The sequence below is a fragment of the Pseudarthrobacter sp. NPDC058329 genome, assembly GCF_042879835.1.
Classification (GTDB): Bacteria; Actinomycetota; Actinomycetes; order Actinomycetales; family Micrococcaceae; genus Arthrobacter.
This window is the reverse complement of record NZ_JBHVZR010000015.1, coordinates 1-111,234: the sequence shown is the minus strand read 5'-3', so window position 1 is coordinate 111,234 and position 111,234 is coordinate 1. Positions and strand designations below refer to the sequence as shown.

The following is a 111,234-nucleotide window of genomic DNA, read 5'->3' as shown; positions in this document are numbered from 1 at the left end:
CGCGGACCGAGGTCGCCGAAGATGGCAACTGCCGGCAGCGGCGCAAGCGCAACTGCACCCAGGAGGGTGTTCCGGATCAGCGGACGGCGCTTGATGCCCGTCTCTTCCACGATGTCGTCAACGATCCGAACTGCCGCCTGGCGGTCCTCTTCGTAGCGGATGGCGTGGCGCTCTTCGGAGACTTCATGGTCCGGCATCAGGGCCTTGGCCCAGTGAACGATGCCGGTGCCGATGCCGAGCATCGCAAACGCCGTGCCAAGGCCCAGCAGCATGTTCTGGAGCCGGATGTTGGCGATGGTTGAATCTGCGCCGCCCAGATCAATGGCAAAGTACGCCACCAGGAAGATCAGGGTGCCAACAACAGAGGTGCCAAATAGTAAGGCGACCTGCCGTTCTGCCCGCTTGGCGGCCTTCGGGTCCGTGTCAGCCAGGCGCAAACGGTGCGGAGGAATTCCAGGGTCCTGGAACTTCTCCACCTCATTCTGACCAGCCGTAGCTACGGTGCCCGAGTGGTTCGGACTGCCGTCACTATGGTTGCCCATAATTCGCCTCATCCTTCTCTCGTCCCGGCGGATGCCGGGTTAGTTTCTAATATCAAACTGCTGACAGACCAGCAGAAGTTTGTGCAGTGGTTCGGAGGTCCTAGGACGTCCGGGAGGTGAGCCAGATCGTGAAGGCGATGATGACGCCGAGGCCTGCAACCCAGACGAACAGGCCTTCGGCCACGGGGCCGAGGGAGCCCAGATCAGCGCCGCCGGGGGAGCCGCTGGTTTCGATCTGCTTCAGGAAGGTGATGATGTCGCGCTTGCCTTCAGGCGTGATGTTGGAGTCACTGAAGACCGGCATGTTCTGCGGGCCGGTAGCCATGGCTTCGTAGATGTGCTTGCCGGATGTGTCGGCCAGGGCAGGTGCGAACTTGCCCCGCGTCAGCGCGCCGCCGGCGGCAGCAGCGTTGTGGCACATGGCGCAGTTGGTACGGAAGAGTTCGCCACCGACGGCTGCGTTACCGCTCGCGTCGAGCAGGCTTTCCTCAGGGATTGCCGGGCCGGCACCCAGGGAAGCAACATAGGCTGCAAGCTGGTGGGTCTGTTCGTCGTTGAACTGCGCGGGCTTCTCCAGCGCCTGGGGGCCGTTCATCTGCATGGGCATGCGGCCGGTTCCCACCTGAAAATCAACAGAGGCGGCGCCCACGCCGACGAGGGAGGGGCCATCCTGGGAACCGCTGGCACCCATGCCGTGGCAGGTTGCGCAGTTGGCGGCGAAGAGCTTGCCGCCTTCCTCTACGTCATTTGCGCTGAAGGTGGTGGTGGATGCCTTGGCTTCGTTGACGGTGGTGGCCACGGCGTACAGCCCACCAGTGATGAGGAGCCCCATCAGAAGCAGCGCGATTGCTGCCAGTGGGTGACGCCGCTTTTGCGAGAGTGCCTTCACGTGGTGGTTCCTTTATTCGATCCTGCGCCGGCTCCTGGAGCCGCTACCTGAAATTCTGCCTCTTGTAGAAAAAGAAACAAAGCTGGCTACTTGAGTACGTAGATGACCAGGAAGAGGCCGATCCACACGACATCCACAAAGTGCCAGTAGTACGAGGTGACAATTGCGGATGTTGCTTCGAAGTGCCCGAACTTCTTCGCGGCAAACGAACGGCCCATGATCAGGAGGAAGGCCACCAAACCGCCGATGACGTGGAGGCCGTGGAAGCCGGTAGTCATGTAAAACGCGGAACCGTAAGCGTTGGAGGATAGCGAGACGTGCTCGGAAACCAGCATCGCGTATTCCGTTCCCTGACCGGCGACGAAGAAGGCCCCCATCAGGAAGGTAAGGGTGAACCATTCGTTCATTCCCCAGCGGGCGAATTGGAAGCGCCCTCCGGTTCGGCGCGGCTGCAGCCGCTCGGCGGCGAAGACGCCCATCTGGCAAGTGAATGAACTTGCCACGAGGACGATCGTGTTGGCGAGCGCAAAGGGGAAGTTGAGCTTCGCTGTCTCGGCCGCCCACATCTCACCGCTCGTTGAGCGCAGAGTGAAGTACATGGCAAAGAGACCGGCGAAGAACATCAACTCGCTGGACAGCCACACTACGGTTCCAACGGAAACCATATTGGGGCGGTTCAGCGTGGGGTGCGCCGGGGTACTGGGGGCATGGGTCGCAGATGTCACATAGACATTATGTCTGTAAAAGTCCGTGCTGCCCAACGCAAACCGCCTTTTCGGGGGACTTTTTCTACAAAGACGCGAAATCGCACCAAAAAGTTCCCCGGCCCGTTCACATTGGTCAGTCCCGGCCATCCCTCGATAGCATCAACAGGTGACTTCACAGGCATCTGCAGCGTCGGCGGGCAACACCTGGCCACGGCTGATCTCGGCACTGATCAACGGCAAGGACCTCACGGCGGACAGTACCGCCTGGGCCATGGACACCATCATGTCCGGGGAAGCGACGCCCGCTCAAATAGCAGGGTTCCTGGTTGCCCTGAGCGCCAAGGGTGAAACCGTTGAGGAGCTCTCGGGCCTGGTGAATGCCATGCTTGCCCACGCCAATCCAGTCTCCATTTCAGGTGAGAAGCTGGACATCGTCGGGACCGGCGGTGACCAGCTGAACACCGTCAATATCTCCACCATGGCAGCGCTGGTGGCCGCCGGGGCAGGCGCGAAGGTCGTCAAACACGGCAACCGCGCGGCGTCGTCCTCATCGGGGTCGGCAGATGTGCTGGAGGCCCTGGGCGTCCGCCTTGACCTGTCCATCGAAGAGGTGGCGCGCAATGCGGAGGAGGCCGGAATCACGTTCTGCTTCGCTCAGGTCTTCCACCCGTCCTTCCGCCACACTGCCGTGCCGCGGAAAGAGCTCGCCATACCGACAGCCTTCAACTTCCTTGGCCCGCTGACCAACCCGGCCAAGGTGCAGGCATCCGCGGTGGGGGTTGCAAACGGCCGGATGGCGCCGCTGGTGGCGGGTGTCCTGGCCCAGCGCGGAAGCCGGGGCCTGGTGTTCCGCGGCGATGACGGGCTCGACGAGCTCACCACCACTGGTCCCTCAACCGTGTGGGAAATCCGCGGCGGCGCTGTATCTGAGCTGACCTTTTCGCCGGCGGACCTCGGGATCAGGCCAGCAACCGTGGAGCAGCTGCGGGGCGGTGACGCACGGGCCAATGCGGCCGTGGTCCGCGACGTCCTGGCAGGTAAGGAAGGCGCCGCCCGCGACGCCGTTCTCCTCAATGCGGCAGCGGGCCTCGTAGCGTTCGACACCAGCGCTGACGGACCGTTCATGGAGCGGATGCAGAAGGCGCTTGGCCGCGCAGCCGAATCAATTGGTTCAGGCGCTGCCGCAGAGGTCCTCGAAAGATGGGTGTCGCTGACCCGCCGGTGATCCCTGGCTACTGCTCGAAGCCCAAGGCGAAGGCGGCGTCCAAATCGTGCTGCGAGTAGGCGCGGAAGGCAATGTGTGTGGTGGTGTGGACTACTGCAGGCACCTTGGACAGGCGGTCGGCGATAACGTCCGCCAGGTCCTCATGCCGTGGCACCCTCACCACCGCGATCAGGTCCCATTCGCCGGTGACGGAGTACACCTCGCTGATGCCCTCGATCGCTGAGATGTCCTCCGCCGTTTCAGGAATGCGGGCAGCGTCAGTCTTGATCAGAACGAATGCGGTGATCACGATAAATCCTTCCGGATCTGTTGCGCCGTAGCAGGGCCCGGCAAGCTTTTCGGTGCTGCCAGCCTATTACATTCGTGCCCGCTGCCGTCCTGCCGTCCGGCCGCCCACGAGGACTTCTATCAGGTTCTCCTCAACCGCTTGGCCCCGGCCCAGGCCAGCCGCCACCCCACCAGCAGCAGCCCCAGGCTCAGCAAAGCCACGATGATAAAGGGCAGCACCACGGTCTGGCCGGTCAACAGCCGGAGCACCATGCCACCCACCAGGGCTCCAAGCCAGACCGCCAGCCCGGTCCGGCGAACGGACACCGGATTCCGCCACGCCCTTGCAGCGAGCCATCCCAGGGCTGCCCCGGCAAGGAACGGCCAAGCGGTCAGCAGGACGCCGGCCACGACGTCACCGCGCTGGTGTGCATCACGGCCGACGGCGGCGAACACCAGAATGAGCGCGGTGTCGGTTATGGCTGCGGCTGCTATGCCCCGCCCGGGGGATGTTTGGGGCCGCTGGATGGAAGGCGTCATGGCTTTGAGCCTAGCAATCGGGAGTGCCGCCCGGGGGACCCCTTGCCCGTCCCACGATGATTGAGCAGGATGGACAATCCGGGCAAGGAAGGCGGAAGCATGCGGTTGATTCAAGTGGCCCAGTTCGCGGAAGATCTCCGGCGGGCAGCAGCTTTTTACACCCAACTGCTGGCGGTGCAACCCACGGCGGTGTTCGATCCGCCTGGGCTTGTCTTTTTCGACCTTGAGGGCGTGCGGTTGCTGCTGGAGCCAGGCGCCCCGCGGGCTCTTCTGTACCTTCAGGTTCCCGATGTCACGTCGTCCGTGGACGAACTCAAAGGCAGGGGAGTGGAAGTGGTTGATGCGCCGCATGTGATTTACAGCCATACGGACGGCCGGCTTGGTCCTGCAGGTACGGACGAGTGGATGGCATTTATCCGGGACAGCGAGGGCAACACACTGGGGCTCGTCAGCCAGCTGGCTGCAGGACAACCGGTAACCGAAGGCCGCGCGTGAACCCGATGCCGAACCCCTTGCCCAAAATCGCTGAGGCTGATCACCGTTGTCCACCTGAGGCTGCGCCACTAGGCTCAAGCCGGAAGGGAGCAACAATGCCACGCACCATCGGAACATGCCTCTGGTTCGAGAACCAGGCGGAAGAAGCCGCACAGTTCTACACCTCGGTTTTCGACGATTCGAAGATCCTGAACGTTTCTCGCTTTGGCGAAGGTGCGCCGGCGCCGGCAGGCCAGGCGATCGCCGTTGTGTTCGAATTGGAAGGGCGCGGATTCACGGCGCTGAATGGTGCACAGGGCTCGAATTTCACCGAGGCCGTTTCGTTTGTGGTCGACTGCGAGAACCAGGACACTGTGGACCGCTACTGGACGGCACTGACCGACGGCGGCAGTGAGAGCATGTGCGGCTGGCTCAAGGACCGCTTCGGAGTGTCCTGGCAGATCGTTCCGACTGTACTGGACTCCTTGATTGCGGGGCCCGATCCGGAGGGTTCGCAGCGGGCGATGCAGGCCATGCTGGGAATGCGGAAGCTGGACATAGCGGAGCTGCAGAAGGCCTACGACGGCTAAAGTCCGCGCCGCAATACCTGCTCTTATACCCGCGCCTCTCAACGCAGTCCTTCCGAACGATCCTGTTAGGTAGCATCAGGTCAAATGAATAAACCGCTTTGGATTTGCTGCCTGGTGGGCGCCGCAGTGGGAATTACCCTGGGCCTTGCGGTCTTCGACAGTCCTTTCATTGGCTTCGCTGTGGGACTGGGAGTTGGCGCAGTTGTGGGCGCGGGAATCGGGCCGCGGCGCTGAGTCTTATCCAACGGTCAAGGACACCGTCAGCGTGTGAGCGGCGCAGCCACGCCGGGGCCAAGAAATACGTGTCCTTAGTCGGTCGATCATGCATTGACCATGTTTGGCCCCCAGCGTGACTTAAAGGTTTTTCAAACGTCCTTGCCACAAACTGGGGCCTTCAGCAATCACTGACGGCGGCCTCCCGGAGGGAATGCTGAAGGAACCGGCAGGCGGGGTGTTCTTCGCATGGGCAAAAGCAGCCAGGGTAACGGGTGGGCAGCGATGAACGCGTTGCCCGGCGCAGGCTCCACCAGCCCGCACTGGTTGAACCGGCACACTTCAGGTCCGGCACGTTTCCTTGCCGCTCTCGCCGTTATGGTCCTGGCCACAATCACCAGCTGCGGACCAGCACCGGCCGGATTCCCCAACGTCCCGGCATCACAGGCCGCCGCGGCCGCACCGGCTCAGACAGTTCCGTCAGCCGCCGCTGCCACCCCGGCTCAGACAGTTCCGTCAGCCGCCGCTGTGCCGGAAATGGCAGCACCGCCCACGTCGCCGCCGGCGCCGGCCATTCCTGCACCAGCGGATCCCGTCGTGCCCAGCCGTGAGACAGGCAGCGGCGAGCTTGAGGGCCAGATAAATGGCATCATCGGGGCAAACGCGCAGTACCAGCTGGGTGTGGCCCTGATCGACATGGCCGATGGCGCCCTATACCAGTACGGGGTTCGGGAAAAGTTCGTGGCTGCCAGTACTGCAAAAGTGCTGGCTGCGGCCGCCTACTACCATCTTGCCGAAACGGGGGAGCTATCCCTGACGGCCCCGCTGGGCGGCAGGACCGCCGCAGTGCAGATCCAGCAAATGATCCAGCAGAGCAACAACGATTCCTGGGCACTGATCGTTCAAGCCATCGGATATCAGCGAATTCATGACTATGCAGCATCAATCGGCATCGCCTACGACAGGGCTTACAACACGCTGTCCCCGGCGGAAACAGCCAGGACGCTGGCCCTCCTCTACAACGGAAACCTGATCAGCGGGGAACATACGGCCCAGCTGCTTTCCTACATGCAGCACACCAACTACGAGACACTGATCCCCGCCGCTGTCCCGCCGGGCATCACTGTGTTCCATAAGTACGGGCTGCTTAACGGCAACCTGCACGACGCAAGCATCCTGGTCCAGAACGGTCACGCGTACGTTTTTGTGGTGTACACCCTGGGCGCGGGGCTGGGGGACATACCCCCACGCGCTGCGGTCATCCATCAACTCACCCGCGCGGTTGTATCCAACCTTTTCTAGGCTGGACCGTGTTTTAACCGCCCGCCGAACGGCACCGCGTCCCGGCAGTCAACGGGCCGCGGAACTGGAATGCTGACATTCCTTCTCAGCGGCCGGTCGAACGGAGCGTTCCCTAAGGGGAGCCCTTCCTTCGACTTTACTTTACATAATGTAGATTATCGGCGATTTACAGCGAGAGCCGGAAGTGGGCGGGAATCGGCCCACAAACATAAAGGAAACGGTGCCGTTGGTCAGCCTTCCGCGACATGCGTGGTGCGCGGTCATTGTCTTCTGCCGGACGCTCGTTAAGAATGTGTCAATGACGGTCTATGTGCGATCACTTGAAACTGCAGTCCCAAAAACGGTGTTGATCCAAACGGAAGCCCGTGATGTGTTTGCGGCCCAACCCGGATTGTCCAGGCTTGGCTCACGGCTCGTCAGCACCTGTTTCGACTCTGCCGCCATTGATACACGGTTCACCGCCGTGGACGAACTCACCAGGGATTACCGCTCCGACGATCCGCAGTTCTTTGATCCCGAAACCGGCCTGCTGCTGAATCCCAGCACGAAGGTCCGCAACGACATCTTCGGCCGCGAGGCAACCAAGCTTTTTGTGGAGGCCGCCCGTGCCGCGGTCAACGCCGCACCGGAACTCGATTTACTTGACATAACTCATCTCATCACCGTGTCCTGCACCGGGTTTTTCAACCCGGGCCCTGACTACAAGATCGTCCGTGAGCTCGGCCTGGATCCCGCCGTGCAGCGTTACCACCTCGGTTTTATGGGCTGCTACGCCGCCTTTCCGGCACTGCGGGCCGCGAAGCTTTTCTGCGAGGCCGATCCGAACGCTGTGGTCCTGGTGGTCTGTGCCGAACTGTGTTCCCTGCACGTCCGCACGTCGAACGACCCTGACACCATCATGGGTTCAGCCCTTTTCGCCGATGGTGCCGCGGCCGCCGTCGTTACGGCCCGCAGTGGCTCGGAGAAAACGTCCCTGCTCCAGCTAGACCACTTCGAAACCGTGCTTACGCCGGTCGGCGAGGACTCGATGGCCTGGAACATCGGCGACCACGGCTTCGAGATGGTGCTGGGGAACTATGTGCCGCACATCATCGATGACCATATTGTCGGCGCCCTGGAGCCCCTCCTCGCCCGGGACCCGGAACTGGCGGCACTCCCCTACACCTCCATCCGCCACTGGGCCATCCACCCGGGCGGCCGGAGCATCCTGGACAAAGTCCAGTCCCGGCTGGACCTCACCGACGAGCAACTGGTTCCGGCGCGCGAGACGCTCCGCAACTACGGAAACATGAGCAGCGCCACAGTACTTTTTGTCCTCAAGCACATCCTGGAACAGGAGCCCGAGGGTGGGTGCGAACGCATCTGCTCCATGGCGTTCGGTCCGGGACTTACGGTTGAGACCGCGCTGTTCACCAAACTGCGCCAGGCGCCTGGCGCAGTGAACGGAAGCCAAGTGCCGGGGTACGCCGCCGCGGAAGTACCCGTCCCCTGAACCCCGTGGACCTGCTGATGCGGCAGCGCGCCGTCGACGCCGTTGAACTCATGGAGGCCCCGGACTGCGACGCCCGGCGCCTGCAGAACACCTACCGCCAGTTCGCGGTGGTCAACCGCGCGCTGGCGGGATGGCGGAGGCACTACGTCCGGGAACTTCGTCCCACCCTGGCCGCGAAAAGGACTCCAGCCACGCTGCTGGACATCGGCTCCGGTGGAGGGGACCTCGTATGCCTGCTGGCAGGCTGGGCCCGCCATGACGGACTTACGCTGCGGATCACCGGCATAGACCCTGATGCGCGCGCCACCGCCTATGCGCGGGGACGTCCGCCCCTGCCCGGCGTCGAGTTCCGGCAGGCGCACAGCGCTGACCTTGTCCGGGAGGGCGGGCGCTTTGACTTCGTCATTTCAAACCACGTCCTGCACCACCTTTCGGCGGACGAACTCCAGCAGTTGCTCGCCGATTCGGCCGCCCTTTCCACCCAAAAAGCGCTACACAACGACCTGAGGCGCAGCCCCGCCGCCTACGCCCTCTTCTCAGCGGCAGCCCTGCCGTTCCCCCATTCCTTTATCCGGGCGGACGGCCTGACGTCCATTCGGAGGAGCTACACGCCGTCCGAACTGGCCGCCCTCGCTCCCCCGGGCTGGCACGTCGAAGCCACCACCACGTTCCATCAGGTGCTGGCCCTGCACAGGAACTGATGTGGCACCGGCAACGGACGTGCTGATCATAGGCGGGGGGCCGGTGGGCCTGTACCTGGCGGCCCTGCTGCTTCAGGACGGTGTCAGCGTCAAGGTTCTTGAACAACGGCAGGCCAGGAATCTGCACTCACGGGCCATCGGCATCCATCCGCCCGCCCTTGAGGCGCTGCAACAAGTGCAGATTGCGTCCTCCGCGGTTCGGGACGGTATTAAGATCCGGGAAGGTATGGCGGTCAGCGGCGGAAAAACTGTTGGCATCATGCCGTTTGCCCCGGTTTCGGATGCGTATCCGTTCGTGCTGGCCCTGCCCCAGTTCAGGACCGAACAGCTCCTGGAAGAGCGCGTCCGCCAACTGGACAGCGGCGCCCTGTCCAGGGGTGTGCGGGTCAGGGAGATCACGGACGACGGCGGTTCAGTCACCGCCGTTGCGGACACCGCAGGCGAGGGCAACAGCGGCGGTACCGCCTTTTCGGCGTCCCTCGTGGTGGCGGCCGACGGCGCCCGGTCACCTATGCGCGACCTCCTGGGGATAGGCGTATGCCGGAAAGACTACCCGGACCACTACCTGATGGGGGACTTCCAGGATTCAGGGCTCCACGGCGACCGTGCCGTGCTGTTCCTTGAGCCGGGCGGCATCGTTGAGTCCTTTCCGCTGCCGGGTGGAGTGCGGAGGTGGGTGGTGCGGCTGGGAGGCCCCGCCGGTTCCGCCGGACCGGTTGAATTGGCAGGACTGGTCCGGCGCCGCACCGGCATCCTTCCGGATGCCGGCACCAACACCATGCTGAGCGCCTTCAGCGTCCGGTCCACTCTGGCGCGGCGGATGGTGGCCGGGCGGGTGTTCCTGCTCGGCGACGCCGCCCACGAAATCAGTCCGATTGGTGGCCAGGGCATGAACCTGGGCTGGCTGGATGCGCAGGCCCTCGCCCCCCTCATCCACGCGGCGCTGGCAGACGGAATGAGTGATCACCGAGTGAATCTGCAGCTCCAGGAGTTCCAGGCCAGCCGGCAGCGGGCCGCCGCGGCAGCCAAGCGGCAGTCAGAGATCAATATGATGCTGGGACGGCCGATGCCCCGGCCGTTGTTGAACCTGCGGAACCTGGGGATGGGCGCCGCTGCTGCCACCCCGGCGGTCAACACATGGGTCGCGCGGCGCTTCACTATGCAGCAGCTGGACGGGAAGCAGGTGGGGAGCCGTCCGCCTACCTGAAGTAGCAGTCGTAACTGTCCTGGCTGACAATCAGTCCGCCGCTGACTTCGAATACTGACGATGTCCTGGCACGGATGACCTCGCCCCGGTCCCAGTAGCGGAGATCCATCAGGACCATTGCGGACCAGTCTGCTTCCACCGCCACCCGTCCCCCCTCACAGGTGGTGCGACGAATAACAAACTTCTGGTCAGCCACCACTTCCGCGCTTTGGTCTGCGCCGGTCAGGACATCAGCCAGCGTTCGCGTTGAGCCTTCGGGGGCCAGCAGGTGCGGGGCTTCCACCAGGACGAACGAATCGGCGAGGAAGGGCCTGATGGCTGCGGCTCCCCCGCCGGATTCGAGGACGCGGAAGAACTCAAGGACACGGTCCAGGGGCAGGGTCTGTGGCGAAGAGGTTTCAGGCACGGGATAGACACTAGCCCAGCCAGCGACCGGTACGCGGCACGGCCGCTAGGCTTTCCCCATGAGCCAAAGCCTGTCCGGGACCGCATACACCGCAGAGCAGATCCGCGAAACCGTGGAGCGGATCCTCTCGGCCGGCACGCTCCCGCCTATTGTCCAGGCAGGCCATCCCGCGCTGAGGCAGCGCGCTGCCGCCTATGACGGGCAGTTGTCGTTCGACCAGCTCGAGCGCCTGATTACCCTGATGCGCGAGGTCATGCACGAGGCCCCCGGCGTGGGGTTGGCAGCGCCTCAACTCGGCATCCCGCTGCAGCTGGCAGTGGTCGAGGACCAGTACGACGTCGATCCTGAGGCCGCTGCCCTCCGTCACCGGAGCCCCCTGGACTTCCTCGCGGTCCTGAATCCCCGCTACACGCCAATGGGGCATGGCCTGGCGTCCTTCTACGAGGGATGCCTCTCAATCAACGGGCTTCAGGCCGTGGTGTCCCGGCATAACAATGTGCTTCTTGAGTTCCAAACCCCGGACGGGGCAGCTGCGCAGCGGGAGTTTTCCGGCTGGCAGGCCAGGATTGTGCAGCATGAGACCGATCACCTGAACGGTGTGCTGTATCTGGACCGCGCCCAGCTCCGGTCCCTGAGCAGCAACGCCGAATACGCGGCACACTGGGCCGAGCCGGGTATCAGCAAAGCCCAGGAGGGCCTGGGTTTCGACGCCGGACCCGCCGGCATCAGCATCAGCTGACCGCACGGCACCGCGTCCCATCCCGGAAGAAACCGGAAGAACGGGCCCTAGGATGGTTTCCATGCCCTCCACCACCGATCTTCCGCTGCTGTGCCCGGTGTGCCGGAACCCGCTTGAATTACTGGCAGCAGTCCCTGCCGGCCAGAGCCGGCTGCTCTGTCCTGCCGGCCATAGCTACGACGCCGCGCGTCAGGGCTACTACAACCTGCTGGTCGGAAAGGGCACGGCCTTTGAAGCAGATACTGCGGACATGGTCCAGGCACGCTCCGACTTCCTGGAAGCGGGGCACTACCGGCCGCTGGCAGCCGCGGTGGCAGCCGCCGTCGTGCCCTGCTTGCCTGAAGAACACGGCGCCGTCCTGGACGCAGGAACTGGAACCGGGCATTACCTGAGGGCTGTGCTCGACGATTCCGCAGCACAGAACCGCCGCCAGGTGGCTGCCGTGGGCCTGGACATCTCCAAGTTCGCCGTGCGCCGTGCCGCGCGGCTCAACCCCGAGGCGGTGAATCTGGTGTCCGATGTGTGGCAGCCGTTGCCACTGGCCGACGATTCTGTTGACGCCATTACGGTCATTTTCGCTCCCCGCAATGCCAAGGAGTTCGCCCGAGTGCTGCGGCCTGCCGGAAGGCTGGCGGTGGTTACCCCACGACGCGGCCACCTCGCCGCCATCGCCGCCGTTACCGGGATGTTGGCCATCGAGGAAGGCAAGGAAACCCGGCTGACCGAAGCGATGGGCAGCCATTTCGACACCGAAACCAGCACCGACGTCGACATCCCCTTGGCACTGACCCGCCGGCAGGCCGCCGACCTCGCTTATATGGGACCGGCTGGCCACCACCTGCAGCGGAGCGACCTCCTCGCTCGGCTGGAAGGCCAGCCCGAGCCGGTTCGGGCCGAGGCAAACTTCCGGTTGACGGTCTTCCGGCCCACGAAACCTCCAACGACGTAACGACTTGGCCACTATCCCCGTACGACCGCCGGGAGCCCGCCCACGGCTGACCGGGCCGCACTAAGATTGAAGGACAGTTACTGGCGGGTGCGCGCGTTCGGCTCCCCGTAGCGAAGGGGGAGCACGTTGTTCGAATGGCTTGGGGAGAACTGGTGGGCGTTGTGGCTCACCGCGTTCCTGGCGTTTGCCGTGATCGAGATGATCACGCTCGATCTTTTCTTCATCATGCTCGGCGGAGGAACCCTGGCGGCACTGGTAGCCGACTTCGCGGGAGCCGACCTCTGGCTGCAGATCGTGGTCTTCTGTGTGGTGTCCTTGCTCATGATCGCCTTTGTCCGGCCCGTGGCCCTTGCCCACCTGAAAAACGGACCGTCAGAGCAGCGCACCAACGTGGACCGGCTCATCGGTGAGCAGGCTGTTGTTATGGAGCCGGTGACGTCCGACGGCGGCCTGGTCAAGATCGGCGGAGACATCTGGACAGCCCGTTCTGCAGGCGGCGTCCTTTCCGCCGGCCAGAAAGTCGTAGTTTCCGCCATCGATGGAGCCACCGCAGTGGTGGCAGCGCCGCCGGAAGCAGCAAGCCCGTCCTGATACAGCCTGAACAAATGGGGAACAAGGAGATGTATGGATAACGCCGGAGGAACCGCATTGGCCATCGTGCTGGTGGTCCTGATCGTGTTTGTGATAATCGTTCTGGTCAGGGCGGTGCGTATCATTCCGCAGGCCCGTGCAGGCGTGGTGGAACGGCTGGGCAAGTATCAGCGGACCCTGAATCCAGGGCTGACCATCCTGATCCCGTTCGTGGACAGGCTCCTGCCGTTGCTGGATCTCCGCGAACAGGTGGTCTCGTTCCCTCCGCAGCCGGTTATCACCGAGGACAACCTGGTGGTCTCCATCGACACCGTGGTCTACTTCCAGGTCACGGACCCCAGGGCCGCCACCTACGAGATCGCCAACTACATCCAGGCAGTCGAACAGCTGACCACCACAACCCTGCGAAACGTGGTGGGCGGGCTGAACCTCGAAGAAGCACTCACGTCCCGCGACCAAATCAATGGCCAGCTGCGCGGGGTCCTGGACGAGGCAACGGGCCGCTGGGGCATACGTGTTTCCCGCGTGGAGCTCAAGGCCATCGATCCGCCCCACTCCATCCAGGACTCCATGGAGAAGCAGATGCGGGCAGAGCGCGACCGCCGCGCCGCCATCCTGACTGCCGAAGGTACCAAGCAGTCGGCTATCCTGACCGCCGAAGGCCAGCGCCAGGCGTCCATCCTGGCGGCAGAAGGCGACGCGAAGGCCGCCATCCTGCGCGCGGACGGCGAGGCGCAGGCCATCCAGAAGGTCTTTGACGCCATCCACAAGGGCAACCCGGACCAGAAACTGCTGGCGTACCAATACCTGCAGACCCTTCCAAAGCTCGCGGAGGGATCCTCGAACAAGCTATGGATCATCCCCAGCGAAGTGGGCGAAGCCCTTAAAGGCATCGGCAACGCTTTGGGTGGCACCAACGCGGAGACCGGTGTTGCCGGGCTGTTCGACGAAGTGGGAGCCAAGTCTTCCGAACCCTAGCCTGTCCTGCCGGGCCACGGAAGGGATCCGCAGCACGCTGCGGATCCCTTCCGTTTTGGTTGGCAGCGCATGATACCGGTATAATTGGGTATTTGTCCGGCAGGAGTAGATCCGCTGGAACAACCAAGCTTCGCAATGCGTTGAATCTTAAGATGCAGCACAGAGCACACAATAGTCCGGAGGCGCTTGAACGCCGCCGGCTGGCGCGGGGTTTCACACCGCGAACCGACCAGAGGGAGAAATCATGAGCGATCGCAGCCTGCGGGGTATGCGCCTTGGTGCGCAGAGCATGGAGACCGAGTCCGGAGTCGAGCCGGCTCCGCGCCAGCGCGTCGAGTACCGGTGCGAAGACGGCGAGCAGGTATTCGTCACCTTCTCCTCCGAAGCTGAGATTCCCCCGGTCTGGGTATCCAAGACCGGCAAGGAAGCGCTCCTGGTCGACGGCGAACGCCCGGACACCAGCAACGACAAAGCCGTCCGCACACACTGGGACATGCTGCTGGAACGCCGCTCCCTGCCTGAACTCGAGCAGATCCTCGAGGACCGCCTCACTATCCTGCGTGAACGCCGCGGCGAACGCCGCTCCGCGTAACACCTGAAGGCAAAGAAGGGCCGTCCCGCACAGTGTGCGGGACGGCCCTTGCTTTTTGCCGCTTGATCAATTTCCCGGCGGCAGGTGCGGGAGCGCTTACGGCCGGGCCGTTGCCTTTCCGCGGCGCGTGAGCGTGTTCCAGCGGGCCAGGAGCCCCCACTTGGTGACGTTGATCATCGCTTCGACCACAATGTTGCCGCTCATCTTGGAGGCACCGAGTTCGCGCTCCACAAAGGTGATGGGCCGTTCCTCGATCCGCAGGCCCATGCGGGCCACCCGCCAGGCGAGGTCCACCTGGAAGCCGTAGCCCACCGAGTCCACCTGGTCCAGGTTGAGTTTTTCAAGGGTTGTCCTGCGGAACGCGCGGTAGCCGCCGGTAACGTCCTTGATCTTCAGGCCCAGCATGAGGCGGGCGTAGGTGCTTCCCACCCGCGAAATGGCCTGCCGGTACAGCGGCCAGTTAACGACGCTTCCGCCGGGGACCCAGCGGGATCCCATGGCAAGGTCGGCGCCCTGGTCGATGGCCTCGAGGAGCTGCGGAAGCTGTTCGGGCTGGTGCGAACCGTCCGCGTCCATCTCAACAAGAACGTCGTAGCCGGCATCAAGGCCCCACTTGAAGCCCGCAATGTAGGCGGCGCCCAGCCCTTCCTTGCCCTTGCGGTGCAGGACGTGAACCTGGGAGTCCTCGGCAGCGATTCCGTCGGCAAGCCGGCCAGTGCCGTCGGGGCTGTTGTCATCCACTACCAGTACGTCCGACGCCGGGACGGCTGCACGAAGCCGCTGCAGGGTTATAGGCAGCGATTCCAGCTCGTTGTAGGTAGGAATGATGGTAAGGACGCGCACAGAGAGCCTTCCTGGAGGGAACGGTCGGTGCACCCGCTGGCGAGCTAATCGCTGGCAGGCGCAGCTACCCATTATAGGGCGGACGCCGCAGGGGTCAGGAACGCAGGGCCGGGCTGCCGTACAGCTCCGAACCATCCCTCACAGTTTGCAGGCAAACCGGGTCCGAGCCCGTGTCCAGTGCGGGCAGCAAGGGTGTCCTGGCCCTGGGGTCGGTGCTCCACGACTGGACCCGGCCGTCGGCCACCTGCACCATCAGCTCCTCGACTTCCCACACCGCGAAGCTGGCCGGGGCTCCCGGGACAAGCTGCCCTGCCATGGGGTTGTGATACCGGGCTGCCCGCCACCCGGCCCGGGTGTGGCCCAGGAAAGCCGCGCGGGCCGAAATCCGTTCATCGCCGTTGTGGTGTTCCAGGCAAGCCCGGACGCTGGACCAGGGTCGCAGCGGCGTCACGGGACTGTCGCTGCCAAAGCAGACCGGAACTCCGGCAGAGTACAGGCTGGCAAAAGGATTCATCGCCCTGCTCCGCTCCCCCAGCCGTTTCTCGTACAGTCCTCCCGGACCACCCCAGGCAGCGTCGAACGCCGGCTGGGCACTGACTGTCACTGAGTACCGGGCGAGCGTTGCCACAGCGCTTGCATCCACCATCTCCACGTGCTCAAAACGGTGGCCCGCAGCGCGGACGCGCTGCTCCCCCACCTCGGCAGCCGCCAGCTCCAACGCCTTCAGTGCGGCATCCAGCCCGGCGTCCCCGATGATGTGGAAACCGCCCTGGATCCCCACCAGCGAACAGGCTGCAAGATGGGCTGCTGCCTCTTCGACACTCAGGTACAGGCTGCCGGACTCGTCCGGGGCGTCGCTGTAACCGGACCTCAAAGCCGCTGTCCGTGATCCGATGGACCCGTCGATGTTCAGGTCACCGGCCAGGCCCCGGACGCCGACACCCAGCTGGTCGAGGATGCTGCGGGCGTGTTCTTCCGATGACGCCAGTTCACCCCAGTACGGCAAGACCTCTGGAGCAGCAATGCCCTCGCCGTTGCTGTTCCAGCCTCCCGCCAGTCGAAGGTCCTCGGCACCCCCTATGTGCGGTGCGCCGATTTCTGCCACCGCCACGTAGCCGTTGCCGGCAGCTTCGGCCAGGGCGCGGCCCTGGTGGCGGCGGAGCACCTCTGCCGGGAGCCGGCGCGTCGCCTGCCGGGCTGCTGCGTGCGCGGCCCGCCGGACCCTTGCGTCGCCGTCGTAACCATCAAGCCCGCGGAGGCCGGCCGCGACTGCCAGGGACTCCGAGACCAAAGCTGAGTGGACGTCAACGCGGGACAAATAGACAGCGCGGCCGCCCGCAGCCCGCTCGAGTTCCTCGGCACTGGGCAGGGCAGCGTCCGCCCAGGCGGTGTCATCCCAGCCGTGGCCCAGGACCGGGCCGTCGCCCGGCGCGGCGGCCACGGCATCCAGGAGCTCTCGTGCCGAGGTCAGGTCCTGCAGGGCCAGGGAATCGAGGGCGATCCCTGTTTCCGTCAGGTGCATGTGGGAGTCTACGAAACCGGGGGCAACCAGGGCGCCGCGGAGGTCGATGATCTCCATGGAGCTGTCGGCGATGGAAGATGCTGCCTGTTCCGACCCCACCCACGCCACCGTGTCACCGTCCACCAGCATGGCGGTGGCAAAGGGGTCAGCGGCTGTGTAAACGGAGCCGTTGCGGTAAAGCACCGGGCTGGGCTTGGAGCGGGATCCGGACATGGCTTCGGGACGGGGCATAGGTAAGCAAAACTCCTGGAGATAGGACGGCCGGCAGCAGCAGGCGATTGGTCAGAGGACGGAAGAATAGGCCACGACGCCGCGGCGGATCAGCGCGATGGCGTCGGAACAAAGGCGTGCGAGGCGCGGGTCCAGGCCGGGAATTTTTGCCAGTTGGTCCAGCAGGTCAACCACCTGCTTCACCCAGCGGACAAAGTCCCCCGCTGCGAGGTCCGTTCCGCTCAGGACATCCTGCAGGTGCCGGCCGCGCGCCCACTTGTAGATTGGCCACACCAGACCCAGTTCCGGCTCGCCGGTCAGCGGAAGTTTGCTGTCCTCTTCGGTGTCCTCCAAGGCGGACCATTCCCGAACCACGATGTCCACCGAGGTCTCCAGTGACACACTGGGCATCCTCGGCCGCATGCCCCGGTCCTCGCGCTTGGCTTGGTACACGAGGACGCTGGCAAGGGCTGCGACTTCCACGGCATCGAGGTCGTCGAAGGCGCCAAGCCGGAGGGACTGGGAAATCAGCAGGTCCTTTTCGCCGTAGATCCGCCGCAGCTTCTGCCCGTCCGGACTGATGGCCAGCCTGCCGTCCGAGGATGGTTCCAGGTAGCCGTAGGAGGACAGGACATCGCAGACCCGGTCGAAGGTTTTGGCGATGGTGTTGGTGCGGCCCTGGATCTGCCGGACCAGCCCATCCGTTTCCCGCCGGAGCTTCCACCAGCGTTCGGACCAACGGGCGTGGTCCTCCCGTTCGCTGCACCCATGGCACGGGTGGGCGCGGAGTGCCCGTCGGAGGTCCGCGATGCGCTTCTCCTGGTTCGGCAGGGCCGTGGCAAGGCCGAAGTCGTTGTTGCGGTTGCTGCCAGGGGCAGGCGGGCGGTTCTCCCGCAGCGCGTTTCGTGCGGAAGATGCCAGGTCGCGCCGGGACTTCGGGACCTTGGCGTTGAAGGACTTGGGGATGCGGATACGCGTTACTGGTGCGATGGGACCTTCCAGGTCATCGGTGCCGAGGCGGCGCAACTGGTTGTCCAGCGTCAGGACGGCGGGGCGCGGTTCCCGGCTGCTGTGGTCCGAACTCAGGACAATGGCGGGCCCGGGGGCACGCCCGCCCGGGACCTGCACCACATCGCCCGGAAGCAGGCGCGCCAGCGAATCATCGCTGAGTGACTTCCGGGCGCGTGACTTGGTGCGCGAGGTGACATTTTCGGCGTCGGACAGTTCCCGCCGCAGCCGGGCGTACTCCGTAAAGTCCCCCAGGTGGCAGGTCATGGATTTCGCGTAGCCGGCGAGGGATTCCTCGCGACTGCGCACCTGCTTGGCGAGACCCACCACCGAGCGGTCCGCCTGGAACTGCGCAAAGGAGGATTCCAGGATCTCGCGGGCCCTTGCCCGCCCGAACTGCGCCAGGAGGTTGATGCTCATGTTGTAGGTGGGCCGGAAGCTTGAGTTCAGGGGGTAGGTGCGCCGTGAGGCCAGGCCGGCGACCGCCGTCGGGTCCGTACCGGGCTGCCAGAGCACCACGGCGTGGCCTTCGACGTCGATGCCCCGCCGTCCGGCGCGGCCGGTCAGTTGGGTGTACTCCCCCGCAGTGATGTCCACGTGCGCTTCACCGTTGTATTTGTCCAGCTTTTCGAGCACGACCGAGCGTGCCGGCATGTTGACGCCCAGGGCCAGTGTCTCGGTGGCGAACACAGCCTTGACCAGGCCGTCCGCGAAGAGCTTCTCCACCACCTCCTTGAAGGTGGGCAGCATGCCGGCATGATGCGCGGCGAAACCGCGAAGCAGGCCATCCCGCCAGGTCCAGAAGCCCAGGACGTCGAGATCGTCCGGCGGAATGTCGTGGCCGGCCTCGTCAACGCGCTCAGCGATGATCCGCTGCTCTCTTTCGGTGGTGAGCCACAGCCCCGACCCCACGCACTGCGCCACGGCAGCGTCACAGCCGGCCCGGGAGAAGATAAACGTGATAGCCGGGAGGAGATCCATGCGGTCAAGGCTTGCGATCACCTGAGGCCGGCTGGCCGGTCGGACTCCCCGTTCGTCGCCGCCCCGGCCGGGCCGGTCGTTACCGCGCCTGCCGCGCTGGCCGCGCGCGGCCGGGCTCTGCCGGGCCCGGAAGCTTTGCATGCTTTCGCTTCTGGCTACCGTCATGAGGTCAGGATTAACTTCGAATCCTCGTCCCGCGGGACTGTCTTTCCTGCCGTCCTTGGCCGGCGTTTCTGAGGCGGGAGCGTCCCCGGGCGGAGCGATCTCGTCGAAGGTGGTTTCGCCGGCAAAAAGGTCCATGATCTGCCTGCCCACCATGACGTGCTGCCACAGCGGCACAGGCCGGTGCTCGGACACGATGATGTCTGTATCGCCGCGGACCGTATCCAGCCACGCGCCGAACTCCTCGGCGTTGGAGACGGTGGCGCTGAGGGAGGCCACCTGCACTTCACTGGGGAGATGGATGATGACTTCCTCCCAGACCGCACCGCGGAAGCGGTCGGCAAGGTAGTGCACCTCGTCCATCACCACGTAACCCAGGTCGCCCAGGGTCGCGGAGTCGGCATAAAGCATGTTTCGCAGGACTTCAGTAGTCATCACCACCACGGGAGCATCACCGTTGATGCTGGTGTCACCGGTCAGCAGGCCTACGCTGTCGGCGCCGTACTTCTCGCTGAGCTCGGAGAATTTCTGGTTGCTCAGCGCCTTGATGGGTGTGGTGTAAAACGCCTTCAGGCCCCGCTCGAGCGCCAGGTAGATGGCGAACTCGCCCACAATGGTTTTGCCGGCCCCGGTGGGAGCTGCAACCAGGACACCCCTGCCTTCCTGCAAGGAACGGCAGGCCTGCCGCTGGAAGTCATCGAGTTCAAAGTCGAGGGTGCGGGAGAAGGCTCCGAGGTAGGTGGCGGCCTCTGCACGTTGTTCGGCGCTGATGCGGTACTTTTCAGCCGGGGAAAGCTCTTCAGGATCGCTCGGACCGGTCGGGAATGGCCTGGGGTGGAACGAACCGTCATGGGAAGACATAACCCAAGCCTAGTGGGCGCTCAGAGGTTCTTCAGCTCACTGCCCGGGGTGGCGATGTCCGCTGTAGCCTCGGTTTCTGCCGTGCGCTTTGCCTGGCGGCGTGCCCTGCGCTTGTCGTTCATCAGGCAGACCCCGATGGCCGCGAAAAACAACACCAGCAGCGGGCCGGCCAGCATGAACATGGAGATGGCATCAGCGCCGGGGGCCGCGATGGCTGCCAGGACAAACACCAGGAACACGGTAATGCGCCACGCTTTGAGGATAGTTTGACCGGAGATAACACCGGCCATGTTGATGCCCACCAGTACCACCGGGACCAGGAAAGCAATACCCAGCACCAGGACCATGCGTGTGACGAAGTCGATGTAATCGCGGGCGTCAATGATGTTGGAGAATCCAGACGGGGTGAACTGGGTCAGGGCCCGGACAACCTGGGGTACAACAAGCCAACCAGCCCAGATGCCTGAGAGAAAGAGCGGGACCGCCACGGCCATGTAGCCAAGCGTGTATCGCCGTTCCTTGCTGGTGAGCCCGGGCGTGATGAAGGCCCACAACTGGTAGATCCAGATCGGGCTGGAAATAACCAGCCCGATGATTAACGACATTTGGAGCTGGAAGTCGAACGCCGACCCGATGTTCGAAAAGTTAACCGACGATACGCCGCCGGTCTGCTGGGCTATCCGGTCGACCGGCTCCTTAAGCGCTGTCAGCAGGGGGTTGTAGAGTATCCAGCCGCCAATTGCCCCAACCAGGACGCCGATAGCCGACTTAATCAGCCGGTTCTTCAGCTCTTTGAGGTGGTCCCAAAGAGCCATCCGCCCCTCGGGGTTCGCTTTACGGGCCCGCGTCAGTGCCACTGGGGGTCAGGCGCGGTTCGACGGCGGAACGTCAGTGCCGTCTGTCGGCTCGCCGGGCGTCGCCTTGGGGTGGTTGACGATGGTACCTTCCACCGGCCCCGAGGGATCACTGGAGTCGGTCTTGCCGTCGTTCTTCATTTCCTTGACTTCGGATTTGATGATCCGCATTGACTGGCCGAGGCTGCGTGCCATGGCCGGAAGTTTGGGCGCGGCAAAAAGAAGCAACGCAACAACGATGATAATTACGATGGGCCAGGGGCCATCAAAGAGTCTTCCCACGGGAAATCCTTTCGTCTAAAAACATTTTACTTCTATGTGAAGTCCAGATCGCCGAGCGCCTGCGGCTGGCCCCGGTCCGTCTTGCGTTGCACTCGTTTAAGGCGGCGTTGTTCCCGTCGGGACGACTTGGATGCCTCGTAATCATGTCGCATGACAGTCGGGGAGGCAAAAACCGCGGAACCGGGAAGCGGACGCCCCGCTTCCGGGCGTGTCTGCGCCTGTTCAAGCGGGGAAATGTGTCCCATCTTCTTCCCTGCTGCCCCCAGATCCTTGAGGGTGGCCATGAACTGGCGGAACAGCCGGATGCCCAGAAAGACATAGAGGAGCAGTGACAGCGCAACGAGCGCCACCCATATCAGGATCCAGGACCACCAAGGCATGCTGAGAAGTCTAGCTGCCGTACCTGGCCAGCGACGCCGCCAGCCAGGTGCGGGCCGCGTCGGCGAGCTCCGCCGGCGCCAGGATCCGGGCAGAACCGCCGTGCTGGGCCACGAACATCGGGAGCCAGGCTGTGTTGCCGAACCGTATCTCCGCCACCAGTCCGCCGTCGTCGAGCTCTGCCGTCCGCTCTGCGTAGTAGTCGTCCGCCAGCCCCCTCCCCTGACGGGTGAGCTGGACAGTGACGATCGTATCGTCGTCCTTGGCTGTGAAGAGTTTCGCCGGAACTCCCTGTGCGGGCGTGGTCCCCGCCGGAACCTTCCGCCCGTTCGGGTGGATGTCCTGAACGCGGTCCAGGCGGAAGTTCCGCAGCCCTTCCACGGAATGGCAGTAGGCCTCGAAGTACCAGATGTTGTCCAGCGAATAGAGGCGCAGCGGGTCCACGTCCCGTTCCGAGATGCTGTCCCGCTGCGGGGCCAGATACGTCAGGCGCAGCTGGGACCCGGATGCGATGGCCTGCCGTACCGTGGCGTGAGTCGCGGCATCAGCAGGTGCCATTTCCGGGCCGGCAAGCGACGCGGCCCTGAGCCCCTCCTCGCCGGCGGCCGCCAGCAGCTTGAGCGTCACTGATTCCAGGGCGCCGCCCTCTGCCACCTCCGGAAGGCCGTTTAATGTCTCCAGCCCGGTCAGCAGGGCGCAGGCCTCTTCCACGGTGAAGCGTACGGGTTGGGTCAGGTCCAGGTCCTGGGTGATGTAGACGTGGTCGTCCTCCCACTGGATGTCCAGCAGGTCGTCGGGGTAGCCCTCCGGCAGGCCCGAACAGATAAGGATCTGCAGGTCCGCTTCCAGTTCCTTACGGCTGATGCCGAAGTGCCCAGCGACATCCTGGATGTGCAGGCCCTGGTTGTGCACCAGGAAAGGCACCAGCTGGAGCATCCGCTTGAGCTGGTCCTCGGAGGTGCGCGTCCGGACGGGGCGGGCGGGCGCGGCAGGGAACTGGAACTGGGGAACGGCTGCAGTGCTGAAATCTGCTGCGGCGCGAAGCCTGCGCCGGACGGCGTCCGCCAGCTCGTCGGGTAGCACCGCCAGGGCGTCGGGGCCATAGGACGCGAGCTCTTCGGCCAGGACCTCCGGGTCCCGGTACTGAAGGCTGATCCGCTCGTAGCCGGTCCCAGGCTCCTGGTTGGCGGTGCTGTCCACGGCCTCCTCTTGTGCGACGCCCTCATCAACGGCGCGGCGCCGCAGTGCCAGCAGGCGCCCCTCCCGGACGTCCACGACGGCGGTGCGCAGCGGCAGCTCCGGCAGCCGGTCCAGTTCCCGCCGGATGTTGAAGTCGCGCGGAGGCGTGAATTGCTCCCGCTCGAGCGTCGTGACCGCACTGGTGAAACGGGAGAGCCGGAAGTGGCGGGGTGCCTGCCGGGCCCGGTCATAGCCCGCGAGATACCAATGCCCGAAGCGGCTTCCCATGCCCCAGGGCTCAACAGTCCGTTGTTCCTCGGTTCCGGTGCTGCCAGCAAGGTAGGTGAACGTGACGGGGTGCTTCGCGTGCATCGCCGCAACGAGGTCGTCGAAGGCCTGGCCCGCCGGTTTGATCCTGGGCTGGACGCCGGCAGGAAGTTCGACGTCGGCCATCGCGCCTGACGCCTGCAGCTTGCGCAGTGCGCTCTGGGCGGCCGTGCCCAGCGCCGCGCGCTCCCAGAGTTGGGAGGCCAGGAGAAGTACTGTCCACTCCGCCGGTCCCAGCTGGACGTCCGGCAGGCGGTTGGATTCCTTGCCAATCCGGTAGCGGGTGGTAGCGGGATCATCTTCGCTCCAGCCCAGGTCCGTCAGCGTTTCGACGTCGAACCCGAAGTTGCGGAGATCGCTTTTGTCCCGTTCGAACATGCGGCCGAACGATGCCTCTTTGCCGGGTGTGTCGCGGTAGATCGTCTCGCGCAGTTCACTGCGGCGCAGGCCGTACCTCGTGTTGAGCAGGGCGATCAGCAGGTTCAGGAGGCGTTCAGTTCGGGATGCGGACACCCCGTTACGTTACTAAATTCCGTGCCGGAACGCAGGAAGCGCGGCAGCAACAGGATGTGATGGCCCTGTTGCTGCCGCGCTCCCGGCGGATTGCTGCGCCTGTGGTCAGCGAACGCCCACGAGGTCAACCACAAAAATCAGGGCTTCGTTGGGCGCAATTGCTCCACCGGCGCCACGGGATCCGTAGGCCAGCTCGGAGGGGATTTCGAGGCGGCGGCGGCCGCCTACCTTCATGCCCAGGAGCCCCTGGTCCCAGCCCTGAATGACCTGCCCAACTCCCACGCGGAAGTCCAGCGGCGCGCCGCGGCCCCAGGAGGCGTCGAATTCTTCACCGGTGGACCAGGCCACACCCACGTAATGGGTGGAGACTGTGTCTCCGGCCTTGGCCTCGCGGCCGTCGCCTTCGATGAGGTCCGTGATCACGAGTTCCGTGGGGACGTCGCCCTCGGGAAAGTCGATCTCGGGCTTCTGGCGGTCAAAATCCCGCTGTCCAAATGACATGGTTGCTCCTTGGTGTCTGGCAGATGATGTGCTGCTGTTGGATGCCGCGGCGTTGGCCGGGCCTGGTGCCATTGTTGCTACTTGGCTCCGAGGATGTCCACTACGAAGACGAGGTCGCCCTTGGCTTCGCCCTGGCCGGCGTCGCCGTAGGCCAGGTCCTTGGGGATGACCAGGAGTACGCGTGAGCCTACCGTTTTGCCGGCCAGGCCCTGGGTCCAGCCCTTGATGACGCCGGTCAGCGGGAAGCTGGCGGGCTCGCCGCGGTCGAAGCTTGAGTCGAACTTCGTGCCGCCCACCAGGGTGACGCCAACGTAGTTCACTGTGAGGGTGTCGGATTCCTTGACGGTTGCGCCGTTGCCCTTGATGAGGTCCTGGGATACCAGTGCCGTGGGGGCTGCAACACCTTCGACGTTGATTTCGGGGATGCCGTCTTTTTCGCTGACGGTGGGCAGGCCGGCCGGCGGCGTTACGGGTTCCCCTTCGGGCTTCTCCAGCGCAGGGGTCACGTCGGTTGTGGAAAGGACCTTGATGATCAGGAGCTGCGTGGGCTCGGTTGGTGCTGACGGGCTTGGGCTGGCACCGTCGGAGGGGCTGGGGGCGGGTGCACTCTGCTGGCCCGGCACGGCGAGGGCAATGCTGGAACCAATTTTGGCGCCGACGAAGGCGTTGTAGATGACCTCGCTGCCGGTCTTCAATTCCTCGTTAAGTTCCAGGGGCTCGGGCTCACTGGCGAACGTGTCCTCGAGCGTTGATCCGTCCGTGCCGTTCAGGGCAAGGATGGAGATGTTGGCAATCTGGTTTGGCTTCACCACGTCGCCGTCGCCCTCGGTGACCACCTTGATGGTGGGTTCAGCGACTTCGAGCGGCTTGGCGAATTCCACGCCGGGAGCTTTTTTGTCCCCGTTGTCTGTCAGTTTGAGGGAGTCGAACTTTGCAGTCTCACCAGCAGACTTGCTGGTGGGCTCCGGCTCTGCGCTTGAACCGCCGCAGGCGGTCAACAGCAGCAAAGCGGGAAGAAGGAGTGCTAGTAGTCGGCGCACGTAAGAGAACTTTCGTCGGGGCAAGGTGGAGGCGGTGATCCGCAACTCGGCGGGCGGCACCGCGGCAGGCCCTCGAAGGGGCCTTATCCAGAATAGCCCCTGAAGCTGGGTGTCAGCCCATAGAGTCCAGAAGGGCATCCACGCGATCGTCGACGCTGCGGAACGGATCCTTGCACAGAATGGTCTGGTGGGCGCGGTCGTTCAATTTCAGGTGCACCCAGTCCACGGTGTAGTCCCGGCCCAACTCCTGGGCCCGCCGGACAAAGTCACCGCGAAGTTTCGCGCGGGTGGTTTGCGGCGGCGCGTCCACGGCGTCCTTGACCACGGTGTCGTCCACAATGCGCCGTACGGCCCCGCGGGACTGGAGCAGGTAGTAAATTCCGCGGCTTCTGGAGATGTCATGGTAGGTCAGGTCGAGCTGTGCAATCCGCGGCGCGTCCAGGCCTAGCCCGTGGCGTTCCCGGTAGTTGTCCATCAGCTTCTTTTTGATGGCCCAGTCGATCTCGGTGTCGATGCCCCGGGAATCGCCGCTTTCGATCGCCTTCAATGTCCGTTCCCAGAGGTCGAGGATCACCGGGACGTGGGGGTTGTGGGCGCCCTGTTCTTTGACGAACGCCGTGACCTTAGTGAGGTACTCCTGCTGGATCTCCAGCGCGGTGAGCTGGCGGCCGTTGGCCAGCCGGACCAGCGCCCGTCCGCTGAGGTCGTGGGAGATTTCGCGGATGCTGCGGATGGGATTTTCCATCCGCATGTCGCGCATGATGACCCCGGCCTCGATCATCCTCAGGACCAGGTCCACCGTCCCCACCTTCATCAGTGCGGTGGCTTCGGACATGTTCGAGTCGCCAACGATGACATGGAGCCGGCGGTAGAACTCGGCATCCGCGTGCGGTTCATCCCTGGTGTTGATGATGGGCCGGGAGCGGGTGGTGGCCGAAGACACGCCTTCCCAGATATGGTCGGCCCGCTGGGAAAAGGCGAAGGTTGCCCCGTGCGGGGTCTTCAGGATCTTACCGGCGCCGGCGATGAGTTGCCGGGTGACCAGGAAGGGGATCAGGATCTCGGCCAACCGGGAAAACTCGCCGCGGCGGGGAATGAGGTAGTTCTCGTGGCTGCCGTAGGAGTTCCCGGCGGAGTCTGTGTTGTTCTTGAACAGGTAAACAGTGCCGTTGAAGCCTTCGGCTGCGAGGCGGGCCTGCGCTTCGTCCACGAGGTCGTCAAGGATCAGCTCCCCGGCCCGGTCGTGGGCAATCAGCTGCGCAAGGTCGTCACACTCGGCTGTGGCGTACTCCGGGTGCGACCCTACGTCGAGGTACAGTCTGGAGCCGTTTGTAAGGAAAACGTTGGATGACCGTCCCCAGCTGACCACTTTGCGGAACAGGTACCGGGCCACCTCCTCCGGGGCAAGAGGCCTGGAGTCGGGGCTGGAATAGGAGATCCCGAATTCCGTTTCGATACCAAAGATTCTCTTGTCCATCTGTCCTCCTAGGCGAGCAGTGCAGTGATGTCCGCGTCGTCAAGCCGCCGGAAGGCGCGGCGCGAGCCGCGGGAGCTCTCCGACGCCCTGTCCAGGACGGCAACTTCCACTGCCTTTGCGGGCAGTGCCTTCGGCTGTTCGCCGGTCTCGGCCGACGGAACCAATGCGGCCATGGCAAGGCGCAGGGCGTCGGCGAAGCTGAGTGAACTGCGCCAGCCCTCCTCAATGGCCGCGGACACCTTGTCTGCCTGTCCGCCCATCACAACAAATTGATGTTCGTCCGCAATGGAACCGTCAAAAGTCAGGCGGTAAAGATGGTCCTCGGCCTGGCTGGGGCCAACCTCAGCTACTGCGAGTTCAACTTCGAAAGGCTTCTGTTCTGCGGTGAACACAGCGCCGAGGCTCTGTGCATAGACGCTGGCGAGGCCGCGGGCCGTGACGTCCTCGCGGTCATAGGAGTAGCCCCTCACGTCCGCGTACCTGACACCGGCCTGCCGGAGGCTCTCGAATTCGTTGTATTTCCCGACGGCGGCAAAAGCGATCTTGTCGTAGATCTCGCCTATTTTGTGCAGGGATGGTGAGGGGTTCTCGGCCACCAGCGCAATGCCGTCCGCGCAGCTGATAACCGCAACGGACCTGCCGCGGGCAATCCCCTTCCGTGCGAAATCCGCACGGTCCTTCATCAGCTGTTCCGGCGATACGTAAAACTGCTGGGTCATCTCAGGCCTCCCGTCCGGCGCTGGTGCGGGCTTCGATGACACTAACGGCCGCCGCAGCGAGCACGCTCTCAGCTACCCGCCGCGCACCGGCGCGGTCCACGGTGTAGATGACCGGCCAAAGCTGCCGGACGGTGTCAGGACCTCCGGTGGCGGAATCGTCGTCGGCCGCGTCGTAGAGGGCTTCGACGGCGACGGAGACTGCCTCAGCTTCGTTAAGGTTGGGCCGCCAGAGTTTTTTCAACGCGCCCCGGGCGAAGACGGAGCCGGAGCCGACCGTATGGTGCTCGTGCTCCTCGTACCTGCCGCCGGTGACGTCATAAGAGAAGAGCCTTCCCACGCCGGCGCTGGTGTCGAACCCGGCGAAGAGCGGCACTACGGCGAGTCCCTGCATGGCGAGGGGCAGGTTGCCGCGGATCATGGCTCCCAGCCTGTTGGCTTTGCCTTCCAGGCTGAGGAGGGTGCCCTCGATCTTCTCGTAGTGCTCGAGCTCCACCTGGAACAGCCGGGTCAGGTCAATGGCTATGCCGGCAGTCCCAGCGATGCCCAGGACGGAGTAGCGGTCTGCCGGAAAGACTTTTTCAATGTGCCTGCTGGCAATCACGTTGCCCATGGTGGCCCGCCGGTCCCCCGCCATCAACACACCGCCGGTGTAGCTCATGGCCACAATGGTGGTGGCATGCGGAACCTGCAGCGGTGCGGTCCCGGGCGCAGCGGCCTGGAGTCCCCTGCTGTACGGCAGGAGTTCAGGCCGGTCCCGCTGCAGATGCTCCGTAAAGGACGAGGTGGCGTTGGCGGCTACCTGGTGGGCGGTTGATTCCTGCACTCATGCACTCCTTGAACGTGGTTCTTCAACGTCGGTACAGATTCCGGCCGTCCGCGGCTTCCGCCACCCGCCGGGTCCGGGTTACTGACCGCCTTTTTGGACGAATGCGCGCACGAATTCCTCGGCGTTCGATTCGAGGACTCCGTCGATCTCGTCGAGGAGGTCGTCCACGCCTTCTGTTGATGCTGATGCCTGCGCTTCGGGCGGCGCGGGCGGGGCCTCGGGAATGTCCTCGTCGACCTGGCTGTCGCGTGATTGCGGCTGCTGCTGCTCCTGGCCTGCCATTGTTACCTCTCCCTTTCCTGGCGTCGGATCCAGCGGATCCTCCGATATGCCCATCCTGCCACGATGCAGGCCGTCCGGCGCGGTTTACGCCGCAGGCGGAGCGGTGTTGTGTCCCAGGAGCTCCGCGAGGAATGGGCCCGCTTCCCGGTAGCGCTGGAACAACGCTCCGGTCAGGGCTTTGGTTCCCCGAAGGGGCTCCCGCGTGGGCACGCGCTGCAGCCTGCCGTAGCCCGGGACGTCGAAAATCACCGAGTCCCAGCTGGCACCCACCACGTCCTTGCCGAAGTTGCTGATGCACTTTCCGCGGAAGAACGCACGGGTGTCCGGGGGCGGCTCGCCTACGGCAGCCGCTATCGCAGCGTCGTCGACAATCCTGTCCATGCGGTTCCTGGCGAGAAACCGGTAGTACAGGCCCTTCTCCGGCCTGATGTCCGCCCACTGGAGGTCAATGAGGCCGAGCCGTGCATCATTCCACTCCAGGCGGTCACGATCCCGGTAGCCCTCGAGGAGCGTGAGCTTGGCCAGCCATTCCACCGAGCTGGCTGCCGCCGCCCTGTCGCTGTCCAGCTGTGTGAGCACCTTGGCCCAGCGGTCCAGGACGTCATAGGTGTACCCGTCCCCATCGATGGCATCCCCAACACCTGTATCCTGCGCCAGTTTGGCCGCCGCTTCGTGGTACATCCACTGGAGGTCAAGCGCCGTGACGCGCCGGCCATCCAGCAAACGCAGGGTTGCGGTGAGGGATGTATCGTGGCTCACCGTTTGGAGGGCGGCTACCGGTTCGACCACCTCAATCTTTGGCGCAAGCCCCGCTTCGATGAGGCTGAGGACCATGGCCGTGGTCCCGAACTTCAGGTAGTTGGAGACCTGGCTGAGGTTGGCGTCGCCGATGATGACGTGCAGGCGGCGGTATTTGTCCGCCGTGGAGTGCGGCTCGTCCCGGGTATTGATGATGGGGCGCCGAATGGTGGTTTCGAGGCCCACTTCGGCTTCGAAGAAATCCGCACGCTGGCTGATCTGGAAGCCGGGGGTGGAGGCGTCCTGGCCGATTCCCACCCTTCCGGAGCCGCAAAGGATCTGGCGGCTGATGAAGAACGGCGTGAGACCGCGGACGATGTCGCCGAACGGAACAGAGCGGGGCATGAGGTAATTCTCATGGGACCCGTAGGACACCGATTTGTTGTCCGTGTTGTTTTTGTAGAGGTTTACCTGGGGCAGGTCGGGGTCGGCGGCGAGGCGCCGCACTGTGGCCAGCGCAACGAGGTCACCTGCGGCGTCCCACGTGACGGCATCACGGGGGTTTGTGACCTCGGGGCTTGAATACTCGGGGTGGGCGTGGTCAACGTACAGCCTGGCACCATTGCCCAGGACCATGTTCATCAGGAGGGTGCCGGACTCATCCTGCCCGTCAAGCTCAAGCTCCTCCCGTCCATAGGCCAGCGCCACTGCTTCCGCGTCCAGCACCGGCGGCTGGTCGGTCAGCTGGCTGGGGTGGGCGGAGCCCCTGTCCACGGTCCAGCCGCGGGCGTCGTGAAGGGGCTCCTCGTCGGTGTAGTCCCACCGTGTTTCCGCTCCGCCGGCCGCCCGCTGGCGCGTTACCTGGGCATACGCCTGGACCACCCTTGCGCTCATCATGGTGGCGTTCGCGGACGGGGCGGACGGGGCATGGATCCCGTATTCGGTTTCTGCCCCCATGACACGCATGGCCCCGCCCGCGGGGAGGGCGCCCCCGGCGGCCGGTTCCGGCGCAGCCGTCATAGATACTGCCCTGTGGAAGGCATCGTTTCGATCGACTTTCCAGGCTCCTGGCCGGCCTTGCCCTGGACGATGGTGCGGATGTAGGTGATCCGTTCGCCCTTCTTGCCGGAGATCCGGGCCCAGTCGTCCGGATTGGTGGTGTTGGGCATGTCTTCATGCTCGCGGAACTCGTCCACCACCGCCCGCAGCAGGTGCTCGATCCGCAGCCCCTTCTGGTGCGTGGTCAGCAGATCCTTGATGGCGTACTTTTTCGCCCGGTCCACCACGTTTTGGACCACGGCACCGGAGTTGAAGTCCTTGAAGTAGAGCATTTCGGTGTCGCCGTTGGCATAGGTGACTTCGAGGAACTCATTGGACTTGTCCGTGGAGTACATGGCTTCCACCGTGCGCTGGACCATGGCGTCCACCGTGGCCTGGACGTCGCCGTCATGCTCGGCGAGATCAGACTCGTGGAACGGCAGGTCCGTGGTGATGTACTTGTTGAAAATGTCCGCAGCAGCCTCGGCATCGGGGCGGTGGATCTTGACCTTAACATCCAGGCGGCCGGGCCGAAGGATGGCCGGGTCAATCATGTCCTCACGGTTGGACGCGCCGATCACGATGACGTTGTCCAGCCGCTCCACGCCGTCGATCTCACTGAGCAGCTGGGGAACGATGGTGGTCTCGACGTCGGAGGAAATGCCGGTGCCGCGCGTGCGGAACAGCGAATCCATCTCATCGAAGAACACCACTACCGGGCTGCCGTCCGACGCCTTCTCGCGGGCGCGGGAGAAAATCAGCCGGATGTGGCGCTCCGTCTCGCCGACGTACTTGTCCAGGAGCTCAGGGCCCTTGATGTTCAGGAAGTAGCTCTTCAGATCCACGTTTCCGGACCGTTCAGCGGCCCGGGCAGCAAGCGAATTGGCAACGGCTTTGGCAATGAGGGTCTTACCGCAGCCGGGAGGGCCGTAAAGCAGGATGCCCTTCGGCGCCTTCAGGCCGTGTTCCCGGTAAAGGTCCGGGTGCAGGAACGGCAGTTCGACGGCGTCGCGGATCTGTTCTATCTGCGGTCCCAGGCCGCCGATGTCCTCGTACGTGATGTCCGGGACCTCTTCCAGGACCAGGTTTTCCACCTCGGACCGCGGCACTTTCTCCAGTGCGTAGCCGGTCCTGGAGTCGATGGAGAGCGCATCGCCCACCCGGAGCTTTTCCGCCAGGAGCGCACCGGAGAGCCGGACCACCCGTTCCTCGTCGGCCCGTCCCACCACGAGGACGCGGTCGGAGCCGAGCATCTCCTTCAGGGTGGCCAGCTCGCCTGCACGCTCGTAGCCGAGCCCTGCGACGACGAGGAGCGCCTCGTTCAGGAGGACTTCCTGGCCCACTGCCAGCTGGTTGATGTTCACCAGCGGGCTGACGCCTACGCGCATTTTCCGGCCGGCGTTGAAGATGTCCACTGATTCTTCAGTGGCTGCCTGCCCGCTGCTGCCCGGCGAGGGCTGCCGGCGAGGGTTCAGCTGAAGAATGGTGCCGAAGCTGTAGGGAGGCTGTCCCTCCTGGTCCAATGCGTTCTTCAGCCGGAGAATCTCGGCCTTCGCGGCCTCAAGCATCGTGACCAGCTTGGTGTTGTTCTGCGTTGCCGCAGCCAGCTGGCGGTCGATGTGCCTGAGCTTGTCCCTGAGGATGTTGACCTGGCGGTCCGCAACCGAGAGGTCGTTGGCGGCAGACTGCTCTGCCGGAGTACGTCCGGAGTCCTGGTTTGGCGTCTCCATGATGCATCAGCCCCTTCCTGCGCTTCTATTAAGACCTTAGTCCCAAGATGGCAGGTAGGGAGGGAGACTCCCGAAATGTGGACTAGTTCGTGATCTCCGGGGTGTCTTTGACGTTTGTGCCCGCAATGGCATCGCGGGCGGCGCGCCGGAGCTTCTTGTCGGAGACCAGCCGCTCCCCTACGGCGCCCGGCGTCCAGGCGTTGACGTCCTCCTCGTTGAAGTCAGTCTTCGAGGGGCGCCGCTTGACGGAGATGCCGGTGACGCCGTCGGCCAGCCGGCGCGTGACCAGCAGGAAGCCCGTGTGCGCCACCATGCGGTGGTCCGGCCGGACGGCGAGGCCCTCGAGGTGCCAGCCGCGGACCATGGACTCCCAGGCGTCCGGCTCCGTGAACCGGCCGTCGGCGCGGATGGCCTCCGCCGTGCGGGACAGCTGCGTGACCGTTGCAACGTAGTTGATCCACACGCCGCCCGGGGCAAGGACCGTGGCGACAGCGTCCAAGCATTCCCAGGGCGCGAGCATGTCCAGGACCACGCGGTCCACGGACCCGGGCTCTTCGCTCCGGACAACTTCCTCCTGGAAGTCGCCCAGGGAGATCTGCCAGGCCGGGTGCGGGCCGCCGAAGATTGTTTCCACGTTTCCGCGGGCGATGTCCGCAAACTCTTCACGCCGTTCAAAGGAGTGCAGGTAGCCGTTGTCACCCACGGCCCGGAGGAGCGAAATGGAGAGGGCGCCGGAGCCGACTCCCGCTTCCACCACCCGGGCGCCAGGGAAGATGTCAGCCATGGTGACAATCTGCCCGGCGTCCTTGGGGTACACCACCGCAGCGCCGCGCGGCATGGAGAGGACGAAGTCCGAGAGCAGCGGGCGCAGGGTCTGGTACTGCTGGCCAACATTGTTGACCACCACCGAGCCGTCCGCCTTGCCGATAATCTCATCGTGGTTCAGGAAACCGCGGTGGGTGTGGAACGCGCCGCCGCTTTCGAGGGTGACCGTGTTCATCCGGCCCCGCTCGTCGGTCAGCTGGACGCGTTCGCCCTCCCGGAAGGGACCGCGGCGACGGGCAGCTCCCACCGGCTGCGAGCCTCCGGCGGCAACACCGGATTGGGCTGCTGCTGTGGCTTCGTTGACGGCAGTTTCGCTGCTCATGACTTTCCTCGCTCCTGTAAAACTGTTGCGCCCCCGCGTCCATGTCCTCAAAGACATTGTGGCTTCTGCGGCGGCAATGCACGACCGGCAGGTAACTCTACCGGTTCCTGCCCTGCGGTTGCCTACCGGATTGCCGGCGCCTGCCGGTGATGGCGGACAGCACCGCATCCTGGGAAAGCAGCCCGGTCACCTTGCCGTTGTGGTCCACCACGGCGTAGTCCCGACCTTCGAGCTGGGAGAGGAAGTGGAGAAGTTCCTGCCCTTTAGACCATTCCGGCACGTAGGCTCCGGGCGCAAGGGCATAGGACACGGCGGTGATCGGAGTTGTTCCGGCCGCAGCGGCGGGAACCGATGCCAGCGCGGAAGAGTCCACCACGGCCTCAGGCCGTCCGTCAAAGCCGCAGATCACCACTGCCGTTGGGCCGGGCGCGCCAAGCCGGAGGGCGTCTCGCACCGACGCTGTGGCAGGCAGCCCGACGGCTGGAGTCGACAACCCTGCGGCGCTGACGAGATGAAGCCGCCCGCGCAGCGTTCCCTGCTGGATGGAAGCCGAAGCCCCCATCCAGAGGAAGCCCCCCACCAGGACGGTAATCATGAGCAGGCTGAAGTCGGGCGAGTTTCCGGCAAGCAGCGGCCGCAGGATGAACCAGTAGGCGAGGGCAATAACAATCAGGCGTCCGCCCCACCCTGCTGCCACCGTCCCTTTGGCCTGGCTGCCGGTAGCCTTCCAGACGGCGGATTCCACCAGCCTGCCTCCGTCCAGCGGCAGCCCCGGCAGGACGTTGAAGACGGCGATGAGGAAGTTCGCCCACATGAAGATGTTCGTGAGGATCTCGGCGACGCTGCCGAGGGCAACACCGTTCAGCATGAGCCAGGCCCCTGCGGCTAGGACAAAGTTGGCGGCCGGGCCGGCAAGGGCCACCAGGACGGACCGTCCCGGAGTGGCAGTGAAGCTTTCGAACTGTGTGTGCCCGCCCCAAAGATTGAGAACGATCTTCTGGGTTGGCCACCCATAGATCTTGGCAGTCAGGGCATGGGCCAGTTCGTGGACCAGCACGGAAATCAGCAGCAGGACAGCATAGGCGAACGCGACCACGTAGGCGCTGGCACCGAGGGCCGGGTTGCTCCGGTCAAGTACCGGGCCGTAAACAATCACGGTGAAGGTGGCGATGAGGAACCATGAATAGGCCAGGACAACGGGAACGCCGGCGATTTTGCCCAGAGGGATGCCTTCGCGGCGTACCGGAGCCGCCGTCTCAGTCATGTGCGGTCACCGGGACTGCCGCGGACGGCGCCGCAGAGCGGGCAACCACCAGGTCTTCAAGGTCAGCCAGCGAGCGTCCCGCCAGGGACTCCCACAAGGTGTACCGGGCGTCCTCCGGCAATGGAACGATGTGTGGAATGGCAACGGTGGCCACTCCGGACGCCACTGCCGCCGCCACGCCCGGCTCGGAATCTTCCAGGGCTACACAGTGGTGGATGGCCAGGTCCGGGTCCTTTTCCTGGAGCAGGTCCACCGCTTTCAGGTACGCCTCGGGGTGCGGCTTGCCCTGTGTCACGGTATCGCCGGTTACCACCACTTCGAAGTACGGCCGAGGGAGGCTGGCCACCACTTCCCGGGCCAACGGGCCCTCGGACATGGTCACCAGGGCGCACCTGACACCCGCAAGGTGCAGGTCTTCCAGGAGCTCGCGGGCACCCGGGCGCCACGGCACATTCTTCCTGACGCTGGCCACCACTTCAGCCGTGAGGGTGTCAATGATTTCGCGGATCGTAAGATCGACGCCGGCCTGCTGGAGGAGGCCTGCGGAGAACGTCAAGGACTGTCCCACCAGTTGCATGGCCTGTTCATGGGACCAGGTTCCACCATGGGATTCCACCAACGCGCGCTCAGCGGCTATCCAGTAGGGCTCCGTATCCACAATGGTGCCGTCCATGTCCCAGAGGGCGGCTTTGAGCGGGGAAGAGGAGGCTGGCTGTCGCATGCCCCCAGTCTACGGGGCCAGTCTGGGCGGGGGCTGTGGCTACGCCCTCGGCGAATACCGCCGGGGTTGCCGCTGTTTGGGGCGTACCAGGTGCACTTTTCGGCGCTTCATTCCATGCAAGACCCCGCTGCTTGGACGTAGGGTGAAGAAATGAATAGCTTCGAGGGAGACACCACCGAACCGGGTGCCGGACCCGCCCGTGAGCGGTTCCTGCAGCCTGTGGCTGACGGGCAGCGCGTCACTGTGATGCTGGCCGCCTTTGAAGGCTGGAACGACGCCGGGGAGGCAGCAAGCGACTCGCTGCGGTATCTCAACAAGCTGTGGGGCGGCAAGAAGGTTGCCAACATAGACGCCGACGAATATTACGATTTTCAGTTCACCCGCCCGACTGTCCGCCGGAACTCCGCGGGCGAACGCAAGATCAAGTGGCCCTCCACGCGTATCTACAAGGCCAGCGCGCCAGGTTCGAACGTGGACGTCATCTTTGTGCAGGGCACCGAGCCGTCCTATAAATGGCGGGCCTATACCGCCGAACTCCTGGTGCACGCAGAAGCGCTGAATGTTGACTATGTAGTCCTGGTGGGCGCCCTGCTGGCAGACGTGCCGCACAGCCGCCCCATTCCGGTGAGCACGTCCTCCGACGACGCGCCGCTGCGGGAACGCATGAACCTGGAAGCATCCCAGTACGAGGGACCGGTGGGCATTGTTGGGGTGCTTTCGGAGGTTTCGCTCCTGGCGGGCATTCCCACGGTCTCGCTTTGGGCCGCCGTCCCCCACTACGTGGCGCAGGCGCCGTCGCCCAAAGCGCAGTTGGCTCTCCTCCACCGGATAGAGGAGTTGCTTCAGGTTCCGCTGGACACCCATGAGCTGGCGGAGGAAGCCGACGCGTGGGAGCGGGGTGTGGACGAACTGGCCACCGAAGACCCGGAAATTGCCGCCTATGTCCGGCAGCTTGAAGAGGCAAAGGACACTGCAGACCTTCCGGAAGCAACCGGGGAATCCATTGCCCGGGAGTTTGAGCGTTACCTCAAACGTCGCGGGCAGGACCGGCCCTAACCGGGCAGCCTGCGTTACGCCCGCTTGCAGTAGCCGCCCCCCCAGGCGGCCTCGTCAGAGGCGAATGCCCAGTAGGGCGTCGACGGCGTCCCGCACCAAGGCCTGGTCCTCACCGCTGCCGTGGCCGGCTCCCGAGTCCGCCTGATGCGCCCAGCGGGAGACGGCGGCAACCGCAGCCGGAGCGTCAAGGTCGGCAGCCAGCGCGGCGCGCATCTCTGCGATCAGGGCTGGCCCCGACCCGGCCGGAGCGTTGCCGAGAGCCTGTCGCCAGGCGGCAAGGTCCGCTTTTGCGGCCTGGAATCCTTCGTCCGTCCAGGACCAGTCCGAACGGTAGTGATGGGCGAGGATGGCGAGGCGGATGGCTGCCGGGTCCTCCCCCGCTGCGCGCAGTTTTGATACCAAAACCAGGTTGCCCTTGGACTTGCTCATCTTTTCGCCGTCCAGCCCCACCATTCCGGCGTGTGCATAGTGCCTGGCTAGCGGAACCCCGGCCAGTGAGAATGCGTGGCCGGCACCCATTTCGTGGTGCGGGAAGATCAGGTCCGAGCCGCCGCCCTGCACGGTGAAGGGCGAGGGCAGGTATTTTTGCGCAATGACCGTGCACTCGATGTGCCAGCCTGGCCTGCCGGATCCCAGGCTTCCACCGGGCCAGCTCGGCTCGCCGTCCCGCTCCACGCGCCACAGCAGCGGGTCCAGCGCCTGGCGTTTCCCCGACCTGCCGGGATCACCGCCGCGTTCGGCGAAGAGCTCCAGCATTTCGCTTTCCGACAGGCCGGAGATCGATCCCAGGGACCACGCGTCAGGTGACGCGGACTGCTTGCCGGCCGCCTCGACGTCGTAATAAACGTCTCCGTCCGGCTCGCCGTTGGTGCCCTGCACCTTGTATGCCAGCCCCAGGCTGACGAGCCGTTCCACCTCCGGCACGATCATGGCGATGGATTCGACGGCTCCTACATAGCGGTCGGGGGCGAGGACGTTAAGCGCCTCCATGTCCGTCTGGAAGAGCTCGATCTGGCTTTGCGCCAGGTCCCACCAGTCCACTCCGGTGGCCGTGGCGCGTTCCAGCAGCGGGTCGTCCACATCGGTGACGTTCTGCACGTAGGACACGTCCTGGCCGGCGTCCCGCCAGGCCCGGTTAAGGAGGTCGAACGCCACGTAGCTTGCGGCGTGGCCCATGTGGGTGGCGTCGTATGGCGTGATGCCGCAAACGTACATAGAGGGCCGGCCATCTGTTTCCAGGGCCACCTCGCGGCCCACAGCGGTATCGAACAACCGAATGGCCGGCATGCTGCCGGGCACGTCGGGAACAGGGCGGGAGATCCAGGATTTCACACGCCAAGCCTAGTGCTAGGCGCTGATGACATTGAAACCGAGGAGGAGGTACAGGGCCAGGCCCAGGAGGATGCGGTACCAGACGAACAGGCGGTAGCTGCGGGTGGAGACGAACTTCAGGAACCAGCCGATGATGATGTAGCCCACCACAAGGGCGATCACCGTGGCGAGGGCTGTTTCCGGCAGCCCGTAGGGACCGCTGATGCCCTCGTTGGACACGGTTTTGTAGAGCTGGAAGAGGCCGCTGCCGAAGACGGCGGGTATGGCCAACAGGAATGAGTACCGTGCGGCCGCTTCGCGGGTGTAGCCCATCAGGAGGCCCGCGGTAATAGTTCCGCCGGACCGGGACACGCCGGGGATGAGCGCCATGGCCTGGGCGAAGCCGTAGAGGATCCCGTGCTTGTAGGTCAGCCGGGTGAGGTCCCGCTCCTGTTTGCCTACTGCGTCCGCGACAGCAAGGATCAGGCCGAACACGATCAGCATGGTGGCCACAATCCACATGCTGCGGAGCACCGACTCGATCTGGTCCTGGAAGAGCAGGCCCAGGACAACAATGGGCAGGCTGCCCAGGATCACGAGCCAGCCCATCCTCGCGTCAGGATCCTGCCTGGAGACTTTTCCGGCAAGGGAACCGGCCCATGCCTTCACAATCCGGACGATGTCCCGCCAAAAATAGATCACCACCGCTGTTTCGGTACCCAGCTGGGTGATGGCGGTGAAAGCTGCGCCGGGGTCTGCGGCATTGGGCAGGAATTGCCCCACGATCCGCAGATGGGCGCTTGATGAGATGGGTAGAAATTCGGTCAGTCCCTGCACAAGGCCCAGCAGGGCCGCCTCAAACCAGTTCACGCTAAGACCCTACGGCATGGGCAGTGCCGGTTCTGCCCGTAAGCTTGCTGCTATGCAGCAGCGTTACGTCGGCAACAGTGGATTGCGAGTTTCCGCCCTATCCCTTGGCACCATGTCCTGGGCCGGCGAGACCGACGAACAGGACGCCTCGGAACTGCTGCGCATCTTCCTGAATGCAGGCGGCCGCCACCTCGATACGGCTGCGTCCTATGCCGACGGCCGGTCCGAGGCCATGATCGGGTCCCTGCTGGGCGACGTCGTGGCCCGTACGGAGATTTCCATTTCCAGCAAGGCAGGACTGACCACACCGGATGGCCGGCGCGGCGTGGACACGTCACGTAACGCAATGCTCACCGGCCTGGAGGCCAGCCTGGCCAGGCTGGGCACGGACTACGTGGATATCTGGTTCGCCCAGGCCTGGGACGCCAACGTACCGCTGGACGAAACGCTGTCCGCGTTGGAGTACGCCGTCCGCACCGGCCGGGCCAGGTACGCCGGAGTGTCGAATTTCAGCGGCTGGCAGACAGCCAAGGCCGCAGCCATCGCAGGATTTCCCCTTGTGGCCGCCCAGGCCGAGTACTCGTTCCTGCAGCGGCAGCCGGAAGCAGAACTCATTCCGGCCATCGAAGATGCAGGCCTGGGCCTGATGGCATGGGCGCCGCTGGGCCGCGGGGTCCTGACCGGGAAGTATCGTGGCAGCATCCCCACCGGGTCCCGGGGAGCGTCCGCCGCGGAAGCCGGGTACGTCGAGCCCTACCTTGACGGGAAGGCGTCCAGGACGGTCGAGGCGGTGTGTATGGCCGCCAAGGGACTGGGCAGGACGCCGCAGGACGTGTCGTTGAGCTGGCTGCTGTCGCAGCACGGGGTCGCGACGGCGATAGTAGGCCCGCGGACGCCCGCGCAACTCAAGGAAATTGTGGCTGCCCAGTTGTCGCCGCTGCCGCCCGAGATAGCCTGCGCCCTCGAGGACGCATCAGCCCTCAACTAGGCCCGGACTGCTGGCGCCCGCGGTGCAGCTCTTTGGTCAGAGGTTCCGGTCCTCGACGATTTCAAGGTCCTCGTCGTCCACGTCGCTTTCCTCTTCCTCGTCGTCCTCGTCATCAAAGACCTGGAGCGGCGTGACCTCGTTGTAGGCCTCATAGAGTGCGTCCTCGTAGACTTCAAAAGCATCGGCGACTGCGAAAAACGCCGCCTCCACGGAGGGGTCCCCATCTCCGCGGCGGTTGGATGCTGCTATAAGGTGTTCTTCCAAAGCGGTGGTCAAGGACTGAAGCGCGACACGCGGATCGATGCTCATGCCTTCACGTTAGCCGGAAAAGGACGAAAATGGAGAGCAAATGAAGGAACAATTTCTCACCAGCTCGGTCCAGCGGGAGCGGGATTATGCCAAGCAGTACGAGTACCTTGTACTGACGGTCAGCCCTGTCGATTCTCTGCACGAGGCCAGGCGCCGCCTGGTGGAACACTCCGAATACGGCAAGTGGGAGCTGCAGCGCAGCAAGCTGTATATGGGCGGCGGACGGCGGTTCTGGCTCCGCCGCCGCGTCATGCAGGTCCACCGGACCGTCTAGGAAAACAAGGGGTTCACCGGACCGTTCAGTCCTCGAGTGGCCCCAGCCAGGCGGTGGCCACGGTGTTGTGGGCTGATTCGTCGTCGGACGGATGGAACATGCCGGCCAGAACGTCCCGGTAGAGCCGTTCCAGTTCGGAGCCGCGGAAATAGCTTGATCCGCCGCTGACCCGGATGGCGAGGTCCACAACGCGGCGTGCGGTCTCCGTGGCGTTGACCTTCAGGCCCACGAGTTTGGGAAACCACTGCGGACCGTGATCGGCGAGGGCGTCGATGTCGGCGGTTACGGTCGCCAGCTGCGGGTAGAGGTTGTCCATGGCCATCGCGGCTTCCGCGACCTTCCAGCGGATGTCCGGATCCTGTGCGTAGCTCCGTCCGCCGTTTTTGAAGGATGTCCGGCGCTTCACCGCTTCCACCCCAACGGCCAGTGCCCGCTCCCCCAAACCGGTGTAGACGGCCGCGAGCAGCGTCTCGAAGCACGCGAATATGGCGAAGATCAAAGGATCTCGGTTGGGTCCCACGGGGAGCTTGCGGAAGATCCGGTCTTCGGGGACGTAAACGCCGTCCAGCACGGTGGTATTGGACTGGCTGGCGCGCATGCCCAGGGTGTCCCAGTCATTGAGGACACGGTAGCCGGATGTTTCCCGTGTGATGAAGCCATGGACGAGTTCTCCTTCGCCGTCCCCGGCCGACGAGTCCTTGCCGAAGATCCCCAGCCTTGTCCACGCAGGAGAGAGGCTGGTGAAGATTTTTGTGCCCGTGAAGGTGTACCCGCCGCCTTGCGGTTCCGCCACGGTGCGGGAGTCGAAGAGGACCGAATCGTTTCCTGCCTCGGAGTTGCCGAAAGCGAAGACTTCGCCCTGCGCGGCTTCCTTGAGGACAAAGGCGAGGGAGTGGTCCCCCCTTGCCTGCAGGACGTGCGCGACGCCGGTCCACACCAGGTGCATGTTGACCGCCAGCGCCGTGGCGGGGGCAGCCGTGGCCAGCCTCCGCTGGCACTGCGCCGAGGCTTCGAGCCCAAGTCCTTTGCCGCCGTCGGCCGCGGGAACAAACAGCTTCAGGTAACCGGCCTCCGTCAGTTCCTGCAGGTCCTCGTGGAAGAACGCGTTGTCCCTGTCGTATCCGGCGGCCCGGCCGCGGATCCGCTCCAGGAGGGCGTCCGGCAGCACTTCTTCCGGGGTCATGGCAGCCGGCTCAGTAGTTGGTGAGCAGGGTATTGAGCACCCTGGCGCCGAACTTCAGCGAGTCCGCCGGGACGCGCTCGTCCACACCGTGGAACATGCCGGTGAAGTCCAGCTCGTCCGGCAGCATCAGGGGCGCAAAGCCGTAACCCGTGATGCCCAGCCTGCTGAGGGACTTGTTGTCCGTACCGCCCGAGAGCGTGTACGGCAGTACCTTGGCTCCGGGGTCCTCGGAGTGCAGGGCATCGATCATGGAATCCACCAAATTCCCGGCAAAGGGAACCTCAAGGGACACGTCATTGTGCACATAACTGACGTCCACCCCGGTTCCGGCCAACTCCTTGACGATCTCCAGGACGTGCTCTTCCTGCCCGGGCAACGTGCGGCAGTCGATGAGCGCCTCTGTGGATTCCGGAATGACGTTGTGCTTGTAGCCGCCCTTCACGAGCGTGGGATTGGTGGTGTTCTGCAGGGTTGCGCCGACGAACCGGGCCACCGTTCCCAGCTGGTTCAGCAGGAGATCGGGATTGTCGGCGTCGAACTCCACGCCGGTGAGTTCCGTCACGCCGTCCAGGAACTGCCTGGTGGTGGGCGTCAGCTCGATGGGCCACTTGTACTCGCCGATCCGCGTCACGGCCCCCGCGAGGCGGGTCACGGCGTTGTCGGTGTTGATCTGGGAGCCGTGGCCGGCTCTGCCGTGGGCTACCAGGCGGAGCCAGGAGATGCCCTTTTCGGCCGTCTGCAGCAGATAGGTGCGTTGCCCGCCAATGGTTGCCGAGAACCCGCCCACTTCCGAGATGGCCTCAGTTGCGCCCTCAAAGAGCTCCGGCCGCTTGTCCACGGCGTAGCGGGCCCCGTACGCGCCGCCGGCTTCCTCGTCCGCGAAGAAGGCGAAGATGATGTCCCGCTTGGGCTTTTTGCCCGTTCGGGCAAAGCTGCGCAGGACGGAGAGGATCATCGCGTCCATGTCCTTCATGTCGACGGCGCCCCGGCCCCAGATGAGCCCGTCCTTCAGTTCTGCTCCGAACGGGTCCACGGACCACTGGTCCTTAAGGGCCGGAACCACATCCAGGTGCCCGTGCACCACGAGGGCGCTGGCGGACGGATCCTCGCCGGCCATCCGGGTGACCACATTGGCGCGCCCGGGAGCCGACTCGAAGATTTCTGCCTCCATGCCGACTTCCTCGATCAGCCCTGCGGCGTATTCTGCTGCGGCCCGCTCCCCCGGCCCGGTTCCGTCACCGAAGTTCGAGGTATCGATCCGGATAAGTTCCTGGCAGATACGGACAACTTCATCCTCGGGCAGGACGTCGGGCATTGCGGGCTCCTCACTGGGGAATGACGGGTTTGCAGCGCTGGATTGCTTGCCCTCAGCCTACCCACTTGGCCCGATTCGATGTTTCAGGAAAGTTCGTGTTAGAGTTTTTCTCGCTGCTTCGGAGAAACGCGAAACGCTGAAAGGCGGAAACGGTTCCCGAATTACCACCTGCGCGGGTGGCGGAATGGCAGACGCGCTAGCTTGAGGTGCTAGTCCTCGAAAGGGGGTGGGGGTTCAAGTCCCCCTCCGCGCACAAACGGAAGCCCCGGAAAATCATTGATTTTCCGGGGCTTCTTTGTGTCGCGGGGTCATAAGTCACGGGACCACATGTGTGCACCGGCCGCACCGTAAACGTCCTGCCATGCTCTCGCCCTACACTCCTGCTGACTGCTGGCGAAGCCCCGCCTGGCCGCGATTGTTCACACTGAGGCCGAAGAGGACCTCCAGGGCTGCGGTGTACTCGTCCTGACGGCCTGCCGCCGCCAGCTCCCTTGCCCGGACGCTGGGTTCGTGGAGCAACTGACGCACCATGCGCCGCAGCGCCAGGGCTGTTTCCTCCGTTGGTGCGCTGTCCCCGTTCTGCTTCTTGCCACGGTCCATCTCGCGCTCCAGGACACCATTGAGGTGGTTGCGCAGGGCAACGATGGCAGTGTCAGCGGCGCGGACGGATTCCTGTTCGTCAAAGCGGCGCGCTGCCTGCCGGACCAAAGCCCGGGCGAGCTGCAATTCCTCTGCGTCTGCCGGGGGAGCCGCCTCCCGCACCGACTCCAGGGTGATGATTTCCACGCCCGGCACGTTGGCAAGGCCGGGGTCGAAGTCCTGGGTGGGGGCAAGATCCAAGAGCACAAGCCGGCGGGATGTACCCTGCCGTGAAGCCACGACCGACGTACCTATCCGGGTTCCACTGCCGCTGCAGCCGATCACGACGTCGGCGCCTCCAATGGCCGCAGGCAGCTCTTCAGCAGTAAGGGGCGTTGCGCACCGGGCGGCTGCGAATGCCTCCGCCCGTCCGGAGTGGGAGTAAACCGCAATTCCCGGCCCCTGTCCCCTGCCCAGCAACTCCATAAAGCAGGCTGCATAGGACCCGCTGCCGATAAGGACCACCGACAGGTCGGAGAGCTTCGCCGGATTCAACCGGGACATGGCCAGTTCGAGTGCCACCGAAGCCACCGACCTGCCAACGGCGCCCAGTCGGGTCCGCGCTCCCACATCCTTTGCAGTACGGGAAGCCGTTTGAAACAGCCGGCTTAGGCGCCCCGTTGCCGTGCCTGCGGCCTGGGCCTCGGCCAGGGCGCGACGAACCTGGCCGGTGACGTGGCGCTCGCCTACCACGAGGGAATCAAGGCCGCACCCGACGCCAAAAAGGTGTTCTGCAACTTCGGGACCGTGGTGGTACTCGAACAGTGCCCGCAGGTCAGGCAGCGGAAGTCTGGCGCAACGCCCCACAGCCCGCAGGACTTCTGAACACGCCCCTGCCACATCCCCGGAGGGCGGTAATTCGCAGTAAATTTCGAACCGGTTACAGGTGGACAGAACTACGCAGCCTGATATCGCAGGACTGCAGGCCAATTCCTTGGCGATAAGTGAAGATGCAGACTGCAGACGGGCTGTGGAATCGGCGGGGAGGTATCTGTACCTCGCCGTGAGCACCACCAGGACCGGACGCACGGCAGGTGGGTTCGGCGTTCCTGAATCCGCTGGTGGAAACGTTTCTGCCACTGTTGTTCCTTCCCGAAGACGTGCCACTGCGTTGTGACGAACTTCGTCCCTGATGCTGATGCACCAGCGTCGTCGACAGACCTTTGGTATTTCTTTACCGGGCCCCACAATTGCGAGTGGCGGGCAGCCGGGCCGTAAGCTCCTCGGCCCACCACGCCTGTTGTTCCGAGTCCCCTTCGCGCACAAAGAGAGCCCCGGAAATCAATAATCTCCGGGGCTCCCTGCGCCTTATGAAGAGAGCCGCTTGGTGGCCGCGACCCGTCCCTAGCGCCTCTTGTCCGTTTCTGTGCCTGTGATGTTGAACGAAGCGTCAAACTTCAGCGTCAGACGCGTTCCGTCGGCTTTCCTGATGTGAGCCTCGTAGACAGCGCCGTCGGCGTCGGTTTCGACCCGGACGACCGTCGCGCCTGGATTCGCGGCCTTTGCTGCCGCTTCGACACGGGCGGCGGTGTCCCCTGTCAAAGGCTCCTCGGTGATGCCGTTGGCTCGATGAGACCCTTTGCGGTCTGCGGAAGACACCGTAGTGGAGCTCGATGCTCCGTCAGGAGCAACCATGGCGAGATACATGCCGCCACCTGCGAGAGCCGCGGCCACAGCGGCTCCGATTGCGACGTTTTGAACTGTTTTCATCACACGCTCCTGATTCTGCGATCAGGCGCAACGGTGCTTTTGCTGACCGCTTGTCATACCTGGCCATTGCACCCCAGCAATGCCACAGCGCGGTTTATCCGGGTGGAACACTGTGGATTTTACGCATATGTGCGGGTCAGGACCAGAAGCAATCGGAGAGCACCGGATTGGCAGGCTGGATCGCCTGCCGCACATACCTGCGGGGACCCTGGGCACAGCATTGCGCCGGACGGAATTTACCTGACTTTGGCGTCTTCAGTACAGGATGCGCTGGTACAGGTTGTGGTCCTGCCAGGCACCGGCGATGTTCAGGTAAGCGGGCGCCATCCCTATCTTTTCGAAGCCGGCACGTTGAAGAATCTTCTGGGACGCGGCATTATGCAGGAGCGTTGCCGCCTGGATCCGGTGCAGCTCCAATTCGTTCGTGGCGAAAGCCAGCACAAACTGGAGGGCAGCCGAGCCGATGCCCCGGCCAGCGTATTCGTGGTCAACCCAGTAGCCCACGTTGGCGCTGCAAAAGGGTCCCCCCACGATTCCGCTTAGCGTTATGGCACCGATGACGAGTTCCCCATCGAGAAGTACCCAAGGCACTTCCAAACCGGCTGCGTATGATGCCAGCTTGGATTCGAGGACTTTGCTCTGCCCGGCCGCGGTAAAGAAATCATCGGAGCGTTCGGGTTCCCATGGGGCGAGGTGGGCCCTGTTCCGCAGGTACGCGTCCTTCATGTGGCGGGCGTCGCTGGAAGCCAAAACCCGGACGTCAACATTGCCGGTCAAGGTCTTTTTCAACGGGGCCATTGAAGAGACTCTACCCAAAGAGCTGGGGGCCTTTTCAGCGGCTTGCTCCCCGATAGCAGAGCGTCATAAAGCTCAGCGGGCTGAGATGAGTGGGCATTGCTGGTCCTGGAGTTTGGCGTGAGCGGTAGTCTCTCCTCCCCCGACCCACTCCGGCGCCAGGACCTAGGCGCGCGCCTGGAAGCCCTCGCGACCGAAAAACGCTCGGGGGAGTATATCGGCGCGTACCAAGCGTGGAGCGACCATACTGCAACAACAAACGAGGGGGTGGTGGACGGCGGTTCGCTTCCGTGCAGTCCCCTGCCAGTAGCGGCCGGTCCGCGCAAGGGTGGAATATGGCCTTCATGTACGACCTGACGGATGAGGACCAGGGAAGTGGCCATGTGGTCCTTTTAGGCGATTCCATCTTCGACAACGCCGCCTACGTGAACGGCGGCCCCGACGTTATCAGTGAACTCCGGCAGGAGCTTCCGGGCTGGAAATGCTCACTCCTGGCCATCGACGGCGACGTCATCACCGGCGTCGCCCGCCAGTTGCGCGCCCTTCCCGCGGATGCCACCCATCTGGTGGTGAGTGTTGGTGGAAACGACGCCATGGGCTATGCGCCGCTGTTGCAGGAACGTCCGGGCTCGGTTGCCGAGGCCCTGCTTCTGCTTGATGCCGGCAGGGAAACGTTCGACGCCGACTACCGGGCCATGCTGCCTGCCGTCCTGGCACAGGGCCTGCCGACGGCGGTGTGCAGCATCTACGACACTCCCCCATCAGAACCGAACCAGAAGGTCATCAAGGCGGCGCTGACCCTCTTCAACGATTCCATTACCCGGGCAGCCTTTGCCAGCGGCACACCACTGATCGACCTGCGGCTCATTTGCAATGAAGACGCGGACTACGCCAACGCCATCGAACCGTCCTCACAGGGCGGACGAAAGATCGCCCAGGCAATTGCCACGCTGGTCCGGGCCGGACGCCCCAACCCCCACTCGCTGGTTGTGGCCGGCGCGGTCCGGACTGCATCCGCCGGCAGTCACATCAGGTAAGGGGGTAAAGTCTCCCGGCGTCCGCGGCCTAATGCGGTCGCAGGCTGTGGGCCCGCGGCTGCCTGCGCCCCGCCAGCCGGGAGCCACGCGCAACCGGCCGGTACTGGACCCGGCGCCGTCCCGCCCGCTCGGCCCTGCGCTCCTGGCGTCTGGTCTTCCTTTCAGGCCGATCAATACCGGTCAGAATAGCGAAAGTGCCAGCGACCCACAGGAATGCCATCGTCAACACCAAGGTAATTTCCATCTCAGCGCCCATGACTAATGTTAGGACTTCAGAGCCTCCAGCAAGAGCACCAAATTCGGCGGGTATCCCCCCACTTTGGAACGCTGGCCTACAGCACGCCGAGTCCCCGCACTGCAGCCAGAACATCCTGCACCGTGATTGCCATCAGCGCCGGGTCCGGCTCAACAGCGAAGGTGTCCCCCCGCCGCAGCTCAGCCCGGGTCAGGACAACGTGCGGGCCCGGGGGCGGACCCCAAATCTCCGGCGGGGCCGGCCCGAACAACACCACCGAGGCCGTGCCGTAGGCCGAGGCCAGATGCGCAGCCCCGGTGTCCGCGGAGATCACCAGGCGGGCCGACGCAATAGTCGCGGCGAACTCCGCGAGCCCGAGCCGCCCCGCCAGAACCGTGTCCTCCCCAAGCCCCGAGCGGCGGCACACATCCAGTGCCCGGTCCCGTTCCCCGCTGCCGCCCGTGAACACCACGTTGTGCCCGGCCTGGTCAAGGGCAGAGGCAACTGCTGCAAAGCGCCCGGCAGGCCAAAGGCGGCTGCCGTAGGCGGCCCCCACATGCAGTACGGTGGCACCGGGAACGGGGCTGGGCACGTGCGGGGTGTTCAGTTGGATGTCCAAAGGGTCAGCTTCGATGCCGTGCCATTCCAGGAGCTTGGCCCAGCGTTCCCTCTCGTGCAGTTCGTTCCGCCATGGCGGCCCGTCCCGGTACTGGCTCCGGTGACCGATGGTTTGCCGGGCCTGCAGCGCCTCGATCCGGCCCTGGCTTTCCGGTCCGCTGCCGTGCAGGTTGACTGCAACATCCACGACGCCGGGCTCCACGGCCAGCGGCTCGTCCAACCCGTGTGTGGGGAAAAGTTCGTAGCCGCCCACGAGTCCCAGCGCCTCCGAAAGCCAGCCCTGCGCCGCGTACCGCAGCCTGTGCTCCGGGTATGTGCGCCGGAGCGCCTTCAGGGCCGGCACTGCGACGAGCAGGTCCCCCAGTTTCAGCGCCCGAAGCACCAGGAGCTCGGGCTTCCCATCGTGCAGCTCCGTTGCTTCCCCTACAGCCGCACTTTCCGGAACGCTCATGCTTCAGGCCTGGCCAGTTCGGTGGCCGCCAGGCTGCGGACATCCTCGTGCACATCCCGCGCTTCGATGCCGGCCACCAGAGAGTCGTCGTGGGCGCAACGGGGAGCAGTCCACCCCACCTGGGTGACGTCCACGCCGCAGGTGGGACAGGTGGTCACCCACGAAGCGCGGATCCGGTGCAGGCTCCGCCCCAGTGCGCCGGCATTAATTACGTTGCCGGTCCAGAAGATCCCTACCGTGGGCACCCCGAGCGCTTGGGCGAGATGCCGCGGGCCGCTGTCGTTGCCCACTACCACGGCGGCACTCACCAGCAAGGCCACCAAACCTGCCATATCCAACTGGCCCGCCAGTGACCGGACCGGGCCGGAGGCAGCAAGTTCAACGATGCGGTCGGCAATGGCCCTTTCACTCACATCGCCCACTACCACCACCTGGAAACCGTCCGCGGCACATGCCACGGCAAGCTCAGCAAACCGCTCCGCGGGCCAACGACGGCGTGGATCCGTTGCGCCGGGATGCATCACCACCAAAGGCCGGCCGTCGTCGTCAGCTGCTCGGGCAAGGGGGCGCACTCCATCTGCCGGCGCCAGGCGGGCCTCGAGGTCAACAGGGAAGGCACCGGCGAACCCGGCCACCTCGAGCGCCCGGAGGGGTTCGTGCTGGTAATAGACGTATGGAACTGTGCGTTCCAGGCTGGCTGCGTCGGGCGTCCGCGTCCCCACTGTATGCCGGGCGCCCAGCCGGAGCAGGAAGGGATTGGAATACCGGCCCCCGCCGTGAATCTGGACTGCCAGGTCAAAGCGGCGCGCGCGCATGTCCGAGAAGAACCGGTTGAGCTCATCCTCATTTTCCGCCCCCGGCCGGACACCGTCCGAAAACGGCAGGACCTGAACTTCGTCCACTGGGCTCTTCGTAGCAGCGATCAATGCCTTGTGCACCGGGGTGCCGAGGAGCGTGATGGAAGCCTCAGGGTATGCCGTTCTCAAGGCGGCAATGGCGGGAATGGCGAAAATCAAGTCGCCGAGCCCGCCGCCGCGCAGGACGACTATCCTTGATACTGCATCAAACTTCTCCAGAACCGGACCAACGCCGGTGCCGGCCAGTCCGGCGCCCCCGAACTCTGCGGTGAGCTGCTCCACATATACCCCTTCGAATAGTGTGGAGACTGCAGCGTTCGCCGCGGCCTCCCCTTCCCCGTGCAGCCACAGGAGGGTGAACATCCTGGAGGCCGCTTCCTCTAAACCTCTACCCAAACGGCGGGCAATATACTCCCGCTATTGGGGAATACCCGGATGATGCTGTACGTTTCATACGCGACAGACGAATCAAAGAAAAGAGAAGCACCTAAATTGGCAACCGATTACGATGAACTGCGTTCCGACGTCAAGGAATCGCAGGACAACTCTCTCGAGCAGCTCCAGTCAGCCAACGCTCCCGACGCGCGCAGCGTTGTCCTGGAGCTGGACGAAGCTGACGGCCTCGACGGCGCGGGCGTACCCGGCGGCGAGTTTGTCGCTGAGGAGCTCGTGGTGCAGGTCATCCCGCAGGCAGAGGACGAGTTCACCTGCTACTCCTGCTTCCTGGTCCGCCACCGCTCGCAGATTGCGCGCCAGAAAGACGGCCACACCTACTGCACCGAGTGCGAAGGCTAATCAGGCAGTCAGGCGGGACGGCTCAGGCAGCCGCTCCCTCAACTGAGCAAAAGGCACGCCCGCCATTTGGTGGACGTGCCTTCCGCTTTTTAAGCGAGCTTCTGCCGTACCAGCTGGCTGACTTCCTTGCCGTCGAAGCGCCCTGCCACTTTTGCCGTCACAGGCTTCATCACTTCGCCCATCTGCCGGGCCGTCAGCTCGCGGCCCTCCGCGCGGAGCCCGTCGATGACCTCGTCCACGATTGCCTCGACCTCCGCCAGGGACAGCGGCTTGGGCAGGTAGGACTCGATCACTTCCGCTTCGGCAATTTCCGCCGCCGCACGGTCGGGTTGTCCCGCTTCTGCATAAATGCCTGCCGTGTCCCGGCGCTTCGCGGCTTCCTTTTGAAGCAGCGATGTCACCTGCGCGTCATCGAGCTGCACGGGTGTCTTACCCGACTTCTCCCGGGTCTCAATCTCGCCCAGCACGTTCCTGACGGTGGTCAGCGCAGTCTTGTTGCGCTCCTTCATAAGGATGACAACGTCGGCCTGCAGCCGTTCCTTCAAAGATGACACGATTCCTCTGTTCCTGTGTTTGCTGTTGCCTGTGGACGGGGCGGCACAGGGCGCCGCGGCAGCGTCCACCCATCCCTAGTACCGTAGGGGCTTATGGCTGATATTGACCACTCCTTCCCGGGCACCACTGAATGAACCTTCCGGACAATCCCTGGAACACGTTTGTCAGTGCCTTCAGCCGCACGGAAGTTCCCGTGATTACGTTCACGGAGCTGGTGCTGGTGGTCTGCATAGTGACTGCCTTGTCGATCCCCCGCCGGTCCTGGAGGTACGTTGGGCTGCTGGCGACTGCCACCCACGAGCTGGGACATGCCGTCGCCGCCGTCACGAGCGGACAGCGGCTGTCCGGGATACGGCTGCGTCTGGACCATTCAGGCACTACCACCACGTACAGCCGGAGCAAACTTGCCACCGTGTGGTCCTGCTTCTGGGGCTATCCGGTGCCTGGCGTCGTCGGCGCTGCGTTTGTGTGGTGCGGCTTCAGCGGGTGGGGGCCCGCTGCCGTGGCGGTCAGCACAGTTGCCCTTGCAGCCACACTGCTGTTCCTCCGCAATGCCGCGGGCTTCCTCATCACCGCCGCCGCGATTGCCGGCAACCTGGCCCTGATTTTCCTGGTGCCAGCCGGGTTCACAGGACACGTGTCCGTCATCCTGGGCCTGGTACTCCTGGTGGGCGCCGTACGGGACCTCATCAAGCTCACCCACGTGCACCTGCGGCGGAGGGACCGGCTTGCCAGTTCGGACGCGTACCTGCTGTACCGGGCGACCGCCATTCCATCGGGCATCTGGATTGCCCTGTTCTCGGTGTTTGTGGCGGGATCCTGGCTGGTGGCGTGGCAGCCTATCTCTGCGGTCCTGCCAACGGGCGCATAGGGTGGATCCATGAGCCAGGAACCGGACAGCACCCAGCAGGCGCCAAGCGGCAGTACGTCCGAGCACAGCACGCGCGGCGCGTACGTAACGGGCGGAGCCGAATTTAACCGCGACACCAATTACATTGAGGACCGGATTACCTCGGACGGCAGGCCGGGCCCCCATGGGGAGCCGGGTTGGCCCGCACAGCCGGGACGCTACCGCCTTATCGCTGCCAGGGCGTGCCCGTGGGCCAACCGGACGGTTATTGTCCGCCGCCTCCTGGGCCTCGAGGACGCCATTTCCCTCGGGCAGCCCGGCCCCACGCACGACGCGCGGTCCTGGACGTTTGATTTGGACCCCGACGGTGTTGATCCCGTCCTGCGGATCGAGCGCATCCAGGAGGCCTACTTCAAGCGCTTCCCCGACTATCCGAGGGGCATCACCGTACCGGCGATTGTTGAGGTTTCCACCGGAGAAGTGGTGACCAACAACTTTCCGCAGATCACGCTCGACTTCTCGACGGAATGGACGACGTTCCACCGGCCGGGGGCGCCCCGGCTTTATCCCGAGCATCTGCGGGAGGAGATCGACGAGGTCAACAAGCGGGTGTTCACCGAAGTTAACAACGGGGTCTACCGCTGCGGCTTCGCAGGCTCGCAGAAGGCCTACGACGCCGCCTACACCCGGCTTTGGGCAGCCATGGACTGGCTGGAAGAGAGGCTCACCCGGCAGCGGTACCTGGTGGGTGACACCATTACGGAAGCCGACGTGAGGCTGTTCACCACCCTGGCGCGGTTCGACGCCGTCTACCACGGCCACTTCAAGTGCAACCGCCAGAAACTAAGCGAGATGCCGGCGCTCTGGGGCTACGCACGCGACCTGTTCCAGACCCCTGGGTTCGGCGACACCACGGACTTCGTGCAGATCAAGCAGCACTATTACATCGTGCATGAGGACATCAACCCAACCGGCATCGTCCCGGCCGGCCCTGCACTGGACGGCTGGCTGGACGCCCACGGGCGCGAGTCCCTGGGTGGCCGGCCCTTTGGCGAGGGAACTCCGCCGGGTCCGGTGAAGCCAGGAGAAGAAGTTGCCCGCGGACACGGGGCCCACGCCTAAGGAAAGCGCTTTCTGACTAGACTGGCGGGATGCAGATATCTCAATGCCACGTCGCGCCCGGCTTCGAAAACGTACAGGAGCTCTTCGAATCGTTCCATGTTGAGGACCTTGGCTACAGCGCACAGCTCGCCGCCTACCACCACGGTAAACAGGTGGTGGGACTCACCGGCGGACCGGACATGGACCAGGGGACGATCACGGGCGCCTACTCCTGCTCCAAGGGAGTGGCAGCCATGGCGGTGGCACTCCTGGTCCAGGATGGGCTGATTGACCTCGACGCCACGGTGGCGTACTACTGGCCGGAGTTTGCGGTCCACGGCAAGGGCCAGCTCCTGGTGCGGGAGGCTTTGTCCCACCAGGCCGGGCTTCCGGGAGTGGAGGGTGGTTTCGCCCTGGACGAGTTCACCACTCCGGGCGCTGCTGCCCGCCTGGCGGCGGCACGGCCGTCCTGGCAGCCGGGGCGGCAGTTCGGCTACCACGCCCTGACCATCGGGATCCTGATGGAAGAGCTGTGCCGCCGCACGGCAGGAGAAACGCTTCAGGGTATCTATGACCGGCGGATCCGGACTGCACTGGAGATCGACTTCTTCCTGGGCCTGCCGGAGGAACTGGAGCCCCGCTACAGGGATGTCCTGTACACCAGCGATCCGCAGCAGCCCTGGATCGATCCGCTCAGCCTGGACGGGTTGAACAGCAACGCGGCCGTCAGCAGCATCATGGAACTCCCCAACATCCGCGCAGTTCGTGGCGCGGGAATGTCTGCGGCGGGCGGAGTGGGATCCGCCGAGGGCCTGGCACGGCTTTACGCTGCAGCCACCACAGGCGTCGACGGCGGCGAAGCTTTCCTCACGCCTGCGACTGTGGAGTTGATGTCCCAGGAACAGGTGTGGGGCCTGGACCGGTCCTCGGGCCTGGACAACGCTTTTGCCGTGGTGTTTATGAAGCCGCATCCCTCCCGGAACTTCGGCAGCCACCGTGCTTTCGGCCACGAAGGCGCCAATGCCGCGCTGGGGTTCGCGGATCCCGCCTACAGCCTGGGATTTGGCTACATTTCACGGCGGGCCGAGGAGGGGCGGACACCGGGAAAAGCCCACCAACTGGCCGCTGCCGTGCGCCGTTGCGCGGCGGCTTTGTCCTAAAAGTTACTCGCCGGGCGCCTTGCCTGCCCTCCTGACCAGTAGCTTTGTTCCCCGGCTGCATGGGCGCCTAGGGTTGATCGGATGGGCAATTCTCAAGCACGTCCGGCATCCCGGTGGGCCAACGGGACCCAATTTTTGAAGCAGGCAGTGGAAGGGCTGTCCGCGGCTTTCGCTGCACAACGCCTGCAACTGGCGGCCAAGGCCGCCCTGGCCGCGGGCCTGGCATTCCTTATCGCCCCACTGATGCCCGGGGCGGCAGCCAACTACCCTTACTACGCGCCACTCGGAGCACTGGTGGCGATGTACCACAACGTGGCCGGATCGGTGCGGCAAGGCTTCCAGGCGCTTGCCGGGCTCACCATGGGCATTGGCCTCGCTGTCATCCTGGTGACCATAGCCGATCCCTCGCCCCTGACGGTGGCATTGTTCATGGGAATAGGCGTGCTGCTGGGCGGGCTGCCCGCGATCGGCTCCGGCAGTGACTGGATTCCGACGGCGGCCCTGCTGGTCCTCCTGGTGGGCGGCAACAACGCCGACGACTTTTCCTTTGGCTACCTGGTGCAGATGGGCGTTGGCGTGGGCGTTGGCATCGCGGTTAACTTCCTGGTCTTTCCGCCGCTGCACCTTAAGGCTGCGGCCGCCAGCCTGGACGACCTCCGCCTGGCGCTGGGCAGGCAACTGACAGACATGGGGGCGGCATTGAAGGAAGCGTGGCCGCCCGAGCACGAGGATTGGTCCCGCCGCTCGGATGAGCTCTCATCAGCCGCCCGCTCTGTCCGGCACCTCGTCAAGGAAGCGGATGCGAGCCGGCGCGCCAATCCCCGGCGCAAACTCCACCCCCGGGACATGGATTTGGACTACCGCAACCTTCGCCAGCTGGAGCGGGTGACGTTCCACATCCAGGACATGACGGACGTGCTTTCCGACGTCATCTGGGAAAGCGACGTTCCGTACACCGTGCCGCTGCAGGACAATGAACCGCTCGCCGACGCCATCACAGCCACCGGAAAACTGCTCACTTCATTCAGCGACGCGGAATCGGAGGAACAAGAGCAACTTTTCAAGTCCGCCACCACGGCGGTGGAAGCCGCCATGGCAACCACCACCGCCCGGGAACTGGAAAAGGGCGCCGTTCCCGCGTCCGAGTCCGTCCTCCTCAGCCTTCACCGGATCCTGCGTGCTGTCCGGCCGGGAGCCGAGGGACCGCCGTCGTAAGGACAACGGTTCACAGGGCCCTGACTGAGCCGCTGAAATGCCTGCGGCCGGAGCGGGGACTCCATGCGGCGAAATCGGAGCGCTCCCATGTTCCCGCTGTGCCCTGGACGGTGCTGATATCCAGCGCGACCCGGCAGGGCAGGAAGACCGGTGCCTCGAAATCCACGTCCCATAGGTACGAATCACCCCGGACAGCGCCGACGTCGGCGAGCGCCCTGGAGGCAAGGTACATGCCGTGGGCGATGGACCGCCGCATCCCCAGTGCTTTGGCTGACAGCACGCTGAGGTGGATGGGATTGAAATCGCCGGATACGGCCGCGTAAGCCCTGCCTGTATCGACGCCCAACTGCCAGAGGCCGGTGGGGTCAGGTGCCGTGAAGTCGATCCGGGCCGGGGCGGCTGAGGGTTTGTCGATTCCCGGCAGGAAGACACCCTTGGCCAGGTAGGTGGCTGTGCCACGCCAGGAGATGTGATCCGTCCCGGCCCTCCGCACCTCAACCACCACGTCCACCTGTGTCCCCGAGCGGTGGCCGCTGAGTTTCTCCACGTGCGCGACGATGTCCAGGGCGTCCGTAAACAGCACCGGCTGCCTTTGTTCAACGCTGTTCCGCACATGGATCATGCCCAGCAGCGGGAGCGGAAAGTCGTCCCGGTTCATAACGCTGATGGCCAGGGGGAAGGCCAAGGCATGGATGAAGCCGGCGGGCAGGACGTCACTGGCCGTCTCGCCGATGAGGTGCTGGTAGGCCGTCAGGTTCCCAACGTCCACCGTGACCCCGCGGACCTCGTGGCTCTCGGCCGGAAGGACGGAGCCGTCAGGCGTTCCCAGCAACCGGCGCCGGGCTGCCTGGGCCGCCGCATTCAGGTACAGCTTCGATAGCGACGGCATCTCCCCCAGGATCAGCGGTTGTGCGGGCATCATGCCCCCATCAGGTTCTGTCCGCAGACGCGCAATACCTCGCCGTTGATACCGCTGGCGGAGTCGCTGGCGAAGAACGCGATGGTTTCGGCAACATCAGTTGGCTGCCCGCCCTGCTGCAGTGAGTTCAGGCGGCGGCCCATTTCCCGCAGCACCAAGGGCACACGCGCTGTCATCTCAGTTTCGATGAAGCCGGGTGCCACGGCGTTGATGCTTCCCCCGTGGGTGGCGAGCAACGGGGCGGTTGCCCGGACCATGCCCATCACTCCGCTTTTGGACGCCGCATAGTTTGTCTGCCCCCGGTTCCCTGCGATACCACTGGTGGAAGCGACCGAGACAATCCGCGGGGAAGCGCGGAAGTATTCAGATCCCAGAAGGGCCTCGTTGATCCGAAGTTGGGCACCAATGTTGATGTCGATCACCGAATTCCAGCGGGCCTCGTCCATGTTGGCCAGGAGCTTGTCCCGCGTGATGCCGGCGTTGTGGACCATGATGTCCAGCCGCCCGTGCCGCTGGACGGCGTGCTCAAGGATCCGTTGTCCGGCGTCGTCCCTGCTGATGTCCAGCTGGAGCGCAGTCCCGCGAACTTCGTTGGCCACAGCTGCCAGCTGGTCGCCGGCTGCAGGGATGTCCACCAGGACCAGGGTGGCGCCGTCGCGGTGCAGCGTTCTGGCGATGGCCGCACCGATGCCGCGGGCTGCTCCGGTGACGACGGCGATCCGCCCCTTCAGTGGCTTCTCCAGCTCAGGGGGAGCTGCTCCCGCGGCCGTGGAGACCCGGATGAACTGGCCGTCCACAAAGGCGGAGCGGCCGGAAAGGAAGAACCGGACTGCCGCGAGTGCGCCCGGGCTCGTCGCCTGCACGTCCGGCGCGAGGAGAATGCCGTTCCCGGTGGCCCCCGCCCGCAGCTCCTTTGCCAGGGAGCGCAGGAGCCCGTCCACCCCCTGGCGGGCGGCCGCTGCCGCCGGGGAGGTTGCGTCCGAGGCAGGCCGGGATACGGTGATGACCCGTCCTCCGGGGGCGAGATCACGCAGGGAGGCTGCAGCGGAGAGGACCGGCTTTCCCAGGTCTTCCGGCTGTGCCACGTCATCCAGCACCAGGAGGATGGCGCCGAGCTTCTCCCGCGGAACGGCGTGCCGGCGGACGTCAAGATCCCAGGACAGCAGTTCGGCGGCAAGGCTGTCGGCGCCAACAGTGCCGCCCTGGACAAGGACGGGTCCGGTGATCAGCGGGCCGCCTGGCTCGTACCGGCGAAGGACCGCCGGCTGGGGCAGCCCGAGCTTTTTGGCCACGTTCCTGCCCAGGCCCTGGTTTACAAGTTGTGCGTACTTGTCTGTCATCCGTCCCCCTACAGTGATTCGAGAATCGCGACGACGCCCAGGCCGCCGGCAGCGCATACCGAGACGAGGCCCCGCGCGGGACGGCCCTCGGTTGCGGCCTTTTCATGCAGCGTCTTCGCGAGCGAGGCAACAATCCGGCCGCCGGTGGCGGCGAAGGGATGGCCGGCGGCCAGCGACGAGCCGTTGACGTTCAATGTTGAACGGTCGACTTTCCCGAAGGCTCCCGGCAGCCCCAGGCGGGTGCGTCCGAATTCCTCGTCCTCCCAGGCGGCCAGCATGCTGAGGACGGTGGCTGCGAAGGCTTCGTGGATCTCAATAAAGTCGATGTCGTCCAGTGTCAGCCCGTGACGGGCAAGCAGCCTGGGCACGGCGAACACGGGCGCCATCAGCAGGCCGTCCTTTCCGTGCACAAAGTCCACCGCGGCTGCTTCGGCGTCCACCACGGCGGCAAGCTTTGGCAGGTCACGGGCGTCAGCCCATTCCTCCGAGGACAGCAGGACGGTGGAGGCGCCGTCGGTCAGCGGCGTGGAGTTCCCGGCAGTCATGGTGGCGTCGGCACCGAGGTTCTTCCCGAATACGGGCTTCAGGGAAGAGAGCTTGTCCAGGGAGGTGTCCGGCCGCAGGTTGCCGTCGCGGGTCAGCCCGCGGTAAGGGGTGAGCAGGTCATCAAAGAATCCGGCGTCGTAGGCAGCCGCCAGGTTCCGGTGGCTGTTCAGGGCAACTTCGTCCTGTGCCTCGCGCGAAATTTTCCACTGGGCCGTTGTCAGCGCCTGGTGCTCCCCCATGGACAGCCCCGTCCGCGGCTCGGACGTTCCGGGCGCCAACGGTGCCAGGTCCTTGGGACGCAGGCGGCTGAGGATCTGCAGCCGCTGCGGAAGGCTCTTGGCCCGGTGGAGGTCGAGGATCACCTCTCGGAGGCCCTCGCTGACCACCACGGGTGCATCCGAGGCAGAATCCACTCCACCGGCGATAGCCGAATCGATCTGGCCCAGCTTGATCTTATTGGCCAGTCCCACCACAGTTTCCAGGCCCGTGGCGCATGCCTGCTGGAGATCGTAGGCGGGGGTTTCCGGGGAAAGGGCAGAACCGAGGACGGCCTCGCGGGTGAGATTGAAGTCCCTTGAGTGCTTGAGCACCGCACCGGCGGCCACCTCCCCGATGCGTTCGTCCTGCAGTCCAAAACGGGCGATCAGGCCGTCCAGCGCAGCTGTCAGCATGTCCTGGTTTGAAGACTTGGCATAGGCCCCGCCCGACCGTGCAAACGGGATTCGGTTCCCGCCGACGATGACTGCTCGGCGGTGCGCAGGGGCGGCGGCTGCGGGGGAAGCTCCGGCCGCGTCCGGTCCGGTGGTTGGCTGTCCGTCAATGGACATGGGTATCTCCTCGGGTCACGTTCGGTTACCGATACCCAGCGTACCTGATACGCTGGGTATCGTGAACAACCCGCAAACGCGTTCTGCACCCGCCGCCACTGCCGCGCCCGGAGACGGGCGTTCTTCACGCTGGGAGAGCCACCGCGAGGAACGGCGAAGGGAGCTGATCAAGTCAGCGCGCCGGGCCGTACACACCCTGGGGAGTGACGCCTCCATGGAGGACATCGCCACCGCAGCTGGAACGTCCAAGTCTGTCTTTTACCGCTACTTCGGTGACAAGGCCGGGCTCCAGCAGGCGGTGGGCAAAGTTGTGCTCAGCCAGATGCAGCGCCGGATCCAGGAGGCCGCGCAGAGCGCTGTCACCCCGCGCGAAGGTCTGCTGGCCATGGTGACGGCGTACCTGCAGATGGCCAGTACAAGCCCCAACGTCTACACGTTTGTGACCCGGCCCGCCGCCGAGCCCGGCGGCCCCCAGGAACCGGCAGCTGGATCCGCTGCGCTGGGACACTTCTTCGACGCGGTCGCGGACATGATCGCCACACCCATGCGTTCCCATCTGGGCGACGGCAAGGAGGCCGTGATTGGCTACTGGCCCAAGGCTGCGATCGGGCTGGTCCGGAATGCGGGCGAACAGTGGCTCACTACCCCCGATTCGCCTACGAAGCCCGGGCAGGAGGCGATGGCACGGCAGATCACGGCGTGGCTGTGCGTTGGCATCGCTCCCGAACTGCCCAGGCTGAACGCCCCTGACGCGTGACAAGCCCCCTTTGCCAAACCACCAACCCACCTGTCAGCACCAACGAAGGACATTGACATGACTGAACTAGTGGTCCGTCCCGCCGGAAACCGGCAGCGTCCCGCCACAGCGGCCGCTGCCGTCTCTACGTCAGCCCGCGCACAGCCGTCCGTCGACGTCGACGCACTGGGTGAGCAGCTCCTGGGCAAGTGGGCCGCAACCCGGCTCCGGGCCAGGAGCCTCGCAGCCCGGCCTGAGCTGCACAAGATCGAAGGCCTGACACACACGGAACACCGTGCGAGGGTATTCGGGCAGCTGACCTACCTTGTGGAGAACGAGGCAGTGCATCGGGCGTTCCCGGAGTCGCTGGGCGGCTCCGATGATCATGGCGGCAACATCGCCGGTTTCGAGGAGCTGGTGGTGGCTGATCCTTCGCTGCAAATCAAGGCCGGCGTCCAATGGGGGCTCTTCGGTTCCGCGGTGATGCACCTCGGAACCGCCGAACACCACTCCAAGTGGCTTCCGGGCATCATGAACCTGGAGATCCCGGGCTGCTTCGCCATGACGGAGACAGGCCACGGCTCCGACGTCGCCAGCATCGCCACCACGGCAACTTACGACGACGCCACCGATGAATTCGTGATCCACACCCCGTTCCGCGCGGCCTGGAAGGACTACATCGGCAACGCGGCCACGGACGGCACGGGCGCGGTGGTGTTTGCCCAGCTGGTCACCCGGGGAGTCAATCACGGTGTCCACGCGTTCTACGTGGACCTGAGGGATCCGACGTCGAAGGAATTCCTGCCCGGCATCGGCGGTGAAGATGACGGCATCAAGGGTGGCCTCAACGGCATCGACAACGGCAGGCTGCACTTCACCCATGTCCGGATCCCGCGGACAAACCTGCTGAACCGCTACGGGGACGTGGACGCCTCCGGCCGGTACAGCTCCCCCATCGCCAGCCCGGGCCGCCGCTTCTTCACCATGTTGGGCACCCTGGTGCAGGGCCGCGTGTCCCTCGACGGCGCTGCCGTGGCCGCATCCAAAGTGGCCCTGAAGGCGGCCATCCAGTACGCCACTGAACGCCGCCAGTTCAACGCCTCCTCCCACACCGAAGAGGAAGTGCTCCTGGACTACCAGCGCCACCAGAAGCGCCTGTTCACGAGGCTGGCCACCACGTACGCGGCAAGTTTCGCCCACGAGCAGCTGCTCGAAAAGTTCGACGACGTATTCTCCGGCGCCCACGACACGGACGAAGACCGGCAGGACCTGGAAACCCTCGCCGCAGCGCTGAAGCCGCTGAGCACCTGGCACGCCCTGGACACCCTGCAGGAATGCCGGGAAGCCTGCGGCGGTGCCGGCTTCCTGCTCGAGAACCGTTTTGCCTCTCTGCGGGCCGACCTGGACGTCTACGCCACCTTTGAAGGCGACAACACCGTCCTGCTGCAGCTCGTCGCCAAACGCCTCCTGGCGGACTATGCCAAGGAATTCCGCAGCGTCGACTTTGGTGTGCTGGCCCGGTACGTGGTGGGCCAGGCGACCGGGGCCGCCATCCACCGCACCGGCCTGCGGCAGGTGGCCCAGTTCGTCGCGGACACCGGATCGGTACAGCGGGCGGCCATCGCCCTCCGCGACGAGGAAGGCCAGCGCGCGCTCCTCACCGACCGTGTGCAGACCATGGTGGCCGAGGCTGCAACGGCGCTCAAGGGGACGGGCCGGCTGTCGCAGGAGAAGGGTGCGGCCCTGTTCAACCGGCACCAGAACGAACTCATCGACGCAGCGCAGGCGCACGCCGAGCTGCTCCAGTGGGAGGCATTCACGGATGCGCTCCGGGATGTTGGCGACCCCGGCACCAAAACGGTGCTGACCTGGCTGCGCGACCTGTTCGGACTCTCCCTGATCGAAAAGAACCTGTCCTGGTACCTCATGAACGGCCGCCTTTCCATGCAGCGCGGCCGCACCGTGGGCGAGTACATCAACCGGCTGCTCGTTAAGCTCCGCCCGCACGCCGTGGACCTTGTGGACGCCTTCGGCTACAGCGAACAGCATGTGCGGGCAAGCATTGCCACCGGTGCCGAGAAAGAGCGGCAGGATGAGGCGCGGGCCTACTTCAGGTCGCAGCGCGCCAGCGGCCAGACCCCCGTGGACGAAAAAGTACTGCTCGCCCGCGCGGCAGCAGGAAAGCGCGACTGACCGTCACGTGACGGCAGGAACGAAGACGGCGCCGCTCCCCTTGCGGGGGGCGGCGCCGTCGTCGTTAGTTCAGTGGAGTCCGCTAGCTTTGTGCCGGAAGCACCGAGCGGTATACCTCGAGGGTTGTTTCGGTAATGGAGTCCCAGGAGAAGTGCTGTTCGGCGCGCAGCCGGCCGGCCTGTCCCATGGCGCGTGCCCGCTCGGGGTCGGAGACCACCTCGGTGAGGGCAGCCGCGAATTCGGTGACGAACTTTTCCGGGTCAAGGGGCGTTCCGGTGCCGTCCGTGACCTGCTCCAGTTCAACGAGCAGTCCGGTTTGGCCGTGCTCCACCACCTCGGGGATACCGCCGGTGGCGCTGGCCACCACAGCGGCACCGCAGGCCATCGCCTCAAGGTTGACGATGCCAAGCGGCTCGTAGATGGAGGGGCAGGCGAAGGCCGTGGCGTGGCTGAGCACCTGGATGAGCTCGTTCCGGGGCAGCATGCGCTCAATGAGCACCACCCCGGTGCGCTCCCGCTGAAGGTCCTCGATCAGGCGCGCAGTCTCCGCAGCCAGCTCCGGCGTGTCGGCCGCGCCCAGGCAGAGGACCAGCTGGACGTCGGCGGGAAGCTTGGCGGCGGCCCGCAGGAGGTAAGGAACCCCCTTCTGGCGGGTGTTCCTCCCCACAAAGACCACACTCGGCTTGTCCGGATCAATACCCAGGGCACGGACGGCGTCGGTGTTCTCGTCTCGGTTCCACAGCTCGACGTCGATGCCGTTGTGGACCACCCGCACCTTGGCGGGATCCACCTCGGGGTAGCTGCGCAGGATGTCCTGCCGCATACCCTCGGAGACGGCGATGATGGCGGCGGCGGCCTCGTAGGCGGTCTTCTCCACCCAGGACGACAGCGCGTAGCCCCCACCGAGCTGCTCCGCCTTCCAAGGACGGAGCGGCTCCAGGCTGTGGGCGCTCAGGACGTGCGGAATCCCGTGAAGCAGGGACGCAAGATGGCCGGCCATGTTGGCGTACCAGGTATGCGAATGGACCAGGTCCGCGCCCTGGACATCGGGAACGATCCGCAGGTCCACACCAAGGGTCTGCACGGCTGCGTTGGCCGAGCCCAGATCTTCCGGCACGGCGTAGGAGGTCACCCCGGCACCGTGGTAGTCGGCGTCGCGGGGAGCCCCGAAAGCACGAACCTGCAGGTCAACATGCTTACTAAGCACCCTGCTCAATTCGGCCACGTGGACTCCGGCGCCACCATAGATCTCCGGCGGGAACTCTTTAGTCACAATGTCTATTCGCACAAGCACCAAGGTAGTCCTTCACGCTTAACTGTTCTAGTGTGAAGGAGTCCGGGCTTGCCGGACTGTCTTGGGGTGTTACGAAGGCGTACAGGAGCGACCAATTATGCCGTTGAACAAAAGAGTCCTGGCCATTGTCCTCGCAGGCGGCGAGGGAAACAGGCTGATGCCGCTGACGGCTGACCGGGCGAAGCCCGCGGTGCCTTTTGCGGGAAGTTACCGCCTGATCGACTTCGCCCTGTCCAACCTGGTGAATTCGCGCTACCTGCAGATCGTGGTCCTCACCCAATACAAGTCCCACAGCCTGGACCGCCACATCTCCGAGACCTGGCGCATGTCCACGCAGCTGGGCAACTACGTGGCGTCTGTCCCGGCCCAGCAGCGTGTGGGCAAGAGCTGGTTCCTTGGCAGCGCCAACGCCATCTACCAGTCCCTGAACCTCATTCACGACGCCAACCCGGACATTGTGGTGGTGGTCGGTGCCGACCACGTGTACCGCATGGACTTCGCCCAGATGGTGGCGCAGCACGTCCACAGCGGCGCCAAGGCGACGGTCGCGGCGGTGCGGCAGCCGCTTAGCATGGCCGACCAGTTCGGTGTGATCGAGGTAGACCAGAACGATCCCCAGAAGATTGCCGCCTTCGTTGAAAAACCCGCCACCACGCCCGGCCTGGCGGCAGACCCCTCGCAGTTCCTGGCCTCCATGGGCAACTACGTGTTCGACGCCGATGCCCTGGTCGCGGCCCTGCATGTCGACGCCGAGCGGCTCGACACCAAACACGACATGGGCGGCGACATCATTCCCTACTTCGTGAACCAGGGCGAAGCCGACGTCTACGATTTCACCCTCAACGACATCCCCGGCTCCACCGAGCGGGACCGCACCTACTGGCGCGACGTCGGCACCATCGATTCCTTCTATGACGCCCACATGGACCTCATCTCCCCGCTGCCGGTCTTCAACCTGTACAACTCCGAGTGGCCCATCTACACCCGGCAGAGCATTTCCCCGCCGGCCAAGTTCGTCCGCGGCCAGAACAACACGGTGGGCACGGCGCTGGACTCGATCGTGTCCAGCGGCGTGGTGATCTCCGGTGCCGTCGTGGAGGGTTCAGTCCTCTCCAATGATGTCTTTGTGGGAACCAGCGCCCGCGTCATCGACTCCGTCCTGATGGACAAAGTGCAGATCGGCGAAGGCGCCGTGATCAACCGGGCCATCATCGACAAAAACGTTAAGGTGCCGGCCGGAGCCGCGATCGGCCTGGACCCGGACCTGGACCGCGCGCGCGGCTTCAAGGTCACCGATTCCGGAATCACGGTCCTGTCCAAAGGCCAGGAAGTTCCGGAGCCCGGCGAAGCAGAGCGCAAGCTGGCGGCCGCCAACCTGCATCTTGTGCCGAACGCCGTCAAAGCGGCAGCGGAACAATACCCGGACGTTCGCGCGTCCGTTGACAAGGTTGCCACGACGCACGCAGCTGCAGCAGCAGAGACAGCGCCCAGCGCACGTATCTCCTGACCGCTTCCAAAGGAACGCTCCTGCGGGGGCGCTCCTTGGCTGCCGGCCCGCTGATGGTGGGGCCGGCAGCTGATCCCAGGCTGTAAAATCGGTACAATGAGCTCCCCCGATCTGACGCCTGAGGAAATCCAGGCCTGCCTCAAGGTCCTCAACACGATCCACGCCTATGACGAGGAGCATCCGGACTACATCTCGGTGCGCCGCGCAACCGGCAAGATGTTCAAGGCCGTCAAGAGGCACCGCCGTGTCACCAAGCGTGACCTGATCTCCGAGGCCGACAGGGCAGTGCTCGCCCAGACCGCCACCGCAGCCCCGGACCGGATCGACGACGAGACCCGCGGGAACAAGCTGGCCCCCTCTGCCACCGGCAAGGTGGCCGGGCACCTCATCCGGTCCCGCCCCTGCTACATCTGCAAGCAGCACTACACGCAGGTTGACGCTTTCTACCACCAGCTCTGCCCCGAGTGCGCAGCGTTCAACCACGGCAAGCGCGACGCCCGCACGGACCTGACGGGCCGCCGCGCCCTGCTCACCGGCGGCCGCGCGAAGATCGGAATGTATATCGCGCTCCGGTTGCTCCGCGACGGCGCCCACACCACCATCACTACGCGGTTCCCCAAGGATGCGGCCCGCCGCTTTGCCGCCATGGAGGACAGCGGCGAGTGGCTTCACCGGCTCCGCATTGTGGGCATCGACCTGCGTGACCCCGCCCAGGTGATGGCCCTCACGGACTCTCTCAACGAGGCCGGTCCGCTGGACATCATCATCAACAACGCAGCCCAAACGGTGCGCCGGTCCGGCAACGCCTACAAGCCGCTGGTGGACGCGGAGGACGAACCGCTTCCGGCGGCCCTCGAGCAGGCCAACGGCGGCCCCGAGCTCGTGACCTTCGGCCACGCCCACGACAAGCACCCCCTAACCCTGGCCAGCAGCGTCACCGAGCATCCGGTGCTTGCCGGCGACGCCATCACGTCGCTGGCGCTCTCCACGGGTTCCGCCTCGCTGGAGCGCATCGCCTCGGGAACGGCGATTGACGCAGGCGGGCTGGTCCCGGACCTGGCCACCATCAACAGTTGGACGCAGGTAGTGGACGAGGTGGACCCGCTGGAAATGCTCGAGGTCCAGCTCTGCAACGTCACCGCCCCGTTCCTGCTGGTCAGCCGGCTCCGGCCGGCCATGAAACGGTCCACCGCGGACCGGAAGTACATCGTGAACGTCTCTGCCATGGAAGGCCAGTTCTCCCGCGCATACAAGGGCCCCGGCCACCCGCACACCAACATGGCCAAAGCTGCGCTGAACATGATGACCCGGACCAGCGCCCAGGAAATGCTGGAAACCGATGGCATCCTGATGACCGCCGTCGACACCGGATGGATCACCGATGAGCGGCCGCACTTCACCAAGGTCCGGCTGATGGAGGAAGGCTTCCACGCGCCTTTGGACCTGGTGGACGGCGCCGCCCGGGTTTACGATCCGATCGTGATGGGCGAGCACGGCGAGGACCAGTACGGGGTGTTCCTCAAGGACTACAAGCCGAGCCCCTGGTAGGCGTATGCTCAGCGGCATGAGCCGCGAGACCGCTTCTGACGTACAGAACCTGGAACACCACGAGTCTTGGGCCATGCTGCGGACGGTATCCGTGGGCAGGCTTGCGGTCCTTGCCGACGGACGTCCGGATATCTTCCCCATCAACTACACGGTGGACGGCGGGACCCTCGTCTTCCGGACCGGGGAAGGGACCAAGCTGGCCGGCGCGTCGAAAGGCGCCCCGGTGGCACTGGAGGCGGACGGCGTGGATCCGGACACCGGGCTGGCCTGGAGCGTCGTGGCGAAGGGCACTGCCGACGTCGTCACGGGAACTGACCAGGTCCTGGCGACCACCGGGCTCTATCTCTTCCCTTGGCAGGCGGGCAAGAAGGACGCGTTTGTCCGGATCACACCGGACAGCATCACCGGCCGCCGGTTCAAGGTCACGGAACCGCTCACCTGGTGGACGCAGCTCAGCGGCGTCCCCAGGACGGCTTCCGAATAAACGCAGGAGGCGTCCGCTGATGCGGACGCCTCCTGGACAGTTGCCCGGTCCGGGCGGCATCAGGCCAGCTGCGTGATCTCCACACTCACATTCAAGGCAGATCCGCCGCCACCGGACAAAATGCCCTTCAGCGGGGGGACGTCGCGGTAGTCCCGGCCCCGGGCCACCGTGACGTGGAAGTCGCCGGCAGGCTTGTGGTTGGTGGGATCCCAGCTGCGCCAGTCACCGTCCCAGAATTCCAGCCAGGCATGCGACTGTCCGGCCACGGTCTCGCCGATGCCGGCGCTGGACCGCGGGTGCAAGTAGCCCGAGACGTACCTGGCCGGAATGCCGCAGCTGCGGAGCGCGCCGATCGCCAGGTGGGCGAGGTCCTGGCATACGCCCTGGCGCTGGCCCCAGGCTTCCTCGGCGTTGGTGGTGACGGCGGTTGAGCCTGACATGTACGTCATCTCACCGCGCATCCACTCGAACACGGCCATAGCGGCGTCGTGCGGGTTCTTCCCCGCCACCACGCCGGGGATGATGCCCAGGACTTCGTCCCCGGGACCGCTCAACCTGGACTGCGGAAGCCAGTCGCTGAACGTATTGAGGGTCTCGGGTGAGGCGAGGACGTCCCAGCCCGCAATGTCCGCCTCGGAGGGGATCTTCCCGGCGCGGTGGACCTCCACCGTGATGTTGGAGACCACCTCGAGGTGCTCGTGCGGCATCTGCATGTCGAAGGCCGTGACCCTGGTCCCCCAGTAGTCGCGGTAGGTGCTCACGGCAGCCTGCGACGGCGAGACCTTGACCACCGATTCCAGCACTACCTGCTGGGAATCGGTCAGGGGCGTCATGCGGGCCTCGTTGTAGGACAGCGTGACCCGCTTGTTGTACTTGTAGGCCGTCTTGTGAACGATGCTCAGCCGGGTCATGAAACTTCTCCCACCCAGGCCAGTTCGTCCGCCTGATTGAAGTACTTACGGGAAATGGCGTCCGAGGCCTGGGACACTGCCTTTTGCACCCGCTCCATGTGTTCGGGGAGCTCAGACATGAGGTCGTCCGTGCGGTGGAACTCAAGGAAGGTGCGGGCCTGCCCCACGATCCGGCGGGCGTCGTTGATGAAGCCTACGCGCTGGGCGGAGGGATCCAACTTGGCGAGGCATTCGTCGGCATCCCGCAGCGCGTACACGATGGACCGCGGGAACAGCCGGTCCAGGAGCAGGAACTCGGCCGCGTGCTGGTCGCCGAAAGCTGCTCGCCGGGTCCGCAGGAAGGATTCGTAGGCACCGGCGCAACGGAGCATGTTGACCCAGGACATACCGGCGGACAGGACGTCACGGGTGGACAGCATGCGGGCGGTCATGTCGGCCCGCTCCAGCGAGCGTCCCAGCACCAGGAAGAGCCAGCTTTCGTCGTGGCTCACCGTGGTGTCCGCCAGTCCGCTCACCATGGCGGTGCGTTCCAGCGTCCAGTTGCAGAAGCGGTACGTGCCCACCACGTCCTTGCGGTGCTGGCTCAGCCCGTAGTACGTGGTGTTGAGGCTCTCCCAGAGGCCGGAGGAGACGGTCTCCCGCGCCCGGCGGGCGTTCTCCCTCGCGGCACCCAGGGATCCCGCGATGGAGGTGGCGCTGGTTTTGTCGTACGCCAGGGCATGGAGCAGTTCCGGCAGGCCGAAGTCCTCGCTCTGCGGGCGGGCGCCCATGACGGCCAGGAGTTCCTGCGCCACGCTCTTGCGTTCGTCCATGGGCAGGTGGTTCAGCCGCTCCAGGTGCACATCGAGGATGCGCGCCGTGCCATCGGCACGCTCCACATAACGGCCGATCCAGAAAAGGGACTCGGCAATACGGCTAAGCATTCGCGGCTACCTCCTGCAGGCCCGACACTGGAAAAGAAGATCGTGTAATGACGGCCCGGTTCACTGCTGCTGCTCCGACTGGCGGTCGCGCCAGTTGCTTTCAACCGGCCACACCGAGACACGCTCGCGGATCGAGATGGAGGGCCGCGGGAGGGTTTCCACCGGTACCTGGGGCGAGTCGGCAAGGACCCAGGTGTCCTTGGAACCGCCGCCCTGGCTCGAATTCACGATCAGCGAGCCCTCTTTCAGGGCCACGCGCGTGAGGCCGCCCGGCAGTACCCAGACGTTGTCGCCGTCGTTCACTGCGAACGGCCGCAGGTCCACGTGGCGGGGTCCGAACTTGTCTCCGCCCAGAGTGGGGACGGTGGAGAGCTGGAGCACCGGCTGCGCGATCCAGCCGCGGGGGTCCGCGATGACCCGCTGGCGGAGGGCATCGAGTTCGTCCTTGGAGGCGTCCGGGCCGATAACCAGGCCCTTGCCGCCTGAGCCGTCCACGGGCTTGACCACGAGCTCTTCCAGGTTGTCCAGGGTGTACTCGCGGGCTTCCTTCTCCTCCAGGCGGAAGGTGTCCACGTTGGCGATGATGGGTTCCTCGTTGAGGTAGTAGCGGATGAGGTCTGGGACGTAACTGTAGACCAGTTTGTCATCCGCGACGCCGTTGCCCACCGCGTTGGCGATGGTCACCCCGCCTGCCCGGGCGGCGTTGACGAGTCCAGGGCAGCCGAGCATGGAGTCGGCCCGGAACTGCAGCGGGTCCAGGAAGTCGTCGTCGATCCGTTTGTAGATCACGTCCACGCGCTGCTCGCCGGCGGTGGTGCGCATGTACACGCGGTTTCCGCGGCAGATGAGGTCGCGTCCCTCCACCAGTTCCACACCCATCAGGCCCGCGAGCAGGGTGTGCTCGAAGTAGGCACTGTTGAACACGCCGGGGGTCAGGACGACGACGGTGGGATCGTCCACGCCTGCGGGTGCCGTTTTGCGCAGGGCCGAGAGGAGCCTGCGGGGGTATTCCTCCACCGGGCGGATGAGCTGCTGGCCGAACGCTTCGGGCAGGCCCTTGGCCATGGCGCGGCGGTTCTCCAGGACGTAGCTCACGCCGGAAGGGACGCGGACGTTGTCCTCAAGGACCCGGAAGGTGCCCGCTGCATCACGGACGACGTCGATGCCGGAGATGTGCACGCGGACGCCGCCGGCCGGTTCGAAACCGTGGACCTGGCGGTGGAAGTGCGCGCTGGTGGTCACCAGCTGCCGGGGTATAACGCCGTCGGACACCACGTTCATCTTGTCGTACACGTCGTTGAGGAACGCCTCCAGCGCATGCACCCGCTGGGCGACGCCGCGTTCCAGCACGTCCCATTCGGCCGCGGGGATGACCCGGGGAACGATGTCCAGCGGGAAGGGGCGCTCCTCGCCCGCGAAGTCGAAGGTGACGCCACGGTCCAGGAAGGTGCGCGCCATGGAGTCGGCGCGTGCACTCACATCGGCGAGGGAGAGCTTGCGCAGGGCGTCCGCCACCTGCTCATACGAGTCCCTGGCCTGTTGCCCCGGGGCGAACATCTCGTCGTAGGCTCCGGTGCGGCCGGCGGCCACGGAGTAATCCTGGAATAGGTCTGACATGTCCAATAGCCAACCATCTTTTTGTTTCGAATTCATTACTGCCATCCATTGTGGCGTGTTGGCGGAGATGGTCTGGTTCGTGCATCCAGTGTCTTTTCCGGCACAGTAGGTGAGTGCCAGTCCGCAGAAGCCTCCCCACCCCCGGTCCGGGCGTCCCCGGAGGCGCTGGCCGGCTGCTTCCGGGCCTGGCCACGGCGGCTGTTGCGTTGGCCGTTGCCTTCCTGGTCCACCGGCTCGTTCCCGTCCTCCCTGCCATGACCACGGCAGTGGTCCTCGGCGTCCTGGCAGCGAACCTCCCGGCGACGGGCGTCTGGACCGCCGGCAGGGCCCGCCCAGGGCTGGACTTCGCGGGAAAGCACCTGATGCGCGGCGGCATTGTCCTGCTGGGCCTGAAGGTCAGCGTCATGGACGTCCTGGGGCTGGGCTGGCTGGCCCTGGTGCTCATCGCTGCGGTGGTGGCTGCGAGCTTCGGCGGAACATACCTGATCTCACGGCTGTTTCGGCTTCCGCCGGAGACCTCGCTCCTGGTGGCTACGGGTTTTTCGATCTGTGGCGCTTCAGCCATCGGAGCCATAGCAGCCGTCCGCCGCATCCGGCACGTGGACACCGTCCTGCCGGTGGCGCTGGTGACGCTCTGCGGGACCCTGGCCATCGGGGCCATGCCGCTGCTGGTCCATCCCCTGCAGCTCAGTGCCCCGGTGTTCGGCGCCTGGGTTGGCGCCTCGGTGCACGACGTTGGCCAGGTGGTGGCCACGGCACAAACTGCCGGGACAGCGGCACTTGGCATCGCCGTCGTCGTCAAGCTCACGCGGGTGCTGCTGCTCGCACCCGTGGCGGCCATCGCCGGGGCCCACCAGCGACTCAGCGCGACGTCCGGGCCAGGGGTGGACGGGGACGCGAAACTGCCGCCGGTGGTACCCCTGTTTGTTTTGGGCTTCATCGCGATGGTGGGCCTCCGCTCCACCGGCTGGCTCCCGGCGGGATGGCTGGAGGCGGGGGCAGCGCTGCAGGACATCCTGCTCGGCGCCGCGCTGTTCGGCCTCGGCTCGGCGGTGCGGATCCGCCTGCTGCTTCACACCGGCGGCCGGGCACTTCTGGCGGCCCTCGCATCCTGGCTCCTGATTGCCCTCCTGGGGCTGGCCGCCGCCCTGCTGATCGCCGCATAACCCGTGATTAGATAGCGGAGTGTCAAATGAGAATCTGCAGCGCAACGAGGCCGCCGAACGTTCAGCCCTGATCAGTACCACCAGCTACGACGTATCGCTGGACGTGCGCCACGCTGCGGACCCTGATGTTGCAGGCTATGCCAGCCGCAGCGTCATCACTTTCACCGCCGAGCCGGATGCCTCGACGTTCCTGGATTTCATCGGCACGGTGGACGCTGTGGTCCTGAACGGCCAGGAACTCCGAGTGGAGGACGTGGTGAACGGCGCCAGGATCAGGCTTGACAACCTGCAGGCCGGGAACCAGGTAACAGTCACCGGAACCGCACTGTACAGCCGCTCCGGCGAGGGCATGCACCGGTTCGTGGATCCTGCTGACGGCCAGTGCTACCTCTACACGCAGTACGAGCCCGCAGACGCCCGCCGGGTCTTTGCCAATTTCGAGCAGCCAGATCTCAAGGCCACCTACACCTTTCACGTGACAGCCCCCGCCGCATGGCATGTGGCCTCCAACGGCGCCGAAGTGAACCGCAGCCCGCTTCCCGGGGACCCGGCTGCGGCCCGGTGGGACTTCGCCACTACCGAACCGATGTCCACCTACATCACCACGGTGCTGGCCGGTCCCTACTTCAAGGCAGAGGACCGCTGGCAGGCAACGCTCGACGACGGCACCTCCCTTGACGTGCCGCTCGCCTTGTACTGCCGGGCCTCAATGGCGGACTCCTTCGACACCGACGAACTGTTCCGGCTCACCAGGAGGGGCCTGGACTTTTTCAACCGGCTCTTCGACTACCCCTACCCGTGGGGCAAGTACGATCAGGCCTTTGTGCCCGAATACAACCTCGGCGCCATGGAGAACCCCGGCCTGGTGACGTTCACCGAGAGCTACGTCTTCACCTCGCGCGCCACCGACGCCCAATACCAGGCACGGGCCAACACTCTGATGCACGAGATGGCGCACATGTGGTTCGGCGACCTGGTGACCATGCAGTGGTGGGATGACCTGTGGCTCAAGGAATCGTTCGCGGATTACATGGGCAGCCTGGGCGTGGACCGCGCCACCGACTGGGACACCGCGTGGGTGAACTTCGCGAACAAACGCAAGGCGTGGGCGTACGCCCAGGACCAGCTGCCCACCACCCATCCGATCGTGGCGGACATCCCGGACCTTGAAGCCGCCAAACAGAATTTCGACGGCATCACGTACGCCAAGGGCGCCTCTGTGTTGAAGCAGCTGGTGGCCTTTGTGGGGTTTGAGGCGTTTATCGCCGGGTCCCGCGAATACTTCCGCAAGCATGCCTATGGAAACACTTCGCTTTCCGATCTGCTGGCCGCCCTCAGCTCCTCCTCCGGGCGGGACTTGGCCGGCTGGGCCAAGCAGTGGCTGCAAACCTCCGGGATCTCCACGCTCTCGCTGGAGGTCGCTCCCCATGGCTCCGCTGCAGGTACAGCAGCCGACGACGCCGTGCTGGGGCTCGTGGCCATCGTCCAGGAGGCTACAGACCCGGTCACGGGACGGGAAGAGTTGCGCCCGCACCGCCTGCGCGTGGGCTCCTACGATTTTGATGCCGACGGCGTGTTGGTGCGGACCGGAAGTTTCGAAACTGACGTGACGGGTAGACGGACAGAGCTCCCCCAGCTCGCGGGCCAGCCGCGGCCCGCGCTCCTGCTCGTCAACGATGACGACCTTACCTACGCCAAAGTCCGGCTGGACCCGTTGTCCGAAGCCACGGTCCTGGCCGCCCTGGACCGGATCGCGGACCCGATGGCACGCGCCCTCTGCTGGACGGCGCTCTGGAACTCGGCCCGGGACGGTGAAAGCCCGGCCGCGCGGTACGTTGCTGCCGTAGCCGCTTTCGCTCCCGCCGAAACAGGAATCGGCGTTCTGTTGAACATCCTCGACAACGCAAGCACCGCCGTCGAACGCTACACACCGGCGAGTGCCCGGGAAGACGTGCGTGCTTCCTTCCTGGCAACAGCTGCCGCAGAACTGGACCAGGCCAAGCCCGGCTCTGACCAGCAGCTGGCGTGGGCACGGACGCTTGCCACCCTTAGCCGGCACGACGACGCCATGCTTCCCCGGCTCAGGGGCCTGCTGGATGGCGACCTCCCGGTGGCAGGTTTGGCAGTGGATGCCGAGCTGCGCTGGCACCTCTGGCACGCCCTGGCGGCGAACGGCCAGGCAACAGTTGCCGAGCTGGACGCCGAACTGGCCCGCGACACCACCGCGTCGGGGCGCGCGGGCCATGCCACAGCGCTCGCTGCCCGGCCGGATCCAGAGGTCAAAGCTGCGGCGTGGACCTCGGCGGTGGAGGGCGACGAACTGTCCAACCAGCTTCTCACCGCCACCATCAGCGGGTTTCTGACAGCCCGGGCGGATCTGCTGGCGCCGTACATGGAGCCTTACTTCGAGTGCCTGCGCCCGGTCTGGGACGGGCGCAGCATCGAGATCGCAAGCCGGATCGTGCGGGGCCTGTACCCGCTGGCGCAGGACCTGGCCGAGGGGACCGAACCGGCCCGCCATCCGGTGATCCGTCGGACGGACGAATGGCTTGACGGCAACACAGAGGCTCCCCGGGCCCTGCGCCGGATCATTATCGAGCAGCGCAGCCACCTGCTGCGGGCGCTCACCGCGCAGGCCGCCGTCGTCAGTTCACCATCGATTGCTCCGTAACAGCCGTTTTCAGCGCTCATAACGGCTGTTACGGAGCAATGGATGCGGTCACGGAACCCGGTGGAGCCATTCCTCCGTGCCGAACTTGGTGTCCACACGCTCGCGGGCGGTGACCAGTTCGGCCTCGGTCAGCTCTGACGGCGTGGCACCGTACCGCTCGCTGAAGACGTCCATCATGGCCGCGATGATCTCGGCGCGCCCCAGGCCGGTCTGCCGGCGCAGTGGGTCCACCCGCTTCTTCGCGCTGCGGGTGCCCTTGTCCGAGAGTTTTTCCTTGCCGATGCGGAGCACCTCCACCATCTTGTCGGCGTCGATGTCATAGCTCATGGTGACGTGGTGCAGCATGCCGCCGTTGGCCAGGCGCTTCTGGGCCGCGCCCCCGATCTTGCCCTGGTCCGTGGCGATGTCGTTCAACGGCACATAGAAAGCGGTGATGCCCAGCTTCTCCAGTGCCGCCATCACCCAGGCGTCCAGGAAGGGGTAGGAGTCTGCGAAGCTGAGCCCGTCCACCAGGGTCTGCGGCAGGTAGAGCGAGTACGTGATGCAGTTGCCCGCCTCCATAAACATCGCTCCCCCGCCGCTGATGCGTCGGACAACGTTAATGCCGTGCTTGGCCACGCCGCCGGGATCCACCTCGTTCCGGTACGACTGGAAGCTGCCGATCACCGTGGACGGCTCCTGCCAGTCCCAAAACCGGAGCGTGGGATTGCGGCGGCCGGCGCCGACTTCCTCGGTGAGGACCTCATCCAGGGCGACGTTGATTTCGGTGGGCAGGACGGCGGGCGGGATCAGGTTCCAGTGGTGGTCTGTCCAGGCCGTGGCTTTCGCCAACGCACGCCGCACCGCGATGGCCACGGCGTCGGCAGAGAAGCCAAACAGGACGGCGCCTTCCGGCAGCGAAGCCGTGACGACGGCGGCAAGTTCAGACGCCGTCGTAGTGTCCGGCAAGCCCGTCAACCCGCGGTTGATATCCAGGAGCGCCTCGTCCGGTTCCAGAAAGAAGTCCCCGCTGACGGAGACATCAGCGAGCCGGCCGTCCACAACGTCCACGTCCACCACCACAAGTTTGCCGCCGGGCACCTTGTACTCACCGTGGCGGCGGAAGGCGGAATCAACTGGGACGGGCATGGCAGTCATGTGTCCCATCCTGCCCCAGAAGCGCCGGGCCCCGAAAACTCGGCCGGGCCATTAACGCGGAAGGCCCGCACCGTTGCCGGTGCGGGCCTTCCCTGGAAGCTTGGGGGAAGTGAATTACTTCTTGCCGCCGAAGCCCTTGAAGCGAGCGTTGAAGCGCTCGACGCGGCCTGCAGAGTCCATGATGCGCTGCTTGCCCGTGTAGAACGGGTGGGACTCGGAGGAGATTTCGACGTCGATAACCGGGTACGTGTTGCCGTCTTCCCACTCGATGGTCTTCTTGGAAGACACGGTGGACTTGGTCAGGAACTTCGTACCGGAGGCCAGGTCGTTGAAGACAACAGCTTCGTACTTCGGGTGAATTTCAGACTTCATAATGGGACCTTTGTTCGCACAACTGGATTTTGCCAGCTGCCAGGTATGAATGGGATGGCCGCGCCCATGCCTAAAGACGCAGGGCAGCCAGCTATCAATACTAGCGGAAACTGAAGGTGCCCGCGAACGGTCGGCCGGGGCCTGGTCCCGGGGCCGCAGCCGCAGAAGGTCAACGGCCGATGCCACTGCCACCTTCAGCGAATCCACGCCGTTGCGCAGGGGATGTGATGGCGAGGTAGGCGGCGGCAGGCGTCGAGGCGCCCACGCGCCGGGGCCGGAATTTGTTGACGCGTATTTTTGAGTGATTCCTCGGGCATGGCGCCCCGAGGCACGATCAAAGCGCTTGGTTCGCACGGCACGATTGTTCCTGCCCGCGTTATCGCAGCAGTCCATGTTGTACGGCACCGCATTCACGGTCGCTTTTCCGGCCACATTTCCGCAGAAACCTTGAAGCTAAAACTAATAGCTCCCGAGTTGCTCATTGGCACGAATGTGTTGATGCACGTGGTGTTGCCTTTATCCGTGCCCTCAACCTCGATTTGGGGTTTTCGTCCCCTACCCGGAATTACAGTCTGCCGCTGGTGTTGATAACCGTCATTGCTTCTTCCGGTTGAGCGCTGGCAGGGCTCACTGAAAGGCGGACGGCAGACAGGAACCGTCGGCACGTGGGGACGAGGAGCAGGCACCGCACGGGGTGCGGGAGCGAGAAAGCAGGTACTCACGGGGTTTGAATACAGGTACTCGATTCGGTTGCGGTTGCCCGCAGAACCTGTCTACTGTCGAAGCACAGATTTGAAGCCTCTACTGCATTTCGGAGTATCCGCGGTGGGGAAGCCAGGTATTTGCTGCTGGGGGAAATAGCGGCGGCCGCAGTGTTCCGTTTGTGCCGCTCTGCGCGGCTTTTCTTGAAAAGTTTACGGGTCCGGACGCAGATGTCCGCCACCCTTTACACACAAGCTGGCAGGCACATCCCCCACCCTGACCATGCTCATGGCAGGGAACGAGGGAGAACATGCCGATTATCACGGATCCGCACCTGTTTAACGAGCAGAGCCTGTTCGTCGACTTGGAAAGGGTGCTGGGCTGCCGTCTCTATCTGAAGATTGAGGGGTTCAATTTCGCTGGCTCAATAAAACTCAAGCCCGCGAGGGAAATGGTTGAGCGCGCCGAGCGGGAGGGACTTATTGGCCCCGGCTCCATCCTCGTGGAATCCTCATCAGGCAACCTTGGCGTCGCGCTCAGCATGATCGCCGCCAGCAAGGGATACCGCTTCGTGTGTGTGATCGATCCGCGCTGCAACCCGGCAACCCGGCAATTTATGGAGTCGCTCGGGGCACAGGTGGACCTGGTCACCGAACCGGATCCCGTCGACGGCTTCCTCGGAGCCCGGCTGAACCACGTGCGGGATCTTTGTGCGTCCAACGAGCGATACATCTGGCTCAACCAGTACACAAATCCCGGCAATTGGGGAGCGCACTACCGCTGGACTGCCCCCGAGATCTCCAACCAGTTCCCCGAACTGGACGTGCTGTTCGTGGGCGCCGGGACAACGGGGACCTTGATGGGTTGCGCGCGGTACTTCCGCGAGCATCGGCCCGACGTCCGGATAGTCGCCGTCGATGCCGCAGGGTCGGTCTCGTTCGGCGGCCTGCCGGCCACCCGCCTGATCCCGGGACTCGGCATGAGCGTGCGGCCGCCGCAGCTCGACGAGGCCTTGATCGATGACGTGGTGATGGTCGAAGAACTGGACACGGTGCGCGCCTGCCACCGCCTCGCCGCTGCCGGCTTCACGCTCGGTGGCTCCACCGGTACCGTGGTCTACGGCGCCATGTCCTGGCTCACCGACCACGACGCCCAGGGCCTCACGGCGGTGGCCATTTCCCCGGACATGGGCCGCCCCTACCTGGACACTGTCTACAACCCTGACTGGGTGCACAATCATTTCGGCGCCGAAGCGCTGGCAGCTGCCGATTTGGCAGGGGCTCCGGTGCGACGGTACGACCCGGATCCGGGGCCACAGCACCCGGCACCCGTACCCATGGCCGGCTACATCGCCACCGCCGCACTAGGGAACTTCCTGCAGTGAAAATACGTCTCGACGACCTGCAGGCCGCTCCGCGTTCCACATCTCCCGTCAATCCCCCCATTCCTGCGACAACAGCGGCTCCGGCCGGAAAGGGGCTTCCAGCCAGTCCGGCCACGGGTACGGCCGGTGCCTTGGGGCGCCGGCTGGCGGACATTCTCGCATCGGTGGTGAAGAAGGAAGACGTCCCCGTGGACGCCAACTTCTTCTACGACCTGGGCGCGGATTCGCTGATCATGGCGCAGTTCTGCGCCCGCGTGCGCAAACAGCCGGACCTGCCAACGGTGTCGATCAAGGACATTTACCAGAACCCAACGATCTCGACGCTGGCCGCGGCCCTGGCGCCGGCGGAAACGGTGCCGGCATCGGTGCAGGACCGGTTGGCGGAGGTGTTGTCCAGCGTACTGGAAATTGAGCACGTGCCGGTGGACGCTGATTTCTTCCAGGACCTGGGCGCGGATTCGCTGATCATGGCGCAGTTCTGCGCCCGCGTGCGCAAGCAACCGGACCTGCCAACGGTGTCGATCAAGGACATTTACCAGAACCCAACGATCTCGGCGCTGGCCGCGGCCCTGGCGCCGGCGGAAACGGTGCCGGCATCGGTGCAGGACCGGTTGGCGGAGGTGTTGTCCGGCGTACTGGAAATTGAGCACGTGCCGGTGGACGCTGATTTCTTCCAGGATCTGGGCGCGGATTCGCTGATCATGGCGCAGTTCTGCGCCCGCGTGCGCAAGCAGCCGGACCTACCGGTGGTGTCGATGAAAGACGTCTACGGCAACCCGACCGTCTCCGCCCTCGCCGCGGCCCTGCAGGTTCCTCCGCAGCAGGACCGGTTGCAGGAGCCCTCACCGGCTAGGGCTTCGGTTCCGGAAACGCCGTCGCCCATGGACGCTCGGACATGGGAGTACGTCGCCTGCGGCGCCCTGCAGGTGATCGTCTACCTCGGTTACTGCGTGATCGCCGGACTGCTCACGGTCGGTTGGTACCAGTGGGTCTTCCCGGACGCTGGGTCGGGCAACCACCACTGGTTGAGCCACGGGATGGAATTCTGGGAGATTTACCTCCGGTCAACCGCCTATGCCGCGGCAGTGTTCGTGCTGATGTGCATCCTTCCCGTAGCGGCAAAGTGGATCATCATCGGGCGTTTCCGCCCCGGGGAAATCCGCCTGTGGAGCTTGGCCTATTTCCGGTTCTGGCTGGTAAAGACCTTGATGCGAACATCCCCGCTGGTGTTGCTGAGGGGGTCCCCGCTGACCACCTTCTACCTGCGGGCGATGGGCGCCAAGGTGGGCCGCAACGTAACGATCATGACCAACCGCCTGCCGGTCTGCACCGATCTCCTCACGATCGGGGAAGGGACGGTCATCCGCAAGGAAGCGGTCTTGAATGGCTACCGCGCCCACGGCGGCGTCATCCAGCTGGGCGCACTGACGCTCGGCCGGGGCGTAATCGTCGGCGAGGGGAGCGTTTTGGACATCGACACCGCATTGGGGGACGGTTCGCAGTTGGGCCACCGGTCCAGCCTGTACACCGGCCAGTCCGTTCCCGCCGGCCAGCGGTGGCATGGGTCGCCCGGCAGGCGCACTGACGTGGACTATGGCGGTGTCGAGGCCAGGCCTTACTCGCCCTGGCGCAGGGGATGGTTCGCGACCTCCCAGCTGATCAGCATGATTGGCCTGGGCCGTATCCTGCTGAGCCAGGCGGTCATGTTGGCCGTTATGGCGAATCCCAACGTGGCGGCACTCCTGGAGACGCAGGCGTTCGCGTTCACCGACTGGGTCTTCTACGCCGACTCCATCGCCTATGCCGGTATTGCTGTCTTCGGTGGCACGGTCCTGTCGTTGCTCATCGTCATCACGGTCCCGCGGGTGGTTCAACTCGCTATCAAGCCGGACACGGTGTATCCGCTGTTCGGTCTGCGGCACGCGGCGGAGCGGGCGGTGTCGAGAATGACCAACAGGCCCATGCTGACGGGATTGTTTGGCGACAGCTCGTACGTCGTGAACTACGTGCGGGCCATCGGGTACAAGCAGCCGCAGGTCGAGCAGACGGGCTCGAACCTGGGCACGGGGTTCAAGCACGACAACCCGTTCCTTTCGTCGATAGGCTCCGGCACAATGATCGCCGACGGGGTGTCCTTCATGAACACCGATTTCTCGGCGACGTCGTTCAAGGTCAGTCGGGCGGCGATCGGCGCACACAACTTCCTGGGCAACGCCGTGCTCTACCCTGCCGGGGCCCGGACCGGGGACCACTGCCTGCTCGCGACCAAGGTGATGGTCCCACTCGACGGACCGATGCGCCACGACATAGGTCTGCTCGGGTCACCGCCGTTCGAGATCCCCCGCTCGGTCCTCAGGGACGCCCTCCCCGAGGAACATACGAACCGTGAGCACTTCCGTCGGGCCCTGGCAGCCAAGAACAGGCACAACCTTGCCACAATGGCCCTCTTGATGCTGGTGCGGTGGCTCAACATCTCGCTGGCAACGATCATCATGTTCGCCGCCCTTGAATTGTCCGACCAGTTCAGTTTCCTGGCCCTAAGCGCGGCCTTTGTCGTGATGCTCGTGGTTGGCTTGTTGGTCCCCATCGGCATCGAGCGTCTCGGAAGGGGACTGAAACCGCTTCAGCCCCAGCTCTGCTCCATCTACAACCACTATTTCTGGTGGCACGAGCGGTATTGGAAGATGTCGCTGCAGAGTCGATACGCAAGCCTCCTCAACGGGACACCGTTTAAGCCCCTGGTCTGGCGTCTGCTCGGCGTTCGGATCGGACGCCGGGTCTTCGACGACGGCTGCGGCATCATCGAGCGGACTTTGGTCACAGTCGGCTCCCGTTGCACCTTGAACGCCGGCACAACCCTCCAGTCCCATTCCCAGGAGGATGGCATGTTCAAGTCGGGCTACATCGTTGTTGGCGACGATGTCACCCTCGGCGTCTCCGCTTTCGTCCACTACGGCGTGACCGTCGAAGACGGCGCGGTCGTCGGCGCCGACTCCTTCGTGATGAAAGGGACCACACTCACCAGCGGATCCCTGTGGGCCGGTAACCCGGCCGAAGAGGCCCGAGCCGCCACCACGTCCCCCATCGAGCTGGCAAGGCCCGTAGCATGACCACCACCTCTGCGTTGTCCTGCCGCACCGCCGCCGGCACCGCGCCCGCGGATGCCGCGCCAACGGCGATTCCCAGGTGGACGAAGGAGCGTCAGCCGGGTCAGGGCCGGGTCGACGTGCCTGTGCCCGAGGACCTGAACCAGGCGGTGTTGAGACTGTCCCGCATGTTGGACGCAACACCTGCAACGATCTGGATGGCTGCTCATGCACGGGTGCTCCAGGCGTTGTCCGGCGAAACGGAGGTCACGACCGGCTGGAAGGACGCGTCGGGGACCTGGCCCTGCGAACTCGATCTGAGACGAGGCTCATGGCGCGCGCTGGTCTCCTCTGCGCGAACCCTGCAGGTCCAGGCACACGCCGGGCAGGCCGGGGGGCCACAGGCGGGGCAGCCACCACTTTCCGGAACCTACGAGGTGGTACTCAGCACCGACCATAACGAGGATTCCGAGCTCCCGGAGGGCCTCGTCCTGGGAATGTCCCTCTGCAGCGGCGCAGGGGGCGAATCCTTGAGCCTGCGCTACCGCCGCGACGTCCTCGACGAGGACGCAGCGCTCCGGATCACCGGCTATCACCTGAGTGCACTCCGCCACCTGGTCGCCAGCCCGGAGTCGGACCCCGATGACGCCGACCTCGTTGGCCCCGAGGAACGGCGCTTCCAGCTTGAGCAGCTCGCCGGGCCCGAGCGGCCCCGGCCCCAGCGGCGCTTCCACGAGCTGTTTGAGGAGCGTGTTCGGCAGCATCCCGGGCGCATCGCGGCGGTCCAGGACGCGCGGGAGTGGACGTACGCGGAGCTAAACGCCCGCGCAAACCGGATTGCCCGTGCCCTGCTCGCGCGCGGGCTGCGTGCGGAGGACATCGTGGCGGTCGTCGCCGAACGGGACCTGGAGTGGATGGCCGCTGTGATCGGCATCCTCAAGGCCGGAGGCGCATATCTGCCGATCGAGCCGCACTTCCCGGCCGAAAGAATCGCCAGAACGCTTACACGGGCCGGGGCCCGGGTAGTGCTCACCGAAGGCGGCAGCACCACCACCCTCGATGAGGCACTGGATGGAATGCCTGCAGTGACGGAGCTTTTGTTCGAGGACATCGAGGCCGAGGGGCATCCCACCAATGACCCCGGCATGGAGATTCGTCCCGATCAGCTCGCTTACGTCTACTTCACTTCCGGGTCAACTGGCGAGCCGAAAGGCGCGATGTGCGAGCACGACGGCATGGTGAACCACTTGTACGCCAAGATCGAGGACCTGGGGATCCGCCCTGGGGACGTCGTCGCCCAGACCGCACCCCAATGCTTCGACATCTCGCTGTGGCAACTGGTCTCGGCGCTGCTCGTCGGCGGCCGCACACTCATTGTCGGACAGGACCGGATCCTCGACGTCGAGCGGTTCATCGACACGGTGGAACGGGGCGCGGTGGCGGTCTTCCAGGTCGTCCCGTCGTATCTCGACGCCGTGGTGGCGTACCTGGGCGGCAAGCCACGCGCCTTGCCGCACCTCCGCTGCGTCTCGGCCACCGGGGAGGCCCTGAAACGTGAGCTGGTCCGCCGCTGGTTCGATGTGATGCCGAACGTCAAGCTGGTCAACGCCTACGGGCTGACGGAGACCTCCGACGACACGAACCACGAAGTCATGAGCGCAGTGCCCCCGGGCGGCTCGGTGCCACTGGGCCCGCCAATCCCGAACGTCCGGATCCACATCTTCGACGAGCGGCAGCGGCTTGTGCCGCTTGGAGCGCCGGGCGAGATCGCCTTCTCCGGGGTGTGCGTGGGCCGCGGCTACATCAATGACCCGGAGCGCACCGCGCAGGCCTACTCCACCGACCCCTATGTGGACGGCGCGCGGCTCTATCGGGCCGGCGACTACGGCCGTTGGTCCCCGGACGGCAAGCTGGAGTATCTGGGCCGGCGGGACAACCAAGTCAAGATCTCCGGGTTCCGCATCGAGATCGGCGACATCGAGAACGCGCTGCTGCGGGTTCCGGCTATCCGGGACGGGGCCGTTGTCGTCGGTGAGGGCGCCGGGCAGTCCAAATTCCTGGTGGCGTTCTACTCCGGCAGCCGGCCGCTCGAGATCGACGAAATACGCAGCGAGATGACTGCCCGGGTCCCGGGCTACATGGTTCCGTCGGCGTACAGGTGGCAGGAGAACCTGCCCCTGACCGGCAACGGGAAGATCGACCGGAAGGCCTTGACCCGCATGGCGCGTGAGGTCGCTCCCGAGTCCGGCACCGCCACGGAAGCCCTCTCGGCGGCCGGGCAGCGGCTCGCCGAGGCGTGGGCGACGGTGCTCGGCCTGCCGGTGGGCCGGATCGGCGGGCAGGACTCGTTCTTTGCACTGGGCGGGACCTCGCTGTCCGCGGTGAAGCTCGCGGTCCTGCTCAAGCGCGCAGTGTCGATCAAGGACATAATGCAGACGCCCATCCTCGCAGACCTGGCTGCCCTGCTCGAAGCCTCGACCCTCGCGGACACATCCTCTCCGCCCGCCCCGCGGACGGCGGGAGCCGTCGCGGAGCCGGATCCCATGGCTTCGGCAGGAGGACCGGTTGCCCTCCACCCGCTGCCCATGAAACGAAAGGACCCCTGATGTCGTCTCCTGCACCCAGGATCAAGTTCGACGTTGAACGCCAAGACGGCCGGGCGCCACTGCTCATCGTCGAGAACGGCCACGACCCCGTGCAGTGGGCCGACGAGAACCGTGAGGCGCTGCGTGCGGCGGTGGATGAGCATGGCGCCGTCCTTGTCCGCGGTCTGGGCCTCCGTGATCCTGCCGAAGTGGCCGATACCTTCCAACGGCTGGCGCCAGGCGGCCTCATGCCGGACCGGGAGGCTTTCGCCGCCAGGCAGCCCTACTTGGACGGCGTGTACTCATCCCTGACATGGCCCGCGAACCAGCCTATGTGCATGCACCACGAGCTCAGCTACGCGCTCGAGTTCCCCGGCCTGATGCTCTTCGCCTGCCTTCAGGCACCCAGCATTGGTGGGGTGACCGGTGTGGCGGACGCCCGCGCCGTCCTCGATGCCCTGCCGCCGGACATTGTCCGTCGGTTCGAAAGCCAGGGGTGGCTGCTCGCCCGCAGCTATAACGAGGACATCGGTGCCTCCTATGACGAGGCGTTCGGGGTCTCCGACCGCGCGGATGTCGAGAGCTACTGCCGGGCGCACGGGATCGAGTTCGAGTGGCAGCCCGATGGGGAGCTGCGCACCCGGCAACGGCGTCCTGCCGTGATTCGGCACCCGGCGACCGGCCAACGCTGTTGGTTCAACCAGGTTGCGTTCCTGAGCGAATGGACGACCGCACCCGAGGTGCGGGAGTACCTGGTGGACGTCTATGGTCCCGATGGGCTGCCCTTCAACACCCGCTTCGGCAATGGCGAGCCGATCGGCGAGGAAATTATTGCCCTCCTGAACGAGGTCTACGAGGCCCATACCCTCCGCACTCCGTGGGAAACGGGGGACCTCATGCTGGTCGACAACATCCGCATGGCGCATAGCCGAGAGGCCTATGAGGGGCCCCGGGAGATCCTTGTCGGCATGGCCGAGCCTTGCAACATTTTCGATCTCGACAACCACATCCAGGACGGTGCACGATGACAGAGCTTGCCAGTTCCCCAGTCGCAGCGGCCGCAGAGCCGAAGACGGTTCCGCCCTTCGCGGTCATTTCAGGGACCCAGGTGCAGCAGGTGCTCCAGGGACGGGAAAAGGAGGTCATCGAACTGGTCGAGCAGACCTACCGCGTGCATGCAGCCGGAGATTCGGTAAATCCCCCGTCGTACTTCCTGCGCTTCCCGGACCGGCCTACCTCGCGCATCATCGCCCTGCCGGCCTCGGTCGGCGGACAAGTCGAGGTTGACGGCATCAAATGGGTCTCCAGCTTCCCGGACAATGTGGCATCGGGGATTCCGCGCGCCTCGGCCGTGTTGATCCTCAACGACCGGGCAACGGGATATCCCTTGGCTTGTATGGAGGGCTCCATCATCAGCGCCTCCAGGACGGCCGCATCGGCCGCCGCGGCTGCGGACTGGCTCAGCCGGGGACGCGGGCGTCCCCGGCGAATCGGGTTCCTGGGCGTTGGCCTCATCGCCCGCTACATCCACACCTTCCTGAAGGCCACCGGCTGGTCCTTCGACGAGATCGGGGTGTTCGACCTCTCGGGTGAGAGCGAGGAGGGTTTCACGGGCTATCTCGAGCGCAGCGGCACCGGAGCCCGGGTGACCGTGCACGACGGCCCCGAGCAGCTGATCAGAAGCAGCGACCTCGTCGTGTTCGCAACGGTGGCGGGCCAGCCGCACGTGCACGATACGACGTGGTTCGCGCACAACCCGCTGGTGCTGCACGTGTCCCTGCGCGATCTGGCCCCTGAGATCCTGCTGGCATCGACCAATATCCTCGACGACGTCGACCACTGTTTGAAGGCCGGGACGTCGGCCCACCTCGCGGAGCAGACGGTCGGCAACAGGGACTTCGTGGACGGGACTTTGGCCGACGTCATGGAAGGCAAGGTCTCGCCGCCGTATGACCGCCCCATCGTGTTTTCGCCGTTCGGGCTGGGCGTGCTCGACCTGGCCGTGGGCAAGTACGTCTACGACGAACTTGCCAGCAGTGGCCAGCTCCGGGTGGTCGAGGATTTCTTTTCCGAGTTGCGTCGGTACGGCTAACCCTGCGGCGCAAACCGCATTCGTTGATTCGCACACACCGAGGAGTGACACAATGCTCTCCCTACCGCAGATGCTGGGGAATGTGTCCAAGGCCTACGTCCAGTCCCCTGAGGACTGGGCGCGGTCGGTTACCGGAGTCCTGCGGGACGCCGCGATCTACCACCAGGCGGGAAACGGCTTCTACCGCGCCCAGTGTGACGCCCTGGGATTCGACCCCGCGACAATCAACGACATCAACGACCTGCAATCCCTGCCACTGTTGCCGGTCGGCATGTTCAAGCGTCCCGACGCCAAGGTGCTGCTCACCTGCTCCCTGGCCGACGTCGAGACAGAAACCCGCTCCAGCGGAACCCGCGGTGTTCCGTCCGTCACCCCCCGCAACAGTGAAACATTGACCCTGGCGCTGGTCGCCCTGACCGGGACCTACCGGGCGTTCTTCAGCCTGTCCGGGGGCGCGGGGCTTTTCCTGAACCCGTCGGACCCCGAAGCCTCGGAGATGGGACTGCTCAAGGACTTGAACATCCTGAACAGCGTCTTCGACCACCACGCATATCTCGTTGCCGACCAGGCGTTCGACGCCGGGGAGGCCCTGGAGCACCTGCGCCGGTGGGAGGGACACATGACACGCCACATCGTCAGCCCGCCGTTCCTCATTGGCCGGCTCCTCCGGTTCCTTGAGCGGGAGAATATCCATGTGCGCTTGGACCCGTTCAGCATGATCATCACTCTCGGCGGCTGGAAGCGGCACACAGCCGAGGCCATCCCTGATGAAAGCTTCCGGGAGCGGTGCCACGACTTGCTCGGCGTGCGTGCGGTGAACGTGCGCGACATGTACGGGTTGATCGAGTCGAACATGCTAGCTGTCGAATGCCACCTGCACCGCAAGCACGTTCCGCCGTGGTGCTATATCTCCATCCGGGACCCTGGCCAGAGCAGCAAGGAGATCGCCCCGGGGGCAACCGGCACCATCGCAGTTATGGACGCCCTCAGCACCAGCTATCCCGGTTTCCTCCTCACCGACGACATGGGCGACGTCGAGACCGGCACCTGCGGCTGCGGCAGAACCGGCCAGGTCATCACCTTCCGCCGCCGGGGGCAGGGTGGTGGACGTGGCCACTGCCCCGTCAGCATCGAGCGCTACCTCGGTTCGGGCGCCAGCGCGAACGATGGGACGCCGGCGCTTGTGAAGGCCTAACTTAGGGACCGCAGTCGGGGCGGGCTCCGCCTACCGCGTGGCATAGAACGCAACCGCCGATGACGCAGCAACATTCAGCGAATCCACGCCATTCATCATCGGAATCGTCACGCGCGCGTCGAGCAACCGATCGGTCTCGGGCTTGAGCCCATCACCTTCGGTACCGAAGACCAACGCCAGATTCCGGTGATCCTGGGCCACCAGCTCATCAAGAGTGATGGCTCCCTCCCCCAGGGACATGCCTGCCACGAAGTAGCCCGCCGCTTTCAGCTGTTCGATACCGGCTGGCCACGATTCGATTCGCGTCCATGGCACCTGGAAGACCGTGCCCATCGACACGCGGATCGAGCGGCGGTAGAGCGGGTCAGCACACTGCGGTGTCACCAGCACGCCGTCGACGCCGATCGCTGCGGCGCTGCGAAAAACGGCACCTACGTTTGTATGGTCCGTAAGGTCCTCCAGGACCGCGATCCTGGATCGCCCGCGTGCACGACCGACCTCGGACACTTGCATCGCGGAACACCTCCCGTTGGTGTGGTCCACGGTCTCCTCCAGGACCGCCAGCCTGCCTGCGCCCGCGAGCAGTTCCGGCAGCGGTACCGGCGCGGGCCGCTGCATGGCAGCCATGGCTCCGCGGTGGAGATGGAAACCCGTGATCTCCTCCAGCAGGGCCGCGCTGCCGATGAAGGCGGGGACCTGCGGGTAGGCGCCGAGGATGTCCTGAAGGTCGTCCAGCCACTTTTCCGCCAGGAAGAAGGACCGTGGCTGATGCCCTGCCGCAAGGGCTCGGCGCAGCACGCGGGACGACTCGGCGATGTACATGCCTTCAAGAGGTTCGCGGAGCTTCCGCAGGTGCACGTCCGTCAGCTGGGTGTAGTCGGACACCCGCGGGTCCGCGGCGGATTCGAGATAGTGGATTGTCACCAGGCGATTATTTCAGCAGATTCGCGATCATGAATCCCAGGGCCACAAGCCCCAGGACGAAGATCACGGCGCGCAGTACTTTGGGGGACAGCCGCCGGCCCACCTTTGAGCCCAGGATGCCGCCGATGCTCGAGCTGACGGCGATCAACAGCACCACAAGCCAGTTGATCCGGTCGAACGCGAACAGCAGGTAGGAGACCGCGGCCACCAGGTTCACCCCGAGCACCAGTATGTTCTTCATGGCGTTGGCGTTCTGGATGGTGCCGGTAAGGAAGACGCCCAGGATGCCCACGAGCAGGATCCCTTGGGCAGCCACGAAGTACCCGCCGTAAACACCGGCCAGGTAGACGAGGACCACCAGGAGGACAGCGTGCCTCTTGTCCCGCACGGCGTGCTCAGGGTTCTCCTCACGGTCGCGGACCCAGGCCTGCATACGCGGCTGGAACACCACCATCAGGAGTGCCAGCACCAGAAGGACGGGGGCGACGTAGTGGAAGACTTTTTCGGGCAAATGCAGGAGCAGCCAGGCCCCCGAGATGCCGCCCAGGAGCGAGGCAGGGAGCAGCCGCATCAGCTGCCGGCCGCGGCCCTTCAGCTCACGCCGGTAGCCGAAGGCGCCGGCCGCGGTGCCAAAGACAAGCCCCATGGCGTTGCTCATGGACGCCACCACCGGGGTGACACCCAGGGCGATGAGCACTGGGAAGGTGACCAGTGTCCCGGAGCCAACAACGGCGTTGATGGTGCCGGCCCACAGGCCGGCGATGGACACAAAGATGCTGCTGAGAAGGTCCAAGGTGCTGCGCTGGTGCTTAGCGGCTGGCGACGGCGGTGTACCGGCCCGCGTTGACGGACACGTCCAGGTCCAGTCCGAACGTTGTGCTGAGGTGTTCGGCGGTCAGCACGTCGGTGATGGGGCCCGCGGCGACTACTCCGCCGTCGCGCAGCAGCATGGCGTGGGTGAAGCCCGGCGGGACTTCCTCAAGGTGGTGCGTTACGAGGACCATGGCCGGTGCTGCCTCGTCCTGGGCGAGTTCGCCAAGCTTGTGGACGAGCTCTTCGCGGCCGCCAAGGTCAAGGCCGGCGGCGGGTTCGTCCAGCAGCAGCAGTTCAGGGTCGGTCATCAGGGCGCGGGCGATCTGCACCCGCTTGCGTTCACCCTCGGACAAGGTGGCGAAGGTCCTGTTCAGCAGCGGGCCCATCCCCCAGTCGTTGAGCAGGCGGAAAGCCCGCCGCTCGTCGTCGCGCTCGTATCCCTCACGCCAGCGGCCGGTGACGCCGTAAGCGGCGGTGACCACAACGTTGAGGACGTTTTCGTGCTCCGGAATCTGGGTGGCAAGGGCGGCGGACGAAAGGCCAATGCGGGGGCGGAGTTCGAAGACGTCCACCCGGCCCAGGATCTCGTCCAGGATTCCCGCCTTGCCACTGCTCGGGTGCATCCGCGCGGCGGCAATCTGGAGGAGAGTGGTTTTGCCGGCGCCGTTGGGCCCGAGGATTACCCAGCGTTCGCCTTCATTGACTTCCCAGTCAACCTTGTCCAACAGGGTCTTTTTACCTCGGACAACGCTGACGGAAGCCAATTCCAGAACATCACTCATAGGAGTAGACACTAGGACAAAAAAGAGGCTGACTGATAACCGGTGTCGCCCAGCAACGAATGCCTGCCCGCCGTGGGATCAGCGGCTGCTTTGGCCCGCGTGTTCCTGCCCGGGGCGGTGGCTGCTGCCTGTTAGCAGCAGGAGTCACGTTCAGAAGCTGGCCAGGGCCTCCCGCAGCATCCGGTGGCCCTGTTCTGAGACCGGGCGGGGCTGATATCCGTTGAGTACAGCCCTGGTTCTTTCGGCGGCAGATTCCTCTATCCGGTGCGGTGTGTCCAGCCAAGACAGCGCCCTGGCAGTGGCTTCGATTTCATAGTGAGCGTCGGTGTGTCGGGTTTGAGCGTGACACTCGCCCAGTAGCCTCCCGGCTTGCCGGTAAGTTTCCTCTTCATACTCAGCTGACGTTCCCTGCACGAGGGAACCTTCCAGGAATTCGGTGACCAGGATGTTCATGGCACGGCTGGCATGGATGAGCCTGGGTGCGCGGGTCCCACGGGCCCACACCCCAATGGCGGAATGATGGGCAGTGATCTCCCGCCCAATATGGGTGTTGGAACCTCCTGCAGCTTTGACGACGTACCTGCGACCTTCGCTGGCCACTTCAAGGACCGCCGTGTCCACCAGCCCCCAAGAAAGATCATTCAGTACACGTACGCCTGGCGGCCAGGTCCGGACAAGTGCGGACTGCCCAACGCCCAGGCGGTTTCGGTGCCACGATTCCATGCACCCTAGGTTACGGAAGTCCCACAGATCTCCGTCGGTGCAGATGTAGGGTTACGGCATCGGAATCGGGGGATTCTTGGGGGGAACACAATGATCTTGTCGCAAGCTGCAGTCCAAGCCGTGGATACCTTCGTCCCGCCCTTCGGAATTTTGGGGCTCCTTCTGCTGGTGAACGCGGCCTTGTTCATCAGTGCATTGGTCAGCATCTTCCGGAACAAGACCAGGGGCCTGGGAAAAACCCTTGTATGGTCTCTCGTCGTTCTTGTTGTGCCGGTCTTAGGCCCGCTTTTGTGGTTCTTGATTGGGCGAAGGGCAGCGCGGGACCGGTTCCTCAGCTCCAGGGTGGCTGCATGACGGACAAAGAGGTCGAGCCCATGAGTGATGGCCCGGTGTCAATCGATTGGGAATCTGCGCGCGCGATCAACCGTGACAACTGGGAAGACCGGGTCCCCCTGCACGAAGTGGCCTACCGGGTCAACGACCTCGACGATCCTCAACATCTAACCGAGGTCATCCGCACGGACTTGGCCGCCCTCGCGCCCTTCCTCCCGCACGGAACTGTCGCCGGCCTGGATGTGTGTCATCTCCAGTGCCACATAGGCACCGACACGCTTTCCCTTGCCCGGGCAGGGGCACACGTCACCGGCGTGGACTTCTCCCCCCGCGCCTTGGCATCCGCAGGCCGGCTGGCGCGGCGCCTGGGCCTTGACGCCACGTGGGTGGAGACCGACGTTCTTGAGGCTCGCGCCGCTGTAGACGGCGACTTTGACCTCGTCTACACAAGCATAGGAACCATCAACTGGCTCCCGGACCTGGACCGCTGGGCGGCTCAGGCAGCAGGACTTCTGAGGACTGGCGGAACATTCTACATCCGCGACGGTCACCCCGCTCTCTACGCCATCGATGAGCACGCCCACGGACTCCAGCTTCGATATCCGTACTTTGGCCACGGCGGGCCGCAGCAATGGAACGACGAGTCGACCTACGCAGGCGACGGCAAGTTGACCCATTCCCGGACGTACCAATGGGCGCACGCTTTGTCCGAAATCATCAATGCCCTCATCGCGGCGGGTCTTCAGATTCTTCGCGTCGACGAGGGCAAAACCCTCCCGTGGAAGTTTTCGCCCCGCATGGGGGAAGTCCCGGAGGGCTTCGCGTGGCCAGAATCAGAGCGTGCTCTTGTGCCTTGTACTTACACGATCATCGCCCGGAAGACCGCAATGAATTCAAGGGTCCGGTCCCCCGCGGACTAAGATTGTAGGCATGACTCCGAACGTGACTGCCGTCAGCTATGGCCTGAGTGTGACCCCAACCGCGCGGGAGCAGCTGCGTTCCATCCTCACGGCGCACGGCGCCTCAGTGCTCTCCGAAAACGACGGCGGCGACGACCGGTACCAGGTCCATGTTGCCGAACTTCAGCTTCCGGACGCAACCGCGGCAGGCCTCGCCGTGCTCCGGCGGGCCGTCGCCGAGGCGCAGATCAGCGGGCTCGACACAGCGCTGGTTCCCGCTGGCCTCCGCTCGGCCAAACGCAAGCTCCTGATCCTGGACGTGGATTCCACCCTGATCCAGCAGGAGGTCATCGAACTCCTTGCCGCCTATGCCGGCAAGGAGGAAGAGGTGACGGCCGTGACCGAGGCTGCCATGCGTGGAGAGCTGGACTTCACCCAGAGCCTTCACACCCGGGTTGAAGTCCTCGCAGGGCTGCCGGCCAACGTCGTCCATTCCGTAAGTGACCAAGTGAAACTCAGCGAGGGGGCCGCCGAACTTGTGGCAGCTTTTAAGGCTGCGGGGCACGTGGTGGCTGTGGTGTCCGGCGGGTTCAACCAGACCCTGGCGCCGATTGCCGGCGAGCTGGGCCTGGACTACTGGCAGGCCAATGAGCTGGAGATTGTCGACGGCGCGTTGACGGGCAAGGTGCTCGGTGCGGTGGTGGACCGGGCAGCAAAGGAAAAGTATCTGCGCGAATGGGCAGCGGGTGAGGGCATCGCCCTGGAACACACCATCGCCGTAGGCGACGGCGCCAACGACCTGGACATGCTCGGCGCTGCGGGAATAGGTGTGGCATTCAACGCCAAGCCGGCCGTGCTGGCCGCAGCGGACGCTGCCCTCACCATGCCGTACCTCGACGCGGTCCGTCACATCGCCGGCGTCTGATCCCCCTCAAACGCAGGATGCGCCCGTGCCGCAGGGTTCCCTGACGGCACGGGCGCATCCCGCTTAAGGTGAAGGCTAGCTGGTGGGCTCGCCGGCGCCCTTGCCGAAGTAGTCCGCGCCGCCCGCGTATTCGGTGTGGCCGGACTCGACGTCGGCGGTCACCATGCCGGCCACCACCTCCGCGAACTCTTCCACGGAGTACAGCTTGCCTGCTTCCGCCCGGCGCGCTTCGATGGCACCCGGGGTGGAGCGGTCAAGGAGCGTTGCGGTAACGGTGCCCTCGATCATGTCGCCAGACACAACCACCAGGGTGATGCCCTTCTCGGCCAGGCTGGGGATGAGGTCGCGCAGTGCGTCCTCCCCGGCGCGCTTGCTGCGGGCAACGGGCTCGTATGCCTCCATGGTGGGCACGGTGTTGATGAAGTGGGCCTGGTGGCTGGTGACGAACACCACGCGGGAGCCTTCCTTCATCAGGGGCACCGCCGCGTTGAGCATGTTGACCTGCGCGTCGCGGTTCAGTTTGAGTGCGTAGTCCTCCCCCATGCCGGTTTCCATACCACCGGAGGCGTTCAGCACCAGGATGTCCAGCGTCCCGAAGTTCTCCATGGCAGCGGAGGCAAGGGCCTGGACGCCTTCCTGGGTGGTGAGGTCCGCGCCGACGGCTACGGCACGCCCGCCTGCGGCTTCAATACCCTGAACCACCTTGTTGGCGCGCGGCGCTTTCTGGCGGTAGTTGACTACCACGGCGGCACCCTGGCCTGCGAGGTTCTTGGCCACATCGGCGCCGATGCCGCGCGATGATCCGGTGACAATGGCGGTCTTGTTATCCAGCAGTCCCATACGAGCTCCCTTTGTTCGAAACGTCTAAATTCCTGATGGTCTGCAGTCCATCATGCCAGCGGCCGGCGCTGATTCCCCTGTCCGGGTTCCACAAAGAAGGCGGCCACTGCTAGTGCGGCGGACCGCGGGCGGGCGCGGGGTCCAACTGGCCGCGCCTCCAAACCGTGACCCGGCGTAGGCTCCCCCTATGGGAAAGCAGGCCGGCCTGTCCGGTGCAGAGTCCACGCCGGAGCAGGTCTTCGACGGCTCGCCCGAGGGGCTGAAGATCTGCTCGGCCGTGCAGCGCCTCATCGCCCGCCACCTTCAGGCGACGGTGCGGACCACCGCCAGCCAAGTGGCTTTTCGTCACCGGCGCGGGTTCGCCTACGTCTGGAACCCGCGCCGTTACCTTAAAACCAAGGTTCCGGCGGTGCTCTCCATTGCCCTGCCGCGGCGTCTGGAATCCGGCCGCTTCAAGGAGATCGTCAATCCGTCCCCCGGAATCTGGATGCACCATCTTGAGCTGGGCGCTGTGTCCGAGGTGGACGACGAGGTGGCAGGTTGGCTGGCGGAAGCGTTCGCGGCCGCGGCCTAAAGGTCCATATTCTTGGTTTGGAACCGGGTCAGTGGCCCATGCCCAAACCGCCGTCAACGGGAATAACCGCGCCGGAGATGTACGCTGCTTCGTCGCTGGAGATCCAGCGGACCACGTTGGCAACCTCGGAAGCCTCGGCAAAACGGCCTGCCGGGATGCTGGAGAGGTAGTCCTTCTGCGTTGCTTCGGGCAGCTCAGCCGTCATGTCCGTGTTGATGAACCCCGGTGCCACCACGTTGGCGGTGATGCCGCGGGAGCCCAGCTCCCGGGTCAGGGAACGGGCGATGCCCACCAGCCCGGCCTTTGATGCCGAGTAGTTGATCTGGCCGGGGGCTCCGTACAGGCCCGACACGGAGGAGATCAGGACAACGCGGCCCTTGCGCAGCCGGATCATGCCTTTGGACGCGCGCTTGATGACCCGGAAAGCGCCGGTCAGGTTGGTGTCGATGACTGACGTGAAGTCGTCTTCGCTCATGCGCAGCAGCAGGGTGTCCTTGGTGATGCCGGCGTTGGCCACGAGTACTTCGACCGGCCCGTGTGCAGCTTCCACTTCCCTGAAGGCCGCATCCACGGAAGCCTCGTCCGTGACGTCTGCCTTGACGCCCAGGATGCCCTCCGGCAGCTTTGATTCGCTGCGGTACGTCACGGCCACCTTGTCGCCGTTGGCCAGGAACGCCTCCGCAATCGCCAGTCCGATGCCGCGGTTGCCCCCGGTGATGAGGACGCTGCGCGGGGCGGTTGCTGCTTCAGTCATGTAAGGCTCCGGAATTCTGCGGCGCGCTGCACCGCGGTAGTAGAGGGGTGATTTTTGCTGACTTCGATCTTAGCTCCCCCACCCCGCCGCGGTTTGGGCGCCACTGCCGAGTGGTGAGAGAATTAAGCCAAGCCTTTGGAGCGTGATAAATCACCGTGACCCTTGAAAACCATGCGGGACAAGCTGCGCCTGGAGAACCGGGCCGGTTCTCAACTGACGCCGAAGTCCACAGCATCACGGATGCCGCGGCGGCCCATTCCGAGGATATGCGCCAGCGGATGATCAAGTACGCCGTGGCCATGGGTATCCGCATGGTGTGCCTGATCATGATTTTTGTGGTGGACGGCTGGTTCAAGATCATCGCGGTGGCCGGAGCCGTCTTCCTGCCGTGGATTGCGGTGGTCATAGCCAACGGCAACGACAAGGCTGAAGGCCACAGCGACCTCCTGCTGGACTCCGCTCCGCTGGCGGAGATTGAGAGCCCGCCTGCTCCCTCCGCCGATGACGAGCACGGCAGCGAAGTCCTCCAAGGCGAACTGATAGTGGACGACGACGAATCGAACCCCGGGGAAGAGCGGAGGGCATCATGAGTATCTTTGACTTCGCTGCGGGAACCGATCCCGCGCAAACGGAAAGCGTTGCCACCTGCTCGCGGAAGGCATGCCGGTCCGAGGCTTCCTGGCAGCTCCTGTGGAACAACCCGAAAATCCACACGCCCGAGCGCCGCAAAATCTGGCTCGCCTGCGCCGACCACCGTGACTGGCTGGAGGACTACCTCCAGACGCGCGGCCTGTGGAAGCAAACTGTGCCGCTTGAGGACCGCGGAGCGTCCGGTGCCCCGGAGCAGGACAGCTGAATGTACCGTTTCCTTTTTTCCAGCAAATGGCTGGGCTATCTCCTGCTGGCTGCCATCTTCGCCTCCGCCTGCGTTTTCCTGGGCCGCTGGCAGATGGACCGCCGCGCGGAAACCCTCGCCGAGATCAACCGGGTGGTCACCAACTACTCGGCCACGCCCGTCCCCTTTGCAGACGCCGGGGATCAGTTCAACCAGCTGGACCCCGCCATGGAGTGGACGCAGGTGGAGCTGAAGGGTTCATACCTCGTCGAGGGGCAGCGCGTTGTCCGCAACCGTCCGCTCAATGGACAGCCCGGCTATGAAGTGGTTGTCCCGTTCCGGCTGGCCACCGGCGAAACCGTGGTGATCGACCGGGGCTGGCTGCCCATTGGCAACAAGAACCCCGGCAGCCCTGACTCGGTGCCGGAACCACCTGCAGGTGAGGTGACCGCCGTCGTCCGTTTGAAGCACCCCGAACCTGAACTGCAGCGTGGCGCTCCGGAAGGCCAGCTGGCCTCCATCGATCTCGCCGCCTACTCGGCGCAGCTCGGGTATCCCCTGCTCACCGGGGCGTACGGACAGCTGGCTTCCGAGACACCGCCTGCCGCCGAGATGCCCATGCCGTTCCCGAAGCCGTCCACCGAGGAGGGCACACACCTGTCCTACTCGCTGCAGTGGTTCGCGTTCGGTGTGCTGATGTTCGTGGGTTTTGGATACGCTGCCCGCCAGCAGGCGCGCAACGCGGCCATTGATGCCGAGGACGACGACGAGTTCCGGGAGGGTGCGCTCCACTCGGCCGCCGCGGCAGCCCGCCGTCGTCCGCCCGCCCAGCGGAAGCGGAAAAAGGCGACGGCGGAAGAAGAGGAAGACGCACTCCTGGACGCGCAGGGGTACTGACGGCAGCTGGTTCGCCGAAGGTGGACTGACCGCTCAGGCGACCGCTGAGCGGTGGCTAAGCCAGCGTGATCAGGTCCAGGTAGTCTTCGTTCCAGTGGTCCTCGACGCCGTCGGGCAGCAGGACGACGCGCTCAGGGTTGAGGGCCTCAACGGCCCCTTCGTCGTGGCTGACCAGGACGACGGCGCCACTGTAGTTCCTGAGGGCGCCCAGGATTTCGGCGCGGCTGGCGGGGTCCAGGTTGTTGGTGGGCTCGTCAAGGAGCAGCACGTTCGCGCTGGAAGCGACGATGGTGGCCAGTGCAAGGCGGGTCTTCTCACCGCCGGAGAGCACGCCGGCGGGCTTGTCCACGTCGTCGCCGGAGAACAGGAACGAGCCCAGGATGCCGCGCACCTCTGCGTCCTTCATGTCGGGCGCGGAGGAGCGCATGTTCTCCAGGACGGTGCGGTCGACGTCGAGCGTCTCGTGTTCCTGCGCGTAGTAGCCCACCTTCAGGCCGTGCCCGGCAATCACGTCGCCGGTGTCAGGCGTGTCCACGCCGGCCAGCATCCGCAGGAGGGTGGTCTTGCCGGCGCCGTTGAGGCCGAGGATGACTACTTTGGAGCCGCGGTCGATGGCGAGGTCCACATCGGTGAAAATCTCCAGGGAACCGTACGACTTGCTGAGGCCCTCGGCGGTGAGCGGCGTCCGGCCGCAGGGCGAGGGGTCCGGGAAGCGCAGGGCGGCCACGCGGTCGTTTTCACGGACCGCTTCCAGTCCGCTCAGCAGGCGCTCGGCGCGCTTGGCCATGTTCTGTGCGGCCACGGCCTTGGTTGCCTTGGCGCGCATCTTGTTGGCCTGATCAAACAGGACCTGGGCTTTCTTTTCAGCGTTGGCGCGTTCGCGTTTGCGGGCGCGCTCATCAGTTTCACGCTGCGTGAGGTAGCGCTTCCAGTCCATGTTGTAGAAGTCGATCTGCGCGCGGTTGGCGTCGAGCAGGAAGACCTTGTTGACGGTGGCTTCGAGCAGTTCGGTGTCGTGGCTGATCACGATCAGCCCGCCCTGGTGGTTTTTCAGGAAGTCGCGGAGCCAGGCGATGGAGTCGGCGTCAAGGTGGTTGGTGGGCTCGTCAAGGAGCATGGTCTCGGCGTCGGAGTAGAGAATCCGGGCCAGTTCCACACGGCGCCGCTGGCCACCGGAGAGGGTTTTGAGGGGCTGGTTAAGCAGGCGGTCCGGCAGTGCGAGGTTGGAGCAGATTGCCGCGGCCTCGGCTTCCGCGGCATAGCCACCGGCGGCCAGGAATTCGGATTCGAGCCGGTCATAGCGGTTCATTGCCTTGCGCTGGACCGCGGCGTCCTCGCTGGCCATTTCCTCATGGGCGAGGCGGAGCTTGCCGACGGCGACGTCCAGTCCTCGGACGGACAGGATGCGGTCCCGCGCGAGCTGCTCCATGTCCGGGGTGCGGGGATCCTGGGGCAGGTAGCCGATCTCGCCGGTGCGGGTAACCTTCCCGGCGGCGGGGAGCCCCTCCCCCGCGAGTACCCGCGTCAGCGTTGTTTTCCCGGCACCGTTACGGCCCACCAGGCCAATTTTGTCTCCCTTGTCGATGCGGAAGCTCACCTGGTCCATCAGGAGCCGGGCGCCGGCACGCAGTTCAAGATCCTGGACAGTAATCACAGCAGGTAAAGCCTTTCACAGCAGGGATAAGCCGCAGCCCAGAGCATCTGTGGCGGGCGTGGGCGGCAATGGCCGGAGAACGGCCCATTCAAGTCTACCGTCCGCGCCTTCTCTGTAATACCGCGGCTGTGGCGGGACTGCGCGGTTTCCGTCCGCGGGGGTGCCGCGGGGAGGCCGCGAGGAGGCCGCTGCCCCCTAGATGCCTCCAAGGTTTCCGTAGGTGCCTGCCCGCAGGATGATACCAATCCGCAACTACATCGGAGGCGACGTGAGTCCTGAACCAAGCCATTTCACTAATCGAGGCCTGAGTCGCCGCCAGTTCGGAGTGGTGCTCAGTGGCGGCGCTTTCCTGCTGCTGGCCGGCGGTACGTACGGAGTTACCGGCCGGAGTCCCCAGAGCACAGTCACGAGCGTGGCCACGGCTTTCGGATCCCTGGCAATCGTTCGGGCCGGACGGCTGTCGCGCCTCAATGCCCAGGGAAAACCAGCGTTCAAAACCCTGGCAGCCGCGGCTTCCTACATCGAGTCCGGCGGGGGGCTCGGCGGCGGATCACAAATTCGGCGCGTCAGCTCCACGGACGGGCTTGACGGCGACGCCCACGGCCACGACGGCGGATCGTTGGGAGACCCGGCGCCGGAACCGCTGAACCTCACCTGGGGAGACGTGGTGCTGCTGCAGGTTCAAATTCAGAACACGGGACCGGCGCCGGTGCTCTTCAGCCCGGGGCAACTTCGATTGAAGCTCAGTCCATCAGCGATGACGATCACTCCGCGGGACTCTGACCGCGACCCCGGCCCCATTGCACCGCACGCTTCAGAGGAGATGCTGATCAGCTACCTGGCGCCGCGTGATTCGCAGGAGCTGGAGCTGAACTACTCGGACGGGCAGCAGGACAGGACCTACCGGCTGGCACTGCCGCCAGTCACCGCGAGCGCGGCGGCACGGTCATGAGCCTTGGGTTTCACGTCCGGTGAGTCCCACCGCCTGGCAAAGGTTGGCTCCTCTCCCCCTTTTCTGCGGTCCGTGGGGTCCATGCGACCCACGGCGTGACCCCGACAGGCCCGTCAGGCCGGATCGTGTGCAACGCTGGTTGCATGGATTTGGAGGTCTCGCCCGCACTCACGATTCCCGCGGCGGAACTCGACTGGCGGTTTTCGCGCTCGTCCGGGCCCGGCGGTCAACACGTCAACACCTCGGACAGCCGCGTGCAACTCTCATGGAACATCAGGGACTCAGCGGTACTATCCGGGAGCCAGCGGACTGTCCTCGTCCGGCGCCTCGGATCACGTCTGGTCTCCGGGGCAATCATCGTCACGGCATCTGAGCAACGCTCCCAACTTCGGAATCGCGAGATCGCCCTGACCAAACTCGCCGACCTTGTGGCGGGGGGCCTTGCTCCGGAGGTGCCAGGGCGCCGGGCGACCAAACCCACCCGCGGCTCGAACCGCCGCCGGCTTGCCGCGAAGGGAATGCGGTCAACAACCAAACAGCAACGGAGACGGCCTACCGCCGAGTAGGGGTCGGACAGCACGGCGCATGTTCCAGGCGCCGGAGGACAGGAGGAACCTCGAGGTAGTTGGGACGAAGACCTTCGGGAACGGCGTGGTTTTGCCAGAACGTGAAGATGCCGTGGGCTTAACCGCCTGCGGCATCTTCGCTGTCTTGGGACAATGAACTAATGGATTTCAACCGGCTTCTGCAGATACGCCGCATCTACGCACAGCCGGCCGCGCTGGAGCACCCCAGGGGCAAGGAGATCGTCGGGCGCTGGCCGGACGCCGACGTCGTACTGGTTGACAACCATTGGAACATCCCGGAGGTGCACGGCGATGAAACAAACGTTCCGCGCTGGTCCCGGATCAAGACGGAGTCACTGGTCCTCGGGGTCAAGAAAGCCCTGACCGTCAAGCCCAACGGCCGGTCAGCGGACTTCATCGCGCCCTCCACCGCAAACGGCTGCGCCATGGCGTGCGCCTACTGCTACGTGCCCCGGCACAAGGGGTACAGCAACCCGGTCACCGTGTTCGCGAACATCGACCAGATCGCCGGGGCGCTTGAGCGGCACGTCACCCGCCAGGGCCTGAAGCTGGAGCCCAACCAGTGCGACCCCGACCTGTGGGTCTATGACATCGGGGAAAACAGCGACTGCTCCGTGGACGCGCTGATCAGCGACAATGTAGAGGATCTCGTTACGCTCTTCCGCGACCTGCCCACGGCCAAGCTCTCCTTCGCCACCAAGTATGTGAACCCGGCAATGCTTGGCTGGGACCACGGCGGCCACACCCGGGTCCGTTTTTCGCTCATGCCGGCGGACTTGGCGAAGTCCATAGACGTCCGGACCTCCCCGGTGGCTGAGCGCATGGCTGCCATCAACGATTTCGTCGATGCCGGGTACGAGGTGCATGTGAACTTCTCCCCCGTCATCATCACGGACACCTGGCTCAGCGATTGGGAGGAGCTGCTGCGCCAACTCGACGCCACCCTGACTCCTGCCTCCAAGGCCCAGCTCGCGGCAGAAGTCATCTTCCTGACCCACAACGAGCGGCTTCACGAGGTCAACCTGGGCTGGCATCCACAGGCCGAGAACGTACTGTGGCGCCCGGACCTGCAGGAATCGAAGGTCTCGTCCAACGGCTTCACCAACGTCCGCTACCGTTCAGGAACCAAAGCGCGCTATGTGCGGCAACTGACCGCGCTCATTGAGGACATTGCGCCGTACTGCCGCATCCGTTACGCCTTCTGAGGTATCACGGCGGACGACGGCGTTGCCCCGCCGCAGCGGGGCTCCTCCCGGCTCGCTTTAAGGCACCGCGGCCTCCCATGGCTGGCGTTTGCCGCCGCCAAACGCCGGACCCCAATCCCCTGCCTGCGGGCAGTGTCTGGCGCTAGACTGGACCGATCATGATCGGTGCCCGTACGCGTCTTCTCGCCTGGCTCCTCGCCTTGGCTGCCTTCCTCGCGGGCTGCGTGCCCACAGTGGGACTCGACGACGCCGACACGGACCGTCAGATCACGGCATCCGCTGCCCCGCCAACCGCGGGCGACGTCACCCTAGCCCCCGAAGCTGCTCCGGCGCCCATCGCGGCACCGGTCCAGTCGCTACCCCAGCCGTTCGCCCTGAACCTCTACCAGGAGGGTGACTTCGTGCCGCAGTACACCTTCGACTGGTGCGTGGCGGCGAGCATCCAGATTGCGCACAACCTCATCGACGACACGGGAGGCGGCACGTGGACCGATTCTGTCCAACAGGGCGAGCTGTGGGAGATGGCCCGGGCACGGTCTTCCAATTCATTCAACGGTGCCAACCCGCTGGGCTGGGCGCAGGTACTGACCGAAGTTGGCATGGGGCCGTACTCCGTCGTCAGCGTCGCTGACTACGAGGACGCGCTGCAGACGGCGGCCCGCGCCATCGCTGACACAGGCCGGCCGGTGGGACTGGTCATGTGGAGCGGCCGACACGCGTGGGTGATGAGCGGCTTCGAGTCCCTCGGCGATCCCATGCAATTTCCGGACTTCTCGGTCACTGGCGTTCGCGTCCAGGATCCGCTCTACCCGCACGGCAGCGGGAAATGGGGTCCGTCGCCCGCACCCAACAGCCTGCTCTCCCCTGAGGAGTTGGCCACGCAGTTCGTCATCCGCGAGCCGCGGCGCTGGAGCAGCGATCTGCCCACTGGCTACATGCTGGTGCTGCCGCGGGCCTGAACCCGGCGGCGAAGTTGGCCCCGTTTCGGGGTGATCCGCGATTACACACCGTTGCAGCGATGTCTTCGACTGCCTGCGTCAGCGCCGCCATGGAGGCAGGCCCGACATGTCCCTCGTCCTCGACGACGACGAGTTGGCTCGTCGCCCAGCGCCGGTGCAACTGCCACGCGGTGATCAGGGGCCCGCTGATGTCCCGCCGGCCATGGATCAGGTGACCGGGGATGCCGTTGAGTTGGTGAACCCGCGGGATGATCTCCAGTCCGTCGACCAGGAACCCGTCATTGGCCCAATAGTGGGTCACGAGCAGGGCGAACGTCATGCGCTCCCGCTCGTCATCAATCATCGGCCCGGGCACCCAGTTGGGGTCCAGCGATACGTGGGTGGATTCCCAGCGGTCCCATGACAATGCCGCAAGCCGGGCGTCCTCACGATCCTGGCCTGCCAGCCGGCGGGCGTACGCCTCCACCAAACGTTCACCGGATGCTGCGCTGGCGGCCTCCGCGAACTCGTCCCAGGCTTCGGGGAAGATGCGTCCCACACCTTCGGTGATCCACTGGACCTCTTCCCGGCTGCCTGATGTTACCGCCACCAGTGCGACACCGAGGACACGGTTGGGATGTTCCAGGGCGTAGGCGAGCGCAAGCGTGCTGCCCCAGGAACCGCCCGTGACGATCCACCTTTCGATGCCCAGGTGCTCCCTTACGGCCTCGATGTCGTTGATCAAGGCCTGCGTTGTGTTCTCCGACAGGTGGTGAAGGTCATCCTGCGCCAAGGGAGTGCTCCTGCCGCAACCGCGCTGGTCAAGGCCGATGACGCGGAACCGGCTGTGATCGTGGCGTTTGCGGTACCCGCCTTGGCCCAGGGACCCACCGGGGCCACCGTGCAGGTAGAGGACTGGAATACCGGCAGGTGCTCCGGTTGCTTCCCAATAAATCCTGGCATGGGGCACGCTCACCCATCCGCTGTCCGTTATTGATTGGCTGCCAGTCACCCGTCCCACAGTATTGGAACCTGCGGCAGCATGGAATGCCCTTCTGTCAGTCCTTCGCGGCCCTGTTCCTTAGTTCTTCGACATTCTGAGTCCGATAAGCCGCGATGGACAGGGCTCACGATTGGACAGAAAACCGCTCCGGCCACGTTCCTCTTCGAGACGTCATATGCACGGCCAGGACTGTCTGGACGTCCGCGGCAGGAAGCAATCCGGTCCCGTAGGGAATCGTCTCACCAGCCGGGCCTGCAGGGCCCGGACCGCTATTCGGGCGTCCCATTTTCCTTCCTTTGGGCGAGCCGCTGGAGTTGCCAACTATGCACATCGGGCAGCCAATCCAACGTCGCCAATGGACCGACCCGCGGGTCTTTGGTGACGCGGCTGTCCCGGAGGTCCTGCACATACGCGCGATCCTGGTCGATACGTGCCCGCAACTGCCCGGCACCGTCTACTGAGCCGTGACCGGGGATGACGGCATCAACGTCGTCGGCCATGCTCTCGAACAGCAGCAACGCGGCGAGGTAATCCTCGATCGGCTTCGCGGCCTCCAGGTCCAGGAACGGCATCAGGATGTCAGACAGCATGTCGCCGGCGACGAGGACGCCACGCTTCTCGATCAACAGCGCCGCATGACCTGGCGCATGCGCTTGGTGCTCGATAATCCGGACTGTGGGGCCATCCCAAGGAATTTGCTTAGCCTCGGTTGGCAGTCCGGTGATAAGACCGAGCAAGTCCATCGGGATCTCCTCGGCGTACTCAGGCGGGAGCCCCACGGCTAACCGGGCCTTCCAGTCCGCATGAGACAGCAAATCCTGGATAGAGGCCGCGCAGCGTGCCGTGCCGTACCGCGGCGCGTCGCCGAGGTTTCGATGCCAGAGAACGTGGTCCCAATCAGAATGCGTCGAAAAACCTGCCACGACGGGCTGGCCCAACGTGCGAAGGTCATCGGCGAGATCCACCATTTCGTTGGCAGTTATGCCGGGATCGATGAGCAGCACACCGTCCCGGCCCTGCACAACTACGGAATTGCTTTTGATGAACTCGCTCTCGTGAACCAGAACGCCCTCAGCGACTTCCTTCAGCATGAAATGCCCTTCAAGTGTGGTTTGCAACCGCTGGTCGAGACGGTATTAGCTGGCGGTAATACATTGCAAGCATTTGAGCTCAGCAGGCGGGCCGTCGTCCGGTGGTCGGTCTGTTGAAGGAAGGCGATTCTGATGAGCACAGTTCCAGGTCCCATGGATCTAGAATTCAGAGCCCTGATAGGAGTGGAGGTTAAGGGTGACATGTGGTCGTGTGTCGAGGTTCCCGACTCGAAGGAGCTCTTTGGTACGGGCAAAGCCGTGAAGGTCGCCGCGAGCATTGACGGCGAACCGGTGGCCGTAGCCCTGATGCCGACGGGGATGGGTGGCCACATGCTTTCGATCAGTGCCAAGCTGCGGAAGAAGATCGGCAAGGACGTCGGGGACGAGGTTGCGGTAATTATCTCTGAACGGATGAGCTGAACCGTCCGGGTTGTTTCACTTCACTGACAGCGGACGGCACGGACGGACGTTCCCGCCCCTGGAGTCAGCGCAGTTTGCCCTATAACCCTTAGTTGTTCTTGAGTTCCTCGGCGAGCATAACGATGATGCCGCTGGGACCGCGGACGTAGGTGAGCTTGTATACGTCCTTGTAGGTCGCCACGCCCCGGAGCGGTTGGCAGCCGTGCCTCGCGGCTATCTTCAGGGCTTCGTCCAAGTCATCAACTGAGAACGCGGCGCGGTGCATGCCGATCTCGTTGGGACGAGTGGGCTCTGATTCGATCGCTTCGGGATGAATGTACTCGAAGAGCTCAAGGCGGCCGTTACCGTCAGGTGTTTGGAGCATCGCGATGTGGGCGTGGTTGCCGTCAAGGCCGACGGCAGTGTCGGTCCACTCGCCACTGACCGTGTCACGCCCGACGACAGTGAGACCGAGGTCGGTAAAAAAGGAGATCGTTTCTTCGAGGTCGCGAACGGCGATGCCGACGTTCTCAAATTTGATGGCCATGCGTTGCACGTTACCGAGCCGCGCTGAATACCTCCAGTGCGGCGGGAAGCGGGACCTCCTTCAGGGCGTCCAGTCGGGCGAAGCCACTTCCGCGTTTAAGTGCTTTCGCCGTCGGGCGGTCCGGTCCGCGGCACTCCGTCGCTTAGCGGCAGCATTGCCTCTCCCTAACGCAGCGCTCGCAGGTACCGCCTCTGAACGACCCGCTGTGCGATAAGTAGAACCGGGAAGAGGAGCCGCCATGGCCGGCGCGGTGCCGCCCGCGTAAGCGAACGAATGGTGAGGTGCACTTCGTTGCCACGGCGTTGAACGAGAAATGCCTCTTCTCCATCGACTGGATGCCCCGGCAGGGTGCGGTAGGAGAACCCGGCTCTCCGCTAAGAGGCCAAGGGTCAAGATGCGGGCTCGTCATGCCTCACCTCGGGGCCGTTCGGAGTATCGTCAGCTGTTCCATTAGCTATCACCTCCTAGTGGGATCTCTCAGACCGTGCTGTCGTTGACTTATACAGCTGAGTTGGGAGGCATTGTGAAATGGCATCGGGATTCCAGGAATGTGAGCCAACTCCTCGCTGTCTCACTAGCGATCGTTGCTTCCTTGATGCTCGTATCTATTCCCATGTACACCCAGGCAAAAGTGACTGATGGCGGGCTGGAGCAGGCAAGCCATTCGACCCTGCCTGAGGTACACGGCCCGTTCATCGGGGTGCCGCTGCTCATCCCCGTGGTCCTGAGCTTGATCCCCCTCCTGATGCGGGGACGTGCGCGGACTTCAGTGACGGCCGTGACTACCGCCGCTCTTGCTGGCTTCATCTTCATCGGGTCCGCAAGCATCGGCTGGTTCTACCTTCCAGCCTTGGCCGCCGCCGTTGCCGCCGTTACTGTGAACAAGATCGGGCGTTCACCATCGCTCAAGATGCGAACGGCGCCCACAGGGGCCCGGCGAAAAGGGAGACCATCATGACAGCGAGTTCGATCACCGAGTACATCGACGGGTACGACGGTGATGTACGCCATCGCCTGCTGACCGTGTACGAACTGATCCGCTCGGCCGTACCCGATGAAGCGGTGGAATCGATCAGTTGGCGTATGCCGACCTTCAAACTTGGCACCGAGCCGTTGTTCTTCTTCACCGGGACAAAGCGCCACGTCGGGTTCTATCCGACTTCAGACGCGATGGCGCATTTCGCGACGGAACTGGCCGCGTATGGAACCACGGAGCATGCTATCCAGCTGCCCCACAATGCCCCGCTCCCGACCGAGCTCATCCGCGAGATAATCGCGTGGCGGCTACAGCAGCTGCCTTCAGGCGGGGTTTAAGTCAGCCGCCGCACCGCACTGGTCCGCCGTCGGCCGGCTGGGTGACTCGTCCCCCACGACCTGGCCAGGTTGGGTCAACGGCGCACCCGGTAGCGCAGGTGTAGCACCCGGTTGCCCTGAATCACCACGTCAGGATCCTCCAACGGGTGCTGCGCGTGGACCGATCCGAAGTAGCGCTTGCCGGACCCGAACACGACGGGTGCGACGTCCATGCGCACCTCATCGATGAGGCCCGCGGCAAGGACCTGGCCACCGACGTCGCCAGCGGCAACCTCGACGATGCGGTCACCTGCGAGCTCCCGCGCCTTGGCCACGGCTGCCTCGACGCCGTCGACGAAGTGGAACGGCGCCCCGGAGTCCCAACCCTCGGGCTCCGGCCGGTGCGTCACGACGACCACATGGTCGATCCCGCTCGGAGGCTTCCCGTCCCAGCCGTCGGTCATGTCGAAGACGTGGCGGCCGGCGACGGTCACCCCGATCTGGTCCCAGTACGGCCGGATGTAGTCGTAGGACGTCTGCGACACTTTCAACACGCCACTGTCGTCCAGCGGCACGTCACCGCTGGTCAACCAGTCGAACAGGGGTCCGGGCTGGTCGTTCTCGTCAGCGATGAAGCCGTCCACCGAGACCGAGCTGTACATGACTACCTTGCCCATGAGGCGCTCCTCTGCATTGAGATGCCACCACATTAGCGTGTAACCCAGTCGGGCTCCTGGTGGGAGGCACTACGGGGCGCGGCTGCTTATTGAGACGCCTGTTCTAGCTTTCGTACGAAGATGGCGGCACCTTCCCCTGAGAAATCTTTTTTATGGACGGGGCGACCCGAGACAGCCATGAGAAGTACCAACGAGGTTCCTCTGACCTCTGAGCCAAAACCATGTTCAAAGCTTGAAATTGTGCCCAGCCGTCAGCAGCCGGGTCCAGCTTTAGTAGGCCCCCTACAAAATAGGCGTCCTTCTCCCCCAGTAACGTCGACAGTACAACAGATTCCGCTTGTACAACCCCGACAGGACCGCCATGAGCAACACTGACACTGCCGTCAAAAACGCCCCGAACACCGGGCGCCGCCGCTGGAACGCCACCGATCTTGGGCTGATCGCTGTCTTCGCCGCCCTCGTGGCCGGCGCAGCCCTCGTGCCCGGACTGGCCGTCAACGGCTTCGGCGTCCCCATCACCTTCCAGACCCTCGCCGTGATGCTTACCGGACTGGTGCTGGGCCCGGGACGCGGCTTCGCCGCCGTCGGACTCTACGTCCTCCTTGGCCTCGCCGGCCTGCCGATCTTCAGCCAGGGCCGCAGCGGCCTGGGCATCCTCGCCGGACCCTCCGCCGGCTACATCATCGCCTTCCCCATCGCGGCCCTGGTGGTGGGGTGGCTGGCCACCGTGGTGATCCGACGGACCACCAAAACCCGTGCCCTGTGGCTGTTCCTGTCCGCCACTGCCACCAGTGTTGTGTTCGTGCACTCACTGGGCATCGCCGGCATTGTCCTTAACACCAAGGCCACCCTCGAGCAGGCCTTCCTCAGCGACGTCGTCTTCTATCCGGGTGACGTGGTCAAGAACATCCTCGCGGCAGTTATCGCCGTCGCCCTCCACCGCGCCTTCCCGGACATCCTGGTCCGCCGCGTGCGGCGGACCGTCCTCCAGCCTGCGAACGTTTGAGGCGTCCCCCCAAATGCCCGTAGTCACCTTTGACCAGGTAACAGTCGCCGTAGAAACGGATCACAGCCCGGAACCCAAGGTCCTCCTCGACGCAATCAACCTCGAGTTCAACGAACGCCGCATCGGCGTCATCGGCGCCAACGGCTCCGGGAAGTCCACACTGCTGCGCCTGGTCAACGGCCTCGTGCAGCCCACGGCCGGCACGGTCTCGGTCGACGGCGACGATACCGTCCGCGCCGTCCGGAAGGTGCGGCGGAATGTGGGCTTTGTCTTCACCGATCCTCTGTCCCAACTGGTGATGCCCACGGGCAGGGAGGACGTGGAACTGTCACTCCGCCGGTCGATCAAGAACGGCACAGAGCGGCGCCACGCCGCCGAAGCCGCCCTGGAGCGGCTGGGGCTTCTGCGCCTGGCCGACCAGAGCATCTACGAGCTGTCCGGCGGCGAGCGGCAGCTCATGGCGCTCGCCGCCGTACTCGCCGTTGAGCCCTCGGTGCTGGTGCTGGATGAACCCTCCACCCTCCTGGACCTGCGGAACCGGGAACTCCTGCGCAGGACCGTCTCCGGGCTGAACCAGCAAATCATTATGTCCACCCACGATCTTGACCTCGCCCTGGAAATGGACCGCGTCCTCGTCATCGAACAGGGAAAAGTCGCGTTCGACGGCGGCCCGGCGGAGGCTGTGGCAGCGTACCGCACCTTGTGCATGGATGCCCTTCAGCCACAGGTACCGGGTTCCCGATGAGGGGCCACGGCTTCCTCCTGGCCAACTACGTGCCGGGCAACTCCCTCATTCACCGGTCACCCCTGGCCCTGAAGTTCCTCCTGGTGTTCGGCTGCGGCCTGGCATCGTTCATCATTCAGGACTGGCGCATCTCCGCCGCGGTACTCGCAGGGCTGGCCGGCCTCTTCCTGCTGACCGGTGCCGGCCTGAAACGCCTCTGGACCGCCCTCCGCCCGCTCGCCGCCGTCCTGCTGGTGGTGGGGCTGTTCCAGTGGTGGCAGCTGGGAGCACCAACCGCAGCCACGATTGTGCTGAACATCCTCGTCTGCGTGGTGGCAGCGTCGCTGCTGACCGCCACCACCCCGGTGCAGCGGCTCCTGGACGGGGTGGTCAAAGCGGCGAACCCGCTCAAGAGGTTTGGCGCGGACCCCGAGCGCTTCGCACTCACCATCGGCATCATGCTCCGGAGCATCCCCTACATCGCCGGAACCTTCGCCGATGTCCGGGATTCAGCCCGGGCAAGGGGGCTGGAGCGCAATCCCCGCGCCCTGATCCTGCCGGTATTCATCACTTCCGTCGCGTTCGCCCGGCAAACGGGCGAGGCGCTCGCCGCCCGCGGCCTGGGCGAAGCCGACGACTAAGAGCCTAAAAGGTTGCCTGGAAGCGCTCGTACTGCAGCAACGCGGCGGTACCCATGCCACCGGCGATGCTTATCATGGCCAGCGCCAGGCTTCCCGGCGTACCGGTCCTCCGTGCCTGGGCCAGCAGGCGGGTGACCAGGACGGCGCCCGACGCGCCAAACGCGTGGCCCAGGGCCAGCGCCCCGCCGTCGAGATTCGCCCGCTGCGCGTCGATGCCCAGCTCGTCGAGGCTGGCAAGGGCCTGCGACGCGAATGCCTCGTTGAATTCAAAGAGGTCCAGGTCATCCACAGCAACGCCCGCGGCCTGCAGCACGTTGCGCGCTGCGGCGGCGGCACCGACACCAAGCAGCTGAGGGTCCACCCCCGCCGTCCCCGTACCACGCACCAGCAGGCCGTCCGGCACCCCCAGGTCCCGCGCCCGCTGCAGGGAAGTGATGACGACGGCGGAGGCTGCGTCCGCGTCGAAACAGGAGTTTCCGGCGGTGACAGTTCCCCCGTCCACAAAGGCGGGCGGGAACCTCGCCATCACGGCGGCTGTCAACCGGCGCCGCGGCCCGTTGTCCGCAACAACGGTTCCGGCACCGGTATCCAGCGGAACCAGCTCGCCGTCGAAATACCCCGCCTCCGCGGCGGCTTGGGCCCGTCCATGGCTGAGCAGGGCGAATGCGTCCTGCCGTTCCCTGCTGACACCGAACTTTAGCGCCACGTTTTCCGCAGCGACACCCATGTCGGGATCACCGAAGCTGTCCGGCACAAACTGTGACCGGGTGTAGAACTCCGGCCCGCCGTCGTCGTTCCGATGTGCCCGCAGCGGAGCAGTGCTGATGCTTTCCACTCCCCCGGCCAGGTACAGCGGGCTGCCGCCCGCCGCCACCAGCTTCGATGCAAGGACGATGGCGTCCAGGCCGGAGCCGCACTGGCGGTCAACGGTGATGCCGGGCACGGAGGCCGGCAGGCCAGCCTCCAGCAGCGCAAGCCGCGCCGCGTTTCCGCCCCCGCCCACAGCATTGCCGATCACCACGTCGGTTACCGAGCCCGGCTCGATCCCCGCGCCCGCCACCAGCGCCCGCAGCACCGGCGCCAGGAGTTCGTGGGCCCGCAACTTCTTCAAAACACCGTAGCTGCGGCAAACGGGTGTGCGGCGGGCCGCGACGATGACGGGCTGGCGGTCCGGCGGAAGGAGCTCAGGCGCCAAGGTTCCGGATCCTGTGGTTTCCCGTGCTGATCCAGTCCAGCAGCAGGTTCCGGCTGACCTTGCCACGGTCTGTCGTGGGCAGTTCCGCTATGGCAAAGTACTGAAGCGGCCATTTGTCCCGGGCAAGGATGTTCTCCAGGCCCGCCTTCAACTGGGTTGCGGTAACAGCGCCGGCGGAAGGGACAACCCCGGCCACCACCCGCTGGCCCCGCAGGTCGTCCGGCATTCCGGCAGCAACCGCAGCAGCAACCCCGGGCACCGCGGCCAGCGCCAGTTCAACCTCGTGAGGATAGACGTTCTTGCCGGCCGTAAGGATCATGTCCGCCCGGCGGCCCAGGATGTGCAGCTCCCCCGCCTCAAGGTAGCCCTGGTCCCCCACCGTGAACCAGCCGTCAAAGGACCTCAGGGCCTCACCGTCGTCACCCCACAGGTAGCCGTTGCTGACCATTCCACTGCGCACACAGATGTTGCCGCCGGCGCCGTCAGGAAGTTGCGTGCCGGAGTCGTCCAGGATCCTCACGTCAACGCCGGGAAGGGGACGCCCGATGCCTGTTCCGCCCACCAGCGCTGGTTCCCCGGCGGGAAGGCCCGCCCCGGAAACGAAGCTCAGCTCCGAGGCGCCGTAGTACTCGAAGATCGTGGCGTTCGGGGCCCAGCGCCGGGCCGCTTCGAGGGTCCGCGCGTCCAGTTTCGAGCCGGCGCAGACGATGGTGCGGATCCCGGAGGCGTCCACGCATCCCGTCAGTCCGCGCTCGCTGAGCATCCTCAGCATGGTGGGCACCAGCACGAGGCGGGTCACGCGGTCGTGCGTGATGGCACCGTGGACGTCGCCGACGTCGAACGATTCGACGGCCTGGAATTCGGAGCCCTCGTAGAGGCACTCTGCCAGCGCGTAAAGGTTCAGGCTCGCAGCCAGCGGTCCCGGCGCGAGCGTCACATCGTCCTGGCGGAGCCCGAAGAACTCTATGGACGCGTCAAAGGATTCCTGCCAGGACCGGCGGGACCGGGTAAAGGCCTTCGGGACGGAAGTAGTTCCGGACGTGAGCCCAATGAGGAAAGTGGCCTCCGGCGCGCCGTCGGCGAGGTAATCATCCGGTGCCACCGCCGCGGGCTGCGCGAAAGACTCGACGCGGTGGACGATGTCCTCCTGCAGCTGAGCGGGCCAGGCGGGATCAAGGACGGCGCACTGGCGGCCGCCGGCCACCGCAGCGGCGAACTTCACCGCGAAGTCCACTGAGTTGGCCTCGCAAAGGGCCGTTACGGCCTTCGTTTCAGGGACCGCGCGGGCAGCGGAATCACGGAGCGCAGCCCAGGTGAGGCGCTCACCTGCGATCACGACGGCGGTGTCGTGCGGCCGTTCTTCGGCCCAACGCTGGATTCTGTTGAGGAAAGGCATCGGATCAACTTTACCGGCCGGGACGGGTTGAAATCATGGTCCGTGGGTATTGTGACTTTATGAGTTTCAACGACAATGTGCAGCTGGATCCCTCGCAAGTCCAGGACCGCCGGGGCATGGGAAGCGGCGTGAAAGTGGGCGGCGGCATCGGCGGCGGGCTCATCCTGCTCATCGCTGCGCTGTTGGGCGTGAACCCGCAGCTCCTGGAGGGTTTGGCCGGCGGCGGGGCGCCCGCTCCGCAAAGCCAAGGCACGGCACCCGCCTGCAAGACCGGCGCCGACGCGGACGCCCGGGTGGACTGCCGGATCACCGGAACCGTCAACAGCCTGAACGCGTTCTGGCCGGCCTACCTGCAGCAGTACAACGTTCAGTACCCGCAACCGGAAACCGTGATTTTCGAACAGGGCGTTAATACCGGCTGCGGCGCGGCTTCCAGCGCGGTTGGCCCCTTCTACTGCCCGTCCGACACCACCGCCTACTTTGATCCCGGCTTCTTCCAGGAACTCGTGGACCGGTTCGGTTCCTCCGGTGGTCCGCTGGCGCAGGAGTACGTGGTGGCGCACGAGTTCGGGCATCATATCCAGAACGTGCTGGGAAACCTGGACCGGGCGCAGCAGGACCCGCAGGGCCCGGAGTCCGGAGCCGTCCGTGTTGAACTGCAAGCGGACTGCTATGCCGGGCTGTGGGCAAAATACGCATCAACCCAGCCCGGGCCGGAAGGCCAGCCGTTCCTGGAGCCGCTCACCCAGCAGGACTTGAACGACGCCTTGTCCGCGGCCTCGGCCGTTGGCGATGACCGGATCCAGGAAGCAGCCACCGGTCGGGTCTCCCCCGAAGCGTGGACCCACGGCTCCAGCGAGCAGCGCCAGCGATGGTTCTACCAGGGCTACAACACCGGCGACATCAACCAGTGCGACACCTTCGCGGCGCCCAGCCTCTAAACGATCGCGACGACGGCCGGTTACCTCTTGAGTTCTAGCGGTCGTTGCAACACCCATAGATTTTGGGAGTTGCAACGACCGTGCCGCATTTAAGCGATGTTTCAGCGGAGACCCGGAAGT

The 111,234-nt window shown here is 64.9% G+C and carries 110 protein-coding genes, 1 tRNA gene and 1 pseudogene (1 of these 112 only partly in view); 54 read left to right on the top strand and 58 right to left on the bottom strand.

The window, feature by feature from the left end:
- The 3 genes from ACFVYC_RS17550 to ACFVYC_RS17540 form a co-directional block, all read right to left on the bottom strand.
- Positions 1-542, bottom strand: the 5' portion of a protein-coding gene (locus ACFVYC_RS17550; RefSeq protein WP_387552634.1) for a Rieske 2Fe-2S domain-containing protein. It extends 532 nt beyond the left edge of the window; only the first 542 of its 1,074 coding nucleotides appear in the window; its start codon is at positions 540-542; its stop codon lies beyond the left edge, outside the window.
- A 100-nt stretch (positions 543-642) separates the two neighbouring features.
- Entirely contained in the window at positions 643-1,431 is a 789-nt protein-coding gene (locus tag ACFVYC_RS17545) for a c-type cytochrome (protein WP_387552632.1), read from the bottom strand.
- 86 nt (positions 1,432-1,517) lie between these two features.
- A complete protein-coding gene (locus tag ACFVYC_RS17540) occupies positions 1,518-2,192 on the bottom strand; it encodes a heme-copper oxidase subunit III (RefSeq protein WP_387552630.1) in 675 nt (224 codons plus the stop codon).
- A 112-nt stretch (positions 2,193-2,304) separates the two neighbouring features.
- Here ACFVYC_RS17540 and trpD point away from each other — a divergent pair, with 112 nt between their 5' ends.
- Positions 2,305-3,363, top strand: coding sequence for an anthranilate phosphoribosyltransferase (gene trpD, locus ACFVYC_RS17535; protein WP_387552628.1), 1,059 nt, complete (start codon positions 2,305-2,307; stop codon positions 3,361-3,363).
- A 7-nt stretch (positions 3,364-3,370) separates the two neighbouring features.
- Here the strand turns inward: trpD and ACFVYC_RS17530 are convergent, their stop codons facing one another.
- Together ACFVYC_RS17530 and ACFVYC_RS17525 are read right to left on the bottom strand one after the other, a co-directional pair.
- Entirely contained in the window at positions 3,371-3,652 is a 282-nt protein-coding gene (locus tag ACFVYC_RS17530; protein WP_387552626.1) for an Lrp/AsnC family transcriptional regulator, read from the bottom strand.
- 119 nt (positions 3,653-3,771) lie between these two features.
- Positions 3,772-4,170 carry a DUF3054 domain-containing protein gene (locus ACFVYC_RS17525; RefSeq protein WP_387552624.1) on the bottom strand — a complete coding sequence of 133 codons (399 nt, stop codon included), beginning with the start codon at positions 4,168-4,170 and terminating at the stop codon, positions 3,772-3,774.
- Positions 4,171-4,269: 99 nt separating this feature from the next.
- Between ACFVYC_RS17525 and ACFVYC_RS17520 the strand changes: the two genes are divergently transcribed.
- The 7 genes from ACFVYC_RS17520 (at position 4,270) to ACFVYC_RS17490 (ending at position 10,149) form a co-directional block, all read left to right on the top strand.
- A complete protein-coding gene (locus tag ACFVYC_RS17520; RefSeq protein ID WP_387552622.1) occupies positions 4,270-4,665 on the top strand; it encodes a VOC family protein in 396 nt (131 codons plus the stop codon).
- A gap of 95 nt (positions 4,666-4,760) precedes the next feature.
- The gene (locus ACFVYC_RS17515) at positions 4,761-5,234 is read left to right on the top strand and encodes a VOC family protein (protein ID WP_387552620.1); all 474 of its coding nucleotides are present in this window, start codon (positions 4,761-4,763) and stop codon (positions 5,232-5,234) included.
- 84 nt (positions 5,235-5,318) lie between these two features.
- On the top strand, positions 5,319-5,468 hold the full coding sequence (locus ACFVYC_RS17510; protein WP_387552618.1) for a hypothetical protein: 150 nt from the start codon (positions 5,319-5,321) through the stop codon (positions 5,466-5,468).
- Between the two features lie 228 nt (positions 5,469-5,696).
- On the top strand, positions 5,697-6,749 hold the full coding sequence (locus ACFVYC_RS17505) for a serine hydrolase (protein WP_387552616.1): 1,053 nt from the start codon (positions 5,697-5,699) through the stop codon (positions 6,747-6,749).
- Positions 6,750-7,047: 298 nt separating this feature from the next.
- Positions 7,048-8,241 (top strand): type III polyketide synthase, encoded by a 1,194-nt coding sequence (locus ACFVYC_RS17500; RefSeq protein ID WP_387552614.1) that lies wholly within the window; start codon positions 7,048-7,050, stop codon positions 8,239-8,241.
- A 17-nt stretch (positions 8,242-8,258) separates the two neighbouring features.
- Entirely contained in the window at positions 8,259-8,942 is a 684-nt protein-coding gene (locus ACFVYC_RS17495; RefSeq protein WP_387552652.1) for a methyltransferase domain-containing protein, read from the top strand.
- The gene (locus ACFVYC_RS17490; RefSeq protein ID WP_387552650.1) at positions 8,914-10,149 is read left to right on the top strand and encodes an FAD-dependent oxidoreductase; all 1,236 of its coding nucleotides are present in this window, start codon (positions 8,914-8,916) and stop codon (positions 10,147-10,149) included. Before ACFVYC_RS17495 ends, ACFVYC_RS17490 begins: the two co-directional genes overlap by 29 nt.
- Here ACFVYC_RS17490 and ACFVYC_RS17485 read toward each other — a convergent pair.
- Positions 10,142-10,555 carry a nuclear transport factor 2 family protein gene (locus ACFVYC_RS17485; protein ID WP_387552612.1) on the bottom strand — a complete coding sequence of 138 codons (414 nt, stop codon included), beginning with the start codon at positions 10,553-10,555 and terminating at the stop codon, positions 10,142-10,144. The two genes, ACFVYC_RS17490 and ACFVYC_RS17485, sit on opposite strands and share 8 nt — an antisense overlap.
- Before the next feature lie 58 nt (positions 10,556-10,613).
- On the opposite strand from ACFVYC_RS17485, the gene ACFVYC_RS17480 reads away from it, so the two are divergent.
- The 5 genes from ACFVYC_RS17480 (at position 10,614) to ACFVYC_RS17460 (ending at position 14,404) form a co-directional block, all read left to right on the top strand.
- Positions 10,614-11,294, top strand: a complete 681-nt coding sequence (locus ACFVYC_RS17480; RefSeq protein ID WP_387552610.1) for a peptide deformylase — start codon at positions 10,614-10,616, stop codon at positions 11,292-11,294.
- Positions 11,295-11,355: 61 nt separating this feature from the next.
- Positions 11,356-12,243, top strand: a complete 888-nt coding sequence (locus tag ACFVYC_RS17475) for a methyltransferase domain-containing protein (protein WP_387552608.1) — start codon at positions 11,356-11,358, stop codon at positions 12,241-12,243.
- A gap of 126 nt (positions 12,244-12,369) precedes the next feature.
- Entirely contained in the window at positions 12,370-12,834 is a 465-nt protein-coding gene (locus tag ACFVYC_RS17470; RefSeq protein ID WP_387552606.1) for an NfeD family protein, read from the top strand.
- 33 nt (positions 12,835-12,867) lie between these two features.
- The gene (locus tag ACFVYC_RS17465; protein ID WP_387552604.1) at positions 12,868-13,812 is read left to right on the top strand and encodes an SPFH domain-containing protein; all 945 of its coding nucleotides are present in this window, start codon (positions 12,868-12,870) and stop codon (positions 13,810-13,812) included.
- 244 nt (positions 13,813-14,056) lie between these two features.
- The gene (locus tag ACFVYC_RS17460; RefSeq protein WP_013600997.1) at positions 14,057-14,404 is read left to right on the top strand and encodes an RNA polymerase-binding protein RbpA; all 348 of its coding nucleotides are present in this window, start codon (positions 14,057-14,059) and stop codon (positions 14,402-14,404) included.
- Positions 14,405-14,500: 96 nt separating this feature from the next.
- Here ACFVYC_RS17460 and ACFVYC_RS17455 read toward each other — a convergent pair whose 3' ends face one another.
- From ACFVYC_RS17455 to ACFVYC_RS17370, 18 genes are all read right to left on the bottom strand, one after another.
- Entirely contained in the window at positions 14,501-15,247 is a 747-nt protein-coding gene (locus tag ACFVYC_RS17455) for a polyprenol monophosphomannose synthase (RefSeq protein ID WP_387552602.1), read from the bottom strand.
- A 94-nt stretch (positions 15,248-15,341) separates the two neighbouring features.
- Entirely contained in the window at positions 15,342-17,000 is a 1,659-nt protein-coding gene (locus ACFVYC_RS17450) for an amidohydrolase (RefSeq protein WP_387552600.1), read from the bottom strand.
- A gap of 51 nt (positions 17,001-17,051) precedes the next feature.
- Positions 17,052-19,991 carry a DEAD/DEAH box helicase gene (locus ACFVYC_RS17445; protein WP_387552598.1) on the bottom strand — a complete coding sequence of 980 codons (2,940 nt, stop codon included), beginning with the start codon at positions 19,989-19,991 and terminating at the stop codon, positions 17,052-17,054.
- A 20-nt stretch (positions 19,992-20,011) separates the two neighbouring features.
- Positions 20,012-20,806, bottom strand: coding sequence for a twin-arginine translocase subunit TatC (gene tatC, locus ACFVYC_RS17440; protein WP_387552596.1), 795 nt, complete (start codon positions 20,804-20,806; stop codon positions 20,012-20,014).
- 48 nt (positions 20,807-20,854) lie between these two features.
- Positions 20,855-21,127, bottom strand: coding sequence for a Sec-independent protein translocase subunit TatA (gene tatA / locus ACFVYC_RS17435; protein WP_387552594.1), 273 nt, complete (start codon positions 21,125-21,127; stop codon positions 20,855-20,857).
- A gap of 32 nt (positions 21,128-21,159) precedes the next feature.
- On the bottom strand, positions 21,160-21,507 hold the full coding sequence (locus ACFVYC_RS17430; RefSeq protein ID WP_387552592.1) for a hypothetical protein: 348 nt from the start codon (positions 21,505-21,507) through the stop codon (positions 21,160-21,162).
- 10 nt (positions 21,508-21,517) lie between these two features.
- Positions 21,518-23,524, bottom strand: coding sequence for a helix-turn-helix transcriptional regulator (locus ACFVYC_RS17425; protein WP_387552590.1), 2,007 nt, complete (start codon positions 23,522-23,524; stop codon positions 21,518-21,520).
- A gap of 105 nt (positions 23,525-23,629) precedes the next feature.
- A complete protein-coding gene (locus ACFVYC_RS17420) occupies positions 23,630-24,025 on the bottom strand; it encodes an FKBP-type peptidyl-prolyl cis-trans isomerase (protein WP_104997974.1) in 396 nt (131 codons plus the stop codon).
- 77 nt (positions 24,026-24,102) lie between these two features.
- The gene (locus ACFVYC_RS17415) at positions 24,103-25,065 is read right to left on the bottom strand and encodes an FKBP-type peptidyl-prolyl cis-trans isomerase (RefSeq protein ID WP_387552588.1); all 963 of its coding nucleotides are present in this window, start codon (positions 25,063-25,065) and stop codon (positions 24,103-24,105) included.
- Between the two features lie 112 nt (positions 25,066-25,177).
- Positions 25,178-26,542, bottom strand: a complete 1,365-nt coding sequence (pafA, locus tag ACFVYC_RS17410) for a Pup--protein ligase (RefSeq protein WP_387552586.1) — start codon at positions 26,540-26,542, stop codon at positions 25,178-25,180.
- Positions 26,543-26,550: 8 nt separating this feature from the next.
- Positions 26,551-27,261 carry a proteasome subunit alpha gene (gene prcA, locus ACFVYC_RS17405; RefSeq protein WP_387552584.1) on the bottom strand — a complete coding sequence of 237 codons (711 nt, stop codon included), beginning with the start codon at positions 27,259-27,261 and terminating at the stop codon, positions 26,551-26,553.
- Position 27,262: 1 nt separating this feature from the next.
- Positions 27,263-28,084, bottom strand: coding sequence for a proteasome subunit beta (gene prcB, locus ACFVYC_RS17400; RefSeq protein WP_387552582.1), 822 nt, complete (start codon positions 28,082-28,084; stop codon positions 27,263-27,265).
- An 81-nt stretch (positions 28,085-28,165) separates the two neighbouring features.
- Positions 28,166-28,369 carry a ubiquitin-like protein Pup gene (locus ACFVYC_RS17395; RefSeq protein WP_015937113.1) on the bottom strand — a complete coding sequence of 68 codons (204 nt, stop codon included), beginning with the start codon at positions 28,367-28,369 and terminating at the stop codon, positions 28,166-28,168.
- An 84-nt stretch (positions 28,370-28,453) separates the two neighbouring features.
- On the bottom strand, positions 28,454-30,127 hold the full coding sequence (gene dop, locus ACFVYC_RS17390; RefSeq protein WP_387552580.1) for a depupylase/deamidase Dop: 1,674 nt from the start codon (positions 30,125-30,127) through the stop codon (positions 28,454-28,456).
- Positions 30,124-31,875 carry a proteasome ATPase gene (gene arc / locus ACFVYC_RS17385; protein ID WP_387552578.1) on the bottom strand — a complete coding sequence of 584 codons (1,752 nt, stop codon included), beginning with the start codon at positions 31,873-31,875 and terminating at the stop codon, positions 30,124-30,126. The genes dop and arc overlap by 4 nt, the downstream gene beginning before the upstream one ends.
- An 82-nt stretch (positions 31,876-31,957) precedes the next feature.
- Positions 31,958-33,022, bottom strand: a complete 1,065-nt coding sequence (locus tag ACFVYC_RS17380; protein ID WP_387552576.1) for a tRNA (adenine-N1)-methyltransferase — start codon at positions 33,020-33,022, stop codon at positions 31,958-31,960.
- 97 nt (positions 33,023-33,119) lie between these two features.
- Positions 33,120-34,286 carry a site-2 protease family protein gene (locus ACFVYC_RS17375; protein ID WP_387552574.1) on the bottom strand — a complete coding sequence of 389 codons (1,167 nt, stop codon included), beginning with the start codon at positions 34,284-34,286 and terminating at the stop codon, positions 33,120-33,122.
- The gene (locus ACFVYC_RS17370; RefSeq protein ID WP_387552572.1) at positions 34,279-35,007 is read right to left on the bottom strand and encodes an HAD family hydrolase; all 729 of its coding nucleotides are present in this window, start codon (positions 35,005-35,007) and stop codon (positions 34,279-34,281) included. The genes ACFVYC_RS17375 and ACFVYC_RS17370 overlap by 8 nt, the downstream gene beginning before the upstream one ends.
- 150 nt (positions 35,008-35,157) lie before the next feature.
- Here ACFVYC_RS17370 and ACFVYC_RS17365 point away from each other — a divergent pair, with 150 nt between their 5' ends.
- The gene (locus ACFVYC_RS17365) at positions 35,158-36,063 is read left to right on the top strand and encodes a PAC2 family protein (RefSeq protein ID WP_387552570.1); all 906 of its coding nucleotides are present in this window, start codon (positions 35,158-35,160) and stop codon (positions 36,061-36,063) included.
- Positions 36,064-36,117: 54 nt separating this feature from the next.
- Here ACFVYC_RS17365 and mshC read toward each other — a convergent pair whose 3' ends face one another.
- Both mshC and ACFVYC_RS17355 read right to left on the bottom strand, forming a co-directional pair.
- Positions 36,118-37,395: a cysteine--1-D-myo-inosityl 2-amino-2-deoxy-alpha-D-glucopyranoside ligase gene (mshC, locus tag ACFVYC_RS17360; RefSeq protein WP_387552568.1), complete on the bottom strand. Its 1,278-nt coding sequence runs from the start codon at positions 37,393-37,395 to the stop codon at positions 36,118-36,120.
- 15 nt (positions 37,396-37,410) lie between these two features.
- Entirely contained in the window at positions 37,411-38,244 is an 834-nt protein-coding gene (locus tag ACFVYC_RS17355; protein ID WP_387552566.1) for an undecaprenyl-diphosphate phosphatase, read from the bottom strand.
- Positions 38,245-38,296: 52 nt separating this feature from the next.
- Between ACFVYC_RS17355 and ACFVYC_RS17350 the strand changes: the two genes are divergently transcribed.
- Positions 38,297-39,232 (top strand): aldo/keto reductase, encoded by a 936-nt coding sequence (locus ACFVYC_RS17350; protein ID WP_387552564.1) that lies wholly within the window; start codon positions 38,297-38,299, stop codon positions 39,230-39,232.
- Between the two features lie 36 nt (positions 39,233-39,268).
- Here ACFVYC_RS17350 and ACFVYC_RS17345 read toward each other — a convergent pair whose 3' ends face one another.
- A complete protein-coding gene (locus tag ACFVYC_RS17345) occupies positions 39,269-39,541 on the bottom strand; it encodes a hypothetical protein (protein ID WP_163163721.1) in 273 nt (90 codons plus the stop codon).
- Between the two features lie 40 nt (positions 39,542-39,581).
- Here ACFVYC_RS17345 and ACFVYC_RS17340 point away from each other — a divergent pair, with 40 nt between their 5' ends.
- Positions 39,582-39,815: a DUF5703 family protein gene (locus ACFVYC_RS17340; RefSeq protein ID WP_387552562.1), complete on the top strand. Its 234-nt coding sequence runs from the start codon at positions 39,582-39,584 to the stop codon at positions 39,813-39,815.
- Between the two features lie 25 nt (positions 39,816-39,840).
- Here ACFVYC_RS17340 and ACFVYC_RS17335 read toward each other — a convergent pair whose 3' ends face one another.
- Positions 39,841-40,998: an acyl-CoA dehydrogenase family protein gene (locus tag ACFVYC_RS17335; RefSeq protein ID WP_387552560.1), complete on the bottom strand. Its 1,158-nt coding sequence runs from the start codon at positions 40,996-40,998 to the stop codon at positions 39,841-39,843.
- 10 nt (positions 40,999-41,008) lie between these two features.
- On the bottom strand, positions 41,009-42,313 hold the full coding sequence (locus ACFVYC_RS17330) for a M20/M25/M40 family metallo-hydrolase (RefSeq protein WP_387552558.1): 1,305 nt from the start codon (positions 42,311-42,313) through the stop codon (positions 41,009-41,011).
- Positions 42,314-42,483: 170 nt separating this feature from the next.
- On the opposite strand from ACFVYC_RS17330, the gene ACFVYC_RS17325 reads away from it, so the two are divergent.
- Positions 42,484-42,566 (top strand) — tRNA-Leu (locus tag ACFVYC_RS17325).
- 119 nt (positions 42,567-42,685) lie between these two features.
- Here the strand turns inward: ACFVYC_RS17325 and ACFVYC_RS17320 are convergent.
- The 3 genes from ACFVYC_RS17320 to ACFVYC_RS17310 form a co-directional block, all read right to left on the bottom strand.
- A complete protein-coding gene (locus ACFVYC_RS17320; protein ID WP_387552648.1) occupies positions 42,686-43,963 on the bottom strand; it encodes a glutamyl-tRNA reductase in 1,278 nt (425 codons plus the stop codon).
- 333 nt (positions 43,964-44,296) lie between these two features.
- Positions 44,297-44,662 carry a hypothetical protein gene (locus tag ACFVYC_RS17315; RefSeq protein ID WP_387552556.1) on the bottom strand — a complete coding sequence of 122 codons (366 nt, stop codon included), beginning with the start codon at positions 44,660-44,662 and terminating at the stop codon, positions 44,297-44,299.
- Positions 44,663-44,917: 255 nt separating this feature from the next.
- Positions 44,918-45,460, bottom strand: a complete 543-nt coding sequence (locus ACFVYC_RS17310; protein WP_387552554.1) for a GNAT family N-acetyltransferase — start codon at positions 45,458-45,460, stop codon at positions 44,918-44,920.
- Between the two features lie 332 nt (positions 45,461-45,792).
- Between ACFVYC_RS17310 and ACFVYC_RS17305 the strand changes: the two genes are divergently transcribed.
- Positions 45,793-46,494 carry an SGNH/GDSL hydrolase family protein gene (locus ACFVYC_RS17305; RefSeq protein ID WP_387552552.1) on the top strand — a complete coding sequence of 234 codons (702 nt, stop codon included), beginning with the start codon at positions 45,793-45,795 and terminating at the stop codon, positions 46,492-46,494.
- 332 nt (positions 46,495-46,826) lie between these two features.
- On the opposite strand, the gene ACFVYC_RS17300 is transcribed toward ACFVYC_RS17305, so the two are convergent.
- Together ACFVYC_RS17300 and ACFVYC_RS17295 are read right to left on the bottom strand one after the other, a co-directional pair.
- Complete coding sequence (locus tag ACFVYC_RS17300; RefSeq protein ID WP_387552550.1) at positions 46,827-47,798, bottom strand: glycosyltransferase family 9 protein; 972 nt, start codon at positions 47,796-47,798, stop codon at positions 46,827-46,829.
- On the bottom strand, positions 47,795-48,937 hold the full coding sequence (locus tag ACFVYC_RS17295) for a glycosyltransferase family 9 protein (RefSeq protein WP_387552646.1): 1,143 nt from the start codon (positions 48,935-48,937) through the stop codon (positions 47,795-47,797). The genes ACFVYC_RS17300 and ACFVYC_RS17295 overlap by 4 nt, the downstream gene beginning before the upstream one ends.
- 210 nt (positions 48,938-49,147) lie before the next feature.
- On the opposite strand from ACFVYC_RS17295, the gene ACFVYC_RS17290 reads away from it, so the two are divergent.
- Positions 49,148-49,450, top strand: a complete 303-nt coding sequence (locus tag ACFVYC_RS17290) for a DUF4193 domain-containing protein (RefSeq protein WP_104043953.1) — start codon at positions 49,148-49,150, stop codon at positions 49,448-49,450.
- Positions 49,451-49,539: 89 nt separating this feature from the next.
- Here the strand turns inward: ACFVYC_RS17290 and ACFVYC_RS17285 are convergent, their stop codons facing one another.
- Positions 49,540-50,004 carry a GatB/YqeY domain-containing protein gene (locus tag ACFVYC_RS17285; protein WP_387552548.1) on the bottom strand — a complete coding sequence of 155 codons (465 nt, stop codon included), beginning with the start codon at positions 50,002-50,004 and terminating at the stop codon, positions 49,540-49,542.
- 131 nt (positions 50,005-50,135) lie between these two features.
- Here ACFVYC_RS17285 and ACFVYC_RS17280 point away from each other — a divergent pair, with 131 nt between their 5' ends.
- The 4 genes from ACFVYC_RS17280 to ACFVYC_RS17265 all read left to right on the top strand — a co-directional run bounded on the left by ACFVYC_RS17280 (position 50,136) and on the right by ACFVYC_RS17265 (position 54,331).
- Entirely contained in the window at positions 50,136-50,876 is a 741-nt protein-coding gene (locus tag ACFVYC_RS17280; RefSeq protein WP_387552546.1) for a M50 family metallopeptidase, read from the top strand.
- Positions 50,877-50,885: 9 nt separating this feature from the next.
- Complete coding sequence (locus ACFVYC_RS17275) at positions 50,886-51,977, top strand: glutathione S-transferase family protein (RefSeq protein ID WP_387552545.1); 1,092 nt, start codon at positions 50,886-50,888, stop codon at positions 51,975-51,977.
- Positions 51,978-52,006: 29 nt separating this feature from the next.
- Positions 52,007-53,116 (top strand): serine hydrolase domain-containing protein, encoded by a 1,110-nt coding sequence (locus tag ACFVYC_RS17270; RefSeq protein ID WP_387552543.1) that lies wholly within the window; start codon positions 52,007-52,009, stop codon positions 53,114-53,116.
- 81 nt (positions 53,117-53,197) lie between these two features.
- Positions 53,198-54,331, top strand: coding sequence for an aromatic acid exporter family protein (locus tag ACFVYC_RS17265; protein WP_387552541.1), 1,134 nt, complete (start codon positions 53,198-53,200; stop codon positions 54,329-54,331).
- 10 nt (positions 54,332-54,341) lie between these two features.
- Here the strand turns inward: ACFVYC_RS17265 and ACFVYC_RS17260 are convergent, their stop codons facing one another.
- The 3 genes from ACFVYC_RS17260 to ACFVYC_RS17250 are packed head-to-tail and all read right to left on the bottom strand — an operon-like array spanning position 54,342 to position 57,963.
- Positions 54,342-55,253 (bottom strand): MaoC family dehydratase, encoded by a 912-nt coding sequence (locus tag ACFVYC_RS17260; RefSeq protein ID WP_387552539.1) that lies wholly within the window; start codon positions 55,251-55,253, stop codon positions 54,342-54,344.
- The gene (locus tag ACFVYC_RS17255; protein ID WP_387552537.1) at positions 55,250-56,590 is read right to left on the bottom strand and encodes a 3-oxoacyl-ACP reductase; all 1,341 of its coding nucleotides are present in this window, start codon (positions 56,588-56,590) and stop codon (positions 55,250-55,252) included. Before ACFVYC_RS17255 ends, ACFVYC_RS17260 begins: the two co-directional genes overlap by 4 nt.
- Before the next feature lie 8 nt (positions 56,591-56,598).
- Complete coding sequence (locus tag ACFVYC_RS17250; protein ID WP_387552535.1) at positions 56,599-57,963, bottom strand: acetyl-CoA C-acetyltransferase; 1,365 nt, start codon at positions 57,961-57,963, stop codon at positions 56,599-56,601.
- Positions 57,964-58,126: 163 nt separating this feature from the next.
- Between ACFVYC_RS17250 and ACFVYC_RS17245 the strand changes: the two genes are divergently transcribed.
- On the top strand, positions 58,127-58,720 hold the full coding sequence (locus tag ACFVYC_RS17245) for a TetR/AcrR family transcriptional regulator (protein ID WP_387552644.1): 594 nt from the start codon (positions 58,127-58,129) through the stop codon (positions 58,718-58,720).
- Between the two features lie 57 nt (positions 58,721-58,777).
- Positions 58,778-60,892, top strand: coding sequence for an acyl-CoA dehydrogenase (locus tag ACFVYC_RS17240; protein WP_387552533.1), 2,115 nt, complete (start codon positions 58,778-58,780; stop codon positions 60,890-60,892).
- A gap of 82 nt (positions 60,893-60,974) precedes the next feature.
- Here ACFVYC_RS17240 and glgA read toward each other — a convergent pair whose 3' ends face one another.
- A complete protein-coding gene (gene glgA / locus ACFVYC_RS17235) occupies positions 60,975-62,180 on the bottom strand; it encodes a glycogen synthase (RefSeq protein WP_387552642.1) in 1,206 nt (401 codons plus the stop codon).
- 103 nt (positions 62,181-62,283) lie between these two features.
- Between glgA and glgC the strand changes: the two genes are divergently transcribed.
- The 3 genes from glgC (at position 62,284) to ACFVYC_RS17220 (ending at position 65,725) form a co-directional block, all read left to right on the top strand.
- Positions 62,284-63,693, top strand: coding sequence for a glucose-1-phosphate adenylyltransferase (gene glgC, locus ACFVYC_RS17230; RefSeq protein ID WP_387552531.1), 1,410 nt, complete (start codon positions 62,284-62,286; stop codon positions 63,691-63,693).
- 96 nt (positions 63,694-63,789) lie between these two features.
- Entirely contained in the window at positions 63,790-65,241 is a 1,452-nt protein-coding gene (locus ACFVYC_RS17225) for an SDR family NAD(P)-dependent oxidoreductase (protein WP_387552529.1), read from the top strand.
- 16 nt (positions 65,242-65,257) lie between these two features.
- The gene (locus ACFVYC_RS17220) at positions 65,258-65,725 is read left to right on the top strand and encodes a pyridoxamine 5'-phosphate oxidase family protein (RefSeq protein ID WP_387552527.1); all 468 of its coding nucleotides are present in this window, start codon (positions 65,258-65,260) and stop codon (positions 65,723-65,725) included.
- 59 nt (positions 65,726-65,784) lie between these two features.
- On the opposite strand, the gene ACFVYC_RS17215 is transcribed toward ACFVYC_RS17220, so the two are convergent.
- The 3 genes from ACFVYC_RS17215 to ACFVYC_RS17205 are packed head-to-tail and all read right to left on the bottom strand — an operon-like array spanning position 65,785 to position 69,176.
- Positions 65,785-66,636, bottom strand: a complete 852-nt coding sequence (locus tag ACFVYC_RS17215) for a transglutaminase N-terminal domain-containing protein (RefSeq protein ID WP_387552525.1) — start codon at positions 66,634-66,636, stop codon at positions 65,785-65,787.
- Positions 66,633-67,559: an alpha-E domain-containing protein gene (locus ACFVYC_RS17210; protein WP_102975536.1), complete on the bottom strand. Its 927-nt coding sequence runs from the start codon at positions 67,557-67,559 to the stop codon at positions 66,633-66,635. Before ACFVYC_RS17210 ends, ACFVYC_RS17215 begins: the two co-directional genes overlap by 4 nt.
- A gap of 60 nt (positions 67,560-67,619) precedes the next feature.
- On the bottom strand, positions 67,620-69,176 hold the full coding sequence (locus ACFVYC_RS17205) for a circularly permuted type 2 ATP-grasp protein (protein ID WP_387552523.1): 1,557 nt from the start codon (positions 69,174-69,176) through the stop codon (positions 67,620-67,622).
- 113 nt (positions 69,177-69,289) lie between these two features.
- On the opposite strand from ACFVYC_RS17205, the gene ACFVYC_RS17200 reads away from it, so the two are divergent.
- A complete protein-coding gene (locus ACFVYC_RS17200) occupies positions 69,290-70,342 on the top strand; it encodes a YeiH family protein (protein WP_387552521.1) in 1,053 nt (350 codons plus the stop codon).
- Between the two features lie 19 nt (positions 70,343-70,361).
- A complete protein-coding gene (gene pepN / locus ACFVYC_RS17195) occupies positions 70,362-73,013 on the top strand; it encodes an aminopeptidase N (protein ID WP_387552519.1) in 2,652 nt (883 codons plus the stop codon).
- Between the two features lie 48 nt (positions 73,014-73,061).
- Here the strand turns inward: pepN and ACFVYC_RS17190 are convergent, their stop codons facing one another.
- Positions 73,062-74,150 carry a biotin/lipoate A/B protein ligase family protein gene (locus tag ACFVYC_RS17190; protein ID WP_387552517.1) on the bottom strand — a complete coding sequence of 363 codons (1,089 nt, stop codon included), beginning with the start codon at positions 74,148-74,150 and terminating at the stop codon, positions 73,062-73,064.
- A gap of 114 nt (positions 74,151-74,264) precedes the next feature.
- Positions 74,265-74,522 (bottom strand): type B 50S ribosomal protein L31, encoded by a 258-nt coding sequence (locus tag ACFVYC_RS17185; protein ID WP_387552515.1) that lies wholly within the window; start codon positions 74,520-74,522, stop codon positions 74,265-74,267.
- Between the two features lie 1,012 nt (positions 74,523-75,534).
- Here ACFVYC_RS17185 and sbnA point away from each other — a divergent pair.
- From sbnA to ACFVYC_RS17155, 6 genes are read left to right on the top strand one after another with little or no spacing between them, the layout of a single operon-like run.
- Positions 75,535-76,608: a 2,3-diaminopropionate biosynthesis protein SbnA gene (gene sbnA / locus ACFVYC_RS17180; protein WP_387552513.1), complete on the top strand. Its 1,074-nt coding sequence runs from the start codon at positions 75,535-75,537 to the stop codon at positions 76,606-76,608.
- Complete coding sequence (locus ACFVYC_RS17175) at positions 76,605-79,718, top strand: Pls/PosA family non-ribosomal peptide synthetase (protein WP_387552511.1); 3,114 nt, start codon at positions 76,605-76,607, stop codon at positions 79,716-79,718. Before sbnA ends, ACFVYC_RS17175 begins: the two co-directional genes overlap by 4 nt.
- Entirely contained in the window at positions 79,715-82,300 is a 2,586-nt protein-coding gene (locus ACFVYC_RS17170) for an amino acid adenylation domain-containing protein (RefSeq protein ID WP_387552509.1), read from the top strand. Before ACFVYC_RS17175 ends, ACFVYC_RS17170 begins: the two co-directional genes overlap by 4 nt.
- The gene (locus ACFVYC_RS17165; RefSeq protein WP_387552507.1) at positions 82,300-83,307 is read left to right on the top strand and encodes a TauD/TfdA family dioxygenase; all 1,008 of its coding nucleotides are present in this window, start codon (positions 82,300-82,302) and stop codon (positions 83,305-83,307) included. Before ACFVYC_RS17170 ends, ACFVYC_RS17165 begins: the two co-directional genes overlap by 1 nt.
- Positions 83,304-84,371 (top strand): 2,3-diaminopropionate biosynthesis protein SbnB, encoded by a 1,068-nt coding sequence (gene sbnB / locus ACFVYC_RS17160; protein WP_387552505.1) that lies wholly within the window; start codon positions 83,304-83,306, stop codon positions 84,369-84,371. Before ACFVYC_RS17165 ends, sbnB begins: the two co-directional genes overlap by 4 nt.
- Positions 84,372-84,423: 52 nt before the next feature.
- A complete protein-coding gene (locus ACFVYC_RS17155; protein WP_387552503.1) occupies positions 84,424-85,566 on the top strand; it encodes an acyl-protein synthetase in 1,143 nt (380 codons plus the stop codon).
- A gap of 30 nt (positions 85,567-85,596) precedes the next feature.
- Here ACFVYC_RS17155 and ACFVYC_RS17150 read toward each other — a convergent pair whose 3' ends face one another.
- From ACFVYC_RS17150 to ACFVYC_RS17135, 4 genes are all read right to left on the bottom strand, one after another.
- Entirely contained in the window at positions 85,597-86,490 is an 894-nt protein-coding gene (locus tag ACFVYC_RS17150) for a TrmH family RNA methyltransferase (protein ID WP_387552501.1), read from the bottom strand.
- Positions 86,491-86,497: 7 nt separating this feature from the next.
- Complete coding sequence (locus ACFVYC_RS17145) at positions 86,498-87,283, bottom strand: sulfite exporter TauE/SafE family protein (protein ID WP_387552499.1); 786 nt, start codon at positions 87,281-87,283, stop codon at positions 86,498-86,500.
- Positions 87,284-87,299: 16 nt separating this feature from the next.
- Entirely contained in the window at positions 87,300-88,085 is a 786-nt protein-coding gene (locus ACFVYC_RS17140) for an ABC transporter ATP-binding protein (protein ID WP_387552497.1), read from the bottom strand.
- Between the two features lie 150 nt (positions 88,086-88,235).
- Positions 88,236-88,808 (bottom strand): hypothetical protein, encoded by a 573-nt coding sequence (locus tag ACFVYC_RS17135; protein ID WP_387552495.1) that lies wholly within the window; start codon positions 88,806-88,808, stop codon positions 88,236-88,238.
- A gap of 90 nt (positions 88,809-88,898) precedes the next feature.
- Between ACFVYC_RS17135 and ACFVYC_RS17130 the strand changes: the two genes are divergently transcribed.
- Genes ACFVYC_RS17130 through serB form a run of 3 tightly spaced genes read left to right on the top strand, consistent with a single transcriptional unit; the run spans position 88,899 to position 90,965 of the window.
- Positions 88,899-89,162, top strand: a complete 264-nt coding sequence (locus ACFVYC_RS17130) for a PLDc N-terminal domain-containing protein (protein WP_387552493.1) — start codon at positions 88,899-88,901, stop codon at positions 89,160-89,162.
- Positions 89,159-90,061, top strand: coding sequence for a class I SAM-dependent methyltransferase (locus tag ACFVYC_RS17125; RefSeq protein ID WP_387552491.1), 903 nt, complete (start codon positions 89,159-89,161; stop codon positions 90,059-90,061). The genes ACFVYC_RS17130 and ACFVYC_RS17125 overlap by 4 nt, the downstream gene beginning before the upstream one ends.
- Before the next feature lie 10 nt (positions 90,062-90,071).
- Complete coding sequence (gene serB / locus ACFVYC_RS17120; protein WP_387552489.1) at positions 90,072-90,965, top strand: phosphoserine phosphatase SerB; 894 nt, start codon at positions 90,072-90,074, stop codon at positions 90,963-90,965.
- Between the two features lie 75 nt (positions 90,966-91,040).
- On the opposite strand, the gene ACFVYC_RS17115 is transcribed toward serB, so the two are convergent.
- A complete protein-coding gene (locus tag ACFVYC_RS17115) occupies positions 91,041-91,805 on the bottom strand; it encodes an SDR family oxidoreductase (RefSeq protein WP_387552487.1) in 765 nt (254 codons plus the stop codon).
- A 187-nt stretch (positions 91,806-91,992) separates the two neighbouring features.
- Between ACFVYC_RS17115 and ACFVYC_RS17110 the strand changes: the two genes are divergently transcribed.
- On the top strand, positions 91,993-92,379 hold the full coding sequence (locus ACFVYC_RS17110; RefSeq protein ID WP_387552485.1) for a DUF5655 domain-containing protein: 387 nt from the start codon (positions 91,993-91,995) through the stop codon (positions 92,377-92,379).
- Between the two features lie 28 nt (positions 92,380-92,407).
- On the opposite strand, the gene ACFVYC_RS17105 is transcribed toward ACFVYC_RS17110, so the two are convergent.
- Positions 92,408-93,133 carry a beta-ketoacyl-ACP reductase gene (locus ACFVYC_RS17105; protein WP_387552483.1) on the bottom strand — a complete coding sequence of 242 codons (726 nt, stop codon included), beginning with the start codon at positions 93,131-93,133 and terminating at the stop codon, positions 92,408-92,410.
- 155 nt (positions 93,134-93,288) lie between these two features.
- Between ACFVYC_RS17105 and ACFVYC_RS17100 the strand changes: the two genes are divergently transcribed.
- From ACFVYC_RS17100 to ACFVYC_RS17090, 3 genes are read left to right on the top strand one after another with little or no spacing between them, the layout of a single operon-like run.
- Positions 93,289-93,723: a DUF3099 domain-containing protein gene (locus tag ACFVYC_RS17100; RefSeq protein ID WP_387552481.1), complete on the top strand. Its 435-nt coding sequence runs from the start codon at positions 93,289-93,291 to the stop codon at positions 93,721-93,723.
- Positions 93,720-93,989, top strand: a complete 270-nt coding sequence (locus tag ACFVYC_RS17095) for a hypothetical protein (RefSeq protein WP_387552479.1) — start codon at positions 93,720-93,722, stop codon at positions 93,987-93,989. Before ACFVYC_RS17100 ends, ACFVYC_RS17095 begins: the two co-directional genes overlap by 4 nt.
- Positions 93,990-94,865 carry an SURF1 family protein gene (locus ACFVYC_RS17090; RefSeq protein ID WP_387552477.1) on the top strand — a complete coding sequence of 292 codons (876 nt, stop codon included), beginning with the start codon at positions 93,990-93,992 and terminating at the stop codon, positions 94,863-94,865.
- A 55-nt stretch (positions 94,866-94,920) separates the two neighbouring features.
- Here the strand turns inward: ACFVYC_RS17090 and ACFVYC_RS17085 are convergent, their stop codons facing one another.
- A complete protein-coding gene (locus ACFVYC_RS17085) occupies positions 94,921-96,519 on the bottom strand; it encodes an ABC-F family ATP-binding cassette domain-containing protein (protein ID WP_387552475.1) in 1,599 nt (532 codons plus the stop codon).
- Positions 96,520-96,787: 268 nt separating this feature from the next.
- On the opposite strand from ACFVYC_RS17085, the gene ACFVYC_RS17080 reads away from it, so the two are divergent.
- The 4 genes from ACFVYC_RS17080 (at position 96,788) to ACFVYC_RS17065 (ending at position 100,222) form a co-directional block, all read left to right on the top strand.
- The gene (locus ACFVYC_RS17080) at positions 96,788-97,471 is read left to right on the top strand and encodes a hypothetical protein (protein ID WP_387552473.1); all 684 of its coding nucleotides are present in this window, start codon (positions 96,788-96,790) and stop codon (positions 97,469-97,471) included.
- A 143-nt stretch (positions 97,472-97,614) separates the two neighbouring features.
- Complete coding sequence (gene arfB / locus ACFVYC_RS17075; RefSeq protein WP_387552471.1) at positions 97,615-98,037, top strand: alternative ribosome rescue aminoacyl-tRNA hydrolase ArfB; 423 nt, start codon at positions 97,615-97,617, stop codon at positions 98,035-98,037.
- Positions 98,038-98,198: 161 nt separating this feature from the next.
- Positions 98,199-99,263: a spore photoproduct lyase family protein gene (locus tag ACFVYC_RS17070; protein ID WP_387552469.1), complete on the top strand. Its 1,065-nt coding sequence runs from the start codon at positions 98,199-98,201 to the stop codon at positions 99,261-99,263.
- A 158-nt stretch (positions 99,264-99,421) separates the two neighbouring features.
- Positions 99,422-100,222, top strand: coding sequence for a hypothetical protein (locus tag ACFVYC_RS17065; protein ID WP_387552467.1), 801 nt, complete (start codon positions 99,422-99,424; stop codon positions 100,220-100,222).
- Here the strand turns inward: ACFVYC_RS17065 and ACFVYC_RS17060 are convergent.
- The gene (locus ACFVYC_RS17060) at positions 100,152-101,177 is read right to left on the bottom strand and encodes an alpha/beta fold hydrolase (protein WP_387552465.1); all 1,026 of its coding nucleotides are present in this window, start codon (positions 101,175-101,177) and stop codon (positions 100,152-100,154) included. The genes ACFVYC_RS17065 and ACFVYC_RS17060 overlap by 71 nt on opposite strands.
- A 296-nt stretch (positions 101,178-101,473) precedes the next feature.
- Entirely contained in the window at positions 101,474-102,295 is an 822-nt protein-coding gene (locus ACFVYC_RS17055) for an MBL fold metallo-hydrolase (protein ID WP_387552463.1), read from the bottom strand.
- A gap of 132 nt (positions 102,296-102,427) precedes the next feature.
- On the opposite strand from ACFVYC_RS17055, the gene ACFVYC_RS17050 reads away from it, so the two are divergent.
- Positions 102,428-102,715, top strand: coding sequence for a DUF1905 domain-containing protein (locus ACFVYC_RS17050; RefSeq protein ID WP_387552461.1), 288 nt, complete (start codon positions 102,428-102,430; stop codon positions 102,713-102,715).
- A gap of 88 nt (positions 102,716-102,803) precedes the next feature.
- Here the strand turns inward: ACFVYC_RS17050 and ACFVYC_RS17045 are convergent, their stop codons facing one another.
- The gene (locus ACFVYC_RS17045) at positions 102,804-103,241 is read right to left on the bottom strand and encodes a VOC family protein (RefSeq protein ID WP_387552459.1); all 438 of its coding nucleotides are present in this window, start codon (positions 103,239-103,241) and stop codon (positions 102,804-102,806) included.
- 164 nt (positions 103,242-103,405) lie between these two features.
- Positions 103,406-103,603, bottom strand: a pseudogene (locus tag ACFVYC_RS17040) (DUF1990 family protein); the annotation flags it as partial.
- Between the two features lie 230 nt (positions 103,604-103,833).
- Between ACFVYC_RS17040 and ACFVYC_RS17035 the strand changes: the two are divergent.
- Both ACFVYC_RS17035 and ACFVYC_RS17030 read left to right on the top strand, forming a co-directional pair.
- Entirely contained in the window at positions 103,834-104,199 is a 366-nt protein-coding gene (locus ACFVYC_RS17035; protein WP_387552457.1) for a hypothetical protein, read from the top strand.
- Positions 104,196-104,555 (top strand): iron chaperone, encoded by a 360-nt coding sequence (locus tag ACFVYC_RS17030; RefSeq protein WP_387552455.1) that lies wholly within the window; start codon positions 104,196-104,198, stop codon positions 104,553-104,555. The genes ACFVYC_RS17035 and ACFVYC_RS17030 overlap by 4 nt, the downstream gene beginning before the upstream one ends.
- A 74-nt stretch (positions 104,556-104,629) precedes the next feature.
- Here ACFVYC_RS17030 and ACFVYC_RS17025 read toward each other — a convergent pair whose 3' ends face one another.
- A complete protein-coding gene (locus ACFVYC_RS17025) occupies positions 104,630-105,211 on the bottom strand; it encodes a dihydrofolate reductase family protein (protein ID WP_387552453.1) in 582 nt (193 codons plus the stop codon).
- A 361-nt stretch (positions 105,212-105,572) separates the two neighbouring features.
- Between ACFVYC_RS17025 and ACFVYC_RS17020 the strand changes: the two genes are divergently transcribed.
- From ACFVYC_RS17020 to ACFVYC_RS17010, 3 genes are read left to right on the top strand one after another with little or no spacing between them, the layout of a single operon-like run.
- Positions 105,573-106,217, top strand: coding sequence for a biotin transporter BioY (locus ACFVYC_RS17020; RefSeq protein WP_387552452.1), 645 nt, complete (start codon positions 105,573-105,575; stop codon positions 106,215-106,217).
- Between the two features lie 13 nt (positions 106,218-106,230).
- Positions 106,231-106,962: an energy-coupling factor ABC transporter ATP-binding protein gene (locus ACFVYC_RS17015; RefSeq protein WP_387552450.1), complete on the top strand. Its 732-nt coding sequence runs from the start codon at positions 106,231-106,233 to the stop codon at positions 106,960-106,962.
- On the top strand, positions 106,959-107,582 hold the full coding sequence (locus ACFVYC_RS17010) for an energy-coupling factor transporter transmembrane component T family protein (RefSeq protein WP_387552448.1): 624 nt from the start codon (positions 106,959-106,961) through the stop codon (positions 107,580-107,582). Before ACFVYC_RS17015 ends, ACFVYC_RS17010 begins: the two co-directional genes overlap by 4 nt.
- A gap of 4 nt (positions 107,583-107,586) precedes the next feature.
- Here the strand turns inward: ACFVYC_RS17010 and ACFVYC_RS17005 are convergent, their stop codons facing one another.
- Together ACFVYC_RS17005 and ACFVYC_RS17000 are read right to left on the bottom strand one after the other, a co-directional pair.
- A complete protein-coding gene (locus ACFVYC_RS17005; RefSeq protein WP_387552446.1) occupies positions 107,587-108,777 on the bottom strand; it encodes a thiolase family protein in 1,191 nt (396 codons plus the stop codon).
- Positions 108,767-110,173, bottom strand: a complete 1,407-nt coding sequence (locus ACFVYC_RS17000; RefSeq protein WP_387552444.1) for a class I adenylate-forming enzyme family protein — start codon at positions 110,171-110,173, stop codon at positions 108,767-108,769. Before ACFVYC_RS17000 ends, ACFVYC_RS17005 begins: the two co-directional genes overlap by 11 nt.
- Positions 110,174-110,232: 59 nt before the next feature.
- Here ACFVYC_RS17000 and ACFVYC_RS16995 point away from each other — a divergent pair, with 59 nt between their 5' ends.
- Complete coding sequence (locus ACFVYC_RS16995) at positions 110,233-111,114, top strand: neutral zinc metallopeptidase (RefSeq protein WP_387552442.1); 882 nt, start codon at positions 110,233-110,235, stop codon at positions 111,112-111,114.
- Positions 111,115-111,234 lie beyond the last annotated feature (120 nt).

Excerpts from the sequence above, each read along its gene's own strand:
- ACFVYC_RS17000 (WP_387552444.1), bottom strand. The coding sequence starts at position 110,173 with ATGCCTTTCCTCAACAGAATCCAGCGTTGGGCCGAAGAACGGCCGCAC.
- ACFVYC_RS17270 (WP_387552543.1), top strand. The coding sequence starts at position 52,007 with ATGCAGATATCTCAATGCCACGTCGCGCCCGGCTTCGAAAACGTACAG.
- ACFVYC_RS17335 (WP_387552560.1), bottom strand. The coding sequence starts at position 40,998 with ATGACCCCGGAAGAAGTGCTGCCGGACGCCCTCCTGGAGCGGATCCGC.
- ACFVYC_RS17190 (WP_387552517.1), bottom strand. The coding sequence starts at position 74,150 with ATGACTGCCATGCCCGTCCCAGTTGATTCCGCCTTCCGCCGCCACGGT.
- ACFVYC_RS17240 (WP_387552533.1), top strand. The coding sequence starts at position 58,778 with ATGACTGAACTAGTGGTCCGTCCCGCCGGAAACCGGCAGCGTCCCGCC.
- ACFVYC_RS17350 (WP_387552564.1), top strand. The coding sequence starts at position 38,297 with ATGCAGCAGCGTTACGTCGGCAACAGTGGATTGCGAGTTTCCGCCCTA.
- ACFVYC_RS17255 (WP_387552537.1), bottom strand. The coding sequence starts at position 56,590 with ATGACAGACAAGTACGCACAACTTGTAAACCAGGGCCTGGGCAGGAAC.
- glgC (WP_387552531.1), top strand. The coding sequence starts at position 62,284 with ATGCCGTTGAACAAAAGAGTCCTGGCCATTGTCCTCGCAGGCGGCGAG.
- ACFVYC_RS17215 (WP_387552525.1), bottom strand. The coding sequence starts at position 66,636 with ATGACCCGGCTGAGCATCGTTCACAAGACGGCCTACAAGTACAACAAG.
- ACFVYC_RS17220 (WP_387552527.1), top strand. The coding sequence starts at position 65,258 with ATGAGCCGCGAGACCGCTTCTGACGTACAGAACCTGGAACACCACGAG.
- ACFVYC_RS17265 (WP_387552541.1), top strand. The coding sequence starts at position 53,198 with ATGGGCAATTCTCAAGCACGTCCGGCATCCCGGTGGGCCAACGGGACC.
- ACFVYC_RS17365 (WP_387552570.1), top strand. The coding sequence starts at position 35,158 with ATGAATAGCTTCGAGGGAGACACCACCGAACCGGGTGCCGGACCCGCC.
- dop (WP_387552580.1), bottom strand. The coding sequence starts at position 30,127 with ATGACGGCTGCGCCGGAACCGGCCGCCGGGGGCGCCCTCCCCGCGGGC.
- arc (WP_387552578.1), bottom strand. The coding sequence starts at position 31,875 with ATGGAGACGCCAAACCAGGACTCCGGACGTACTCCGGCAGAGCAGTCT.
- ACFVYC_RS17170 (WP_387552509.1), top strand. The coding sequence starts at position 79,715 with ATGACCACCACCTCTGCGTTGTCCTGCCGCACCGCCGCCGGCACCGCG.
- ACFVYC_RS17315 (WP_387552556.1), bottom strand. The coding sequence starts at position 44,662 with ATGAAAACAGTTCAAAACGTCGCAATCGGAGCCGCTGTGGCCGCGGCT.
- ACFVYC_RS17045 (WP_387552459.1), bottom strand. The coding sequence starts at position 103,241 with ATGGCCATCAAATTTGAGAACGTCGGCATCGCCGTTCGCGACCTCGAA.
- ACFVYC_RS17135 (WP_387552495.1), bottom strand. The coding sequence starts at position 88,808 with ATGGAATCGTGGCACCGAAACCGCCTGGGCGTTGGGCAGTCCGCACTT.
- ACFVYC_RS17370 (WP_387552572.1), bottom strand. The coding sequence starts at position 35,007 with ATGCGACAGCCAGCCTCCTCTTCCCCGCTCAAAGCCGCCCTCTGGGAC.
- ACFVYC_RS17330 (WP_387552558.1), bottom strand. The coding sequence starts at position 42,313 with ATGCCCGACGTCCTGCCCGAGGATGAAGTTGTCCGTATCTGCCAGGAA.
- ACFVYC_RS17010 (WP_387552448.1), top strand. The coding sequence starts at position 106,959 with ATGAGGGGCCACGGCTTCCTCCTGGCCAACTACGTGCCGGGCAACTCC.
- ACFVYC_RS17280 (WP_387552546.1), top strand. The coding sequence starts at position 50,136 with ATGAACCTTCCGGACAATCCCTGGAACACGTTTGTCAGTGCCTTCAGC.
- ACFVYC_RS17185 (WP_387552515.1), bottom strand. The coding sequence starts at position 74,522 with ATGAAGTCTGAAATTCACCCGAAGTACGAAGCTGTTGTCTTCAACGAC.
- ACFVYC_RS17095 (WP_387552479.1), top strand. The coding sequence starts at position 93,720 with ATGAGTATCTTTGACTTCGCTGCGGGAACCGATCCCGCGCAAACGGAA.
- ACFVYC_RS17070 (WP_387552469.1), top strand. The coding sequence starts at position 98,199 with ATGGATTTCAACCGGCTTCTGCAGATACGCCGCATCTACGCACAGCCG.
- ACFVYC_RS17050 (WP_387552461.1), top strand. The coding sequence starts at position 102,428 with ATGAGCACAGTTCCAGGTCCCATGGATCTAGAATTCAGAGCCCTGATA.
- serB (WP_387552489.1), top strand. The coding sequence starts at position 90,072 with ATGACTCCGAACGTGACTGCCGTCAGCTATGGCCTGAGTGTGACCCCA.
- ACFVYC_RS17030 (WP_387552455.1), top strand. The coding sequence starts at position 104,196 with ATGACAGCGAGTTCGATCACCGAGTACATCGACGGGTACGACGGTGAT.
- ACFVYC_RS17275 (WP_387552545.1), top strand. The coding sequence starts at position 50,886 with ATGAGCCAGGAACCGGACAGCACCCAGCAGGCGCCAAGCGGCAGTACG.
- ACFVYC_RS17460 (WP_013600997.1), top strand. The coding sequence starts at position 14,057 with ATGAGCGATCGCAGCCTGCGGGGTATGCGCCTTGGTGCGCAGAGCATG.
- arfB (WP_387552471.1), top strand. The coding sequence starts at position 97,615 with ATGGATTTGGAGGTCTCGCCCGCACTCACGATTCCCGCGGCGGAACTC.
- prcA (WP_387552584.1), bottom strand. The coding sequence starts at position 27,261 with ATGACCCAGCAGTTTTACGTATCGCCGGAACAGCTGATGAAGGACCGT.
- ACFVYC_RS17495 (WP_387552652.1), top strand. The coding sequence starts at position 8,259 with ATGCGGCAGCGCGCCGTCGACGCCGTTGAACTCATGGAGGCCCCGGAC.
- ACFVYC_RS17345 (WP_163163721.1), bottom strand. The coding sequence starts at position 39,541 with ATGAGCATCGATCCGCGTGTCGCGCTTCAGTCCTTGACCACCGCTTTG.
- ACFVYC_RS17015 (WP_387552450.1), top strand. The coding sequence starts at position 106,231 with ATGCCCGTAGTCACCTTTGACCAGGTAACAGTCGCCGTAGAAACGGAT.
- ACFVYC_RS17155 (WP_387552503.1), top strand. The coding sequence starts at position 84,424 with ATGCTCTCCCTACCGCAGATGCTGGGGAATGTGTCCAAGGCCTACGTC.
- ACFVYC_RS17090 (WP_387552477.1), top strand. The coding sequence starts at position 93,990 with ATGTACCGTTTCCTTTTTTCCAGCAAATGGCTGGGCTATCTCCTGCTG.
- ACFVYC_RS17250 (WP_387552535.1), bottom strand. The coding sequence starts at position 57,963 with ATGTCCATTGACGGACAGCCAACCACCGGACCGGACGCGGCCGGAGCT.
- ACFVYC_RS17375 (WP_387552574.1), bottom strand. The coding sequence starts at position 34,286 with ATGACTGAGACGGCGGCTCCGGTACGCCGCGAAGGCATCCCTCTGGGC.
- ACFVYC_RS17105 (WP_387552483.1), bottom strand. The coding sequence starts at position 93,133 with ATGACTGAAGCAGCAACCGCCCCGCGCAGCGTCCTCATCACCGGGGGC.
- ACFVYC_RS17205 (WP_387552523.1), bottom strand. The coding sequence starts at position 69,176 with ATGTCAGACCTATTCCAGGATTACTCCGTGGCCGCCGGCCGCACCGGA.
- ACFVYC_RS17445 (WP_387552598.1), bottom strand. The coding sequence starts at position 19,991 with ATGTCTTCCCATGACGGTTCGTTCCACCCCAGGCCATTCCCGACCGGT.
- ACFVYC_RS17165 (WP_387552507.1), top strand. The coding sequence starts at position 82,300 with ATGTCGTCTCCTGCACCCAGGATCAAGTTCGACGTTGAACGCCAAGAC.
- ACFVYC_RS17110 (WP_387552485.1), top strand. The coding sequence starts at position 91,993 with ATGGGAAAGCAGGCCGGCCTGTCCGGTGCAGAGTCCACGCCGGAGCAG.
- ACFVYC_RS17260 (WP_387552539.1), bottom strand. The coding sequence starts at position 55,253 with ATGATGCCCGCACAACCGCTGATCCTGGGGGAGATGCCGTCGCTATCG.
- ACFVYC_RS17115 (WP_387552487.1), bottom strand. The coding sequence starts at position 91,805 with ATGGGACTGCTGGATAACAAGACCGCCATTGTCACCGGATCATCGCGC.
- ACFVYC_RS17510 (WP_387552618.1), top strand. The coding sequence starts at position 5,319 with ATGAATAAACCGCTTTGGATTTGCTGCCTGGTGGGCGCCGCAGTGGGA.
- ACFVYC_RS17300 (WP_387552550.1), bottom strand. The coding sequence starts at position 47,798 with ATGAGCGTTCCGGAAAGTGCGGCTGTAGGGGAAGCAACGGAGCTGCAC.
- ACFVYC_RS17020 (WP_387552452.1), top strand. The coding sequence starts at position 105,573 with ATGAGCAACACTGACACTGCCGTCAAAAACGCCCCGAACACCGGGCGC.
- ACFVYC_RS17420 (WP_104997974.1), bottom strand. The coding sequence starts at position 24,025 with ATGTCATTTGGACAGCGGGATTTTGACCGCCAGAAGCCCGAGATCGAC.
- ACFVYC_RS17340 (WP_387552562.1), top strand. The coding sequence starts at position 39,582 with ATGAAGGAACAATTTCTCACCAGCTCGGTCCAGCGGGAGCGGGATTAT.
- ACFVYC_RS17225 (WP_387552529.1), top strand. The coding sequence starts at position 63,790 with ATGAGCTCCCCCGATCTGACGCCTGAGGAAATCCAGGCCTGCCTCAAG.
- ACFVYC_RS17480 (WP_387552610.1), top strand. The coding sequence starts at position 10,614 with ATGAGCCAAAGCCTGTCCGGGACCGCATACACCGCAGAGCAGATCCGC.
- ACFVYC_RS17475 (WP_387552608.1), top strand. The coding sequence starts at position 11,356 with ATGCCCTCCACCACCGATCTTCCGCTGCTGTGCCCGGTGTGCCGGAAC.
- ACFVYC_RS17210 (WP_102975536.1), bottom strand. The coding sequence starts at position 67,559 with ATGCTTAGCCGTATTGCCGAGTCCCTTTTCTGGATCGGCCGTTATGTG.
- ACFVYC_RS17430 (WP_387552592.1), bottom strand. The coding sequence starts at position 21,507 with ATGCCTTGGTGGTCCTGGATCCTGATATGGGTGGCGCTCGTTGCGCTG.
- ACFVYC_RS17140 (WP_387552497.1), bottom strand. The coding sequence starts at position 88,085 with ATGAGTGATGTTCTGGAATTGGCTTCCGTCAGCGTTGTCCGAGGTAAA.
- pafA (WP_387552586.1), bottom strand. The coding sequence starts at position 26,542 with ATGGACAAGAGAATCTTTGGTATCGAAACGGAATTCGGGATCTCCTAT.
- ACFVYC_RS17130 (WP_387552493.1), top strand. The coding sequence starts at position 88,899 with ATGATCTTGTCGCAAGCTGCAGTCCAAGCCGTGGATACCTTCGTCCCG.
- ACFVYC_RS17450 (WP_387552600.1), bottom strand. The coding sequence starts at position 17,000 with ATGCCCCGTCCCGAAGCCATGTCCGGATCCCGCTCCAAGCCCAGCCCG.
- ACFVYC_RS17505 (WP_387552616.1), top strand. The coding sequence starts at position 5,697 with ATGGGCAAAAGCAGCCAGGGTAACGGGTGGGCAGCGATGAACGCGTTG.
- ACFVYC_RS17380 (WP_387552576.1), bottom strand. The coding sequence starts at position 33,022 with ATGAGCAGCGAAACTGCCGTCAACGAAGCCACAGCAGCAGCCCAATCC.
- ACFVYC_RS17500 (WP_387552614.1), top strand. The coding sequence starts at position 7,048 with ATGACGGTCTATGTGCGATCACTTGAAACTGCAGTCCCAAAAACGGTG.
- ACFVYC_RS17465 (WP_387552604.1), top strand. The coding sequence starts at position 12,868 with ATGGATAACGCCGGAGGAACCGCATTGGCCATCGTGCTGGTGGTCCTG.
- ACFVYC_RS17065 (WP_387552467.1), top strand. The coding sequence starts at position 99,422 with ATGATCGGTGCCCGTACGCGTCTTCTCGCCTGGCTCCTCGCCTTGGCT.
- ACFVYC_RS17125 (WP_387552491.1), top strand. The coding sequence starts at position 89,159 with ATGACGGACAAAGAGGTCGAGCCCATGAGTGATGGCCCGGTGTCAATC.
- ACFVYC_RS17395 (WP_015937113.1), bottom strand. The coding sequence starts at position 28,369 with ATGGCAGGCCAGGAGCAGCAGCAGCCGCAATCACGCGACAGCCAGGTC.
- ACFVYC_RS16995 (WP_387552442.1), top strand. The coding sequence starts at position 110,233 with ATGAGTTTCAACGACAATGTGCAGCTGGATCCCTCGCAAGTCCAGGAC.
- ACFVYC_RS17055 (WP_387552463.1), bottom strand. The coding sequence starts at position 102,295 with ATGCTGAAGGAAGTCGCTGAGGGCGTTCTGGTTCACGAGAGCGAGTTC.
- tatC (WP_387552596.1), bottom strand. The coding sequence starts at position 20,806 with ATGGCTCTTTGGGACCACCTCAAAGAGCTGAAGAACCGGCTGATTAAG.
- ACFVYC_RS17025 (WP_387552453.1), bottom strand. The coding sequence starts at position 105,211 with ATGGGCAAGGTAGTCATGTACAGCTCGGTCTCGGTGGACGGCTTCATC.
- ACFVYC_RS17310 (WP_387552554.1), bottom strand. The coding sequence starts at position 45,460 with ATGGCCCCGTTGAAAAAGACCTTGACCGGCAATGTTGACGTCCGGGTT.
- sbnB (WP_387552505.1), top strand. The coding sequence starts at position 83,304 with ATGACAGAGCTTGCCAGTTCCCCAGTCGCAGCGGCCGCAGAGCCGAAG.
- ACFVYC_RS17305 (WP_387552552.1), top strand. The coding sequence starts at position 45,793 with ATGGCCTTCATGTACGACCTGACGGATGAGGACCAGGGAAGTGGCCAT.
- sbnA (WP_387552513.1), top strand. The coding sequence starts at position 75,535 with ATGCCGATTATCACGGATCCGCACCTGTTTAACGAGCAGAGCCTGTTC.
- ACFVYC_RS17520 (WP_387552622.1), top strand. The coding sequence starts at position 4,270 with ATGCGGTTGATTCAAGTGGCCCAGTTCGCGGAAGATCTCCGGCGGGCA.
- ACFVYC_RS17515 (WP_387552620.1), top strand. The coding sequence starts at position 4,761 with ATGCCACGCACCATCGGAACATGCCTCTGGTTCGAGAACCAGGCGGAA.
- ACFVYC_RS17525 (WP_387552624.1), bottom strand. The coding sequence starts at position 4,170 with ATGACGCCTTCCATCCAGCGGCCCCAAACATCCCCCGGGCGGGGCATA.